Genomic DNA, 115343 nt, shown 5'->3' on the forward strand with positions numbered 1-115343 from the left:
CTATGCTTTAGAACAAAAAATCGCCTCTTCTTTTAAACTTTACTTAATCATTTCTTTTTCAATAAATATGCTTAATCTTCTCATTGCACCTTCTAAAGTGTTTAAATTATCTGCACAACTTAATCTTATATAGTTTTTTAAACCAAAATAGCTTCCTGGAGTTATAGCTAAAGCCTGATCTTTTAATAAAGTTAAACAAAATTCTATATCATCTTTAAATTTAGTTTTTTGCAATAACTTTTCTATTTTTGGAAAAAGGTAAAAGGTTCCTAATGGTTTAACTATTTCAAAATCCTCTAAACTCTCTAAATAATTATAAACATACATCACTCTTTCTTGATAAATAGATGTATATCTTTTTAAATACTCATTATCTAAGGATAAAGCTTGTATAGAAGCTATTTGAGATATTGAGCAAGCACCACCAGTAGTTTGAGATTGTAGTTTTGTTATCGCATCTTTTAAAATCTCTGGAGCTATAACATATCCCACTCTCCAACCAGCCATCGCATAACCTTTTGACACTCCACTAGCTATAATAAACCTATTTGATAAATCTGGAGCAACTTGTAACAAAGAAATAGCATTACTATCAAATAAAGTTTGATCATATATTTCATCTGAAATAATCCATATATTTGGATATTTCCTGATTAACTGTGCAAAATATGCCAATGTTTCTTCTGAATAAACAACACCTGTAGGGTTGTTAGGGGAGTTTAGAATAATAGCTTTTGTTTTGGATGTTATAGCTTTTTCAATTTCTTTAATATCTAATTGGAAATTATTTTCAGCATGGGTTTTTACTATAACTGATTTTGCTCCAGCCAATTTTAGCTGCTCTGGATAACATACCCAATACGGTGCGCAATAAATAGCTTCATCTCCATCATCAAAAATACATGTAAAAATATTATGTATACTTTGTTTAGTTCCACTAGTTACACAAACCTGGCTTTTATTAAAGTTTAAACCATAATCTCTTTTATATCTCTTAACTATGGCTTCTTTTAATTCAGAAATTCCATCTATTGGAGGGTACTTAGTAATATTATTATCTATAGCTCTTTTAGCAGCCTCTTTGACACAGTCCGGTGAGAAAAACCCTGGCTCTCCTATAGAAAGAGATATTACATTTCTTCCCTGCTGCTTTAACTCCGCTGCTAATTCAGACATTATAACTGTAGCTGATACCTCAATACTGTTTACTTTATTACTAATTTTTAGCATTATTCGACCTTATATTTTTTATACTAACCAGCTAGAAGATTTTTTACTTTGTCTTACAGTCTGAAGCTGTCCTTTATAACAGACTACTTCAGCGGGTAAACTATGACACAAGAAAAAAGGCATACTCTCAGTAAAACCATAAGCTCCAGTTTGTTTAAATACTAAATAATCATTTGGCCTTATATCTTTTGGTAAGTTTACTACACCAACTTTATCTAGACTTGTGCATAAAGGTCCATGAATTTGAAAATCTTTATTTTCATTATCAGCTTCATCTCTAAATAACTCCGTCGGAAAGCTCTCTCCAGTCAAAGCTGGACGAACCAGATGATGGGCACCACCATCAGTTACTAGTAAATCAATATTATTTACTGATTTCCTATCGATAACCTTAGTTACATAGACTCCACTTTCTGCAACAGCATATCTACCAAGCTCTAACCAATACTCTATGTCAGGAAACTCTTTTTTAAGATTATTAAAGCAAGATATTAAGTCATTGATTGACACCGCTTTTTGACTAGAGTTGTAAGGAACACCTATTCCGCCACCTAAATCTATAATTTTTAAAGAAACATTAATAGCCTCACTTAAATCTAGCAAAGCCTTAGTTATTGTCTTCCATATTTGAGATAGTTTATCTAAACAAAGAATATTTCCCCACTGAAAACAATGCATTCCAATTATAGACATATTATTAGAAATATCTGGAGCACTATCAAAAAAGTCTTTCCAATCATTTATTGATAATCCAAAAGGAGTTACGCAACCTCCTCCTCCAAGAACATTACTTTCTTGATCATTCCATACAAGCTGTATTCTCAAAAGAACCTCAACATTTATATTCTTTTTTTCCACAAGGTCTGATAAATCTTTAAATTGATTTATACTCTCGATTACAAAAATTCTAACCCCTTGAGCTAGAAAATATTCTAGTTGAGAATATGACTTAGCTGGACCTGTATGCAGAATATTCTTAGGATTTACTCCTTGGGATAAAACTTGATCTAATTCTCCAATACTAGCAACATCAAAATTTATATTTTGCTCATCGAAGACTTTAACTATTTTAGATAGAGGATTTGCTTTTAGTGCATACCATAATTTTACTGGTAGTTTTTTCAGTTCTTTAGCATGTGTCTCCAACATATCCAAATCATAATAAAAAAAAGGAGCATCACATTCTTTAGAGATAATCTCCAAATTATCTCTATGTGCTTCTATATTCATTAAACTACCTCAATATCTCTTCTAGTGTTAATGAAGCGTCACTTTTCTCATCTCTATATTTAATAATGATTGGACAATAAGCTTGAAGACCATTTTCTTGAGCCCAACTAGTTCTCATAGGCCGACTACCTGGAATAATTACTGCATTCTCTGGAATTTTTGAGCCTTTATCTAAAACCTCATCATTCACAGCATCATAAACAGCTACACCTTTTGATAAAACAACAGATGGCGCTATAACAGCACCTTTTCCAACTACAATACCCTCAACGATAACAGCACCTGCGCCAACAAACACATCATCCTCAACAACCACAGGATTCATCCCTATCGGCTCTAAAACACCACCTATTTGAACTCCTGCCGATAAATGTACATTTTTACCAATTTGAGCACATGAACCAACTAGAGCATGGCTATCAACCATAGTTCCAGAATCAACGTATGCTCCTATATTAATATAAGCTGGAGGCATAATAATAACAGATGATGCTACATATGCCCCTGCTCTAACTGACGAACCTCCTGGGACCAATCTAACACCATCGTTAGCACTAAATCTTCGCGCCGGCAGGTTATCCTTATCAACAAATCCATTATAGATTCCAGAAAGCTCAGTATTACTACCAGCTCTAAAAGCAGCTAATATACCTTTTTTTACTTCTTGATTTGCGACCCAATCTCCATTTTCCAATTTAGTTGCTGCTCTTAATGTGCCCTTTTCTAACTCTTTAATAATATTTTTCCAATCCATTTTAAATCTATCTCCTCTACTTATATATGACTAAACCAATCTTTAACTAAACTATCAGCTCCTATTAATAAACTTAAATCCTGAAGTTCATTAGCTAAAAGCGGTGCTCTTAAAGTGTTTGTCGTAATGACACCACTATATGCTAGCCATGCCTTAACAGGTATTGGATTTGAGACACTAAAGCAAGATCTCGCAGCAACTTCCCAGATTACCTTATCCGTTATTGCTATTTGATGAGCAAGACTTTGTTTAACATACTCTTTTGTTTGTTCTGGCCATATATTGGATATAACTGAAACAAGACCTTTTGCACCAACATTTGCCAACTCTGGCAATAAACCGTCCTCTCCACTATATATAATTAGATTTGGAGCTAGCTCATGATAACGAGCACATCTTTGGATATCTCCAGAAGCCTCTTTTAATGCCCAAAGATTTGGGTGATCTTTTAAATTGACCAGAACTTCTTCAGCTAAGTTAACACCGGTCCTTGAAGGAACGTTATATAACATACAAGGTCTGTCAGCTTTATCCAAAATAGTTTTAAACCAAATGGTTTGACTAGCAGAGCCTGGTTTTGCGTAAAGAGGTGTAACAACAAGAAAAGAATCTACCCTCTGTGTTTGACAAAACTCTACCCACTCAAGTTGCTTAGCAAGCTGAAATCCTCCTACGCCAATCATAATTGGAACATTAAGATTTAAGCTAGTAACAAATCTTACAACGTCACACTGCTCATCAAAGTCTAAAGCCAATGCCTCTCCAGTGCTTCCTAAAATCAGAACACCACATCCTTGATACTCTTGAATTCTTAACAACTTCTCAAAACCATCCCAATCAACTGAACCATCTTCAAGCATTGGTGTAATTAATGCTGTATATAACCTATTATTAATATCTATAGACATAACCTTTCTCCTACTAACTCATCAAAATAAACAAAACCGGTAATACCTCTTTCAACAGCTTCTCTTGCCGCCCACACAGCTCCTTCAGCAAAGAGATTTCTATTATGAGCAGTATGCTTAAGCTCTATTGTTTCATGAGGTGTATTTACCTTCACTTGATGCTGTCCTTTTATGTCCCCCTCCCTAATAGACTCTATAGATACATCTCCTATACTTAACCAATTTCTCCAAGATACTGCTGTACCGCTAGGAGAATCAACTTTGTGAATATGGTGTTTTTCTGTAATAGAATAGTTTGTTCCTTCATTTAACTGTTTTAATTGCCCCAATGATGCCAACATGTTTTTTACAATTACCATTGATAAGCTGAAATTATTCGCAACAACCCAAGTTTTTTGATTCTGATTTACAAAATTAATAAAGTTTTGATCCCAGTTATATCCTGTTGTACCACAGATTACAGGAACATTTGATTCTAATAATGTAGGTAAAAGCTCTTGCAACACTTTTGCATTAACAAAAACTATAGCTATATCTACATTTTGCAAAGCTTCTAGCGTTAATATATTTTTTGAATCATATATACCAGCAACTTCTTCTTGTGATAATAAGTCTGATACTGCTGAACCAGTTTTTCCATTACCAACTATAGCCACTCTCATATTATCTCCCCCTAGCTAAAAAAACTGTTATAAACGTTATTAACTACCTTTTGAGCATCCTGGCTAGCGACTAACATACATATACTATTCTCACTAGCTCCGTGACTAAAAAGTCGAATATTATAATCCCTTAGGCTACTGAATAGCTCTCCACTAACTCCACTTATCTGATGCAGATCACTACCAACCACACTCACTAGAGACAAGTCATTCTCAACTTTAATATTTACATTACCTATAGACTCTATATCTTTTAAAAGTTCTGGAGCTACCAAATCATCTCCCATAGATTGACTCCCTAACTTATCTAAAGTAATCGCAATACTAACCTCACTAGTAGAAACCAAGTCAACAGCAATATTATGATTAGCAAGTATGTTAAAAACTTTCACTAAAAAGCCTTGTGAACCAAACATATTAAAGCTTTTAATAGTTAATAATGTTTGATCTTTTCTCTCAGCTACAGCAATGATATTTCTATCTTCATCCATTTTCTGTGTAATTAGTGTTCCACCAAGCTCTGGTTGAAAGGTAGATCCAATGTATATATCAAAGTTACTAGCCATCGCGGGCCAAAAAGTTTTTGGATGAACAACTTTCGCACCAAAAGTAGCTAACTCAGCAGCCTCACTAAAACCTAAAGTACTCAACGAACTTGCATTAGGAATAACTCTTGGATCAGCCTGATAGATACCTGTTACATCTGTGAAAATTTTCAATTGATTAGCTTTTATCGCTTGAGTATATAAGGAAGCTGAATAGTCACCACACCCCCTTCCTAAAGTAGTAGTGTTACCATAACTATCTGAACCAATAAAGCCTCCCATGACACAAACATATCCTTGATTAATTTTAGGTAAGATATGCTCAATAGCATTAGTTTCTAAAGCAAGCAAATCTGGACTAGCACAACCAAAGTGACTATTGGTCTTTAAGATTTCTCTTGAATCCAAATGATAAGCATTTATGCCATTTTGATTAAACACATTTGTAACTAACATAGAAGAAATTATTTCACCGAAAGCTAGAATGGAATCAGATAATTGTTTACCACTAAAATAAGCAGCCATATTTGCAAACATTCTAAGCTCTGAAATCATATTATTAATAGAGCTCGTTACATCATTTGAGTTTATGGACTCTAATATTGGATTAATTATAGTTTCTACTTGCTCTATAATTTTTTCTGCTTCAGAGCCATCTTTACTATTATTTGCTAGCTGAATTAATAAATTAGTAATACCCGACTGAGCACTTACAATTACTAATTTTATCCTATTATCTGAATTAACTATATTAGCACACTGCCTAATAGTTTGTTGATTTGCTACACTTGTGCCACCAAACTTGGCGACTATTGTTTCTGACATATTAGCTCTCCTATCTAATAGCTACATATCAGACGAGAGAACATAAAATTTGAGAAATACATACACAAATAAAGCACTCCACGTCGATATAAATTTTAAACGACATGACAGTTCTGCTACCTTTCAATATCAGAACCAAGACTACCAATCATAAACTTGGATAATCTTTCGGCATTGGCTCTATCTGTTCTAGTGATCATAGGGGTTTATGCGCCTAACACTAGAGATATAACAAATGCACCTCTTTAATTACACTTTTGACTAAGTGTTAAAATTGAGTCTAACATCGCACTAATCTTAGATAAAAGCTTTTTATAGCAAAAGATTAGTTTTTCTCATAGCACTTAACAAAACTTCAGAACAATATATAATTACCCCATATCCCGTAGCAAAGAGATTAAAAATGACTCATGAATATTTATTATGGATAGCGCTTGCTGCATACTCAGTACATGTACTAGAAGAGCTAAGCTTCAATTGGAAAAAATGGGCTAACTCGACTCTCGGACTTAAAACATTAGAGTGGAACCACTTCTATGTTGCCAACAGTGTAGTTATGTTTATTGCTATTGCTGCTGCGATGGTTGGTTGGAAGCTTCCTGCTTTTGGTTTAATTATCGCTGCTCTTATGTATATAAATGGAATTTTTTTCCATATTCTACCAACAATAGTTCAACGTAAAATATCTCCAGGCGTAATAACCGCGACAGTACTTTTCTTACCAGTTGCATCATGGATTTATTATGGAGCATATCTAGACGGAGTTCTATCATTAGCTAACTTCACATTATCATTAGTGCTTGGCGGATTGTTAATGGCTTCGCCCATTGTATTTATAAAACTAAATCAAAAGCTCAATCCTGAATAAAGATTAATCTGCAAATTTATCTGTTGCTCTGACTAAAGCTTCCAGAATTCCCAGTTCGCTGATAGAGTGACCAGCATCTGCTACAATATCTAGCTCTGCCTTCGGCCAAACTTTATGCAAATCCCAAGCACTTACTGCTGGGCACACCATATCATAGCGACCTTGCACTATCACACCAGGAATACCTTTAATCTTATATGCCTCATTCAATAATTGAGCCTCTTCGATAAATAATTTATTTTTAAAATAGTGACATTCAATTCTTGCAAAAGCTAAGCTAAACTTATCCTGTCCATACTTATCTATAGATTTCTTATCTACAAATAACTTACTTGCTGATGCCTCCCAAACACTCCAAGCTATAGCAGCCTTTTGCTTTAGCTTCTCATCATCACCTGTAAGTATTGCATGATATGCTGATATAAAATCTTTTCTTTGTTCTACCGGAATCGGTTCTATATATTTTTCCCACATATCAGGAAATACCATACTAGCACCATGCTGGTATAACCACGACAGCTCTTTTTCTCGCCCAAGAAATATACCTCTAAGAACAAGCTCTGTCACAACATCTGGATAGGCTTGAGCATAAGCCAATCCTAAAGTACTACCCCAGGATCCACCAAAAAGCATCCACTTATCAATATTCAATTTTTTACGAATTTTTTCAAAATCTTCAATTAAGTCTTGAGTGGTATTTTCTCTAAGCTCAGCAAATGGAGTACTTTTACCACAACCGCGCTGATCTACTAATATTACTCGATACTTATCTGGGTTAAAGTATTGCCTATAACTTGGTTGAATACCACCTCCTGGACCACCGTGAATAAATAGTGCAGGTTTCCCACTAGGGTTACCACACTCTTCAAAATATATTGTATGGATATCTGAAACTTTTAAAAACTCTTGATTAAATGGTTCTATTTCTGGATACAATGGCATGATACACCTATAACTCTTAAACCTCATTAACTAAAAGTATCTACCAAAAAAAATAACTAAGCAAATCAAGATTTAGCTAAAGTAAAATATTTTTCTGATTCACATCTAATATTTTTAGAAAATCATCTGTCGAAATTTGCTTAACTTCACAAATTTTATTGATCACTTTAAATAGTAAGGTTGGCATCCCATCATTTTGCTCCTTACCCAGTAGCCATGAATATGATGAAGGGTTATCTGTCTCTATCAAGATCCTATCCAACGGTATTCGTCTAGTTATCTCTCTAATATGTTCTCTAAATAGAATCTCAACACCAATTGAGAAATGACCACCCAATGCCAAATATTTATCCAACACATCAAGATCTCCTGCATACCAGTGGACAATAAACCTATGTCGCTTATATCTTTCTAAAGTTTGCAAAACTTCTAGCTCTGCTCCACTTGTATGCAAATTTAGCAATTTTTTATCTACAGCTGAGTGCGAGACTATATATTCAAATACTTGCTGCTGATCTCTAAATGGAGCGGCATAATCCAAAAACTTCTTATCTAAACCAATCTCTCCTATGTACTTACCCTCAAACAAGTATTTATCTAAAGACATTAGATCATGTACATATATATCCGCCTTCCATGGATGAATACCAAATGATGGAATAATAAAATTATACTTATCGCTTAAAGCTTTTATTAAAATATAAGAAGGAATACACATTGCTACAGATAAGAGCTTTATATTATGAGTTCGACACTCTGTAGCTACTTTACTTAAATCTTCTGATGAATATTTATCTGTATGAACATGCGCATCTAATATCATTTATATATACATTAATTTTTTCCAATGAATATAGCCGTATATTGCCACAATTAGATATACAAATGTAGTAATAGCAGCAAATGCTAAATCTTTATACATATATAACAGTACATAAGTAGAATCGACAACCATCCATATCATCCAGTTATCTATTATTTTTCTGCTTGCTAGAAAAACACAAACAAGTGATGCCACACTTGTAAAACCATCCATATATGGCGTTGTTGAGTCTGTATAGTTTATGAGTAGCTGAGAAACCACCAAACCAAACACTCCAATACTTACTAAAACTTTTAACCAGCCAATAATTTTAAGTCTATGAACAACTACCTTTTTGTGACTAAAGTTAGGTTGCCAACTATACCAACCATACCCAAAACTAAATAAAAGAATTATCTGCAATATAGCATCAGCATACAATCCACTTATCGAAAACAATCCCGCACTCATAATCAAACCAATAATACCCACAGGCCAACCAATAACGTATAGCCCTGCCAATAAAAAAGTACACAAAAGATTGATAATCATAGTACAAAAATCAAGAAGATGAATCATGGCTCTATTAAAGATGAATTTTTAAACATTATAATAACTTGTATTTTTGAATAAAAAAACTGATGATCTAAATAATACAAATAACTAGCGTAAGCTATTAGTAAGATAAAGAAATAATTGACTATGTCTAAAAGCAGATATATTATCACTTATGCTTGTTATAACATATTTAATGTGAGGATCAAATCATGAAACTAAAAAAAATACTAACTGCATCTTTACTTGCAGCATCAGCATTATCACTAAGTAGCTGTTGGTTAGTTGTAGCTGGTGCAGTAGGTGCTGGTACAGTTGCTTATGTTGATGGTAAGTATTCAATGAACCTAGATGGTAGCCTAAAAGATGTTACTAATGCAACTCTTAAAGCTATTAGTGAAAATGATAATTTAGAAATCACTAAGAAAAATATAGCCCCAACTAAAACTGATATCAAAGGTAAAACTAAAGTAGGCTCTACTGATTTCTATGTTGAAATACGTGAAATTACTAAGAATGCATCAAAAGTAACTATCAAATTTGGTACATTTGGTGATCAAGCAATGTCAGCAACGCTAATGGGACAAATCCAAAAAGATCTATAATTTAAAGGTTAAACGATATGAATATCTTTAAAAAAATACTAGTTGTAACAGCAATATCCTTTTCAACATTAGCTCTTAATAGTTGTATCGTAACTGCTGTTGCTGTTGGTGGTGGTACTGTCGCTTATGTAGAAGGTAACTATTCTATGAATATAGAAGGTAACTATATTGCTGTATATAAAGCTGCTCTTAAGGCAATAAAAGATAACAACGACTTTGTTTTAGTATCTAAAGACACCGACACAACCAAACAAACAGCTGATATCGAAGGTGCTACAAAAATAGATAGCACAAGCTTTACAATAAAAATAGAAAGTCTTACAGATAAAATAGCTAAAGTAACTATTAAGTTTGGTAATTTTGGTGACCAAGCAATGTCATCGAAACTTATGGATCAAATTCAGGCTAACGTACACAAAGCTTCTTAGTAATGTTCAAAAAAGCTCGCTTTATTATTCTATCAGCTATCATTCTAATATCTCTTAATAGCTGTGTTGCTACTGCTGTTATAATAGGTGCTGCAGTTGTTGCAGGTGGCGCTGTATACTATGTAAATGGTGACTATATAATTGAAGTGCCCAAAGATATTCGCTCTGTATATAATGCAACTATCAAAACAATGCAAATGGATAAACAATATTCACTACTTAGCCAGTCATATAAAGATAAAACAGCAGAGGTTAAAGCTTCACAAAATGGTAATGATGTAACGATTAAGTTAACTAGTCTAAGCACCCGCTCTACTGAAATAAAAATTCGGGTCGGAACTCTCGGTGATGAAAAGGATTCTATAAATATAGCAAATGCGATCACTAAAAATATAACCTAGATAAGTATTTATCCAATTTTGGTCAACTTTTACTTTTTAAAAACTTTCAAATATGTATAATTTGTGTTAATTCAGAAACCACTCAGTATTACTGTATTATCATGAGTAATAAAGTACTAGACACATATTACAAAAACAATCGCCATATATGGGTGTTGGTATTATCTGGAGCTATTATAGGTACATTGGTAGGCCTATTTGCAACATTTTTCCAACTAATCCTAGACTCTATTACTGAACTTAAAAAAATGCTGTTCTCTTTAAGTGGTGGTAATCTATTTGTTGAAATTATAATGTCTGTTACGCTAACTATAACTATGGTAGTGATATCAATTCTTATAGTTAGAAAATTTGCCAAAGAAGCTGGTGGTAGCGGTATCCAAGAAGTAGAAGGAGCGCTAAAAGGATGTCGAAAGCTCCGTAAAAGAGTAGTTCCTGTAAAGTTTGTGAGTGGACTTTTCTCTTTAGGTTCTGGTTTAAGCTTAGGTAAAGAAGGTCCTTCAATACACATGGCTGCTGCATTAGCTCAGTTCTTTGTAGATAAGTTTAGGCTTACCAAGAAGTACGCAAACGCTGTAATATCTGCTGGTGCTGGTGCTGGTTTAGCTGCTGCATTCAACACCCCTCTTTCAGGGATTGTCTTTGTAATTGAGGAAATGAATAGAAAATTCAGATTTAGTGTTTCTGCAATAAAATGTGTTCTAGTAGCCTGTATAATGAGTACTATTGTTTCTAGAGCTATTATGGGCAATCCCCCTGCAATACGTGTCGAGACATTTAGTGCAGTTCCACAAAATACTCTTTGGTTATTTATGGTGCTGGGCATTATCTTTGGATATTTTGGACTACTATTTAACAAATCAATTATCAAAGTCGCTAACTTCTTTTCAGATGGGTCTAAAAGAAGATACTGGACTCTAGTTATAACTGTTTGTATCGTATTTGGTGTCGGTGTAGTACTTTCTCCAAATGCTGTAGGCGGTGGCTATATCGTAATAGCAAACGCCCTAGACTACAACTTATCTATCAAAATGCTTTTAGTTTTATTTGCGCTTCGTTTTGCCGGTGTAATTTTCTCATATGGGACTGGTGTTACAGGTGGTATATTTGCACCGATGATTGCTCTTGGCACTGTTTTTGGTCTTGCTTATGGTCTATCTATAGCTCAGCTTTTCCCTGAATATAATATTGATGCTGGTGTCTTTGCTGTAGCTGGAATGAGTGCCTTATTTACTGCGACAGTAGGCGCGCCATTGACTGGTATTGTGCTAGTAATGGAAATGACTTGGAACTTCCACCTTTTGCTTCCTTTGATGATAACCTGCTTTAGTGCATCGATGCTGACATATATCCATCATCAAAAACCAATATATGATACGCTATTAAGACGTACTATTTCTAATGAAAGAAAGCAGCAGGCAAAGGAAAAAAATGAGCGAAACCAAAAACCAGCTCCAAATACTCAAGGACAAACTATCACAAAAGAAGAAGTATAATCACGCAATTTCTCTAATGCATTGGGACTTGGAAACAGAGGCCCCTAAAAACTCAATCAACACCACATCTGAAGTTATTGGTTTTTTCAGTGAAAAAATCTATGAAATAACTAATAGTAAAGAAATAACCCAAAGCTTAAAGTGTTTGAATAACAACTTGTCAGCACTTGATGAGACTAACAAAAGGATTGTGTATCTAACAGCAAAGCAAAAAGATAGACTAAGCAAAATACCAAAAGATGAATATGTCACATACAACAAACTACTATCACAAGCTCAAAATATTTGGACCAAAGCTCGTAAGGATAATGACTTTGAAGTATTTGCTCCATATTTAGAAGAGATTATAAAGTATCAAAAAAAGTATATCGAAAGAATTGGCTATAATGAGCACCCCTATGATGTGCTTCTTGATGATTATGAAGAAGGTATGACTGTTGCAAAATTAGAACCTTTCTTTAACAGTCTAAAAGAAAAAATTGTACCCCTTCTAGAAAAAATAAAAAACGCCCATCAAGTTGATACTAGCTGTATCGATAAACCGTATGGTATCGATAAGCAAAAAAAATATTCTCACAAAATAGCTAAGCAATTAGGATTTAACTTTGATAGTGGTATTCTAAAAGAAAGTGTCCATCCATTTACTCTAAACTTCAATAAATATGATGTCAGAATGACAACACGCTATATTGAAGATCTTTTTACTTCTTCATTATTTAGTACGATCCATGAAACTGGTCATGCTATGTATGAGCAAAATATCGGTGATGATATTTATGATACTATATTAGGCACTGGTGTTAGCTTAGGCATACACGAATCACAATCACGGTTTTATGAAAACTTAGTCGGTAAAAATAAAGCCTTTTGGGATAGTAACTACACTAACTTACAAAGCTTATTTACTGAAAACTTAGCTAGTGTAAATAAAGAAGACTTCTATAAAGCTATTAATAAGGTTAGCCCTAGCCTAGTCCGTGTAGAAGCAGATGAATTAACTTATTCTCTACATATACTAGTGCGCTTTGAAATAGAAAAAGAAATCTTTGAAAAAAATCTCGATGTTAGCGAGTTGCCAAAGCTATGGAATGATAAATACCAAAAGTACCTAGGTATCACTCCAAATAATTTCTCTGATGGGATATTACAGGATGTTCACTGGTCTGCTGGATTGTTTGGCTATTTCCCAACTTATGCTCTTGGCAGTGCGTATGCTTCACAGATTTTTTACTATATGAATAAAGATTTTGATGTAAATAGTGCAATTAGAGAAAATAAGCTAGAGCTTATATTAAACTTCTTAAGTAAGCACATACACCAATTTGGCAGTCTAAAACCTGCTGATGAAATTATCCATGATATGTGTGGAGAATATCTAAACGCTAAATACTATATTAGTTATTTAGAGAAAAAATTCTCCAATATTTATAAGCTCTAACACATCTTAACTATCATTATACAAATCTACTTCTTTGGCAAGGTAAAAAGCAATATCTTTCTCATAGTACGCAGACTCATTTATAAATATAGGGTACCATTCTCCTTCAATATCTAGCAATCTATCTCCTCCATCTATTAACTCAAAAATAGGGCTACCACTACTAATAACCTGAAAATCTTTACCATGAAGAGCTTTATGAATTACTGCGTTGATATTACCCTCACTATCTCGCGGGTATTGAATAGTCTTAAATGGCTCGTACGCCTTACACTGCTTAACTTCAGGAGCATTACCATTATTTGATAATTCAATAAACTTTATTATTACATTAATAATCTCTATAGTTACCTCAATTGCATTGGGATCATAAATACTCGTATTAACAGAGCCTATTTCTATAGTTAAAGACATAGGAGCGATATTATTCATTGCCACACTTGTAATACTCCCGTGTTTAATTACTCTAAGATCATCTATTTGCTCAACTAAATAAGAGCATAGGTTATTAACAAATTGACTTTTACCGTCAGTAATAATAGTTTTGCCAAGATTTGAAGTTGTTGTATGCAGATCGACTAAAAAATCAACTGGAAAATTAGATTCTGAGCCATACATTTGATTAATTTCTCGAGCTCTTTGCATCTCATAACTATTCAACGAGATCTTTTTTAAGTCTTCCTCTGAAAAACAACGGTTTAGATCTTGATCTTTATATCTCTTACTTATCTCAAAAGCTTCTGGATTTGCCAATAATGGTATAACATCTAAAGACTTGGTTTTAGGAGGGTATTTCTCCATACGCTTGACTATATATATTCCAGTATATTCATTTCCATGAGTCCCACCAGACACTAGTAACTTATTAATTTTCATATTTAGGCAATATTTACCATTAAGTAAAACTATTATACATACAATTTTGTTATGAAAAGAACTGATTAAGTTTTTGAAGTCACAATGCTAGCCTTTGTAAGAAATATTAGCGATAATATAAAGCATTAAAATTCAATCATAGTATTTAAATGTCAAAACTAAATGCTTATTTTGGTGAGTATGGAGGTCAATTTGTACCACAAATACTTGTACCCGCTCTTGACCAACTAGAGCAAGAATTTATAAAAGCACAAGCTGATGAGGTTTTCAAACAGGAGTTTAGAGAGCTTTTAAAAGAGTATGCGGGCAGGCCCACAGCTCTGACAAAAACTAGAAATATAGTCAAAAATACAAAAACTAAATTATATCTAAAACGTGAAGATCTACTACACGGTGGTGCTCACAAAACTAACCAAGTACTTGGTCAGGCTCTACTTGCCAAGAGAATGGGTAAAAATGAGATAATTGCAGAAACAGGAGCTGGGCAACATGGTGTTGCTACTGCTTTGGCTTGCGCACTACTTGATCTAAAATGCAGAGTATATATGGGTGCTAAAGATGTGGAACGTCAAAGTCCCAATGTCTTTAGAATGAAGTTAATGGGTGCTGAAGTCATACCTGTACATAGTGGTTCAGCAACACTTAAAGATGCTTGTAACGAAGCACTAAGAGACTGGTCTGCAAATTATAATAAAGCTCACTATTTATTAGGTACTGCTGCAGGACCTCACCCTTTTCCGACAATTGTTAGAGAGTTTCAAAGAATGATTGGTGAAGAAACCAAGCAACAGATCCTTGCCAAGGAAGGTAGATTACCTGATGCTGTGATTGCCTGTGTTGGTGGTGGTTCAAATGCTATTGGAATGTTTGCTGATTTTATTGATGAAACCAGTGTAAAACTGATAGGTGTAGAACCTGCTGGTAAAGGTATCGAAACTGGTGAACATGGAGCGCCTCTCAAGCATGGTAAAACTGGTATATTTTTTGGCATGAAAGCACCATTGATGCAAAATACTGATGGTCAGATTGAAGAATCATACTCTGTATCAGCCGGACTAGATTTTCCATCTGTAGGCCCACAACATGCTCATTTACTAGCAATAGGACGTGCTGAGTATGCTTCAGTTACTGATGATGAGGCGTTAGATTCTTTTAAATTGTTATGCAAAAAAGAAGGAATTATCCCCGCTCTAGAATCATCTCATGCCTTAGCATATGCTCTTGAGCTTGCTTACGACAATCCCGAAAAAGAGCAGCTTTTGGTTGTTAATTTATCTGGGCGTGGTGATAAAGATATTTTTACAGTACATGACATTTTAAAGGAAAAGGGAGAGATTTAGTAATGGATAGATATACAACCCTTTTTGCAAGTTTAGAGAAAAAAAATGAAGGTGCTTTTATACCTTTTGTAACACTTGGTGACCCTAATAAAGAATTATCTCTTGAGATTATTGACACTCTAGTTAGCTCAGGTGCTGATGCTCTTGAACTAGGCATACCTTTTTCAGATCCTTTAGCAGATGGACCAACAATTCAAGAAGCAAATATTCGTGCCCTAGAGAGTGGCGTAACTCCTAAAGATTGTTTTGATATCCTCACAAAAATAAGAGTGAAACACCCTCATGTCCCCATTGGCTTATTGCTTTATGCTAATTTAGTCTATGCAAATGGTATAGAGAATTTTTATCAAAAATGTTTAGCTGCTGGGGTTGATTCTATACTTATAGCTGATGTGCCAGCCCATGAATCTAAAGAGTTTCGTGATATTGCTAAAAAAGTAGGTATCTCTCAGATATTTATTGCTCCACCTGATGCTAGTGAGGCTACTCTTAAGCAAATTTCTGAACTTGGAAGTGGTTATACGTATTTACTATCGAGAGTTGGTGTAACAGGTGCGGAAACTGCAGCAAATATGCCAGTGGAAGATGTACTAGCTAAACTTAGAGAATATAATGCGCCTAAGCCAGTTTTAGGCTTTGGTATCTCTAAACCTGAGCAGGTACAACAAGCTATCAAAGCAGGTGCTGCTGGTGCAATTTCAGGTTCTGCAACAGTAAAAATAATTCAAAACAATCTCTCAAATAAAGGAAAAATGCTTAGCGAGCTTGAATATTTCGTTAAAGAAATGAAAGCCGCAACTAAAAATAATTAAAGACTACTTTGTTTCTGTAAATTATAATTCTTTCTCCAAGTTATATAGCCATAGATAGCATTTATTAATGCTACAATTTTGGTAATAATAACAGGAATAATTGCAATAGTAATTGCTGAATCCAAAATCCCATCAACCCAAATTGAAATTGTCAAAACATCTACAGCCAACCACAGTATCCAAAATTCTTTAAATAACAATACTGTAAGTATAAAAGCTATAATTGAAGTAACTTCAACAATAGCATCTGCGACCAACCCCACATTTTGACCAAAATATAGATGTAAAACAAAGTACCCATATATAGTAGATACCACAGCTATAAAAGCCAAAATACTTATAAACTGTAATCTCGTTAATTTTTTAATTTTTATATGTTTTTCTTTAGTTGTGTTTTTGGGTCTAGTCCAGTTATACCAACCATAAAACTGTATTGGACACAAAAAAAGTACCGCAAGAAGTAATTGACCATAAACTTGATTTTGATACGAGATTACAGCGTACATAATTGCTGCTATAAGCCCTAAAACATAGTTAAAAACCTTCCCTTTAGCTGCCAATATCAGGTTTGTAATGCTGATAACAGAAAATACTAGTATAAATGCGCTACTCCCACTGATAGATGCCGCAACAACAGTTAATACTATACAGCTAACTAGCCAGCTAACCTCTCTTTTGCTCCAGCCAGTAAAAGTATTTTGTAACATACTCATTTTATAACTTAATAGAATATTTAGGATTGTATTTTAAAACTCTTGATATCAAGCTACAAGGATTATTTCATAGCTATAGATAGAAACTTGTCTATTTAATTATGAAACTATAAATATACTTAGACAAAACTTTATGAGTATAGCTAGTTGGATGCACCTGTCCGGCAAAAAGATATTTATCATATCTACCACTGACATAATCTTTTGGAATACAAGTAAGAGCATTTGGACCATCAAAGTCACACGCAGAGTGTGTTACATCAGAGAAGTTATACTCCACACCTTTTACTTTTATTTTTCTATCTTTAACAATAGTATTGAAAAACTTTTGAGCATCAATGATACTTACAGAATCAGGCAGGATATTGCTTGCAAGCTTCTCATTAAATGCTCTAGATAGTGAGTTGAATAACTCCACTTTAAAACTCTTAGCATCTATTCCATTTTCTGTTGCGGCTGGAGTTATACCTAAATCAGGCAAGTTAACTACAAATATATTTCTAGGTTTTGCTCCATGCTTAATCAAATATCTTACATCATTTGCTATATCTTCAGCAGCGCTTTCTACTTTTATTATCTCTTGGTCAGGTAATACTTCACCTGTGACTTTATATTTCATAAGATAGTATATCTTTGACAATATTGAGCGATTATCTGAGAAATATCCTAATTGAATAAAAAGATTATTAGCTCCTCCCCAAATAATATAAATACTATCAGGATCTGCCTTGTTCTGATGTTGCTTCAGATAACTATCAATTTGGTTATGCTTTTGAATATCCTCTTGTCCAACTGGACAGTTTTCACCCTCTCTCAAAGGTCCTAGTGGAGGTGGAGTATAGTCACCCTTATTACCAAGCCCTTTACAAACTGTCGTAGCTCCTCCAGCAGCATAGTTGTTGCCATCTAAAACAGGTTTCACTGATCTGTTGATGTTTTCACTTGGTGTATAAATATTATTTGGTGTAGATGAGATCTGATTATCTTGAGACAAAAACTGTATCCAAACAGTGCTACCTTTATCTGGACTTGTGAAGGTTGGTTGCTTAACCTCTTTCAAGTCGCCAGGAATTAGTGGCCAGCCACTATCTATATTGTGAAAATTATTTGTATATCCAGAGTCACTCAAACTATCACCAAAGATAACTATATTCTTTAGTTCTTGTGCAAAAGCTCCACCGCAAAAAAAATAGCAAATAATCAAAGTAAAGAAAGCTTTTTTATTCATATTTTATATAAAACTCTATAACAGGTGTGAATAATAGTACCTAAACAAAGCTTGTAAAGCCATATGGAGAGCCTCATCAAAACAACACTAAAACTTATATATATTTTTTTTCCAATAAGCATAATTTATTACTTGAAAAACAGCAAAGTATCCTTAAATATATAACAGATACTATTTCTTAGGGGGAAATAATGGATATAAATAAATTTACAATAAAACTACAAGAAGCATTAGCAGAAGCTCAATCTTATGCTTTTCAGCAGAAAACGACTGAGTTTACATCAGCACATATGCTGAAAGCTCTTTTGGAGCAAAATGATAGCGTTGCTATAGCTATATTAAGCGTTTGTGGCGTTGATACACAGAAGTTTGTAAAAGCTGTAAATGATATGGTTGATGGCGTTGCCGTATTATCTGGAGAAGGTAATCCTCAAATCACGCCATCTAGAGATCTGATAGCCACACTACATAAAATGCAAGATTTAGCTAATAAGAATGGTGATGAATTTATCTCAAGTGAGATTTTCCTATTAGCTTCTATAGAAGACAAAAGTTTAACTGGACTGTACAGTAAGTTTGGCATTACAAAAGAAAAACTTACAAAAGCAGTCAATGATTACCGTGGAGGGGAAAAAGTGAGTAGTCAAAATCAAGAAGATATGAAAGGTGCATTAGACAAATACACAGTAGATCTAACAGATCTAGCTAAAAAAGGTAAAATCGATCCGATTATCGGTAGAGATAGTGAAATACGTAGGACTATACAAGTATTACAAAGAAGAACTAAGAATAACCCTGTGCTTATAGGTGAGCCTGGTGTTGGTAAAACTGCTATTGTAGAAGGTTTAGCTCAACGAATAATTAATAATGAAGTCCCAGAAGGCGTAAAAGGTAAAAAAGTTCTATCTCTAGATATGGGTGCATTATTAGCTGGTGCTAAATTTAGAGGAGATTTTGAAGAGAGATTAAAATCTGTTTTAAAAGAATTATCAAAACAAGAAGGCAATGTGATTCTATTTATAGATGAGTTACATACTATGGTTGGTGCTGGTAAAGCAGAAGGCTCGATGGATGCTGGCAACATGCTAAAACCTGCTTTGGCTAGAGGTGAGCTAAAATGTGTTGGTGCAACGACTTTAGATGAATATCGTGAGTATGTTGAAAAAGATCCTGCGCTTGAAAGAAGATTCCAAAAAGTGCTTGTTGATGAGCCAACTGTTGAAGATACTATTGCTATACTTAGAGGTCTGAAAGAAAGATATGAGTTGCACCATGGTGTAAACATTACAGACTCTGCTATTGTGAGTGCTGCTACATTATCACATAGATATATCACAGATAGACAACTGCCTGATAAAGCTATTGATTTAGTGGATGAAGCAGCTAGCCAAATTCGTATGGAAATAGACTCTAAACCTGAAAAAATGGAGAGCCTGTACCGTAGAATTATTCAGCTAAAAATGCAACGTGAGCAGTTAAAAAAAGAAAAAGATGACGCTACCAAGAAGCGTTTAGAAATACTAGAGGCTGAAATCAAAGGCTTAGAGTCTGAGTATCAAGGCTTCGAAGAACTTTGGAAAGCTGAGAAGCTTAAAATGCAGGGCACAAGTAAGCTAAAAGAAGAACTTGAAAAATCCAAGTTTGAGCTTGAGAAATATCAAAGAGCTGGTGATCTAAGCAAAATGGCTGAGTTACAATACGGTAAAATACCAGAGCTTGAAGCTCAAATTAAACAAATTGAAGATACTGAAGCAGAACCCTCTGAAAATAAACTAGTCAGAACATCTGTCACAGAGAATGAAATTGCCGATGTCGTTTCTAAAGCTACGGGGATACCTGTATCTAAAATGATGGAAGGTGAAAAAGATAAGCTTCTAAACATGGAAAGCTTCCTACATAAAAGAGTAATTGGACAAGACCAAGCGATAAAAGCAGTATCTAATGCTGTAAGAAGATCTCGCTCCGGATTATCAGATCCAAATAGACCTATAGGTTCATTTATGTTCTTAGGTCCAACAGGTGTAGGTAAAACTGAGCTTACAAAAGCATTAGCAGAATTCTTATTTGATGATGAGGATGCAATGCTTAGAGTAGATATGTCTGAGTTTATGGAGAAACACTCTGTAGCTAGACTAATCGGTGCTCCTCCAGGATATGTGGGTTATGAGCAAGGCGGTTATCTAACTGAACATGTTAGAAGAAAACCTTATTCTGTAATCTTATTAGATGAGGTTGAGAAAGCTCACGCAGATGTATTTAATATCTTGCTACAAGTGTTGGATGATGGGCGACTAACTGATGGTCAAGGTAGAACAGTAGACTTCAAAAATACTGTAATAGTTATGACATCTAACCTTGGTTCGCATAGAATCCAAGAAATGCAAGGTCAAGACTATGACACAGTCAAAGACGCTGTAATGGAAATGGTACTTAGCCACTTCAGACCAGAATTTGTAAACAGGGTTGATGATGCTATTGTATTTGAACCTCTAAATAAAGAAATGATTACAGAAATAGCTAAGATACAAATCAAGCGCTTAGAAAAACGCTTAACTGATTTAGAGATTGCTCTAGAGGTGTCACCAAAAGCTATGGATAAGTTAGCAGATGCTGGTTTTGATCCTGTATTTGGTGCTAGACCATTAAAACGAGCTATACAAAATAACTTAGAAAATCCTCTTGCTCTTAAGTTACTCGATGGAGAATTTAAAGCTGAAGATAAAATAGTTGTTGATACCGACGCTGACAACAATATTACTTTTTCTAAGTAAATGCTACTGTATATTCCTTTAATTTTCTCTTTTTAGTTGGTAAAAATTGATAAATACTTATTAATTTTTACCAATTTATTATTCTTTGGTTAAATTATATAATAGTAACCTATTTTTATATAAAATTTAAAAGACCATATTTGGAGAAATTATATGAATCTAAAATATAAAAAACTCTTACTCAGTTCATTGTTGGCAACATATGGAGCTACAGGTTATGCTTCAGCTGTAGACTATAAAGCTGGGACCAGCTACTCTAAAGGTCAAGAAGTTAATAATGCAGAATCTTGCTATGTATGTAATATCCCTGGATGGTGCTCTTCTTCAGCTGCTTGGGCTTATGAGCCAGGCAAAGGTACTGCTTGGCAAGAAGCTTGGACAGAAGGATGCAAAGATCCTGGTCCATCTCCAGAACCAACTGCAGAGAAAACGGTTTCCGTTAAAATATCAGGAGATAGTTTACCTAGTGATGCAAAAATTGAATTCTCAGCAAACAATACATCTTATACAGTTGTAAATAATCAGGTAACTTTACCATACTCTGATAGTCAGCCTACCCATTATATAATTAGTGTAACCAGTGGCTCAATTTCTCCTGACTTCTTTGATATGACTAAAGACTCCACTAATGTGCCATTAAAATACAAGAAAGCAACACCTCCATCTCCAGGTAAATGTGATGCTATACCAAGTAATGTACAAGAATATACTCCTGCAGCATCAGGCTACTCTGCCAAAGCTTTCGTTAGATTTGAAGGAAGTATTTATGAAAATATGAAATGGTGGACTGATCAGTCACCCAAAGAAGCTCCTGATTTTTGGACATTATGTGGAGACATAATTCAAGCTCAAGTAAATGTCAAAACAACAGGTCTACCTCAAACTATAGATAAAATCGAGGTTAAAATTGATTCTCAAACATATACTATAAACCCTAACGACCCAACTCCTATAACAGTAGCGAAGGGTTCTCATAATGTTTCAGTTAGTAATGTCTTAAGCTCTGATGGCTCAACGAACTACGTTGCTAAAACTATTACACCTAACCCTATTGAAGTTAATGAAGAAAGTAAAAATATAAATTTAAATATAGCATTTGAAGCAGAAGATGTTAAACCTGCTAATGTTAGCTTCAATGTCAAGTTCCCTGAAGATGCTACACCAACTAAGACTGTGAATGCACAGAGAATATCTTCTACTGGAGATGTATATGGTGACTCTATAAACTTAGACAATGGTTCAAATACAACAAGCATCCCATCAAGAGGAGAGTTTATTATTAAACCTGGCACATTTAAATCAGGAGGTACTACTTATCAAGCAAATAGTATAACTATCGTAGATGGTCAAATTAAAGGTAATGACACTATTAATTACGAAGCTGCAGGTGCTTGGCCAGAGAAATCTATGGTTGGATACTGGGGTACTTGGACTTGGGGTCAAAGTCCAGAATTGGTAGAAAAATTAAGTGATTTTGCCGATTACTACAATGTAATAATCCCTGGGTTTTTGAAAGTCTCTGGGACTGATGTGCAAGGATTCTATGATCCTGTGAACCCTGAGTATCTCAGTCAAGCGATAGCAAAAGTTCATGCTAAAGGTGCTCTATTTATAGCATCTACGGGTGGACTAACAAACACATGGAATCCAACACTATCTAACGATAATACGGCATTAGCAGAGAATATTGTAAACTACCTTGCAGAAAACAACATGGATGGTTTTGATTTTGATCTTGAAGGATCTTCTATAAAAGGTACTGCTACATGGCAAAATCAAATCAAAGATGTAATATCAAAAATGCGTGAGTATGCAGAAAGTGATAAAATGAAAGACAAATTCCCAAGAGGCTTCTACATCACAGCAGCTCCTCAAACATATGTAGATACAGGAGTTCCTGCAAACATATACTGGACAGCAACAGGTGGCGCTTACAATATTTTCAAAGATATGCTTCCTACTGATGCTTGCGGTGGTAATGTCTGTTTTGATGCTCTTCTAATTCAAAACTACAATAATAAAGCCCCAGACTGGACAAATGAAGCACCAACGCTATCAATGAAAATAGCATCAGACTCACTGAAGACTGCTAACAATACAAAAACAAAAATAGTTATAGGTGATGACTTTGCTCCTAGTGAACATAGCTACGCTACACCAGAAGAGTTAAAGACAGCATATACTACAGGAGATAGCGAAGGCTCTGCTCTTAATAGTTATGATAACTTCTCTGGATTTATGGTTTGGTCTTTAGGACAGAACCCTTCAACAATTGACCCTCTAGACTTTGGTAAGCAGATTACTGAGTTCTATCCTCTAGCAAAGAAGTAGTCTTTTCTAAAAAAACAAAACTGTACTTATCTCTTAGCTTTTATTAGTTAGCAACTTCGACATTTTTAAATTACTTAGTTGTTAATATTTGCGATATTAGATATATTTTTAAATATAATTTATAAGCAAATCACTAGTGAAATAAAAATCTGTTATCAAAACGATAAAATAGCCATAGTTTACTCTAACAAATACCTAATATATAATTTAAGAAACTTAAGCTTAATCATCAAAACATGAGCAACTTCCAAGAAATTATTAGATCATATAGAGAGTACAAAGGCTTAAGTATAACTACTGTTGCTGATGCGATTAACATACCTGAAGAAACTATAATAATTATAGAACAAGGAGATAGTTATAAAATCACTCAACAGCCCTCAACCATATTAAAAGATAGAATAAAGCGATACTGTGAGTATCTTAACATCCCAAAAAACCATATAACTTATATATTAAACAGTATAGATATACTGTACTACAAGAAAGCCAAGTATGGGAAAATGAAGCTTTTTGACTACTTTAATCGCATAGCTATTATTAGCATATCTTTACTAATAATATACTTATCATCTAACATTATTGAGAAAAAAATAGCTAATTCCCACTCACCAAATACCCAATCAAACGATAAAAGTCTAAATACATTAGCAACAACAAACTATGAAAGCTTTATTCAAAAAAGTCAGCCACTGCTCTACAGTAGAGCAACTGATAAGCTTCCAATAACTCAAAAAAATACAGTTTCAAAGCAAGCAGTTGATAATAACACAAGAGAGTCAGATAGTAGCTCAGAGATTATAAAACCTCAAATAGAAAAATCTCCTGATATTACAGCAAAGTCAGAGAAGCAAGATAATGAGCATAATAAAACAGTACTAGAGAGTCAGCCATCAACAATTTTAGAGCAAAAAAACCAAGATCAAAGTAATAATATAGAGTCTAAGGATCTATCTCCTCAAGCACAGGTAAATAATAAAACATATATAATAAAATCTGGTGACTCATTATATAAAATTGCACAGATGGTTTTAGATAAAATTGATAATAACGATGATTATAGTAATTATGATTTAATTCTCTCAATCAAAGGGTTAAATCTAAAAGATGATCCGGATATTATTAACGATACTATCTTTGCCCGTGAAGAGCTAAATATCCCTACAACTGATGAGCAAATTAAAAACGGTATAAAAATATACAAACAGTATAGTAATAATTAAGTCCTTAAAATCAACTTCATCGTTATAATTTTTTATATAATTCTAGATATATAGTATTATTTAAATATTATTTTTATAAGAATAACTGATTATGTATAGCAAAACACCAAAGATTAAAATCATGCTACTTGGCTCAGGTGAGCTTGGTAAAGAATTTATCATAGCAGCTCAGAGACTTGGCATACACACTATAGCTGTAGATCGTTACAAGAATGCGCCAGCTATGCAAGTAGCTCATGAGAGTTTCGTTATAGATATGCTAAATGCTGATGCTCTTGAACAACTAATATTAGCAAAAAAACCAACTTATATAGTTCCTGAGATTGAGGCTATAAATACTGGTAGCTTAGTAAAGTTAGAGGCTCATAACTTCAATATTGTCCCATGTGCCAAAGCTACAAAGCTCACTATGGATCGCCAAGGTATAAGATCTCTAGCAGCTAATGAGCTTGGTCTAGCGACATCTAAATTTGCTTTTGCTAATAGTGAAAAAGAATATCTTGATGCTGTTGAGACTATAGGACTACCATTTGTAATTAAGCCAGTAATGAGCTCATCAGGTAAAGGACAATCTATAGTCAAGGAACATAACGAAGTTCAAAAAGCATGGGATTATGCCCAAAGTGGCTCTCGAGGTCATGCTAAAGGTGTAATTGTAGAGCAATTTATAGATTTTGATTATGAGATTACACTTCTAACTGTTAGACATAAAGATGGTACTTCATTTTGTGATCCTATCGGACATATCCAGAAAGATGGTGACTATAGATTCTCTTGGCAACCTCATGCAATGTCGGATATAGCTCTAGCGAAATCTCAAAAGATAGCCAAAGAGATCACAGATGCTCTAGGTGGATATGGAGTTTTTGGTGTTGAGTTATTTATAAAGGGTGATGAAGTATTTTTTAATGAAGTCTCTCCTCGTCCTCACGATACAGGCATGGTAACACTCATATCACAAAACATTAATGAGTTTGAATTACATCTGCGTGCAATATTAGGATTACCAATACCGCAAATACAAACTCTTCAACCCTCATCATCTGCTGCTATATTACTTGAAGGAGAATCTACAGATCCAAGTATATTAGGGATTGATGAAGCTCTAGCTGACTCAAGTATAGATATTAGAATTTTTGGCAAAAAAGAAATTCATGGTAAGCGTCGCATGGGAGTAGTTTTAGCTAAGGGTCAATCAACACAACAAGCTTTGGACGTGTCTAAAAAAGCCCTAAGCAAAATTTATCTAGCATAAAAATCAAAGCTTCCTAACCAGGTTGATACCATCTCCTATAGGAATAATACAAGCTTCCACTCTGCTATCATTATAAATTAATTTATTTAACTCTCTTATAATCAAGGTGTTTTGCTCATTATTACAATCATCTGCAACCCTACCCGACCAGAGCACATTATCTATTGCGATAATTCCACCTGAGTTTACCAATTTTAAAGCTTTTTCATAGTAGTTAATATAATTTGGCTTATCCGCATCTATATATACAAAGTCAAACTTCTTAGCTTGCTTTTCAAACCTTTCTAAAGTTTCTAAAGCTGGTGCAATATTAAGATTAATTTTATGCTCAACGTTTGCTTCTTGCCAAAAGTGTTTGTATGGCTTGATATATTCATAACTAATATCACAGGCTTCTAGTTTACCTTCAGAGGATAATGCTTGAGCCATAATCAATGTTGAAAAACCTCTAAAAACACCGATTTCTAAGACATTTTTTGCATTAATCATTTTGATAAAGAGACTAATAAGCTGTAACTGATTAGGTGAACTAAGCATGTGACTTAACTCATCATTTGCTGCTTTATCAAAGAGCTCCTGTGCAGTTTTATCTAATTTTACTGAATTATCATTTATATATTGATTAAGGCTAGGATTACTAAACAATGATGCTATAGACATAAAAAAATACCAATTAATTTAACGATACAATAGTGATAAGTTTAGAGAATCTCGAGCAAAAAGACAAAAAGTGTGCAGTAAATGGACTACTTAATTTTAGTAATAGAAAATGTCCAGAACCAGAAAATAAGAGCATAAACACCCCACCATTCAACAATATTGTGATTAATTGTTGTCTGATCCATAAATACTGACCATATCGAAAAAGCTGCCGTTATGAAAATCGCAAATCTACGCAAGATAAGTGGTACTTTATTAAGTCGATCTGAATACTTATATTCGATAATTGTATACCAAACCTGGCAGATACTCATTAGCACAAAAAACACAGCAACACCCTTTAGATGAACCTTCATAAGAGTTTGCTGACCATCAATTACTGAAGTCCCAATGATTAAGCCAATACAACCAACAGATGCTAAGAAAAGCATTATCTTACCTTGCTTAATTATTGATTTTTTATTATCACTTATTTGAACAAGTAACTGTGTGATAAAAAAGAAAATCACTGCCATAAGCGTAGCAGTCGGTATTAGTATAGCCTTAAGCATATACTTCTCATACGATGTAAACCCAGCATGAGTAATATCAGAACAGCCAGAAATAAATGGATTACATAAGGTGTTATTACCATCAGCAATAGATACAAGATATGTTACAAAAAATAAAACCGCTACAGATATCGTTGTCGCAGCGATTAATTTTCTTGGGTCAAGTTCAGCTTTCATTTTTAACCAAAACATTATTATAAATATTATGCTAATACTATCACTTGTTAATGAATATTTCTAATTTTAGCTATTTTATTTTATGCTTTAGCACCATACAAAATGTTAACTCTGGGAGAGATAATCTGCCAAAATAGATTAATATTTACCTTTTTCATATCTATGCTATAATTTGTGGGTTTCTTTTAACAAAAGTAAAATAACGAAAGGATTTAATAAAATGCCATTTGTAGTTACTGAAAATTGTATCAAATGTAAATATGGTGACTGTGTAGAAGTATGTCCTGTTGACTGTTTCTATGAAGGTCCTAATATGTTGGTAATAAACCCAGATGAGTGTATCGACTGTGCTTTATGTGAGCCTGAGTGTCCTGTTGATGCTATCAAATCTAGCGATGATCTTACGGAGAGCCAAGAGCAAATGCTTGATCTAAACAGAGAGCTTGCTGGTATTTGGCCAAATATCGTAGAGAAATGCGACCCTTGTGAGGACGCTGACAACTGGGCATCTGTTCCAGATAAGTTAAAATATTTAGAAAAATAATCTTTCATTTTTATCTAAGAATCTTATCTTATTTTCTTCATAGGCTTATTTTTTTGTCGGCAGCTATTTATAAAAAGTGTATAATGATACCAATGATTTTAAGCTTTAGTACAAACTGATAGTTAAATAAACCTACTAAAAATTTATGGAGAGTTTTTGATGAAATCTTTTTTAAAAAAGATTTGGAATATACTGATGTGGGCCAGGATGACTGCGTTCCAACTCTATTCGTTTGCTGTTATTGGTGGTAGTAGCATACTTATAAATATATTTACTTTTTTTAACCTTCCCATTTCTTGGAGAATGGCGGTTTGTAAAGTTTGGACTTATCTTTATTGGATAGGTATGCTTGTTTTTTTACAAGTATACATCCGTGTAACAGGTCGTATAAACATCGACAAAGATTATCCCTGCATATACGTGTCTAAGCATCAATCAATGCTAGAAACATTCATGTTTTATGGTTTGATTGGTAAGTGTCACTTTATCATGAAAAAAGAGCTTTTTGATGCTCCAATCTTTGGTACAGCAATGAAAAACTTAGGCAGTATCGCTATAGATAGAGATAAGCCTAGAGAGTCACTAAAAAAAGTAGTCACTGACGGTAAACAAAGCTTAGCTGATGGCATAAATGTTGTAATTTTTCCAGAGGGTACAAGAGTCGAAGTTGGAGAGTATCCAGAGTTTCAGCGCTCTGCAATGAAGCTAGCAGCTGATGCTAACACCTATATTATTCCTGTAGCTCACAACTTTGGGAGATTTTTCCCTAAGAAATGGGGGCAAGTTATTAAGCCAGGTATTGCTAGAATGGATTTTGGTAAACGCATTGATCCTAGAGATTTTGACTCAAAGACTCTGACTACTCACTGCCATAAGGTAATAACAGAAAAAACAAAAGAGTTTAAAGGTTAAGAAGAGGTCTATCAGATGAAAAAAATTATTCATCTACTATTATTAGCAAGAATGCAGGTTTTCAAAGTTTACGGGTATATAGTATTATTATTTTCTTGTTTACTTATGAATACTGTTGGCGTATTAGGAGCATCATTAAAAGTTAGATTATTTGTTTGCTGGATATGGTCTTGTTTATATCGCTTAGGAACTCTAGTCATACTACAAATATATGTAAAAATTGAAGGTAAAGAAAATATTCCAGACTATCCCTGTATTTATGTTTCTAAACACCAGTCGATGTTAGAGACTTTTGTATTTTATGGCCTTGTTCATGATTGTTGCTTTGTGATGAAGCAAGAGTTACTAGAAAAACCAATTTTTGGTAAGACAAACATATTTGCTGAAGCTATTGGTGTAGATAGATCAAAAGGTCTTTCTGCAATCAAAAAAGTTTTAGAGGATGGCAAAGATAGAATAGAAAATAAAAACTTAAGCATTATAATCTTCCCAGAGGGTACAAGAGTGCCCGTTGGTGAATATCCGAAATTTCATCGCTCTGCAATGAAACTAGCTAAAGTATCAAATATTCCTATAATCCCTGTGGCTCATAACTTTGGAGTATATTTTGGACGTAAAAAAGGTGACTTTGTGAAGCCTGGTATCGCTAGAATGTCTTTTGGAAAACCTATTGATCCAAAAGATTACTCTGTCGCTGAGTTGACTGATCTTTGCTATGACATCATCAACGATAAAACTAAGTCTTATGGTGGTTAATCAAATATTTATTTGATACAAAACTCTGCAATAATTGGATTATGGTCTGATATTTTTTTGCAATCTAAAACAGATGCTTTTTCAAGATTTAGACCTCTATATAATACAAAATCTAAATGATTGCTCTGAAAAGATTTGACTAATTGAGGCTCATCTATAAAAGCCACTTTAAAACTGAACTCTCTACAGAAATCTTTGATTAACTTAACTCGCCTTCTATTCCAAGTATTAAAATCCCCTGCGATTATAATAGGATGCTTATACTTCTCTGGAGAGATATATTCTTTTATTTTCTCAAATTCATACTCATAAACTTTATTACTTTTGAAATTGATTGCATGGATATTCACAACAACAACTTTTGTGCCCGCTATATTTAAATGTGTAATCAAAGAAGCTTTGTGAGTATTTATTACAGACTCTCGATGAGTTGTAAGTATTTTGACATTTTTTATCACTGGGAAATGACTAACTGTAGCTACCCCATAGTTATGTGAACGTAATACAATATTAGATGCGAAGTTTATATCAAATTTGTCGATAGGAAATTTAGTATCATGCTGATGTACTGCTTCTTGTAGACAAAAGATATCAATATTGTGATTAAAGTATGTATGTCTGATATAAGCTTTGAATGCTTCTGTATCTTTATAGTCAATTTTGTATGAGTTCCAACTCATTAAGCAGAATTTTGTAGATTGATTTTGTTGTGAGTTTCTTTCAAACATTTAATCAACTAGAGTTGAATCATCATAATTTCATTATATATTAAAAATACTTATACAGTTATATTAGTGAGGTTTTCTAGCTATAAACCTTAGAACTATATAACCACAAACTCCTGAGAGTAAAGAACCTACTATCACACCTACTTTGATTGCATTAAGAGTATGATTATCATCAAAAGCGAGAGTTCCAATAAATAAACTCATGGTAAAACCTATACCGCATAAAAGGCTTATACCATATATCTGAGAACTCGAAAAAGACTCTCCTAGCTTAAATAGTTTCAGCTTCTTTGAAATAGCCAATATGGAGAAAATACCCAACTGCTTACCGACAAATAATCCCAATATAATACCTAATGTAATTGGCTCAAATATTATAGAAACACTCATCCCTGAGAAATTGATACCAGCATTAGCAAATGCAAATATAGGTAGTATAAAATAGATAACCCAAGGATGAAGAGACTCTTCCATAAAATTAGCTGGAGAATCTTTGTCATTCTCTATAAAAGGAATACACAGCGCTGTTGTAAAACCTGCCAAAGTTGCATGAACTCCAGACTTAATCGTACAAAACCAAGCAAAAAAACCAAGAACCACATATACAGAACTTCTATTAACTTTAAACACTCTATTACAAATAATCATCGCCAATATAAAAAGAGTCCCTAAAGATAGCGAAAGTAAAGACAGTGACTTGGTATAAAATATCGCAATAATTACTATTGCAGCTATATCATCAAAAATAGCGATTGTAATAACCAATAGCTTTAGCTTTGCTGGGATTCTTGAACCAAGTAGAGCTAATATACCTAGAGTAAATGCTATATCTGTCGCAGAAGGTATTGCCCAACCTGTGATATTAGCATCATAGTTAATTGATAAATATATCAAGCTTGGAACTGCCAGTCCTGCAAGAGCTGCTACGGCCGGTATTATAATATTAGAAGGCTTTGATAATGCTCCTGAGATTATCTCTCTTTTGATTTCTAAACCAATATATAAAAAGTATATAGCCATCAAACCATCATTAATCCAATGCATCAAATTTTTGTCGATAACGAGATTTTCAATTCCTAGTTTGACATTGATTGTCTCAAGCATTCCATAGTAGATAGATAATGGTGAGTTATTTATAAGTATTGCAACAAAAGCTGCAGCAAAGAGAATTAACCCTCCGACTATCTCTTGATTATTTTGGTTTGCACTCATATTTATAGTATCTAAAAGATTTCAATAGTATTAATTATCTAATAGCTTGAGGTATAATTCTACTCATGCAAAAACTAATTTTTGTGCTCAATGATAAATAACATTCCCAAAGCTTGGTACGCTATAGCTCATATCAAAGAAATCAAATCTAAACCTATCAAACTAGAAAGACTCGGTAAAAATCTTGTTTTATGGAAAGATGCTGAGAAAATAATAGCTATGGAAAATCGTTGTCCTCATCGTGGTGCAGAATTAAGTTTAGGCAAAGTATGTGATGGAGCTATAGCTTGTCCTTTTCATGGCTTTAGGTTTGACACACAAGGCAACTGTATATACACACCAGAAACTCAAAGCGCTATCCCAAAACTACAAGTTAAAAGCTATCAAACAAAAATTGTCGCTGACATGATTTGGATAAATGTTTTTGATGAAGAACTAGATAATAGCTACGCTTTTGAATTTGCACAAAAGCTATATAATGATTTTGCTGGTAAGTACTCTCTTTTGACGGACACATGGGATAACAACATCCGCCACTGTATCGAGAACCAACTTGATTATACTCATTTAGCTACTGTACATAAGAGATCTATCGGCAGAGGATACAAAATCCCTCAAGATATAAAGCTAAATATAAGTAATGAATATATAGAAGCACTAAAAAACCAACGTTTAATGCTAAAGTACATCTTTCCTAACTTTTGGTTACTTAATAATGCTGATAAACTTAAAATTTATGTTTATTTTGTGCCTATTAATGAGCATCAAACTAAGCTATATTTAGTAAACTATCGTAAGTTTTTGACTGGCAAAATCATCAAACCTATAGCAGATATAGTATTTAGCATCACTAATAAAATCATTCTCAATGAAGATAAAAGGGTTGTTAAAACCCAGAAATACGATGAAAAATACGATACTGATGATTTTCTATTACGTCATGATCAAATCATCAAAGAATTTAGAAAGATTTGGCATACTCCAGATTAAAATATTTCTCAAAAGTTTGTAAATACTATACAATCAAAAAACACTTTATTAACTTATATATGATTATGAAATATAGTCTACCTGTTAGGGTTCTACATAGCTTATTGGCTTTTTTGATAATAGCTCAACTTATCTTGGGTTTCGGTTATGCTTATGATCTATTTGATTCAAGATGGATTATGACCGTGCATAAATCTTTTGGTTTAGTAATTTTCTTTGTGATACCTCTGTTGGTTGTTGCTAGGTTTTTTAGTATCAAACCGCCATATAACCCGCCACTACCATTACTACAATTAATCATAGCTAAAATAGTGCATCTTGGTTTATATATTTCTGCATTTGGTATGGCTTTTTCGGGAGTAGTTGGCTCGATGCTAATGGGCTATCCATGGAAGATATTCTTTGTGATACCATTTCCAGAGATCATAACTCCAAACTTTGAGTTAGGTAGCAAAATCTTTAGTTATCATTATATCTTTGCATCAGTTTTATTAGTGCTAGTGGTACTACATATAGCTGCTGCTCTACACCACCAGTTAATAGTAAAAGATAATATCTTAGCTAGAATGAGGTAATTAATATACAGAGGATCTAATAATAAATATGTTACAAAAAAATCAACGTAAAGCACTATTACTATCAAGTTTAGGCGGTATGCTTGAGTTTTATGATTTTATTATCTACGCTTTACTCGCTAGTTACATTTCTAAGCTTTTCTTTCCTATTCAGTCAGCAATTACATCTTTATTAATCGCATTCAGTGCTTATGCTGTTGGCTATCTAGCTAGACCTTTTGGTGGCATTATTTTTGGTCATTTTGGTGATAAATATGGCAGGAAAAAGACTTTTACAATCTCTATTTTGATTATGGCATTATCAACATTTTTGATTGGTATATTGCCTACTTATAATAGTATTGGGATTATGGCACCTATATTGTTAGTACTATGCAGAATAGCTCAAGGAATATCTGTCGGTGGCGAGATACCCGGTGCTATCACTTATGTTGGCGAAGCTGTCCCTGAGAAGCGTGGTTTTATGACTGCGGTGATTTTTGGATTCTTGATACTTGGTGTTGCTATAGGATTTATAGTTGAAAGTTTGCTATTGGAGTTCTTCACAAGTCAGAGTATGCTTACCTATGGTTGGCGCATACCTTTTATATTAGGTGGTCTGTTTGGGCTTGTTGCATACTATCTTAGACGTCAGCTTATTGATATCAAAGAGTTTAATCCTTTTGTGAATGAAGAGTTTTCTCTACCGATTACAAAGATGCTTCTAACTCATCGCTGGAACTTGATCTATTCAACAATTATTGTGTCATTTGGAGCTCTTTGTTTTGTAACACTATTCTTGTTATTACCGGCATATTTTAGTACTATTCTAAATCTTCACTTAGATAACTTCACATGGATTAATAGTCTTGGTGTGATTATTATTTCTATCCTTTGTGTAGCTGTTGGTCTATTTGCTGATAAAGTTAGTAGAAATTTGATTTTGTTAATTAGTATATTGGCTACCTGTGCTTTTAGCTTTGTCATTTATACTACATACACATCACATCAAAATTTCTATTTTATCGCTATAGTTCTTAGTGCTATTTTGGTAGCTCTTTGTTGGGGCAATATACCTGCGATGTTGATTGATTTGTTTAAGCAAGATGTTCGCTATACAGGTATAGGTTTTGCATATAATCTAGGATTTGCTGTCTTTGGTGGTCTGACACCAATGATTGTAATCAGCACTATCAAATTCTCAAATAATAATTTAGCTCCGGCATATATACTAACAGCTGGTGCGATAATCACTCTTATAGCTATGATTGCAAACCTTATTATCTCCAAAAGATAATATGATCCATATACACTTACATTGCTGATTACTCCCTTAATAATTACTTCAACCATCTTTAACGTATATACTAAAATTATTGATAAACTAGATTTTTCAAGTAATACTTAAGTTATTAACTTTCTAAAGTGACTTTATTTTTATGATTAGAATCTTTGTAACATCAACTCTTTTACTGATTATTTCAAAAGTTAGTTTTGCTATTGGTCAGATAAATTATGATGAAACTAAAGTTGGAACATATAAGCTTCCTGATGCTTTAATAATGAATGACGGTAAAGAAGTTACCACAAAAAAACAATGGCAAGAGCGAAGAGCTCAAATAATAGATTTATTTAAACAAAATGTTTATGGAGATATCCCAAAAGATAATTTAGAACTTAGATATAAAGTTATTCAAGAAAATGATAATGCCTTAAATGGTAAAGCTATAGAAAAACAGGCTGTCTTGTATATTGGTAAAACCAAAGTAAATCTACTAATATACATTCCAAATCAACAGAAAAAAAATTATCCAATATTTTTGGGATATAACTTCTGTGGTAACCAAAGCGTAACTAATGATCCTAATATCCTAATCAATAAGAACTGGGGAAATCCAGTGACCTGTCTTAAGCCTACAGATCCTAAAGGAGCTTTGATTGATAATCATTTTACAGCTCAGTCAAGAGATTATAGATCTAGTAGGTTTGACTTGGAAGATATCATTAATAATGGTTACGGTCTAGTTACTGCTTATTATGGAGACATTGCACCGGATAATGCACAGAAACTTTATGATAATGTGTCTCAAAGTCTTAAAAACTATAAAGATTACTCGGCAATTAGTCTTTGGGCATGGGGTTTAATTAATATCTCTAATGGATTAAAAAACGAGCCTTTAATCAATCAAAATAAAATTATTGTTTTTGGACACTCAAGGCTTGGTAAAACAGCATTATGGGCAGCAGCACTAGATCAAAATTTTGCGATGGTAATATCTAATGACTCAGGTACTGGAGGCGCAAGCTTATCAAAACGAAACTATGGAGAAACTTTATACTCAATAAATACAGAGTTCCCATACTGGTTTTCTAAAAACTTCAAAAAATATAATAACAACACACAAGCTCTGCCAGTAGATCAACATATGTTACTCGATCTAATTGCTCCTAGACCACTATATGTTGCTAGTGCAGAAGATGATCAATGGGCTGATCCTAATGGTGCATTTCTTGCTGCTAAAGCCACATCGCCAGTATATAAGCTCTTTGGAGAAGCGGTAAATCTACCTAAAAATCAGCCAGCCGTTAATAAACCAGTAATAGGTATAGTTAGTTATCATATAAGATCCGGTAGTCACGACCTAACAACTTATGACTGGCAACAATATATAAAAGCAGCAAACTTATTTGTTAACTTTTAATTATTAAAATACGAAATGACTCAAAACTATACCAAAACAGTATAATTTATAATTCAACAAAATTTAATCCTCCTTAAGTCAGCAGATACTTACAGCTTATATTTTGGTATAATATAGGTATAGTCATGTAGTTTTGGATTTGTCCTAATGCACGAGTTTTCATTATGTCAAAGTGTCATAAATATCGCTAAGAAAGCAGCTGAAAATAACTCTAAAAAAGTATCTAAAGTGGTTGTCAAAATCGGTAATTTAGCTGGTGTCGATGTCGAATCTTTTGAATTTTGGTTCCCAGTAGCTGCAAAAGATAGTGTCTTAGAACAAGCAAAGCTAGAAATAATACATGAGCAAGCTATAGCAAAATGCAAAGCTTGTGAACATGAATTTGAATTAATCAGATTATATGAGCAATGTCCAAACTGCGGTAGTTTTGAGAAAGATATTCTCAAAGGTAAAGATATGCTCGTAGAATCTATAGTTTTTAATTAAGGAGTAAATTATGTGTACAACTTGCGGATGTGGAACAGATAGTAGTCATCACCATCATCATGGTCATGAAGGCGATGCTGTAAAGCTAGAAAAAGCAATCTTAGAAGCAAATGATCAATATGCCGAGCAAAATAGAGATGTATTAGCTAAGGGTAATAATATTGCCCTAAACTTTGTCTCAAGCCCAGGTTCTGGTAAGACATCTCTACTTGAGAGAACTATCAAAGAGCTTGGTGGTAGTCACCCTATCGCAGTTGTTGAAGGTGATCAACATACAGATCTAGATGCTGAGAGAATCCGTAAAGCAGGTGCAAAAGCTTATCAGATAAATACTGGTAAAGCTTGTCATTTAGATGCTCACATGGTTGGTCATGCTTTTGAACATCTTGGTGATATCAAAGATGGTTTTGTGATGATTGAAAATGTTGGTAACTTAATATGTCCAGCGATGTTTGATCTTGGTGAAAAGCATCGTGTTGCAGTTATCTCAACTACAGAGGGAGCTGATAAGCCACTTAAATACCCTGATATGTTTTATTATGCAGATGTAGTTGTTATCAATAAGATTGACCTATCGCCTTATGTAGATTTTGATATCCAAGAATGTATCGCAAATATTAAAAAGATTCGTTCTGATGTGAAAATATTTGAACTATCCGTAAAAACTGGTGCTGGTTTTGATAGCTGGTTGGATTGGTTGAGAGAATTGAAAGGTTAGAGTAATTATGACCAACAACGAAAATACAAATCCTATTGAACATTTAATTCATAGTACTATAAGAATAGAATGTGAAACTCCTCATGGTATTAGCTCTGGAACAGGTTATTTTTATGCGTTTCTGAAAGAAAAAGAGCACCATATCCCTTGTATAGTAACCAATAAGCATGTAATTAAAGATGCTACAAAAGGTACTTTTTTCTTATCTAAACAAAATAATAATGGAGAAGTAGAAATAGGTAGTCACATTCCAATATCAATAGATGGTTTTGAGAGCAGATGGATTGGACATCCTGACAAAGATATTGACTTAGCTATTTTACCCATTGCCCAGATTATTAAACAAGCTAATCAAGATAATATTACTTTTTACTATAGATCTCTTCATAAAGAACTTTTAGCTCATGATGAACTTCTTAAGTCTTTATCTACTATGGAGGATATAATTATGATTGGATATCCTAATGGAATATGGGATGAAAAGCATAATTTACCAATTATTAGAAAAGGAATTACAGCCACACACCCTAAAACTCCATATAATGGTAAACCAGAATTTATGATTGATGCCGCATGTTTCCCAGGCTCTAGTGGCTCTCCAGTGTTTTTAGCCAATATCGGTAGTTATGTAAGTAAAGACGGTAATCTTTGTGTCGGAAGTAGAATATCTTTATTAGGCACACTATATGCAGGTCCTCAACATACAGTAACTGGAGATGTTTGTATTATTAATATACCTACCGTGAATAAACCCATATCAAGGTCTACAATTCCAAACAACCTCGGACTAGTAATTCAAGCTAGTAAACTTAATGACTTTGACGAAATACTAAAAGAGATGCTAAAAAAAGGAGAATCAGAATGAAAACACTAGAACAAGGACAATTAGCTCCAAACTTTAAATTAGAAAATCAAAATAATGAAGAAGTATCATTAAGTGATTTCAGAGGTAAAAAGAATATTTTAATTTACTTCTATCCAAAAGCTATGACTCCAGGTTGTACAACTCAATCTATTGGTCTAAGTAGCATTAATGACAAACTAGCTGAGCTTGATACTGTAGTTCTTGGTATTAGTCCTGATGCACCAAAACGCCTCAAGAAATTTGAAGAGAGAGATAGCCTAACAGTACAGCTTCTAAGTGATGAAGATCACAAAGTTGCTGAACAGTTTGGTGTTTGGGGCGAGAAAAAGTTTATGGGCAAAGTATATGATGGTATTCATAGAATTAGCTTCTTTATCGACGAAGATGGCAAGATCAATCATGTGTTTGATAAGTTTAAAACAAAAGATCACCATGAGATTGTCTTAGAGTATATTGAGAATTATAAAAATTCATAATTAAGGGATGTCATTCCCGCGAAGGCGGGAATCTCTTGAATAGTTTATAGATTCACACCTGCGTGGGAATGACGGAGTGGGTTTAAAAGAAATAGTGTCATTCTATGGCTTGACCATAGAATCCAAAAGCCATGGAGAAAATCTATACTTTGACAATGGATACTTCGGTCGGAGCTGTAGTATGACAATTTTTTTTATGTAGTGACAGATCATTGATCTGTCAGCTGTTTGCCATAACTATAATAAGACAGCACACTGTGCTGTCACTACAGCAAATTTAAAAATATAGCTGATAATAAAATACCACCACAAGAGGAAAAAATGCAACAAGTCATAACAAAAATTCTCGTCAATGGTATAGTCCAAGGGGTCGGATTCCGCCCTTTTATCTATTGCCTTGCCAAAGATATGAATTTATGTGGCTCGGTGCAAAATACTCCTAATGGTGTTGAGATAATTCTACAATGTGATGAATTTACTGCAGATAGTTTTATAACTAATATGCAAGCAAAACTGCCTCCGCTAGCTAGTATAGAAACTATCCAAAAAACTATTTATCAAACTGAAAGTGAATTTACAGATTTCAGCATTCTAGAAACTCAACAAGGTAGCTCTGCTACCAAAATTCCAGCCGATACAGCTATTTGTGACTTGTGTCTAGATGATATTTTTAACCCAAAAAGTCGCTACTATCTGTATCCATATACTAGCTGTACACACTGTGGCCCTCGCTTTAGCACAATACAAAGCCTACCTTATGATAGAGATAAAACTGCTTATAAAGATTTTCCACTCTGTGATGGCTGTCACGATAGCTACACAAACCCATTAGACAGGCATTATCACGCTCAAACTGTTGCATGCTCTAAATGTGGACCAGAACTATCTCATTCTTTTGCAGAAATATCTCAGGCTATCAGGGCTGGTAAAATTATCTCAATTAAGAGTCAAAACGGTTTTAAGTTAGTCGTAGATGCTACAAATACTCAAGCAGTCGAAGAACTCCGTAGAAGAAAACATCGCCCAAACAAACCATTTGCTTTAATGGCTTTAAATACTCAAAGCATAAAAGAGCATTTTGCAGAAGTTACTACACAGCAAAATGAGCTTCTAAATACGACTATCAGACCTATTGTTTTACTTAAAAGACACTCTACTAACAATATCAACTCATCTATTGCACCACGCATAAATCAGCTTGGTTTTATGCTACCCTCAACAGGGACTGATTATATCCTTTTTTATCATCTATTAAATCAACCTCAGGGAGCTAACTGGCTTAAAGAAGCTTACAATTTAGCTTTGATAGTTACTAGTGCAAATATATCTGGTGAAAGCATCATTGCTAATAATGATGAAGCTCACGAAAAACTCAAAGATATTGCTGATCTTATAGTTACAGATAATCGTGATATAGCGATAAAAAGTGATGATAGTGTTTTTCATACTGTGATAGATAAAAATCTACCTATTAGAAGATCTCGAGGACTTGTACCGCAATCAATCCAACTATCAGAAACCCTACCAAATATACTAGCGACTGGTACATTTTTAAAGAATACTTTCTGTTTTATCAAAGATAATCAAGCCTTTGTATCACAACATATAGGCGATATGGATAGCCAAGCTAATATAGAGTTTTTTGAGCAGTCTCTAGAGCATTTCCAAAAGATGTTTGGTTTAAAGTTTGATGGTATTGCTTGTGATTTACATCCTGATATTTATACTACGCATTTTGCGCAAAAGTTTGATCTACCAATTTATCAGATTCAACATCATCAAGCCCACCTAGCAGCTGTAATAGCTGAGCATAATTTACAAGGTCACGCTATAGGTTTGGTACTAGATGGTTTTGGTTTAGGTGAGGATGGTTTAGCTAGAGGTGGCGAACTTTATCATTGTGATATTGATAATTTAGAATTTAACCGCATTGGTGAGCTAGATCCTATCGAATATATAGGTGGTGACAAAGTAGCAAAAGAGCCTTGGCGAATGGCTCTTGCAGTATGCCATAAATACGATCTTGAGATACCAAATCATCTCAAAAAACTTCCGCAAGCTGAAAGTCTAATCAAGCTTTTACAAAATGACTCTTTACCTAAAGGTAAAACTACTAGTATGGGTAGACTCTTTGATGCTGTTTCTAGCTTATTAAATATTTGCCATATCAACACTTACGAGGCTCAAGCAGCTATAGAATTAGAGTCTTTAGCTGATATTTCAAACATTCAATATGATACCAAATCGGTATCATTTAAAACTAATTTAAATTTAAAAAAACTACTAAAAAGCATAATAAAATGCGATAATATAAGTGTTGCTAGTAACTTATGGCACAGCACTTTGGCTTATGCTCTAGCGCAGTGGATTAGTAACTCAGCCCAACCTCGAAATATTAAGAATATAATACTAAGTGGCGGTTGTTTCCAAAATAAGCTACTACTAACAGAGACTTACCGTCAACTTAAAGAAATGGATTTCAATATTTATATATCAGAGAAAGTTCCTCTAAATGATGGTGGTGTAAGCCTTGGACAAGCTTGGCTTGGTGCCAAAAAATATAAAAAAGGTGAGTAAAATGTGCTTAGCAATACCCGCAGAAATTGTAGAAATCAAAGAAGATAATCAAGCAATTGTTAATGTTGGCGGTGTAAAAAAAAATATCTCTCTAGCACTACTAAGAGATGAAGTTCTTATAGGTGATTTTGTCATAATCCATGTTGGTTTTGCATTAAGTAAACTAGATAAAGAAATGGCTCATCAGACTCTAGAGGATCTAAAAAGTATAATATAAAAGGGGTAATGTAATGGATTACATACAAGAATTTAGGGCCCCGGAAGTTGCAAAAAGTCTTTTACAACAAATCGCTAAAGAAGTTGACCCTAATAGACAATATAACCTAATGGAATTTTGTGGTGGGCATACACATGCACTACATCGTTATGGGATTCCTAGTCTTTTGCCAGAAAATGTCAAAATGATACATGGTCCGGGGTGTCCAGTTTGTGTACTACCAATCAAGAGAGTCGATCAGGCAATATTTTTGGCATCACAAAAAGATGTCATATTCTGTAGCTATGCAGATATGATTCGCGTACCGGGATCTCATCAAGATAGTCTAATCAAAGCTAAAGCACGCGGTGCTGATGTACGGATGATCTACTCAGTGGAAGATGCTCTAAAACTTGCTGAAGAAAATCCTAATAAAAAGATTATATTCTTTGCTATCGGGTTTGAGACAACTACTCCCCCAACTGCTGTGGCTATACAACTAGCTATTGCTAAGAAGTTGGATAATTTTCTAATATTTTGTAACCATGTACTTACACCAGTAGCTATGCAAGCAATCTTATCTGAGGATGTTAAGATTGATGGCTTTTTAGGCCCATCTCATGTCAGTGTTATCATTGGTAGTAATGCTTACGATAAAGTCACAAAAGAATACGAAAAACCAATGGTTGTAGCAGGTTTCGAGCCTTTGGATGTACTACAATCTATACTTATGCTTATCAAGATGATTAACGCTGACAAAATAGGCATAGAAAATCAATATACAAGGGCTGTAGTACCTGATGGCAACCAACTAGCACAAGATTTAATCTCTCAATATCTTACTATCAGAGATACCTTTGAATGGCGTGGACTTGGATATATCCCAAACAGTGCTTTAGAAATAAAAGATGAGTACGCAAAATTTGATGCTGAAAAATACTATCAAATTCCCGAGGTACAAGGGCTAGAGCATAAACAATGTGCTTGCCCTGATATTCTAAGAGGTCTTAAAGAGCCAAAAGATTGTAAATTATTTGGTGTGGTATGTACTCCAGAGCAACCTATGGGAGCTTGTATGGTTTCATCAGAAGGTGCCTGTGCTGCACACTATCAATACGGAGATTAAAATGGCTGTGAAATTAAATATCAAAAACGGTGTAGTCGACCTAGCAATGGGAGCTGGTGGTAAAGCTATGCATCATTTAATCGAGCAGATGATTAAAAAAAGCTTTGATAGTCAATATCTAGCTCAAGCAGAAGATCAAGCTGTATTACCACAAATAAATGGCAAAATTGCCATAACAACAGATAGCTATGTTATCACGCCATATTTCTTTAGAGGTGGCAATATAGGTAGTCTTGCAATTCACGGTACAGTCAATGATCTAGTAGTTGGTGGAGCTAAACCACTCTATATATCTGTAGGGCTTATTTTGGAAGAAGGTCTACCTCTAAAAGATCTAAAAATAATCCTAGACTCTATGGCTGAAGCTGCCAAAAAAGCTAATGTCCAAATAGTAACTGGAGATACTAAAGTTGTCGAGAAAGGTAAAGGTGATGGCATCTTTATCAATACAACTGGAGTTGGTGTAGTTCGTGATGATTTTGTCACTAGAGATGCTCTTGAAGATGGTGACGAGATCATCATAAATGGTACTCTTGGAGATCATGGTGTTGCTGTGATGTCACAACGAGCAGGTCTTGATTTTGAATGTCAAATAGTGAGTGATGCAACATCTTTAGACAGCTTAGTTGATTCAATCTATGACAATAAATGTCAAATAAAAACAATGCGTGATCCTACTCGTGGTGGAGTTGGTGCAACCCTTAATGAATGGGCTAACCAACATAATGTCGCTATCGAGATAGATGAAGCAAATCTACCGGTATCTACTGAAGTTCAATCTGCATGTGAGCTTCTTGGTTTAGATCCATTATATATTGCCAATGAAGGCAAAATTTTAATCGCTTGTAAGCCTAGTCAGACTCAAAAGGTTTTAGACTGCTTAAGGGGTCATCCATTAGGAGAAAATGCCCAAGTGATAGCAACCGTAAGAAAAAGCGAGCAATCTCAAGTCTTTATGAAAACCACATTTGATGGCAAAAGACGTGTAGATTGGTTAAGTGGTGAGCAATTACCAAGAATATGTTAAGGAGAGTAATATGAGTCAGTTTTATTTCTTAAAACATGATGATCTAGATAGAATGATTTCTTACTTCTCAGGGCAAGGCTATGAAGTTATGGCGCCAGCAGTTAGAGATAAATCTATTGTTTATGACAACATAAACAATGCAAGTGAGCTTCCATGGGGTTATGTAGATATACAAGAGCCGGCAAAATATGAAGTCATCAAAACAGATGCAAAAAAAGCTTTTGGTTGGAGTGTACCAGTTCAGTCTGTTAAGCCGATGCTTTTTGAAGAGAAAGAAACTCTATGGAAAGTCTCTCGTGATGAGAATGGCAGATTAGCATTCAATCAAAGTTTGAACAACAAAAAGTATGCTGTACTAGGTGTTAGACCTTGTGATCTAAGAGCTATTGAGATTCAAGATAGAGTGTTTGTTGAAAATGCTTATCAAGATGTTCGTTATAAAGCTAGAAGAGAAGCTATGTTTATCGTAGCTGCTAATTGTACTACAGCTCACAGTAACTGTTTTTGTATAGCTCTAGGTGATAAGCCAGAAGCTGATAAAGGTTTTGATTTAGCGATGACAGAGATTGAGAATGGTTTTGTAATCGAGATAGGTAGTGATAAAGGTAGACAAGCAATATTAGCTCTACAACTAGATCCTGCAACTGGTGCGCAAACATACCAAGCTGAGCAAAAAGTAAAAGCTGTATATGGTATGCAAGAGAAAACTCTACCACCGATAGCTCAAGTAGAAAAAGCTCTAACAAGCTCTTATGACCATCCGCAATGGGATGATGTTGCAGCTCGTTGCCTATCTTGTGGTAGCTGTACTCAATCATGTCCTACCTGTTTCTGCCATACAGAAAAAGAAGAGCCGAGTTTAGATGGTAAAGAGAGTGAACATACGCGTGAATGGGATTCATGTTTTGGATTAGATCATAGCTATACTCATGGCGAACTATACCGTGAAGAACCAAAACATAGATATCGCCAATGGCTAACACACAAGTTTGGTACTTGGAGAGAACAGTTCAAAACTAAAGGTTGTGTTGGTTGTGGTCGTTGTATCACATGGTGCCCTGTGAAAATTGATGTTACAGAAGAAATTAACGCTATTTGTGAGGAGAAATAATTATGATATACCCACAAGATGCTTATTTACCACATGAAGCAGAGATAGTTGAATTTATCAAAGATGCTGATGATATTTTTACCTTGCGTTTACGCTTTGTAGACGAAGAGTTACGCAAAAATTATAAATTCCACCCAGGTCAGTTTAATATGCTGTACTTATATGGTGTTGGTGAAGTTGCAATATCTATTGTTAATGATAGAAATTTTGCCGATGATATCTTTGAGCATACAATCCAAGTAGTTGGTCGTATAACTAAGGGCATGGACAAACTAAAAACTGGTAAAACTATAGGTGTTAGAGGTCCGTTTGGTAGCTCTTGGCCTGTAGAACAAGCTAAAGGTAAAGATGTTGTAATTATGACTGGCGGTCTTGGTAATGCTCCTCTAGTTGCTGCAACAGAAGAAATCCTAAAAGATAGAGATGCTTATGGCAAAGTCTATGTAGTACAAGGTATTCGCGATACTTCTGGCCTTATTTATCAAGATAAATACACTCGTTGGAACAACCAACCAAATACACAAGTACTTTTAGCAGCTACAGCTGGTGAGCCTCATGGTCCATGGAAATGGTATGATGGTTTTGTAACTGCAGCAATTCCGGATCTTGATATTGATCACAAAAATACTGTAGTTATGACTGTTGGTCCTGAGATTATGATGAAAAATGTTGCTAAAGAATTTGCTAAGGTTGGCGTACCAGAAGAGCAAATTTTTGTCAGCTTAGAGCGTAGCATGAAGTGTGCTATCGGACATTGCGGTCATTGCCAAATGGGCAAAGAGTTTGTCTGTAAAGATGGTGCTGTATATGCTTATCCAGCTGTTAAAAAACTATTAGAAATAAAAGGAGTATAGTTATGTCAGCTCAAGATAAATTAAAAAATTTAGCTCCTCGACCAAAAATTGCCGTGCATAAATTTAGCTCATGCGATGGTTGCCAACTAGCTCTAATCAATGATGCTGTATCATTACTTACATTAGCTGAAATGGTTGATATTGTTCACTTTGCAGAAGCTGGTCCTCTAGATGAGTTTGCTGATGTTGATATTGCATTTATCGAAGGTAGTGTAAACACTCATCATGATATTCCACGCCTACAAAAAATTAGAGAAAAAGCAAAGTATGTAGTGGCTATCGGTGCTTGTGCCGTAGCTGGTGGTATTCAAGCTCTAAGAAACTATACAAATGCTGCCGAGCTCCTAGAATGGCAAAAAGCTGTATACCCTCAAGATACAGATGTGATTATCAAAGAAGATTTATCTACAGCAAAAGCTATCAAAGAGTATGTAAATGTAGATTTTGAAATCTCTGGTTGTCCTATAACTACGGAGCAAATACTCAAAGCTATCCGCCAATTACTATTTGGTGTAGAGCCTGAGAAAGTTGTTGATCCAGTTTGTACAAGCTGTAAGCATGCTGGTGTTACTTGTGTAATGGTGGCAAAAGATGAGCCATGCTTGGGTCCTGTAACAGCAGATGGTTGCGGTGCAATCTGTCCAAAACTTGGACGTGGTTGTTATGGTTGTTTTGGTGCATCAAAATATGCCAATCTAGGTGCAATGACAACTAGATTAAAAGAACTTGGTTTATCAGACAAACAAATCCAAGATAAATATAGATTTATCAGTAGCCAAGATGAAGTATTTAAAAAGGCTGGAGTATAATTATGAGTAGAGAAACAGTTATTGAAGTGCCTATTTTAGCCCGTGTTGAAGGTGAAGGTGCTTTAGATTTAAGAATTAAAGATGGCAAAATAGATAAGTGTGAGCTAAGAATCTATGAACCACCGCGTTATTTTGAAAAATTCCTCGAAGGTAGAGAACCAAATGCAATTATCGATGCTGTAGCTCGTATCTGCGGTATCTGCCCTCTTGCATATCAAGCAGGCTTCTCAAGAGCTTATGAAACTGCTTTTGATATCACTAGAACTCAATGGATTGATGATATGCGTCTATTGATGTTTTTGGGTGAATGGATTGAGTCGCATTATCTACATGTACATTTATTAGCGGCACCTGACTTCTTAGGTTATAGATCAGCTATCGAGATGGCAAAAGATTACCCTAAAGAAGTTGTCCGAGGTGTTAAATTACAACATTTAGGTAATGATATCCTTAAACTACTAGGTGGTAGATCTGTTCATCCTAATGGTATGAAAGTTGGTGGCTTCTACAAAGCTCCTTTGGTAAAAGAAGTACATGCACTGATTCCTAAGCTAAAAGATGCCCTAAAAGAAGCTAAAGATGTGGTTGAGTGGGTATCTACACTATCATTCCCAGATACTACTATTCCGTTTAAGATGGTTAGCTTATCACATCCTACTGAATATCCTGTATTTGGTGATGATGTGATTACTAGTGATGGTGAGAAATTCCATATTAGTGAGTATGATGATCATTTCAGAGAGTTCCATGCTCCACAATCTACAGCGCTACACTCTACAACTGTTGATGGTCAGCCAATACTTTTAGGTCCTCTGCCAAGAATCAACCTAAACTTCGACAAACTACCTAAGCATATCCAAGAAATGGCACATGCTACTGGTGTTAAATGGCCAAGTAAAAATATGTTCCACTCTGTAGTTGCTAGAGCTATCGAAGGCTACTGGGCGATAGAAAGAGCGTTACAAGTATGTGAAAACTACTCATATACAGATACTCCATGTGTTGACTATACTATCAAAACTGCCGATGCTTGGGGTGCTGTAGAAGCTCCGCGTGGTATTCAGATAGATCATATCAAGGTTAATGATCAAGGTTTAGCTGAGAAAATAAGAATATCAGCACCTACATCACAAAACTTACCTTGTATTGAGGCTGATCTGCGTATAGCTTTAGAAAACTTTGGTTTAGATAAGCCAGAAGATGAGCTAAGACTACATGCTGAGATGGTTATTCGTAACTATGATCCTTGTATATCTTGTTCTGCACATTTCTTAACATTGAATATTGATAGAGATTAAACACAATCAATCATCCTATGACACATATTTTTTTAATTTAGCTATAAATTTCTAATTTAAGAAACAAAATTAGTTAAAATAAGTAGCGAAATATTAACTATGTTCATAATTTAAGGAACTAATATGAGAAAAAATATAACTATTTTCTCTGTACTAATCTTAGCGTTACTATTATTCCTAGCAACCCAAGATCTCAAAATGCTTAGCATGATTGGCATTGCCTTTATGCTAGGTCTTAGACATGGCTTTGATGCTGATCATATTGTAGCTATAGATAATGTAACTAGACAACTAATAACTCAAAATAGAGCGAGTTTCAAAACTGGTTTATTTTTTGCTTTAGGTCACTCTACAATTGTCTTCTTGCTTACTCTACTTATAGTTATCGGCTTTAGTTTTGCAAGTATTGAGAAAACTAGTGCTTTGGATATTGGTGCATTTTTTGGAACTATTGTATCGGCTGTATTTTTGCTACTAACAGGGACTATGAGTCTTCTCTCTCTAAAGAAAATGCTCAAAAATAAAACCAGTATGGCTCACGATCATACATCAAATTCTGTATTGGCAAAACTTTTTAGACCTATAATCAAAGTTATAGATAGACCATATAAAATGTATTTTGTAGGCTTTCTATTTGGTTTAGGCTTTGATACCGCGACTGAGATAGCTCTATTGGGCATGGCTGCTGCTAATGTACTAGATGGTTTATCTATTTGGTATATTATGTTGCTACCTATCTCATTTGCTCTAGGGATGATTATAGTTGACTCTATAGATGCTGGATTAATGTCAAAAGTTCTAAGCTTTAACTCAAAAGAGCATAGATTTTATCGTTATAACATTATAATACTATGTATTGTGATAGTAGCTGCTTATATCGTTGCATTAGTTGAATTGTTAGGTTTATTAAATACAAATATAGCTACAATTAATCTAGTTACAGACTTTGTTGATGATTATTCATCTACTATTGGCTTAAGCTTAGTAGCTATTTTCTCTGTATTTTTTGTATTTAAGTTTGTAAATATATACTCAAAAAGAAGAATAAAATAATACCTTACTGGACAGCACAATGTGCTATCCCTACAGAATTTTATTTATCATAAAAGGTAAAAAATGAAACAAAAAACTCTAATTCTTGGTATAGGATCACCTTTTGCAGATGATCAATTTGGTTGGTTTGTAGCCGATAAACTAGCTGAAGTTGTAAGAGAAAAAAATATCCAAAATATAACTGTAGAAAGTGCTGATAGACCAGGTTTAAATCTACTAACATTTCTAGATAGTGGATATGACAAAATTATCCTTATAGATGCGGTATATGCCAAAGTTACACCAGGTACAGAGTTTTATTTCAAAGCAAAAGACATACTTAGCTTTGGTGGTTTTCTATCCTCACATAGCGTTGGAGTTGCGCCATCTTTAGCATTAGCTGATGCTATAGGGATGGATATTAGTAATATTGAGTTTTATGGTGTAGAGGGTCAAAGAATCTTTGAAAAAGATGAAATACTCTCTGACATTGTAAGAAATGCTATAGAGTCAATGTCTAAAAATATTATAAGTAAACTAGATCTATAGTTTAGTAAACTTATAACTAAGAGCTAATATAAATTCATATAATTACTTCTGTAATAGCTTCTCAGCAGCATAAGGTGCAAAATACGTAAATATCCCACATGCACCAGCACGCTTAAACACTAGCAGAGACTCTAAAATAACTTTCTCATCTAAATCACCACAATCAACAGATTTTTTAAGCATATTATATTCGCCACTTACCTGATAAACAAAAGTTGGCAGTCTAAACTCTGATGATACTCTATAAACTATATCTAGATATGGCATACCAGGCTTGACCATAACACTATCAGCGCCTTCTGATATATCCATAGCTACTTCTCTAAGTGCTTCATCAGAGTTTGCTGGATCCATTTGATAGCCACGCTTATCGCGAAATTTTAATATTTTATCATTGCCTGTTAGGTTAGTAGTGCCTATAGCATCCCTAAATGGTCCATAAAATCCTGAAGCATACTTAGCTGCGTATGACATAATCTGCGTATCAACTAACCCCTCGTCTTCTAATGCTTGACGAATCATTCCAATACGCCCATCCATCATATCAGAAGGCGCAACGATATCACATCCTGCCTGCGCTTGAACTAGTGCTTGCTGTACTAGCACATCTACAGTCTGGTCATTCAATACCCTATGTTTATCGTCTAAAATCCCATCATGTCCGTGATCTGTGAAAGGATCTAAAGCTACATCACATATAATTCCGATATTCTTATTTTCATCTTTTGCAGCTTTTATAGCTCGACAAACAATATTTGATGGATTTACAGCCTCTGATGCTTGAGAGTCTTTCTTATGACTACTTATATTTGGAAAAAGTGCTATTGCTGGGATTCCTAACTCAGTTGCTTTTCTGACAATGGCTGGAACACTTTTTAGGCTATAACGAAATACTCCAGGCATAGACTCAATAGGAATATCTCCTTCATCATCACGATCATGTATAAATACCGGCCAAATTAAATCACTTGGCGAAAGAGTATTTTCTGCAATTAACTTTCTTGACCATTCAGTCTGTCTAGTTCGACGAAGTCTAGTTTTTGGATAACTCTCAAATGACATATTATAATAATCCCTTAAGGTTTTTAACTTTAAATATTTATCTGAGCAAATTCTAACTTGTGTTAACAACACGTTATACGAAATAGATTATCAAACTTTTGATAAAAAAGAGTTTAGATAAATATTGTCAGAATAAACTCTGAGGTGATTATAATTTATTTTTTATAAAATTGTTATCTTTGACACAAAAATACATCAGGCCTCTGTAGTAGCTGATGACAAAGAATCAAATAACTTTTGTATTGCCTCAGCAGGAATATTACGAGTTATAAAAACTAATCTAGTACGATGATCATTATCTGGCCATTCATCGAGCCATCTAACAGGATGAAAAAGATGTTGTACTCCGTGTATAACCACAGGCACCTCCTCTCCCACTATATTTATAATACCCTTAACTCGAAGCAAGTTTGGTCCTGATATAGCTGAAACTAGCTCTAGAAACAAATTAAATGCCATCAAACTAATAGGAGTATCACTAGTCATTGAAAAAGCTTGTATTTCACTACTATGGCGATTTATATTATGATGATCGTGATCGTGATCGTGGTCGTGGTCGTGGTCGTGGTCGTGGTCGTGGTCGTGGTCGTGGTTATGATGCTGATCAAACTCTTCGATTGCAAGCCACTTTAAAATTTCTTCAGATTTACTATCTGAATCATAAGTATTTAAACCTATTATTGCTGATATTACAGCACCTTTATCTGCACCATCTATTATTTGAGTTGATGGATTTATTGACCTTAATACACTTATTAGATTTTCTTGTGTTTTTTTGTCAGCTATATCTGTCTTAGAAATAACAATTCGTTCAGCCATTGCGGCTTGTTTAAGAGCTTCTTGATGTATATCTAAAGTTGAAGCCCCATTAACCGCATCAACAATAGTAATCACCCCTGCTAACTTATAATTTTGATGAAGCTCGAATGATCTCATTAATGTATGGATTATAGGTGCTGGATCTGCCAAACCTGTAGTTTCTATTACAACTCTATCGAATTCTTTCGTATCTTTGTTTGACAGTTTATTTGCTAAATTAAGTAATGTTTGAGTCAAATCTGCTCTAATAGTACAGCAGATACAGCCATTTTGGAGTTCAACGATATCTTCATCACTATGTTCAACTAAAGCATGATCTAGTCCAACTTCACCAAACTCATTAATTATTATAGCTGTTCTTGACATTCCTTCTTGTCTAAGAAGCTTAGATAAGAAAGTAGTCTTTCCACTACCTAGAAAACCTGTGATTACGATCACAGGAATAAGTTTTTGAGGAGCCATATCTTGCATTACTAATACCTAACCTTTATTGATTTTGTATCTAGACAATATAAATCTTATCAAATACTATTAAATGTTATAATATAACATATTAAGAGTTTTAAGTTAAATCTTCTTGTGTACTGAAGCTATGGTAAAATCTATTGGAAAAAACAGATCTCAATCAAAAGATAAATTAGTACTATCAGATATATACGATGATAATATTAATATCTCTATATGGCAGAGAAATATTAGTGAAAACTTAGCTATAGCTGCTAAAAATTACATTAGAGAAAGTAGCAGTACTCATACTCTACCTATAATAGTCAAACCCTTAGATGTTAAAGAACAACTAACTAAGCAGCTACCAAACTTTCCTCTGCGAAACTATTTAATTGAAGATATAACAGAGATCATCGATATGTTTTGTTATCTTTTTGATTTAGAACAAGCCGGTCTAAGATTAGCTATTATTGATAAAGCTATGTGCCCTCGTTTTCATGTTGATCATGTGCCATGTAGACTTGTAACAACTTATTCAGGTACAGGAAGCGAATGGTTATATAATGAAGAAGTTGATAGAAACTTACTAGGTAAGGTCGACAATCCTTTCTTGAATAAAAATACAAATATTCAAAAACTTAATACTGGAGATATTGCATTACTTAAAGGGGAATCTTGGATAGGCAACTCAGGCTCAGGTATAGTTCATAGATCACCAAATATTGTAGATGGAGAAAGAAGGTTACTATTAACTTTAGACTTTGCCTAAAGTAATTTGGAAACTATAGCCCCCAACTATAAGTTTTAAATATACTCCTTTTTAGTAATCTAACTTTTCACCACTTATCAGATCAGCAGGTAGTTTGACAGTCATATAAATTGCTCCACCTAATGCAAAGCCTATTGCTGCAAATGGAGCTACAAAAGCATTAACCATATCGCTATCACCTGAATGATATTCTCCATTATAGAGAATATCTTGTGTCTTTGAAGCCCCTTTGAATAAACCAAAAAAAGAACCAATTGGTGCAGTTGCCAATAAGGCTACATCTGTAACTGGTGTAACTACAAATTCATCCAAAAAACCTTTACTCTCTACTTTTGAAGGATTAGAAGGAGCATTTATCGGATCATTACTAATACCAGTATCAGCAAAGCTATAGTTTAATAGAAAGAGAAAAAAGCATATACAAAGTAATATTTTTTTTATCATAAACCTCTCCAGCGAAGCTATTTATTAAAGAAAAATAATTAAGATTTTACTTTAATATCATTTAGATAAATAGCTGATTAGATAAATATTAATCAACCGAAATTCGTTTATATTTAATCTTAGTAATAGCATCATATTTATCGCCAAGACGGCGTTTTTTGTCTTCGATATAAGCATCGTAGTTACCTTCAAACCAAACTACTTCACTATTACCCTCAAAAGCAAGCATATGAGTCGCAATACGGTTTAGGAACCATCTATCATGCGAGATAACCATAATACAACCTGGGAAGGCTAGTATAGCTTCCTCAAGTGCTCTTAAAGTCTCGACATCAAGATCATTTGTCGGTTCATCTAGTAGAATAACATTGCCACCACTTCTAAGTAGCTTCGCAAGATGGACACGGTTTCTCTCTCCACCTGATAGCTGAGAAATATATTTCTGCTGATCTGCACCTTTGAAGTTAAATCTACCTACATATTGGCGTGATGGAATAGTGAATTTACCAACTGTAATTACATCTAGACCATCTGCAATTTCTTCCCAAACAGTTTTGTTATCATCTAGAGCATCACGAGACTGATCTACATAAGCTAAATTTACAGTTTCACCGATATTTATCTCACCAGAATCAGGAGTTTCTTTACCAGTTAGCATCTTAAAGAATGTAGACTTACCAGCACCATTGGCTCCAATAATACCAACAATCGAACCTGGATACACATCCATTTCAAGACCATCTACAAGAAGCTTATCATCAAATGATTTAACAAGATCTTTGACTTTGATGACATTGTTACCTAGTCTTTCTCCAGGTGGAATATATAGCTCTTGAGTTTCATTACGTTTTTGGAACTCTTGTGAGCTTAACTCATCGAATTTTGCTAATCTAGCTTTTGATTTAGCTTGGCGACCTTTGGCATTTTGACGTACCCACTCTAACTCTTCTTTAAGCGCTTTTTGATGTGAAGATTCACGTTTCTCTTCCATCTCTAGACGTTTTTGCTTTTGCTCAAGCCATTGTGAATAGTTACCTTTAAATGGTATACCTTCTCCTCTATCAAGCTCAAGAATCCACTCCGCAACATTATCTAAGAAATATCTATCATGAGTAATTGCTACAACTGTACCTTTGTACTCAGCTAGGAACTTCTCTAACCATGCTACAGATTCAGCATCTAAGTGGTTAGTAGGCTCATCTAGAAGCAGGATATCAGGAGCAGATAATAGAAGTTTACATAAAGCAACACGACGAGCCTCACCACCAGATAGCTTAGTAACATCAGCATCCCAAGGTGGAAGACGAAGAGCTTCTGCAGCAACCTCTAGCTTACGATCAATCTCCCAAGCACCAGCGGCATCTATAGCATTTTGTAAATTACCTTGCTCTTCTAGAAGTTTAGCCATTTCATCATCTGACATTGGCTCACAAAACTTCATACTAATTTCATCAAACCTAGTAAGCATCTCTTGCAAGTGTGATAGTGCCTCTTCAACATTACCTCTTACATCTTTTGTTTCATCAAGCTTCGGTTCTTGTGGTAGATAACCAATTTTGACACCTTTACGTGGAGCTGCTTCACCAACAATCTCAGTATCAAGACCAGCCATAATTCTAAGTAGTGTTGATTTACCAGAACCATTAAGACCTAATACACCAATCTTTGCGCCATCAAAGAATGATAGTGAAATATCTTTAAGGATATATTTGTTAGGTGGCACAACTTTGCCGACCCTATGCATTGAGTATATATATTTTTCAGCCATGCAAATTATTTTTGAAAATTTTAGATAAACAGATTATAGCAGATGATTAAAATAGTTTCTTTTATAAAGCAAAAATGACTTATTTTTTTGTTTTTTACAAAACCATATTCACTATAATTTAGTTATTTTCATGATATTATCTTACGAACAATTTGACCTAATTATTGCGAGTTAGGTACTTTTATTTAAACTTTGAAATTAGAGATAAAAAAATGAAAGACTTACAACTAAAAACTATTTTTCTTTGTTCTTTAGGCATGGTTCTAGAATATTTTGATTTTATAATATATCTGAGCTTTTCTGAAGTGATTGGAGCTCATTTACTTCATAGTTCTAACTCCCAAATTATCATACTTTTAATATTTGCTTTAGGTTTTGTTACAAGACCTATTGGTGGCATTATCTTTGGACAAATTGGTGATAGAGTTGGACGCAAAAAAGTATTGGTAGCTGCTGTTCTTTTGATGACAATTGGCACATTAGGTATTGGTCTTATTCCTGATGCTTCAGTCATAGGAATATATGCTGGTTTACTATTACTTACTTTTCGTATTATGCAAGGTCTTTCTGCTGGTGGAGAGGTCAATAGTGCATTTACATACCTAAACGAAACTATCATTACTAACAAAATATATCCTATCGCAGCAATAATGATCTCTGCAGCTATAGGTGTAATGCTTGCTAAGCTACTAACGATAATACTTAATTTTATTTTCCCTGAGAATTATGCTTGGAGAATTGCTTTTATACTTGGTTCCACGCTAGGGATTGTTACTTTCTATATAAGAAAAGAGCTGCATGAGAGTCCTCTTTTTACACAATTATTACAAACTAATCAACTGACAAAAAATCCAATTATTGAGCTATTCAAACATTACAAAATGCCGTTATTAGGTTGTTTTTTGATGACTGCTAATGTTATGTCTTGTATTACATTGTTCTATTATGCTTTACCAAGCTATTTAACAAATCTATCTAGTTATAGCTCTAACAGTATGCTCAAGATTAGCATTATAGGCTTACTTATGATGTGTTTATTTGGCTTACTATCAGCATTACTAATAAAGAAAGATAGCATTCCAAAATTGGATAATTGGTTCTTACTTTTATCATCAATATTATCTATCTGGTTATGCTATGCTTTTATTCATAACTCACACTATATGGTTGCGTATTTAGTCTATAGTATTTTTTTTAGTGCTTATATTATGATTGCTCAATATAGATGTATTAATGCTCTACCTGTCAAAGTAAGATTAGTTGGTATGGGAATTGGTTATGGTTTAGGTTCTGCTGTTTTCGTTGGATTTATGCCTCTTATAACACAATCTCTTATTCTAGAGTACCACTCACTTTATGTACCTGCTTTTATTGCTATTGTTACAGCAGTATTATCTTTATTAGGTTCCCTTATTCTAAATAAAAATAGCTAAAATTTTATATATTATTTACTTCTCATAACCAACATACTCTATAGAATTGCTTGTTACTTCAAACTTAAATATCACTAATCTAAACCTAAAAAGAAACATGCCATCAGTGATATTATCTTCTTTGACTCTTCTAACAATCTCTTCTTCTAGAGATTCATTTGTGTATCTACATAAATCAAAAATACTTGTAAAATCAGTATATAATTTTTCAAAGTTTATAGTTTTCATTATTGTTTGTGATGTAAAATAAATCTATACAACCAAATATACATTACGGTAAAAGTTATCTCTATTAATAATTCTACTAAAAATAGTTTTTCTAATCCTCTAGGTAGCCCCATGCGCAAAGGAGGAAGTAGAGATTTTTTAAGATTTATTTTTTCTTCTATGTTTAAAAAGCATAAAGAAAGTTTTCCTAAAGACCATGTTTTAGAAAAACAACAAGCTTTAGAGCTGTTAGATAAATCAAATGATTATAGTATTACTTGGTTAGGGCATGCTGCTTTTTTGATTAAGCTTAATGAATATTTTATTGTTACAGATCCTTTTTTAAGTAAAAATGCTGGGCCTGGATTTTTAGGACCAAAACGAGAAATATTTTCTCCTTTAGATTTAAATGAGCTTCCAAAAATTGATATGCTTATTATTAGTCATAATCATTATGATCATTTAGATTCAAAAGTTATAAAGAACTTTCCAAATAAAGAAAATATCAAAGTAGTAGTGCCTCTAGGGCTTAGTAATTTCTTTATCAAAAGAGGTTTTAAAAATGTAACCGAAATGAACTGGTGGCAAGAGATTAATATAAATGATATTACTATAGGCTGTTTGCCATGCGTTCATTTTTCTGGGAGGGGATTATTTGATAGAAATAAAACTCTATGGGCTAGCTTCTCAATCAAAGATAAAAATAAGAAAATATGGTTCTCAGGAGACACTGCTTATGGCGAAGTATTTAAAGAAATTGGTAAAAAAGAAGAATATTTTGATCTCGCTTTAATAGGTATAGGGGCATACGAGCCTCGTGATTTTATGTGTTCTGTACATGCTACTCCGGAAGAAGCAATTCAAATAGCCAAAGATATCAAAGCGACCAAAACCATAGGCATGCACTGGGGAACTATCAGACTTACACCAGAGCCGTTTTTTGAGCCTCCTAAAAGATTCAAACAAGCAGCTATAAATCAAAAATATGGTGAAGAAAATGCTTTGATTTTAAAAATTGGTGAGACTATAAATTTAGAAATCTAATAGGGTTGATTAGAAATTAATTAGCATTCGAGTACAGCTAATCGCAATAATAAACATAAGAATCCCCGTAACTCGTTCTACCCACTGCCAAACAACTAATTTTTGGATAAATTTTCTTAGAAAAAACCAATTACAACAAATCAATGATTATTTTGATATATCAAATATTGTATATTACGCTGATTGAATAGTATTACTCCTAATTTTAAATAAATTATTTCTTTTATAAAAAATCCTAAGTCCCATAATAAAACTAATAACTGATAATACACTTATAATACTTAGCATAAAACCAATCGATGGATTCATACTTGATGCAATAATACTTATCAAGAAAATCCCACACATTTGCATAGATCCATAAAAAGCACTAGCTACTCCTTTCATATTATCAAATAAACTCAAAAGATTTGCTGCTGAAATTGGTATTACTATTCCACAAGCTAAGAAAAAAATAGCAAGAATAAATAAAAGATCAAATAGCCCTAATAGATTTAATAAATCTAAAATTATCAATATATTAGATGATAAGAACATGAGAAATAATCCAAACAGTATAACCTTATTTTTATCCATATACTTAAGCAATATCATTGATGTCAAAAAACGTGAAACAATTATCATCATTAATAAAAGTGTTGAGATCATACCAAAAGCTACTGATGTTAAATGATAATCCTTGATTAATATAAATGATCCTACTACATCAAACGAAATTCCTCCTGATAAACCAGTAATAATAAAAAGTAGATAAATCCAAAATTTCTTATTTTTTGCAACAATTAGATAGTTATTGACTAAATGACTAATATTCATTGCTTTAGGATTTTTATCTTTATTAGTTTCTGGTAATAAAAAAAGTACAGCAATAAATAAACTAACCGCAAAAATAAACATAAAAATAAAATTGCTCTGCCAACCAAAATGAAACTGTAAAAAACCTCCAATAACTGGAGAAATAGCTGGAGCTACGGCAAAAAATATACTCATCCAAGATACTGCTTTTAAAAAGTGTTCTTTTCTAAAAGAGTCCTGAACCAATGTTCTAGCCAAAGTAATTAAAGCTCCTGCACCGAGACCCTGTATAGCTCTACTAAAAATTAGAAATATAATAGAATGAGAGAGAATACATAATATTGAACCTAAAGCAAAGATTATAGATCCTATTAAAATTAAAGGTTTCCTACCGTATTTATCTGATGCTGGTCCATAGATAAGCTGAGATATAGCCATTGTTACAAAAAAACTTGAAACTGTCATTCTAGATAATGATGAACTTGTATCAAAATAATCTGTAATTGCTGGAAGAGAAGGTGTAAACATCATCGCACCAAAGAAATAACCGCAACCTAAAGCTATTGTAAAAATTGTTAGCATTACAACACCTAAAGGTTTTTTTCTGACTAAAATCATAGGAAGAGTCTCTTTTTTAAATTATTGAACAGTTGATCAATAATATTATCACCTAATGATCGATCGTTCAATAGAATTTAAAACATACTATCTGCTATAATCTCTAAAAACTTATGAAACTCTTAAAATTAATGGAATCTAAAACTCATAAAACTGCTAAAAAAATTATTAAATCTGCAAAAGTGTTATTTCTTGAAAATGGTTTTAATGGCACATCTATTAGAGATATTGCTAAAAAAGCTAATGTACAAAGCTCTCTTATATATCATTATTTTTCTAATAAGACTGACTTATGGAAAGCTGTTAAAGAATCTTTAATAAATTCTGAAACATTTTCTGATATCAAAGACTGTATAAAGGAAGATACATTTGAAGAGTTTTTAAAAAAGCTAGTCAAAGCAAGGTTTAATATTCATACAAAAAATACTGATATACTAAAAATGTTAGACTGGCAGCGCTTAGAAAAAAACTCTTCTTTATCAGGTATCAAAAATCAACAAAAATTCGCATCATTTGATCAACTTGAAGAAAAAATAAAAGATTTTCAAAATAATGGACAACTATCCAAAGATTTTTCTGCTAAATATGTCCTTCTATTTATATCATCTGCAACGTTAGCTCCATTCATAAGATCTTATGAGTTAGATAAAGATATATTAGAAGAAAATGACTTTATTAAAACAACCACTACGCTTTTATTAAAAGCATTCAAATAATTATAAAACTAAATATTTCTCGCAAAAACAATAAGTGTTAATCCTAAAATATAAGTTATAAACATTAGTACTATCAACTTATTTGTACCTTTTGGTGCTTTGGCAAATTCTTTCCAAATAAATACACCCCAGAATGCCGCTATCATTGTTGCACCTTGACCCAAACCATACGAGATAGAAGGTCCTGCAATACCAGAAGCTATAAAGTTAAGACAAGATCCAATCCCCCAAATCACACCTCCTAATATACCAATAGTATGCAACCATGGCGTACCTTGAGAGAAATAGTCTTTAAACTTAAGTTTTTTACCTGAAATAGGAAACTTAATCATCCAACCATTGATTACAAAGTTAGATACAAATATCCCTACAGCAAATATAAAACTTGCTGTATATGGTGTCATTAAGCCAACCTGAGGAGTTACAAAATCACTTGAGATTGATTTAATAACCAATGGATAGAAAAAGCCCATTAAAATACCTGAAATAATCGAAACTATAAATCCTTTAAGCATATTTTTGTTTTTATTATCAGAAATACGCTTATATATGACAGCATCAATAATAATTGCTGCAAGTACGCTCAAAACTCCTAAAAATAAGACTACAGGCTGACCTAGAGGTGTTGCTATATAGTTTGTAATCACACCTATGACTAGAGCCAAACCAATAGCTAAAGGAAAAGCTACAGACATCCCTGCAATATCAATAGCAGCTACAAGTAGTATATTAGCTAAGTTAAAAACCACACCGCCCATAAAAGCATAAATAAAACTCTCAGATGATGCTTGAGAAATATCACTAAAGAATGATCTACCTTCTGTACCAAAGCTTCCCATAGTTATAGCCAAGACAAAAGATACTATCAAAATCCCTAAAGCATAATCCCAATAATACTGTTGAAAAGGCCACTCTTTTGTCGAGAGCTTTTGTGTATTTGCCCAAGAACCCCAACATAGCATCGTAATTATGCAAAAAAATACCGCAACACCGTACGAGTGTAGTACAACCATTTTAAATCTCCATATATTATATTTTTTGTTCTAGATAAGTATTCAATTTCTCTAAAGTAGGTGCTGAATCTTCTGCTCCCTCTATAGTTACTGCTAGAGCTGCTGCTGTATTAGCTATCTCGATTGATTGTTCTATAGATAATCCTTTGTCTAGACAAAATGCCAAAACACCATTAAAAGTATCTCCTGCAGCTGTAGTGTCTACCACATCTACTTTTTTGGTAGCAAATAATTTTTGTTCTTGGCCATTATTTTTTGATAATAAAGCGCCTTGTTCACCCAAAGTTACTATAACTGTAGATACACCTTTATTATGCAGCTCTTTTGCTGCCTGCTTAGCTGTATTTACGTCTTTAACCTCTATACCTGACAAAATAGATGCCTCAGTCTCATTTGGCGTTAATATATCTACCTTTTTGAGTAGCTCTTGAGGTAGCTCTCTAGCTGGGGCAGGGTTTAATATAAAAGTTTGTTTATCAGTGATTTTATTTGCTAAATACTCAATAGTTTCCAAAGGAGTTTCTAGTTGGGTTAATATGATTTTTGCTTGTTGGATTTTTTGGTTATGTTTGTCCAAAATTTGCTGATCTAACTTAGCATTAGCTCCCATTACTACATTAATTATATTTTGACCTTGATTATCAACACAAATAAAAGCCAAACCTGTATTACTACCAGAATCTTGATTGATAGTTAAGCTATCTAAGCCTTCTTTTTTATAAAACTCTAAAAGCCTATCTCCAAAACTATCTTTACCAAGGTTTGTAATAAAAGTTACATTTTCGCCAAGTCTTCTTGCAGCTACAGCTTGATTAGCTCCTTTACCACCACAAAACTCTTCATAATTTTGACTTATTATCGTTTGACCTTTTTGTGCAAGTTGATCAACTTTTACAACTAAATCTCTATTAGCACTTCCTACAACAACTACTGACATATTTATTCTTGCTTTTAAATAATTAATAAGTCTATTATAAGTATTTATAAGGTATAGCACTATAAAAATAGTAAACTCTTATATTTTCCTCATCTTTTATAAATCTAATTTCGTAGTAAATTTTCTTTTGTTATAGTATTGATTATGAGGTTGTAAAGACTAATAAAATACATATAAATGTATGTTTATGTTTACAATCTACCTATCAATAGTTGATGGGTTTTATGTTATAAAAATATGATTACAGTGTAATGTCTCCAACATATAGTTATAATTAAGTATATTAAAAGCTGCTATATTCATATATGAAAATTGAAGAAAATGAACTAAATACACAAATACTAAAAGTCTGGAAAGAGAACTGTCCTGTTAAGGTAACTCGAATGCCCCTCCTCTACCCTAAATTAAAAAAGCAATGTTTGCTTTTTATTGGAATTAACCCTTCATATAGCACTAAAGGGTTTAGATCTCTGTTGCCTAGTCTCAATAATCCGGAAATAAAACCTGATAATTTTTTTAAATTCCCAAACATGGGTAATTTCTCAACCCAAATATCCCTAGAGATTGAGAGCATTGCTCGGAATCATTATCCATATTTTAAAAAATTCGAAAAGCTCTCTGAAAAGCTCAAGTTAGAATGGGAACACATAGATCTTTTTCAGTTACGCGAAACAAATCAGAAGTTAGTTAAGGAAATCTTACTAAAAAAAGATAATGAGCCTAATGAATTCGCTAACCAACAGCTAAAAATTGCTCTAGAACTAATAGAACAAGCAAAGCCAAAAGCTATTATTGTAGCAAACGCCTTGGCTAGCAACATATTCGAAAATAAATTTCCCCTTGACTACAATAAAATATTAGGCTGTCATATAATGAGTATAAGAGGAGTTAAGACCCCAGTATTTTTAGCCTCAATGCTTACAGGTCAAAGAGCAATGGACAATTATTCCTTTCAGAGGTTAACCTGGCATATAAATCACGTTTTAAATAAATGGAAATAACAAACTAATCTGTTTATCTACTTTATAAAGACAAGTTGATAATAAATATAAAAAGCTACATCTCCAAACTCTTACTAACGATTTCAAAGACATTTTTACTAGGATTTGAAGCTTTGATTTTCTCAAGAGCCTGTTTCATCATAGTTTGTCTATCAGAGTCATAGCGTTTCCAGCTCATAAGATTACGAGCCATTCTAGCTGCAACTTGATGATTAAATTTATCAAGCTCTAGCACAGTATCAGCCATAAATGCATATCCTAAACCATCTTTGCGATGATATTGTGAGAAATTAGCACCAAAACCACCTACTAGCGAATAAACTTTATTAGGGTTTTTCGCATTATATGCAGGATGATTAACTAAGCTTTTGACTATATCTAAAGCTGACTCATGAGATATTTGAGCTTGGGATAGTAGCCATTTATTTACTACTAGGTCCTCATGTTTCCAGCGGTTATAAAACTCTTTGATAGCATTATCACGAACTTGTTTATCATTAGACTTTAGCAATACTGAAAATGCAGTTTGTTGATCTGTCATATTATCAGCATTATCAAATAGTTGTTGTGCTAGCTTTGTACCCTGACTTACCTCACTAGCATTCATCAGATAACTCAAGCAGATACCTTTTAGCTTTCTTTTAGCAATTTGCTCAGCTGATAAGCTATACGGCTTATTATCATTACATTGTTGATATACCTCTAACCAATCATCTTTTAATTTATCTGCTAGCTGATTTATGACTTTTTTGCGAGAGTTGACAATATCATCAACCATAATTGTCGGCATTGCTTCAGCAATTGTAGACTCTGTTGGTATCATTAGAGCATCACTAATTAAGGCTTTATCTAAATCTTTATCATGTAAAATTGATTTAAAAGCATTTAAAAAATCTGTATCTACATCGGCGTTGTTTAATATCATTTTAGTAGCTAATTGCTGTAAAGAGTCCCAACGATTAAAAGCATTATTATCATACTTAACGATATGTAATAGCTCTGATTCAGCACGTTCATGCTCAACCTTAACAGGTGCCGAAAAATCTCTAAATAAAGAAGCTACTGGCTTTGCAGTAATATTTTCAAAAGTATAGGTTTGCTTTTGCTCTGTTAGCTCAATAACTTGCTCGGCGATATTTTCACCTTCTGGAGTGATAAGGCCCATACTAACTGGTATATGAAGAGCTTGTTTTTCTTTTTGATCTGCTGTTGGCGGAGTAGTTTGCTCTAATGTTAGACTATAAATTTGATTTTCTGCATCGTAGTTTTCTGTAACTTTAATACTTGGCGTACCTGATTGAGCATACCATCTCTTAAACAAACTAAAATCACGATTATTAGCATCTGCCATAGCATTTACAAAATCATCACAAGTAACAGCTTGTCCATCATGTCTTTCAAAGTATAGTTTCATACCTTTTTGGAAGCCTTCTTCGCCTAGTAAGGTATGAATCATACGAATTATCTCAGCACCTTTATGATACACCGTTACAGTATAGAAATTATTCATCTCAATGTAAGACTCTGGGCGGATAGGGTGAGACATCGGACTAGCATCTTCAGCAAATTGAGCACTTCTAATAATACGTACATCATCAATTCTTTTAACATCTCTAGAGTTTAAATCAGAAGTAAACTCTTGGTCTCTAAATACAGTCAAGCCTTCTTTTAAGCTAAGCTGGAACCAGTCTCTACAAGTAACTCTATCGCCTGTCCAATTATGAAAATATTCATGTCCCACTACACTTTGTACCAACTCAAAATCTTTATCTGTAGCAGTCTTATCACTAGCCATAATATATTTGGTATTAAAGATGTTTAATCCTTTATTCTCCATTGCACCAGCATTAAAATCAGGCACGGCTACAATCATAAAAGTATCTAAGTCATACTCTAAGCTAAACCTATCCTCATCCCATTTCATTGAATCTTTGACAGCTTGCATTGCATAGTGACATTTATCAACATCTTGTTTAAAAGCGTATATTTCTAAGCTCACTTTTCGGTTAGACTTTGTAACATAAGTATCTCTAATACTTGCTAAATCTCCAGCAACTAGGGCAAATAAATAGCAAGGCTTCTTAAAAGGGTCTTTCCATACTGCAAAATGCTGAGTATCTGAAATATCTCCAGACTCAACTTTATCGCCATTTGATAAAATTACTGGATATTTTTGCTTGTCTGCTATTATTTTGACTGTATAAGAAGACATCACATCTGGTCTATCTAGATAGTAAGTAATTTTTCTAAATCCAGTTGCCTCACATTGAGTACAAAACACCCCTCCAGACTTGTATAAGCCTTCTAGAGATGTATTAGCCTCAGGATTAATCTCTACCACTGTTTCTAATACAAACTTTTCTGGAGCATCATCTATGATTAATTGGTTTTCATTAACTATAAAATCTGTATTTGATAGCTCTTTATTATCCATTTTTATAGATAATAGTTTTAGATTATTACCATCTAAAACCAGTGTGTTATTTTCACGATTTGCTGGATTAGCTACTATATGTAAATTTGCTGTCACTCTAGTTTTTGACTCATCAAGTTCAAATTTTAGATGTGTTTCATTTATAAGATAATTACTTGGCTTGTAGTCTTTTAAATATTTAATTTCTGGTTGATTCATAGTTAGGGTGTATTAGATATTTTTATTTAGAATAGCAGTAGCTAAATATTGTTGCAATTATATATACTAACTATGAATTACTTTTAATACTTATAAGTTAAAATAAAGTGTGAAATAAGATGCTAGTAGTCTCTTATAACCTCAAAAACTTCTTTTAATTTCTGCTGATCTTTTTGTCCTGGCTCAGATTCTACTCCAGAATTAATATCATAAGCAGAACATCTTAGCTCTATTGCTTTTGCTATATTTTTAGGATTCAGACCACCAGCAAGTATTATATTTTTTCTATCTTTGATAAGACTCCAATCAAAAGCTTTACCAGTACCACCTGATTTACCATCTACTTGAGCATCCAATAAGTGATAATCTACATTAGCAAAAAACTCTGGGACAGTTTTGTCAATTCCATAAGCTTTCCATATCTGACAGTTTCTATGTAGTTTTGATTTTAGTGCATCTATATATTCTTGATTTTCGTCACCATGTAACTGCACTGCACTAAGTTTCAAACCATAAGCAGTATTTACAACATCTTCAATACTAGCATTAGCAAATACACCTACATAGTTTAATCTAACTTTTTTAGTTATTTGTTTTGCCATGGCAAAATCTACACAGCGAGGAGATTTCTCTACAAATATAAATCCTCCATACACCGCTCCTGCATTATATGCTTTTTTCGCATTTTCTACAGAGGTAAGACCACAAACCTTATTAAAACCATATACAAGCTTTCTAACTGCAAGTTCTAGATTGCGTTCACTCATAATAGAACTACCTATCAAAAAGCCATTAACATAATTTCTTAAATCACGGATTTCTTGATTTTTATAAATTCCTGATTCTGAAATAATAATTGTTCCTTTAGGTATTTTTGGCGCCAAAAGACGCGTAGTATTTAGATCAATAGAAAGATCTCTTAGATTACGATTATTAATACCTATAACTTTTGCTTTGAGTTTGATAGCTCTTTCAAGTTCTTCTTCATTACTAACTTCAGTTAAGATACCCATACCAAGACGATTAGCTACTTTTGCTAGTTTCTTATACTCATTATCATCTAATACCGAAAGCATCAGTAACACTGCATCAGCTTGATAATGCCTCGCTAAATATATTTGATACTCATCTATAATAAAATCTTTACAAAGTATAGGTTGAGTTACTTGCTTTCTAACAATCTCTAGATTTGCAAAGCTACCCATAAAAAATTCTTCATCTGTAAGTACAGATATTACATTTACGTAATTTTTATATACTGCTGCTATTTCATTTAGATCAAATTTTTTACGGATAACTCCTTTAGAAGGAGATCCTTTTTTACACTCTAGAATAAATACTGCTTTGTCTGATTCTAAAGCCTGATAAAAATCTCTATCTGTTTTGATAACTTCTTTTTTGAATACATCTAGTGGAAATAATCTTTTTTTTGCAAAAAGCCAATTTCTTTTTGCTTCAACTATCTTAGCTAATATAGTTTCCATAATACTTATTATTTATATAATTTTATGAAGTATTTTAAACGAAAAAAGAATAAAAGTTGAATTTTTCTGTACTTTGTTGATCTGAAGCTTATTTATTTTAAATATTCGACATTAACTTCAGCATAATCTTTAATAGGATTATATCTATCAAAATCTGCTTTATAAGCTCTCTTTTTAGAATTATCTGCCCAAATTTGTTGCCATTTATCAATAATAGCATCAGGTAGCTCGCCTTCAACACGGTACGTTTGATGGTTAAGCTCAATTTGCACAGAATTTAACCCTGTTGGTACCTCAAAAGACTCAGCCACCTCATAACCTATCAAAAGAGTATATGGAGCCGTATGATCGCCTTCATAGCCATAATAAACAGATATTATATCCTGAGATATATTTTGACCATTAAGATACTCTAATACCTCACTATTAAAGAAAAGCTCCCAAGCTTCTTCAAGCAAATCTTCCCTATCATTAGAAACTTTTGATGCTACACCTACTACTTTCATTTTACTATCTTGTTAAACATTCAGCATAGCTAGATGGTATATTAAAAGGTGTTATATTACTATATTTCCAATCTATATTTTGCCAAACTTTATTTACTGTTACATCACGACCACATCCTGTACGATAATAACAATATCTTTTAGGGTTTTTATGATGATAATTTTGATGATAACTTTCTGCTTTATAAAAATGTGTAGATGGTAAAATTTGGGTATATACAGGTTGATTATGCTTTTTAAATTCTGCTTTTAATTTTTTAGTAACATCTTCAGCAACCTGTTTTTGTTTATCATCGCTATAATATATAGCTGATTGATATTGCTCACCTTTATCACAAAACTGTCCTTTAGAATCTGTAGGATCTATACGACGATAAAAATACTCTACTAAATCTTGATAACTAATTTTAGTAGGATCATATACAACCTCTACTGATTCTTTGTAGTTTGTAATACCTGCAGATACTGTTTTATAAGTAGGATCTTTTTGCAAACCACCGTCATAACCAGAAATAATTTTTATAATACCATCATGGCTTAAATCTTGATGTTTTTGCATATATTCAAAATCTGATTCTAAACACCAAAAACAACCACCTGCAAATACAGCTTTTTGATATTTAGTATCACTATCAGCTGAAAAACCTAAACTACAAGATAATATCGATAAACTATATATTATTTTTTTCATGGTTATTGTCCATTATAATTTTGATACATCTTATGATATTTATAATAAAATTCATCTTTATCAACAATAATATCATTATTTTTATGCTCTTCCCAAAAGCATTTATTTAGTTTTATAGTAGCTCTATTGTACGGTTGTGCTGGAGAAGTAATTTCAACAAATATATATGGAACTTCTATTCCTGTGGTATTGTCTTTAATAAAACTAACAACATATTTTGCTCTACTACTTTCTCTAGAAACAGCCATATTAGATGACATAGTATAGCCATCTAAATCATATTTACTTGGATTATATATATCATTTAAGAACATAATAGCTAACTCTCTAGAGTATCCATTTTTATCATTAACCAATTTTGATATTTGCTCTGAATTTTTGAGCAAAGTATCTAAAGAGTCATAACGAGATATAGATTCTGGGGGAACAAAATATGTATGTTTTTGTAAATCTAGAGAGGTTATAGAGTTAGTTTCAATTAGATAATCATTCGATTTTTTAATTTTATAATCGAGTTTTAAGTTATTATAAGCTATCAATTTAGCAACTTGATCTGCAAAGTAATAACTTGCCAAATTTGAATAATTATTTTTAAAGCTTGTTCTTCCAATATAACTACAGATAAATTGATTAGACATAAATACTTTATTATAAATACCTACCATGTCTTTATTAAATCCTTTACCGTACATATTATTCAAAATACTTATGCACTTCTTATTTTCCTGGAAATCTTGATAACCACTTATTTTTAATGATTTAAAGTATGTTTTTTTTACAGTATTAGGGTTTGATATTACAATCTCTACAACCTCATAAATATCTTTTTTATTTTTATTATGTTGCGCAAATGATAATAACATAGGAACAGCAAAAGGCTCTTGTTCAGTACTTTTATTATTAAAATTATAAACAGCTTGTTTAATTATTTTATTTACATCATTTAATGTAGCAGCGTTACTAATTAAATATCTATTAAACTTATCAGCCATATTTATAATAGAAGGAGTATATTCAGATAAATTATCGCCTGTACTTCCTAACTGTGAACTATCATAGTTATAACTCATAGACAAATTTTTTTCATTTGTTCCTGTAGAGAAAATATTTGGATCTGGTTGAGATTGGCTATATTGTAAAGAAATATATTTATAACCTTTTTTTGGTACATGAAAAACTACATTTTCTTGCCTTAAAAAATAATATGTTGAATCGTATCTATTAAAAGTTACGTCTCTACTTTTAGCAAAAACATAATTATTTTTGCCATTATTTTTAATAAAAACTGTACATGTATATCCAGAGCTTATCATTAATACTCCTAATATACAAATTCCTAATTTTTTGATTTTATTTATCATAATTTATAACGTGTTGTAATGTATCAAAACATTTGCCTGATTTTATAAGCTCTAATACTTCTTGAGTATTTTGTTTTAAATCATCCTTATCATAAAGTTTCATAAGCATAGCTACATTTACAGCTACCGCAGCATTATGCGCTTGTTTACCCTTACCTTGAAGTATTTGCTTTATAATCTCTCTATTTTGCTCTGGTAATCCACCTTCAAGATCTTTGATTGCATATGTATCTATACCAAAATCTACAGGAGAAACTTTATATTCCGTTATTTGATTATTTTGTATTTCAGCGACATAAGTATCATCATGTATTGCTACTTCATCTAAGCCACTACCGTATACTACAACTGCTCTATCAATTCCAAGATTAATTAGAGTTTTTGCCATTGGCAAAATTAAATCTTTTGAGTAAACTCCTATCACAACCTTATTTGGTCTAGCTGGGTTTATCAAAGGTCCTAAAATATTAAAAATAGTCCTTGTTTTTAAGATAGCTCTAGCCTCTTTTATATACCTAAAACCTCCACTATAAAATGGCGCAAATAAAAATCCAAGATTATATAGTTCTAAACATTCTTTTGTTTGCTGTGGTGATAACTCTATATTGACACCAAAAGATTCTAAAAGATCAAAAGAACCTGATTTACTTGATACACTTCGACCACCATGTTTAGCAACTTTATAACCAGCTGCCGCTGCAACAATCGCAGCTGTTGTAGAAATATTAATAGTATTAAACCCATCTCCACCAGTCCCAACTATTCCAGCTAAATCTCCATTTATTTTTGGAAACTCTTTTGTATTATCAAGTAGAGCTTCTACTGCGGCTGCTATTTCTGTCGAAGTTTCTTGTTTTAGTTTAAGAGCTATTAATATACTAGTTTGTAAAGGTAACTCTATTTGACCTTTGATAAAATAATCAAAAAGCTGATAACTTTCTTCATAATTAAGATCTTCTGAATTAAATAATTTTTCGACAATATCTCTTAAACTAATCATTGCTGTACCCATCTAACTATATTATCTAAGAGTTTAGAACCATGTATAGTCATTATTGATTCAGGATGAAACTGTAAACCACAGACCTTATTTTTATCATCTACTACAGCCATTACCAAATCATTAACTTCCGCTACAGTTTCGAGGCCAGTTGGTACTTTAATAACTACTAAAGAATGATACCTAGCCACACTCAATGGTGATTCCAAACCTTCAAAAATACCATGCTTTATAAATTTAACTTTAGCAGTTTTACCATGAACAATTTCGTTAGCATGAGATACTATACCACCATAAGCTTCAACTATAGCTTGATGACCTAAACATATTCCTATAATTGGTACCTTACCTTTAATAACTGATATAAGATCAACTATACATCCTGCACTTGCAGGATTGCCAGGACCAGGCGATATCACAACTATAGGATTATCAGTTGAGTTAATTTTATCCAAAAGAACTTCCAGATATAAATTATTTCTGAATACTTCGACATTATTTCCTAGAACTCTAAATTCATCCACCAAGTTATAAGAAAATGAATCAAAATTATCTATAAATATAATATTAGCCATTAACTACACTCCATGTACATTTTTGATAGCTGATATTACAGCTTGTGCTTTTGTTCTAGTTTCATCAGCTTCTGCTATAGGTATAGAATCCAATACCACACCTGCACCTGCTTGAACCTCTGCCACTTCATCTTCAACATATGCAGAACGTATAACTATGCAACTATCTAAATCACCATACCCATTAAAATAACCAATAGCTCCGCCATATCCACCTCTAGTCTGTTTTTCGACTTCTGATATTAACTGCATTGCTTTTATCTTTGGTGCACCTGTTAATGTACCCATATTCATAGAAGCCTGATAAGCATGCAAAGCATCCAAATCATCAGCAAGTTGACCTACTACTCTAGAGACCAAATGCATAACATGACTATATCTATCAACCTTTAAAAGATCAGCAACATAGCGAGTACCAGTTTTAGATATCCTTGCAACATCATTACGTGCTAAATCTACCAACATCATATGCTCTGCATTTTCTTTAGCATCTAATCTAAGCTCTAGCTCAATCCTACTATCTAAATCTGCATTAATACTACCATCTGGATTTTTTGCTCTTCTACGTGTGCCTGCTATAGGATATATTTCTACTTGATTCGTAGATTTTTGATATTTTAAGGCACTTTCTGGCGATGCTCCAAAAATAATAAAATCTTCATCTTGCATATAAAACATATACGGGCTAGGATTTGTACGTTTAAGCTCTTTATAAACTTCCAAAGAATTTTGACATGGCAAAAAGAAACTTCTTGAAGGTACAACTTGGAATATATCACCATTTATAATATGTGATTTTAGTTTATCTACTACACCACAAAAATCTCTATCACTTATTGATTCTTTAGGTTCTAAATTGCTAAATTTTTCAACTTTTAACTCTATATCATTATTTATATTTTGCTTAATTACAGCAACGCTATCCTCTAGTTCTGATATTGTTTGATGTCCAAAGCTATTAACTTGTATAAATGTATTTTTTTCTTGATGATCACTTACAAGTATTGTATCAGCTAAATAAAATACATAGTCTGGACATTTATTCTTACGTTTTACTTGACCTATTTCTTCAAAACTACCAACAACATCATAAGCAAATAAACCAGCCAAAAAAATACTAAATTCATTATCTATTTCAAAACTATCTTTTATAATTCTTAGAGCATCAAAAACTGACTGTTTTTTTAATTTTTGATGTTCATTAAATTGATAATCTTTTATTGATTTAAAAGTTAATATTAATTGTTTGTTATCATATTTATATTCAATATCATCTTTGATGTTTTTTTGTATCTCTTTTAGTGCATATTCACCATTTTTGGACAATGGTTTCATAAAAACTTTGTTTTCAATACAAGCTATACGTAAGGCACTATTTAGTACCAAAATACTTTTGAGTTTATCTTTTGTATCTATTTCTGCTGATTCTAACAATATAGTATTTTTTTTGTTAGTACATAAATTAGCAAAACATCTATTTAAATCTTCTTGATAATCTAAATTATAGATATGTGATGCTAAAAATTTTTCTGGCTTTTTTATTGACATTTAATCACCTTTTATATTATCAGAGAATATTTCTTTTACTCTTTTAGAACAATCTTTTAGAGCGTTAGAACATCTTGTAACTGTACAAATACTTATACCTACTTCCTTAGATATTTCTCTTTGTGATTTTTCTTTTTTTAATAACTCTTTTGTCAAAAGAACTCTTTTATTTAATTGCTCTTTTTCTTCTTTAGTTAATAAAAAATCACAAATAATATCAATATCTTTGGAATCTGAAGTTTCAGATAAGATATTTACTAATTGTTGCCATCCTTTATTTGAATTCATAAAAAAATATCTTTAATGTAATTGTGTAATGGTACATCATTACATTAAACATAACAACTTATATTTATATACAAATAAAAAGTAATATAGATTTTATCGAAATATTTTTTTAGATATTTAATAGTTAAAATTTATTGAGTTTTTAAGAAAATATAAAAAATTAAGGTCTAGATCAAGATATCAGAAGTAAAAAGGGGAAAACTGAGTTTTAAGAACTAGACCTTAATGAGAATATGGCGGAATGGACGGGACTCGAACCCGCGACCCCCTGCGTGACAGGCAGGTATTCTAACCAAACTGAACTACCACTCCGTATTTATGGTGCCGACTGCCGGAATCGAACTGGCGACCTACTGATTACAAGTCAGTTGCTCTACCTATTGAGCTAAGTCGGCGACTATGAGTAAGTATTATAGCTCTTTTTATTAAGCTGTCAATAATGTTTTGTATTTTTTTTTAATTTAATGGAATTATATCGTATTGATTGTATATATGACTACTTTCAGCTTTTAGATGAATGTTTTTATCGATTTCAAGTTCCAGTTCTGCTAACCATATAGATTCTTCTTTTTCTATATAGTCAATAATCTTTTTTGAAGACATAAGTAAGAAATTATTATAATTTGGATAATTTTTTGATTCTGATTTAATTTCTCTGAATATATCATAACAAATTGTCTGTAATGTTTTGACGCTTCCTTTACCTCTACAGTGATCACATGGCTGGCATAGTGTCCTTAATAAACTCTCATGTACCCTTTTACGCGTCATCTCGACCAATCCTAGCTCTGAAATATCACTGACACTAGTCTTGGCCTTATCAAGCTCTAATTCTTTCTTCAGAGCTTCTAAAACTTGATTTTTATGTGACTCATCCATCATATCAATGAAATCTATAATTATGATACCACCTAAATTTCTTAGCCTTAGCTGTCTAGCTATTTCTTTTGTAGCTTCTAAATTTGTCTTAAATATAGTTTCTTCTAGATTTTTTGTTCCTATAAAACCACCTGTATTTATATCGATAGTTATCATTGCTTCAGTCTGTTCGATAACCAGATATCCTCCTGATTTGAGATATACTGTTTTATCTAAAGCTTTATTTATTTCTGTATCAATATCATATTCTTCAAAAATATTATGTTTTTGATAAAGCTCTATTTTATCTCTTAATCCAGGAATGTATTTATCAGCAAATTGACAAATTTCTTTGTATGAATCTATATTATCAACATGAATTTTATCAGGATTGTCATTAGCAAAAATATTAATTGTTTTAATTATTAAACTAAAATCCTCATAAACAACACCTGGTTTAATTATAGTACTTGAAATATCTAAAATATCTTGCCATAGGTTATTTAAAAACTTGATGTCATTTTCTAGCTCTTCATAACTAGCACCTTCTGCAGCAGTTCTTAATATGTAACCTCTAGGATTTTCACTTTGAGTTATTTTCTTAATAGAATCTAATAATCTTTGTTTTTCTTCTTCTTTATTTATCTTAAGAGATATACCTATATGATCTAAATCAGGCAAGAAAACTAAAAATCTTGATGATACAGATAAATGTGAAGTTAATTTTACACCTTTATTACCTATACTTTCTTTTACAACTTGAACTAATACTTCTTGGCCTTCTCGTAACCATTTATTTATATCTTCAGTATTTAGTTTGTTTAATTTAAAATTTTCATCAGATTCTTCATCATCTTTTTCTAGAGGTATAACTTCTGATAAATGTAAGAAACCTGCTTTTTCTAATCCTATATCTACAAATGCTGCTTGCATACCAGGAAGTACTCTTATTATTTTACCTTTATAAATATTTCCTACTATTCTTTTTTGGTTATCTCTTTCAATTAAAATTTCTTTAAGAATATTATTTTCTTTTATAGCTATTCTTTGTTCATATTTATTTATGTTTAAAAATATTTCAGTATTTAATGACATTAGAAAAAAGTTTTTTATCTTATTAACATCAATTATAAAGAAAAAATTTTTTTTTTATATTTTTGATCATTTTTCTTTTACTTATTTATATATAACTTAATTTCTTTTTCTTTATATTATTATTTATTATGTGGATATTTTCTTGTTGATAACTCTTTAAAACATAAATGTATCAATAGATTTGGGTATTTTACAAAAGATGTATAAGTATGTAAAAAAGTGGATGAAAGAACCTGAATAAAAATGTGGATAATTAATCATCAAATTTATCAACAAAATTATTAACATATTTGTGAATAAGTTATTTAACAACTGTTTTGACAAAAAATAAACAAATTAATTAACATAATTATCCACAGGTCTGAGTAATTATGTTTGCTTATTTTTTTTTATTGCAATAAAATCTAACACATTCAATTAATCTATTATGCCTACTATTGGTTATCCTTTATAAATTAAAGGTTATTGGGACATTTTTTTGTTATGACTACATGGAATAAGTGTTTAAAAAAAATAAAAAAAAACCTTTCTACGTTTGAATACAAAACGTGGATTAAACCTATTCATGTAGAGCAAAATAGTAACTTATTCACAATTTATTGTAATAATGAATATTTTAAAAAACATATAAAATCTAAGTATGGAGCACTTATTTTATCAACAATAGAAGAGTTCCATAGTGGTGATTTGCTTATAGAATATTCTAATAAAAAATTTTCTGGTGAAAATTCTTCTGGAGTTACTTCAGTAGGCCCTCAAGCTAATTTTTTCAATCAAAAAAGTGTTGAAATAAAAGATGATTCTGAAGAAGTTAGTTCAAACCAAGAGCTTAAAAAGAATCAAAAGAAATTATCTTCCAAAAAATCTGCCTCCCAAGAATTATTTGGTTTTGATGAAGCGATGCTTATCACGGATAAAGATGATCAAGAATATTCTTTTGGTTTACCATTAAAAGAAAAATATGTTTTTGATAATTTTGTCGTTGGTGATGCAAACAAAATAGCTAGAGCAGCAGCTATGCAAGTATCTATTAATCCTGGTAAATTGCATAACCCATTATTTATATATGGTGGCAGTGGACTTGGTAAAACTCACTTGATGCAGGCTATTGGTAATCATGCTAGAGAGGTTAATCCAAACGCACGAATCATATACACAAACTCTGAACAATTTATTAAAGATTATGTAAATTCAATTAGATTACAAGATCAAGATGAGTTTCAGAGAGTGTATAGATCTGCAGATATTCTTCTTATAGATGATATTCAGTTTATAGCAGGTAAGGAAGGTACAGCACAAGAGTTTTTCCATACTTTTAATGCATTATATGAGAGTGGCAAACAGATTATTTTGACTAGTGATAAGTATCCAAATGAAATAGAAGGTTTGGAAGAAAGATTAGTTTCACGTTTTGGATATGGTCTAACAGTTTCTGTAGACATGCCAGATTTAGAAACTAGAATAGCTATTTTGCTCAAAAAAGCACATGATTTAGGTCAAAAACTACCTAATGAAACAGCAGCATTTATTGCTGAGAATGTACGTACAAATGTAAGAGAGTTAGAAGGTGCTTTAAATAGAGTGCTTACGACTTCTAAATTTAATCATAAAGATCCTACTATAGAAGTGGCACAAGCTTGCTTAAGAGATGTTATAAAAATACAAGAAAAGAAAGTAAAAATAGATAATATCCAAAAAGTGGTGGCTGATTTTTATAGAATAAGGGTAAAAGACTTAACTTCTAATCAAAGAAGTAGAAATATAGCTAGACCAAGACAAATAGCAATGAGTTTAGCACGTGAACTAACATCTCATAGTTTACCAGAAATTGGTAATGCTTTTGGAGGTAGAGATCACACTACTGTTATGCACGCTGTCAAAGCTATAACTAAATTAAGACAAAGCAATACTTCAATATCTGATGATTATGAGTTGCTTTTAGACAAGATTTCTCGTTAAATAAAAATAGGAACTATTATCAAAGGGGTTTTTAAAAATGAATTTTGTACTAAATAGAGATGACTTACTAAAGCCTTTACAGTCAATGTTATCAGTGGCTAATAGTAAAAGTACAATGCCTTTATTATCATGCATATTGTTTGATATAGATAACAATAATCTTAAAATTACTGCTTCAGATCTTGATACAGAAATATCATGTAATATAGCTGTTAGTTGTAATACAAACATAAAATTAGCGTTAAATGCTGACAAAATATACAATATTGTTAGAAGTTTAAATGATAACTCTATGATCGACTTTAGAATCGATGATAATAAAGTTACAATTATTTCTAATAATAGTACATTTAACCTTATATCACTAAATGCTGATAATTATCCTTTAATTGACAGTAATATTAATGAGCAAGCAAGCTTTGATCTTTCTCAACAAGACTTTCATCATATTATCTCAAAAGTAGATTTTTCTATGGCTAATGATGACACTAGATATTTCTTAAATGGGATGTTTTGGGAAATTAACTCAAATCTATTAAGAGCAGTATCTACAGATGGACACAGAATGTCTATTACAGAGTCTATAGTAGATAGTAAAGTTTTAGATAGTGACTCTCAATCGATAATTCCTAAAAAGGCTATTTTAGAGCTTAAAAAGATAGTTGGCAAAACAGAAGAAAATATCAAAATATGTTTAGGTAAGAACTATCTTAAAGCAGAATTTGGTAATTATGCATTTATATCAAAACTTATAGATGGTCGTTATCCAGATTATCAAAAAGTAATTCCTAAAAATAACACTAAGCTTCTTGCTGTAGATAAGCAAGTTTTGAAAAATTCATTGTTAAGAACATCTATCTTAGCTAATGATAAATACAAAGGTGTACGTTTGAATATATCTCAAGGACAAGTGCTTTTATCTGCAAATAACCCTGATAATGAAAAAGCAGAAGATAAAGTAGAAGTTCAATATAATGATAATGATATGGAAATATGCTTTAACTATAAGTATCTTCTAGATATTATAAATGTTCTAAGTGAAGAAACTATGACTATTTATCTTGATAATCCAAATATGAGTGCTTTGGTTAAGGATGAAAAAGATAATAGCTTGTTCATCATAATGCCAATGAAAATCTAGATTTTACTAATCTTCTTAATTTTTTACTATCGTATCGTCACTGAATAATTTTATTGATTAAAATCTATTTATTAAGAATAATATATTTGTTTTTGGATACAAATCTTAAAAAATAGGTGAAATAAAATTATGAAAAATACAAAAAAACCTAGCTTATTTACTGCTATAGCATTAAGCGTTGGTACTATGCTTGGTAGTGGATGGTTATATGCTTCTTATTATGCCTCACAAGCAGCTGGAGCAGCATCAATTTTCTCATGGATTATCGGAGCTTTTGTAGTTCTTTTAATGGCTTTCCTATTATCAGAACTAGCTGTTAAATATCCTACAAATGGATTATTTACGCGATTAGTAACCATATCGCATAATCAGCATTTTGGTTTTGTAACAGGATTATCAAACTGGATGCTAGGGCTTATAATTGTACCGTCAGAAGCTATGGCTACAACACAATATATTTCTTCTATATATGAGCCTATTACTCCTTATGTATTTAGCAATGGTGAACTTACTTTTGTAGGTGTTTTGGTAGTTGCAGTATTTATGCTATTGTATACATTGATAAATTATTGGGGTATCAAATCTCTATCAAAAATCAATAACTCACTGACATCTCTAAAGATAATCATACCCATAGCTACATCGGTGATAATAATGATAGCAGCATTTCATTCAAGTAATTTTGGTGGTGAAAATGTTAAATTTATGCCAGATGGAGTTAGTGGTATTTTTAATGCTATTGTTACTTGTGGTATATTTTATTCATTTTTTGGATTTCAGATGGCAGCTAGTTTCTCAGCAGAGCTAGATAATCCTAGAAAAAATATTCCAATAGCATTAGTTAGTAGTGTATTGATAGTATTATTCATATATTTATTATTACAAATATCATTTATTGGTGGCGTACCTGAAAAAATGCTAGAGAATGGTTGGGGTGGCTTAAATTTTGAATCTCCTTTAGCTCAATTAACAGGAATATTAGGTTTAAATGCTTTAGCTTTGGTACTTTATGCAGATGCTCTGCTTAGCCCATCAGGAACAGGTATTATCTATCTAGGTGCTAGTACTCGTATGTTAAATGAAATGTCAAAAGCAAAACAAATGCCTGGTTATTTTGCTAGAGTAACTGAGGGTGTAAACGTTTCGCGTACCTCGTTAATTTTTTCATTTATCTGCTCGATTATTTTAATATTTTTCTTTAGAAACTGGCAGATGATAGCTTCTTTAACAACGACTTTTATACTAGTATCATGTATAGCTCTACCTATTGCATACGCAAAACTCAAAGCTAACAAAGCTGATCCTTTACCTTTGAGTTATCTACCTTTTTCTAGAACTATAGCTTTTTTAGTATATATGTTTTTGACATATTTATTGATGATTGCAGGAGTGCTTAATTTAGCTGTTGCTCTAGTTCTACATATAGTATTTTTTATAATATATGCATATATAGATAGCAAAGGAGATTTTTCTAAAATCACAAAAGCATTTGCTTCATCATGGGTTATTTTTGCATACTTAGTATCTGAATTAGTATTTGGATATATATATGAAAATATATCTTCATATAACTTATTTACGCTAGTATTTGTAGTTATATCTACTATTTTATACGTTTTATTGATAAATCAAAAAAGTTATACAAACATTAAAAATTAAGGCTTTATAACCTTTATATTAAACTCTTTTCTAATTTCTGAAAGAGGTATATTTAGATATTCATCATAATTATACCAATCCCATTTTTTTGACATTTTAGAAGCTCTAAAAACAGTTAATAAACATATAGGAATATACCTAAGCATTACCAAATAGACAATAAGTTTATATTTATATTTATATTTTTTGAGATAACTATCTATAACAGTTTTATAATCAACAAAATTAAAAAACTTTTTGTAACCCTTGAGTGTGACATTACTACCTAATAAAGTCCAAGTATCATTTATAGCTTCACCTCTAATTTCAAAGGGAACAGTTCCAAATAAAATATGGGTGATATCATGATTTCTAAACCATTTGCTAGCTTCATCATGTCCATCGTTTGAGTTTAGAAAAGAATAATTTTTATTATATTCTTCTAGACTCTCGTGTAATGTTAATTTACAGTTTTGTTCTAAATATTGCATTGAGAAATTTTAGAAAAAAGAATTTGAATATATAGATATTATAAGACATAAATATAGTAATTAGTTATGAAAAATAGATGTCCGAAGATTTATTCAGCAGAATTTTCCTTATTTGAATCACAACATTTACTAGCTTGATTTTTGTTACAAGGACAGTCACATTTAGGACCACAGCCACAGTGGCCTTTTTTATGGTATTTAGCGGCAAATAGTACTAAAACGATAGATATAACTACAAGCCATGTATTTTCGTGCACAGAACCAGGAAATATACATAAAATCAGCGTTATAATTTTCAATGCGACAGCAACTCCCAATACCGTTAAAAAGACAGCTAACGCACAAAACCAAAACTGCTTACAGCAAGAATCATTTTCTTTAAATGGACATTTCATTTGTATTCTCCTAAGATTTTTAATGACATTTATATTTTATCAAAGAAGTAGTGATCTGGCATAGAAAATAATAAATCATAAATAATGATTAGTGTTTAGTTATATAGTTAAGGCTAACAGCAGATAGGATGATAATTAAAGATATCCAAACAGTTATGTTAGAAGGATCATGGTTGATTAATATACCAAAGATAACTCCAAACAAAGGTACTAAGTAGTTAGTAAAAGAGGTAAAAACTGGACCAGCGACTTTTATCAAAGAAGCATAAAGAAAATATACAATACCAGCACAAAATATACCTAAATATACTAAAGAAGATAGTGCAAAAGTAGAAGAATGAATGCTGGCATAGCTTGGCTTAAATATAATCAGTAAGATAGATAACTGTAAAGTTGAAGCAATAAGAATATTTCTTGAAACAATAATGGGATTATCGTGGAAACAAGATTTACTTAAAAGCAATAAAGCTAGCGCAAAGGATGTAGTTGCTAATAGTATTGCTAATATCCCATATATATTTATTGAATGATTGTCAGCTACTAAATTTGGATAAAATAATATTAATAAACCAATAAATCCGACTGAAATACTTAAAATATTAGCAAAAGTTATTCTAGAATTAACTACTAATGGTCCAAGTAAAACAACAAAAAACGGCACTGTTCCAGTAAGAATAGCAGTAATGGATGGACTAGTGAATTTTTGACCCCATGGTATTAGCATAAAAGGCATTGTAGCTTCAAGAAAAGCTATTAAGGAGTAAATAGCAAAATCTTTTTTGAATGATTTAGATTTTAAACCTAAAAAATAACAAACAATACAAAGAATCAAACAACCAATAAATGATCTAGCAAAAGCAATCAAAATTGGTGGAAAATGTTCGATAGCTTCTTTTTGAAAGATAAATTGTGAGCCCCAAATAAGTCCTATAGCAAATAGTAAAGAATATTTTTTAATCATTTTTATAAATATCTTAAATTAATAATTGATGACTATTCTATAAAATATTTTCACAAAGCATAAACTTTTTATTGTAAAAAATGTTAGTTGCATATTTGTATCTTCTTAGTTAGAGTTGTTAATTATAGTTTTATTAGAAAGGAAGAGTTATGAAAAAGTTTTTACTCGGTCTTGCAGTTGTATTGTTATTTAATTCGATATACGCAAAAAACTTAGAGCTTATGCAACAAAATATCCAAAACGCAAATCAGAATACTAACCAAAATAATAATGAAAATAAGCAACAAATATCCAAGCAATCACAACAGCTTTTTAATGCTTATAAAGACCAAAATTAATAAATATTATATTCAGAAAAGTTAAAGAAGTCTTTATTACCTTGGGTTTTATTTGTAAGTAATGATTTGTATTGTCTTTGAACAAGAGGTGTTGTGCTAGAAGTTACATCTCCGCGATTCATTAAGGTACAGCTACTTAAGAACACAATTATAAGAGTAGTGATAAGTGTTTTTTTCATGATATATCTATACCTAAATATCTATAGCTAAATGATAACTATTTAAAAGTTATTATTCAAAAAATTTTTGAATGCAACTGGTGGAGGCGGCGGGACTTGAACCCGCGTCCACAAACTCTCCATCTTTGGATCTACATGCTTAGGCTAATCTATTTGAGTTTAGCTTAGCTATTCCCCAACTAGCCAGGGTAATAGTTAGCGAGTCTGTTAAATACAGCCTTAACTCCCAGACAAAAAGCAAAGACCGTCTTATGCGGAATATGAACGGATGTAAAGATAGTGTCATAAGAAAGACTATCATATCCGTGCGTCTCTAGGTTATTAAGCTAGACTAGGCAGCTTTAGCAACAGCAGCAAAGTTGCTGTCGTTAGCCGCTACGCGGTTTGCTTTTTTGTTGCCAGTTATTATTGGCATTTGTACTGTTATTAACGAGGTTACGGTACTTCCTCGACATGCACCTTAGATTTTGACATTCATGTCGAAACCATATTCGCCCCCATTTGGGTGGATACAATTTATACTTTATTATGATAAATGTCAAATGTTAAGTATGACTCTAAAATAAAACATAGATAGCTGACGATAGTGCAACAATACCAACAAAAAGTATGAAACCATCAGCTAGTAGATTTTTATATTGCTTTAAATATTTGATTTTATAGATACTATAGATAGGCATAATAAATAGTATTACAGCCAAAACAAGACCACCAATACTAGATATCATATCTAATATATTTGGATTTAAGTAAGCAACTAACCAACATGATAAAAATACCACTGATAAGGTAATGGGTTTTATAGCTTTTTGACTAATTGAGTTTTTTGAAATTTTGCAAACTATACCATCTATACCTTCTTTTGATCCTAAGTAATGTCCAAAAAAAGATTTACTCATAGCAACTAGAGCAACCAGAGGAGCTATATAGTCCAAAGAATAATTATCAAAATGACTTGCTAGATAAGATAATATAGAAACATTCTCTTCTTTGGCAGCCATTAAATCATCTGGAGACAGAGTTAGCATTGAGCTAAATACAAATATGACTACTGTAACAATCATTAATATATTACTAAAAGCAATAATTCTTGATGCTTTTTCATCAGCATTTTGTTTATATTTGCTTTTCGTATAAACAGCTAAAGATGAAATAATTGGTGAGTGGTTAAATGAAAATATAAGTATTGGCATAATTATCCAAATAGCTAATAAAACACCAGAAAAAGTATGATTATATTCAAAGCTATTATGTAGTATATTTATGTCCCAGTATGGAATCATCCATAGTGAAAGCACTAATAATGCTATGATGAATGGGAAAACCAAAAAGCTCATCACGCGAATAATTAGTTTCTGACCAAAATTGATGATAAATACTAATGAGAGTATGGTAAAGAAGCTCAAAAGAAATCTATTATGTATGTCATAGTGAAGCTGATATTTGAAAAAACTAGCTAGAGTATTTGTAATACCAACACTATAAACCAACAGTATCGGTAATATTGCAAATAAATACAGAATATTAAAAATAATACCACCGAATTTACCAAAGTAGTCATCTGCTACGGCAGTAATATCAGAGTCAGTATTTGGGTTAGATATCACAAACCTACACAATGCACGATGAGACAAAAACACCATTGGAAAGATAAAAACTAATACTACAAGTATTGGTATAATTCCTGAAATTCCAGTTTGAATTGGTAAAAAAAGTATGCCAGCCCCAATAGCCGTACCAAAGAGGCTAAGAGACCACATAAAGTCTTCATTTCTTTTCATAGTAAATATATATCTAGTTAAAAATAAAAACACTTACAGAAAGCTAATAATCAGCAATCTATAAGCCAGGTTCAAAATTAGTTAATAAAATTTAATGTAAAAAGAAGAGATTGTCAAAAAAACAAAGCTATAAATATCTAATTAAATTTAGTTTTGTGATTTTAGAAGTAATGATAGCAGAGACATTCTAATAGGAACACTATATTTGATTTGATCAAAATATTTTGCACACTCAAGCTCATCTATAGATCTATCCATCTCATCAACTCTAGGAAGAGGATGAAGGATTATGAAGTTACTAGTAGCGGAAATATGTTTTCTATCTAAGTAGCATAAATCTTTATTCTCTAAATAACTCTCTTCATTTGGAAATCTCTCTCTTTGAACACGAGTTACATATAGTACATCTAAATCTTTCAGAGCTTCAGCACTTACTTCTTCTAGTTCACTAAAAGAATTACCATTTTTCTCAACAAAATCTCTAAGTTTCTCAGGGATTTGCAGTTCTTTTGAAGATATAAATTTAAATGTAGCATTATATTTAGCTAAGATATTAGTTAATGAATGAACTGTACGACCATATTTTAGATCTCCTAAGAAACCAACTTTTAGGTTATCAAGAGAGCCTTTCTCGGAATAGATAGTATATAAATCAACCAATGATTGAGTAGGGTGCTCATTCTCACCGTCACCAGCATTTATCACAGGTGAGTAAACATATTTTGAGAACTCTTCAACACTATGTGGCTTAGGATGACGCATAACTATTATGTCAGCATATTGATCCATCATTCTACCTGTGTCATCAAGGGTTTCGCCTTTTTGAGTAGAGCTAGAAGCACCGTTTTCTAGTGATATAACCTTACCACCAAGTCTATTCATAGCAGATTCAAAAGAGAATCTTGTTCTAGTACTTGGTTCAAAGAAAAGAGATGCTAGTATTTTGCCTTCTAAATCTTTGATGGGTTCTGAATTAGCTAGTTTATTTTTATAAATATCAGCTTGATGAAATAGTTTATATAAGTCATCTCTGGTAATTTGATCGCCTCGTAGAAGCTTTTGAAATGATAGCATTTTTATACTCCAGAAGATTGTTCCCCTTTGGAACGAAGGGGCGGTAGTCGAAGACACCACACCCAGCCTATCGGCACCCCTCTCAAGAGGGGAATAGGGTATTTTTTTAAAAAAGTAATGGATCCTATGGTTTTAAGCCATAGGAAGACACACTTTAACTATTAATCCACTCTTTAACAGTTTTAACATCAAAATCATTATTGATTTTGCGCATATCTTTAGCTGCAATAACAAAAGCCTCAAAAGCACCTGCCGTCGTCACATATGGTACTCTACTCATAATAGCAGCTCTTCTAAGAGCTAAGCTGATATTTAACTCTTGTCTAATTGATGTATTAACAAGTAGATCAACCTCGCCGGCTTCGATAGCATTAACTGTACTATGAACCTGACTGTTACCAATATTGTCCGAAGCTTTATCAAATAGCTTACAAGCAATACCATGTTCTCTTAAGAAGCTCTCTGTACCTTTAGTAGCAAATATATTAAAACCTAGTTCTATCAGCTCTTTAACAGGCTCTATTATCTTAGGCTTATCAGCATTACTTACAGATATTAGAATATTTCCTTTTAGAGGTAGTTTATTAAAAGACATCTCTTGAGCCTTATAAAAAGCAACGCCAAAAGATCTATCCATACCCATTGCTTCACCTGTAGATTTCATCTCAGGGCCTAAATAGCAGTCTACATCAGCAAATCTTCCAAATGGGAATACTGCTTCTTTGACAGAGAAATGTCTAGGTATAGGGTTATTTAAGATAAACTCAGATAGCTTTTTACCAAGCATAAGTTTAGTAGCAATATTTGCGATACTATTACCAGTAGCTTTTGCTACAAATGGTACAGTTCTTGAAGCTCTTGGGTTTACCTCGATTACATATAACTCACCATTTTGATATGCAAATTGGATATTCATTAGACCAATAACATTTAACTCTCTAGCTAGTCTGATAGTTGCTTGTTTAACCTCTTCGATTTGCTCATCAGATAGTGAACGAGTTGGTATAGAGCAAGCCGAGTCACCAGAGTGAATACCTGCTTCCTCGATATGTTCCATAATACCTGCGACAAATACACGATCACCACCATCAGCTAGAGCATCAACGTCTAGTTCTATCGCATCTTCTAGGAATTTATCAATTAGAATAGGACCTTCCAGAATACATTTAGCATTTGTTTCAATATATGTATCTAATTCTTCTTTTGAGTGAACTATTTCCATAGCTCTGCCACCTAGCACATTAGATGGCCTTACAACAACAGGGTAGCCGACATTAACAATCTTTTTCTTTAGTTCATTAATGGTATATGCGATAGTGTTTAATGGTTGTTTTAAACCAACCTTATCTAATAGTTCTTTGAATCTCTCTCTATCTTCTGCTAGATCAATCTTATCAGGATCTGTACCTAGTATAGGAATATTATTCTCATGTAGGGCAGATACAAGTTTCAAAGGTGTCTGACCACCAAACTGTACAATTACTCCTAGGACTTCACCTTTACGCATTTCGTTTTTGATAATATCAAGAACATTCTCAGCGCAAAGAGGTTCAAAGTATAATTTATCAGAAGTGTCGTAATCCGTAGAAACTGTCTCAGGGTTACAGTTAATCATGATAGTTTCGATACCTTCCTCTTTGAGAGATTTAGCAGCGTGAACACAAGCATAATCAAACTCAATACCTTGACCAATTCGGTTAGGCCCACCACCTAAAATTATAACTTTTTTCTTATCAGATATTTCTGATTCACAGTCACGTACGATTTCTTCATAGCTATAGTGCTCATAAGTCGAGTATAGATAAGATGATTTAGACTCAAATTCAGCAGCACAAGTATCTACTCTCTTAAAAGTAGGGTAGATCTCTTTACCGAAACGGAAGTTTCTAATATATCTTTCAGTTCTACCAACAAGCTCAGCAATTTTCGCATCAGAAAATCCTAGATTCTTATAAACAGAGAACTCTTCTTTGCTATTTGGCAAACCTGTTTTTTTAAGCTTTTCTTCAGCATCTACAATAATTGCAATTTGTTCAATAAACCAAGGATCTATTTTACAAGCATTATGAATATCTTCTTCAGATATACCAAATCTGAGCGCTTGAGCTACTCTTAGAATTCTCATAGGAGATAACTCTTCTAATGATTTTAGAATAGCTACTTTATTTTCTTCTGTTGAGTTTGACTCACTAACACCTGGTATTTCAACTTGATCTAGACCCTTTAAATCTGTCTCAAGTGATACTAGAGCTTTTTGTAAACTTTCTGTAAAAGATCTACCAATTGCCATAGCTTCGCCAACTGATTTCATTTGTGAAGATAAGTTTGACGGTGTAGTAGGGAATTTCTCAAATGTAAATCTAGGAATTTTAGTAACTATATAATCAATAGTTGGTTCAAATGATGCTGGAGTAACTTTTGTTATGTCATTATCAATCTCATCAAGAGTATAGCCAACAGCTAGTCTAGCAGCAACTTTTGCAATAGGGTAGCCAGTAGCTTTTGATGCTAGTGCTGATGAGCGAGATACTCTTGGATTCATCTCGATCACTACAAGCTTTCCAGTCTCTGGGTTTACTGCAAATTGTACATTTGATCCACCAGTCTCCACACCTATCTCTCTAAGTACAGCAATCGAAGCATCACGCATGATTTGATATTCTTTGTCTGTAAGAGTTAGTGCTGGAGCTACTGTGATACTATCACCTGTATGGATACCCATTGGGTCGATATTCTCAATTGAGCATATAATAATAGAGTTATCAGCCTTATCACGGATAACCTCCATTTCATACTCTTTCCAGCCTAGGATAGACTCATCAATTAACACTTCATTTGTTGGTGATAGGCTTAGACCATTTTTGACAATTGATTCAAACTCTTCTTTTGTATAAGCGATACCACCACCACTTCCACCAAGTGTAAATGATGGTCTAACAATAGCTGGCAAACCAATATCTTCTAGTGCTTTGCGAGCTTCCTCCATAGATTGCACTACGACATTTCTTGGCACATCAAGACCAATTTTTGCCATAGCTTTGTTAAAACGCTCTCTATTCTCTGCTTTGTCGATAGAGTCAGCTTTTGCTCCTAGCATTTCAACGCTATACTTCTCTAGTATACCAGCAGCATCTAGCTCTAACGCACAGTTAAGAGCAGTTTGACCACCTACTGTAGGTAAGATTGCATCTGGTTTTTCTCTAGCAATAATTTTGCCAACACTCTCAACTGTAATTGGCTCAATGAAGATCTTATCTGCTGTTGTAGGGTCTGTCATGATAGTTGCTGGGTTTGAGTTTACAAGATAGACTGTGTAGCCATCTTCTTTCAAAACCTTACATGCTTGAGTTCCTGAGTAGTCAAACTCACATGCTTGACCGATAACAATTGGACCAGCACCTAATACTAAAATACTTTTTATATCTGTTCTTTTTGGCATCTTCTTAGTTCCCTTTCTTACTTTCTGCTATCATCTCAGCAAATTCATTAAATAAATACTTACAGTCATGTGGGCCAGGCGAGCTCTCTGGGTGATATTGTACTGCAAAAGCTGGTTTATCTTTGAATCTCAAGCCTTCAACAGTGCCATCAAAAAGTGAGCTCATATGAATCTCGATATTATCTGGAACTACATCATCACATACTACAAAACCATGGTTTTGGCTGGTAATGAGAACTTTTTTAGTATCAGCATCTAGTACAGGTTGGTTTACACCACGATGACCTTGGTGCATTTTTTTAGTTTTTAAGCCAGCTGCTAGCGCTAATAGCTGGTTACCTAGACAGATACCAAATATTGGCATTTTGATTTCTAGAAGTTTTTTGATGACTGGCATAGTGTAGTCTGAAGTAGCGAATGGATCTCCAGGACCATTTGATAAGAATACTCCATCAGGGTTATGCTTCATAATATCTTCATAAGTACTATCAGCTGGTACTACAGTTACTTTAAACCCTGCATCTACAAGATTTCTTAAGATGTTATATTTAACACCATAGTCGATGACTACAACATTATACTTGTATTCTTGTTGGTGGCGATATGATTGTTGTCCCAGTTCAAAGGTATGCTCATCCCACTCATATTCTCTATTAGTAGTTACACTTATTGCTAAATCTCTACCACTTAGGTTAGATTTATTTTTGATACGTGATCTTACATAGTTAGCATCTAGAAACTCACCAGGTTTTACAGACAGTATAGCAACCCTTACGGCACCTTCTTTGCGAATCTTACGCACAATTGCACGAGTGTCCACACCACATATACCAACGATATTTCTATTTTTTAACCATGTATCAATATGTTTTTTTGATCTGAAATTTGATGGGCTAGTTAGGTTTTCTCTAACAATTAGACCTTTGGCAAATACACCAAGTGATTCATTATCTTCGTTATTGATACCGACATTACCAATATGTGGAAATGTAAATGTGATAATTTGACCAGCATAAGAAGGATCTGTTAATGTTTCTTGGTAACCAGTCATTGAAGTGTTGAAACAAATTTCGCCGTCTGTCCAACCACGAACTCCTATTGATCTACCAAGATAGTATGTACCATCTGGGAAAACCAATATAGCATTAGTCATATCGTTAGCTAATATCATAATAAAACAACCTTTTTGTGATAAATTGAATTGGAAGAAAAAAAGAGTTTGAAAGTTTTTTCTGTCATTACTTTTTACAAAGTTAATAGGCAAATTGAAAGTATTGTAGGCATTCGAGACCTATATGTAAAGACTGTTTTCTTAAGTTTTAACTAAAGTTGATTTTGGTCTAGTTTTAAAGCTATTTTTATACTACAATTAACTTTTATCTCTTCAAAAAAAATCCATTTTTTTCTACAAAATTAATATTTAATCTTTCATGATTTATCTATGATGATATTGGTCTTAGATAAGGTATTAAATATAAGTAGAGATAAGTTTTTGGTGTATAGTATGCTGATTATGCTAATTGCATAACGGGAGGTGGAAAAGAGTTAGAACTTGTACCACCTACTTGATATAAACTAAATCCAAAATTTAGAGTTGCTAAACTAATTGTGATTATTAATATTGCTTTTTTCATTTTGACTACCTTTTTTATTATGTTCTGTATCGAGATGTGAGTATTATTGCAGAGATTGCTTATAAATAAAAATATGTTATTTTTATTTTGTATATAAGTTTTATTGATATTTGGTAGGGATTAGTGAGCATAGTAATAATATAAGGTTATAAAATCATAGTTTTCATTTTTTAAAATGATAATATATGTGAATTATTTAGTAATATTGCTAAACCAAGTTATGAAAAAAATTATTGCGACATTCACATTACTATTTTTGTTGATACCGCTAGGATACTCTGAAGGTAAGTTAGTTTTTGTGTCTATGATTACACGCCATGGTGATAGAGCACCATTTGCAAATATCAAAAATGCTGACTATGACTGGGGAACAGAATTATCTGAGCTTACTCCTATAGGTATGCATCAAGAATTTATACTAGGAAGTAAATTAAGACAAAGATATATCAAAAACTTTAAGTTACTTTCATGTAAATATAAGAATCAGAGTATTTTTGTACTATCTAGTCATACTAATCGTACTGTAGAGAGTGCACAGAGTTTATTAATGGGGCTATATCCAGCAGGTACTGGTCCTGTTTTGGCTAATGGACAGCGCGCCATTAATGGAGGCTTCCAACCAATTCCTATTATGACTCTGTCAGCAGATTCTAAGCTTATACAATTTCCTTATGAGCAGTATTTGGCTGTGTTGAGAGAGTATGTCTATAACTCTAAAATATGGCAAGATAAGACTAAAGAAGCAGAGCCTAACTTTGCAAAATGGCAGCAAATATTAGGTAATAAAATATCAGGGTTAAATGATGTGATCACTGTAGGCGATGTTTTGATAGTTGCTAAGGCACATGGTAAGCCTCTACCAAAAGGGCTATCTCAAGAAGATGCTGATCAGATAATAGCTCTTACAGATTGGGGCTTAGCACAACAATTCAAATCACAAAAAGTTGCCTATATTATGGGTGGCGAACTTACTAATAGAATAATACAAGATTTAAATAATGCTGCTGAAGGTAAATCCAAATATAAAATGACTTATTACTCAGGTCATGATTTGACTCTTTTGGAAGTAATGGGGACATTAGGAGTACCTCTAGCTGAAGCACCAGGCTATGCAAGTAATATGCAAATTGAACTTTTCAAAGATAGCGATACTTATAAGGTTAAGCTTAGGTATGATGGGAAGTATGTCAAATTACCAATTATGGATGATGATGACAGTTGTACACTAGATGCTCTAAATAAATATATGCAGGGTATTAATGAAAAATTTCAAAAGTAAGTTCTAATTATTTTCTTAGATAAGCGGTGTAATATTGCTCAGTCATTCCCTCAGCCTTTCGGTAGTCTGGAATATTTTCTCTTTGCTTACTATCAATTAGTTCAAACTCAATATTTGGAGAGAAGTTCTTTATCAGCTCAGCTTGGGTAACACTATATGGAGGAGTCTGAGATTTTTTGTCATGCTCCATAACGAGTAGTAGTATTTGAGTATTATCAGAGCATACTTGTAGCATCATCTTTGCATATCTAGCTCTTATATCTTCTGGCAAAGCAATATAAGCACCTCGGTCGTACCAAATATCAAAAGCGGGTAGGTTTTTGGCTATTTTAGGTAAGTTAAAGATATCTGCTACATATATCTCAATATCATTACCTTTGTAACACTTATTGTCCCTCTCTTCGATAATTTCATATTTGATATTATTTTGGCTAAAAAATGATAAAACAGCTTTTTCTGAAAGCTCCACACCGACTACCTTAACGCCGTTAGATAAAAAGTACAGCATATCTATGCTACTTCCACACATTGGCACTAAACATACTGAAGAGCTATTTATATTTAATTTAGAAAAGTGCTTAACTAGAAATTCATTTGGCGACTCTTGACAGAAATCGACATCATTGTTTTGCCATCTATCTAACCAATATTGGTTATGGTTTATCTCGACTTTGCTCATATTATCTTTAATAGGTAATTTATTTAATCTATTAAGAAATATTAACATGAGTGATTAGATAAATATTACTTTTAAATATGGCGATTTATATAATGGTTCTTTATAATTTCGATAGATTATAAAGGAGGAAAAAATGCAAAATCAAAGTTTACTTATCAAAAATGCTACAGTTGTAAATGAAGGCAAAACATTTAAATCTGATGTTTTCGTTGAAAATGGCAAGATTGCACAGGTTGCTGCAAATATAGACAAACCCGCAGATAAAGTTATAGATGCTACAGGCCTACATCTACTACCAGGTATGATAGATGATCAGGTGCATTTCAGAGAGCCTGGTCTTATGCACAAGGGTGAAATCGAGACAGAATCAAAAGCTGCTGTAATGGGTGGTATTACGTCATATATGGAGATGCCAAATGTAAACCCAGCGACTACAGTTGTAGAGCGTTTAGCTGAGAAAAAAGAACGCGCTGCTGCTAGGTCTCATGCTAACTATGCTTTTTATCTGGGAGCGACAAATGATAATGTTGAAGAGCTAAAGCGCCTGAAACCAAATGATGCTTGTGCTATCAAAATCTTTATGGGAGCATCGACTGGTAATATGCTAGTGAACAATCCTGAGACTTTAGAAGGTTTCTTTAGAGATAGTCCACTTCTTATCGTAACTCATTGCGAAGATACTCCTATGATTACAGAGCTTGAGAACAAGGCTCGTGAGAAATATGGCGAAGATGTACCATTTGACCTGCATCCAGAGATTCGCTCAAGAGAAGCTTGCTTTAAGTCATCAGAGCTTGCAGTTGGCCTTGCGAGAAAATATAACTCAAGACTTCATGTACTTCATCTAACTACAGCGGAAGAGATGGTACATTTTGATAATTCCATTCCACTTGAGGAAAAGAGAATTACAGCAGAGGTTTGTGCCCATCATCTATTCTTCTCGCGTATAGATTATGCTGAGAAAGGTGCTTTGATTAAGTGTAACCCAGCTATTAAAGAAGAATCAGATCGTTTGAAGCTACTCGAATGTGTTGCAAATGACACTATTGATGTAATTGCTACAGATCATGCCCCACATACTTGGGAAGAAAAGCAAGGCACTTACTTCAAAGCTCCAGCAGGCTTGCCATTAGTTGAAGAGGCTCTTATATCTGTATTAGAACATTATCACAACGGTTTCTTAACTCTTGAGCAAGTTGTCCAAAAAACTGCTCATGCTCCAGCTATAGTATATAAGGTAAAAGATCGTGGCTTCATCCGTGAAGGCTATGCTGCTGACTTAGTACTTGTAAATCTAAATGAGCCACATACTCGTACTGATGAGTGCTCTCATTATAAATGTGGTTGGACTCCGTTTGCTGGTCGTACTTTTAAATCAAAAGTTCAAACAACTATTATCAACGGTGTTGTGAAGTACCATAAAGGTAAAGTAGTCAGCGATCAAAGAGGGCAATGCTTAGAGTTTAATCATGAGTTTTAAGTAATAGTTTCGCTATTTACTTCGTAAGTTATAGCGACATACTTTTTTCATGGCAGCCACACCCCGCCATTAAAATGGCACCCCTCTCAAGAGGGGAATTGTATGCAAAACTGCCTAGCACTACGCTATCGTAGCCAAAATTAAATGGAAAATAAAAAACTCACTTCGTTCATACAGTTTTATTTTCTTATCATTTGCTTTTGAAACTACTAGCCGCTAATATGCTGATTCCCCTTCAAATATTGAAGGGGTGGCTTGCGAAGCAAGACGGGGTAGTATTTTACTATTTTATATACTCATCAAACCAAGCGATTTGCTTAGCTAATATCTTCTGTAGAGGCTCACCTTCATAACATTCATAGTGACTAATTCCTTCTAGAATCATTAGCTCTTTTGGCTCATTAGCTTTTTCATATAATATATGTGACTCTTCAACTGGGTTTACAGAGTCAGTATCAGAAGCAACTATTAGTACAGGGATTCTTAAATCGCCAATATAGTTCTCAGGTTTGTGCGACATAGTTTCATTAACTGTAAGAAATGGAATCTTAATATCAAAAGCATCATACTCTTTGCTATATCTTTCATAAAAGCCTTTAGACTGCTCATCTGTAAGTACTTTATGTAAAGGTACCATCATCTCTTTACCAGTTTTTTCTTTTTTAGCTAACATTTTTTCAATCATGCCAAGGAATTTCTCTTTTTCTTCATCTGACATGTCGCCTGTGATTACTCTCTCACCATTAGCAAAAGTTAGCTGAACTGATAGACATTTTACAAGATCATTTTGCGCAGCTGCTGTGATAGCGTTAGCACCACCATACGAAGTACCCCAAAGCCCAATTTTATTAGAATCAACAAAATCTAAACCAGCAACATAATCAATCGCAGAGTGAATGTCTTCGATTTGTAGTTTTGGCACTAGTCGACCTCTTTCACCTTCGCTCTCGCCAAAGCCTCTATAGTCAAAGTTAAGTACAACATACCCAGCCATTGCAAAAGCTTCTGCATATGCCGGTAACAATACCTCTTTAAACCCAGCAAAACCATGACATAAAATTATCGCGGGATATTTATTGTTTTGATCAAAGTTTTCAGGTTTATATAGCTGTGCTGATATATTACATCCATGAGATGTGAAGTTTACTTTTTCCATATTTCTTCTAGTTGTTAGTTTATATACTTGTGTAACTTTATTTTAGCAGAAATTAAGAGTGGTAACTTGTAGAAGAGATTTTTATATACAAACTTATTATGACAAAAGAGTATACTAGGTGTAAGTAAATCTTATTATAAACATTGAACATGGATAAACAGCAAATAATTACTGCTACACAAAATTGGGTTAAGACATTTGTTGTTGGTATGAACCTTTGCCCATTTGCTAAGCGTGAAGTTGTTAAAAATAGAGTTCGTTATTTTGTCTCACAAGCAATAAGTCCGGAGCAGTTATTAGCAGAAGTACAGGCAGAATTAGAGCTATTAGAGAGTGACACGAATATTGAGACAACTCTAGTTATTCATCCGTATGTTTTACAAGACTTCTACGACTACAATGACTTTCTGTATGATACAGATAATCTTTTGATTGATCTGTCATTAGAAGGAGTTTATCAGATAGCAAGTTTTCATCCTGATTATCAGTTTGAAGGGGTAGAATTAGATGATGTTGAGAATTATACAAACCGTTCGCCTTATCCGATGTTGCACTTGATTCGAGAGGAGTCTCTTGAGAGAGCAATAGCTAATTATCCAAATCCTGATGATATATCTCAAAGAAATATTGATTTGATGAATGAGCTAGGATTAGATAAGGTTAAAGCTTTATTGAAATCATGTTTTGATATCTGAGGCGAAAAGTCTTTTGATTAAATATTTAGTCTGTATGTTTTTAGCTTTATAAAAGCGTTAAAAGCTTAATTTCCTTATATGCTCTAGTTAATAACTATATTTTTGAAAACTCTTAGGGTACCTGTTTTGACTACTTTATATCTTTAGTTGCTATTGCAAATTACATTATGATTGAGCTTCACATTTAATGATTAGTTTTTAAATAAGATAAAAAAAGGATAAAATATGATTAGAAAAAAAATTACACTAGCGCTTTCGTTAGCTACTACTGTTAGTTTATTACCTAGTGCTTCATTCGCAGCAGAGAACTCTGGTGGAAGTGTAGCCTCTAGTGTTGCGAATATGATTTTAGGTCAAGTGGGGGCAGGAGCTGGAAAACAAGCAACTGCATTTGCAACTGAATTAATGAAAGGGATACTAATATCTTATGGAATTTATGAAGATCCAAATCAGAAAATACTTGATAAGTTAGATGCACTATCTGATCAAATAGCAGATCTTCAAACCACTGTTATATCTAGGTTTAATTATATTGATAGTCAGTTTTATAATTTATTTTCACAGAGTGTTGAGGATGCTTCTTTAGAAATGATTGAGACTTCTGAGTTTATAAATGTTAAAATGCAGACCTTAATAAAGACGATTTCGTCCGGTAATTATTCTGATATACTGGATAAATATTATAAGAATTTTGACTTTGATAATGTCTCTGATAGTAATTTAGAGTTATTGTCTAGAAGTTTTTGGAAGGAAGTTTTAGAGCGAGATGCTGCTAGTGGTAATTCAGCAGGAACTGTTAGTAGAGACTTGGAGCATATCGTGGATGCTTTGAACCATGAAAAATATTCTATAAAAAGCCAAAGTATGCATTTAGATAGTCTATATTCAAAGATTGATAAAATGGATTCAAGTGGTAATGTTATTAGTAATTTGTATGAGCAAATTGATGCAAACACTATAGGAGGTGGAATTAAGAGTACAGATACTGCTGACTCAACGGGTGTTTGTTATGGAGATGCTGCAGCTGCTAAATATCTAGGATATACCACAGCGTATACAGCGGCTTACAATTTACACGCACTAGATACTATTTTTGAGAATGCAAATGGGTTTTCAAGTTATGCAACGAATAATAATTCTGTATCATATATGTTGGAAATACAAGATAATGCTCGGAATGAGATGTCTAGCTGTAACTATTTTGGAAACTTAAATGGATCAGCGTGGCCTGGTGTAACTTATATACCGTTACTAAAGGAAAGAAAACCCTTTCTTAAAGTGTTTATTCCTGTGTTAGATCCAAAAAGTCGTACTCTTCCTGATGCTAAAAAACTTGCAGATACAGCATCAGTAGATGATGCTGAAAAATACTTAGCAAGAGAAAAAGTTATGTTTTTAAAATCTTTATCTAGTCATGTTAAAGAGCTTAAAAAAGCAGCATACACAACATCTAAAGATACTTTAGTTGCAGAGTATGAATTAAAAGATACTTATGATATCGATAATTCAGCGTTATTTTCTTATGAAAAAGATAGTTTGAAAGCTAAGGTTTCATGCACATATACTAACTGTGTAGTGAATGTTGAAAATGTACCTACTGATGGTTATACCATACGTTCTATAGATGATGGAATCATGAAGAGCCTCACTAAAGGCGATAATAAAATATCTTTTAATTATCCAACTGATTGGTCTAAACCGGGTAAAGATGTTATTGTTGTGGAAGATGAAAAAGGTAATGAAGTAAAAGAAATTAATATCAAAGCTCTTCTACCTGTCAGTGCTGGCACCGTCGTGGGAGATCATAATATCGAAACTAATATGAAAGGCTCTATGTTTGAGATTGTTTATCAAGCTCATGAAGGAGATCTTTCATATAGTATGAGTTGTACAGAGTCAAATCATAATGGGGTAAATAAGCCTAGCTCATGCACACCATATAAAATGTACATTAATTCTCCTGGTCAACGCGATGAGGAATATAATATTGTTTTTGATAATGGTTTGATAAAACAAACAGCCACTTATAGTTGTAAAACATCTAAATCGAAAGCTGTTTGTACTGGTATTACATGGGGTACTCCAAAGATTATGAAAGATTTTAGTAGTTAATGTCTTTCTGTGAATAGTCAATTACTTTATTTATTTTCTATAACTGACTGATACTTAAGGCTTAAAAATTGGTTGATTAACTAGGATGCACAAAAATAAATATTCATCGTAACCAAATAAAAGTACAAGCTAGTTTAATCATCCCTAAATACGCTGAAATGGTTTTATCAAATCTGGAAAACACTCTTCTAAAATGCTTAGTTTTAGAAAAGAAATTCTCTATCAAATGTCTTTCTTTGTATATTTGAATATCAAAATCTATAGGATTTATAGTATTTGATTTACAAGGAATGACAGCTTCAGAGGATATATTTTGAATATGTTCCCTAATCTCATTAGAGTGATATGCTCTATCAGCAATAACTTTTGTATTATATACATTTTGTAGTAAGTCTATAGCTACTTTACTATCATGAGTTTTACCTTCTGATAGTAATATTTCCATTGGGTTGCCTAAAGCATCAGTCATAGCATGAATCTTGGTAGTTACTCCTCCAACTGATCTACCAATTGCTTGGTTATTATCTTTATCATATCCTGTAGCACAAGTATGTGCTCTTGCTATTGTTGAATCAAGCATAACTTCTTGTAAGTCAGGATTTTGTACTGACTTAAATAATCTAGAGAATATGCCTTTATCACACCAATCTTTAAAACGCTTATGTATTGATCTATATTTACCATAATAAAATGGTAACATTCTCCATTGACAGCCTGTACGTAACACATAAGATACAGCTTCAATAAACAATCTTAATTTGGCTTCATCATTGGTATGTATACCTTTTTGTGATTTTAAGAATAATAAAATACTTGACCAGAATACTTCTTTTATATGATAATGCATTTTGCTAAACCTTTGATATTTATTACTTTTCAACTTTTAAATAACAACGGTTTAGCTATTTTCAATCGAATTTATGTTTTTTGTCCACAGAACCTAGTTTTTATGCATAAAACCTAATGATTTTTATATTAATACCTGTATTTATCCAAAGATTTATGAAACTATATGTGCTCCTAAAAATAGTTTAGAAGAAGGTCACAGTAGCTATAGTGACTACTAAAGTTATTTAAAAGCTATTGATTAATCTAATATTATTATTGCAATGACAAATTATCACAAAAAAAGGAAATTGTAATATGTTAAAAAAAATAGCTTTAGCAACAACTCTCTCGACGATGTCTATGATAGGTTCAAATGCTTACTCAGCTAGTCTTCCAGGCTTTATAAGTATTGAAAATATTCTTGGAGCTGCAACTAATCTTCCTCCTGAGTTTGGTGGAGAATATGCAGCAATGGGTCTTAAAGTATATGGGAAAGTAAAATGCATTATACAGGATTGTCCAGAAGACCCTATTTCGAGGTTGCTAAAGGGGATGGATAAAAAGCTAGATAAGATTATTGAGAGTATAGAAAAAATTGAACAACAGTTACAAGAAGGTTTTGATAGTATTAATGCTCATCTAACCCAGCAAGACCGAGATCAATTTAAAAAAGAGCTCAACGATTTAAAAAATATTATGGAAATCCCTAAATCAATTAATAAAACCATACTTATAGCTCTTCAAAACCCTATATATGATGGTTTCTGGGAGAAAAACGCTTTGAAATATAATCAGCTTAGTGAAAGTCAAGACGGTATTGATCTTCTAGGGGATGTTTTTTGGAAAGATGTTGTGGCATATGATAGGACTGTTTCAAGCGCAGACAGATACCAAACAGTCTCATACCAACTTAACGAAGTTGCACCTGATCGCCTTAGACAGGCTTCATTTAAAGAGATCGTTGACGGTGTTGAATCAATGTATGATGTCCTGGATCGTATCTATTCTGAAAATAATAGTCAAAATCAAAAACTTTTTAATCAGATTAATGAGGCGACACTAAATACAGACTTACTTGGTTCAAATACATCTATGTCATCTATTTGTAGTGGAGAAAAAAACTCTTCAGTTACTTCAGTATATGCCTTGGCTGCTCAGGCTATGTCTTACACTTATGGTGTATACTCAAATATGATTGACGCATCTGTTACTGATAGAACATATAGTACTTTGGGTGAAATGAAAGCCAGCTATGATATTCAGTTGCAGAAGCTGAAAGATCTAACTCAAAGTGAAATGAGGTGTAGTATGTTTGGTAATGAAGTCGAAGGGTTTCCTAATGTTACTTATACTACTCTAACAAAGAATAATGAAAGATATTTGGTAATGTATACAAAAATACAGAATCCTTTTGATATTCCTTCAGCAGTAGACTTTGCCAATGCAAATTTTGATAATGATAAAGTTATAAGCAATATGAGTGTTCCACAAAAAAATATAATCGAAAATGTGTTATCAAAGAAAAAGGCTAATAGCGAGATTGAAGCTGCGTTTACACCAATATGGTTTGATGGCACCTATTTTATAGCTAAGTATAAATTAGGTAATAATGATATTGTTTCTGATGATAAGTTTAGTAAGGATAAAAAAATTGATGGTTTAATATATGGCTATCAATGTAATCAAAATACTTGTAATTTTCATTTTAATGCTGATGAAATAGGGTACGAGATTGATTTTAATCGTGAAAAAATAGTAGATTTAAAAAAGGGTGCACAGGTTGTATCTCATGAGTTTAGTTTGAGTGGACATGAAAAACAAGAGGAGTTTCCTGTTTATTTTACTGTTCGTAAGGGTACGATGGATCCAGTAACTCAAAAAATTAATATTAGGATGCCTGCTGGAGCATCTATATTGTTCGATATTGATGATTTGAAAATCACGCGACATGATACTAGAGGATATGGTAACCAAGGGGTTATGGTTGAGATTAAAGATAGTGCGCCAGAGGGGTTTAAACTTGGTCGTGACTCATATGCTATAGGTAGAGATGCGGATTATTATAGAACTGTATATGTTAATGATAATAAAATTATTTTTGATGCACCAGGATCATATAAAAACACTCCTAACTTTACAGATCTTTACTTATACATAAATAAAGATCTATCTCAGAAAGTGCATATTAAATGTGATGGCTATAATGAAAATTGTAAGGTCGAAGATTGGTCTTCTGTAAGAAGTATTGATTATTCTAGAACATTAAAGTATTACACAACAGATGATCCTAGTATTGATGTAGATAGTTCTTGGTTGTATTATCTCGAACCGTCTCGTAGCTATTCAAATGGAATTAGCTATACAAGACCAGTAAGAGTGGGACATGAAAATCATGCAAAACACAACTACAGATATTCTGGAACAGAAATTGAGTTTAAATGCCCTGTTGGATATGGGATTCCTAATGTAGTAGGATCTGACCTAGCTTTAGGTGAGAATATGATTCTTAAATCAAAAGATGGAGAGAAGTATCCTGTTAGGTATCTGGCATTAAGTGGTAGCTATGTTATTTACCTAAGTGCTGAAGATAGTCGTAGCAGTAGTTCTAAAATAACTTATTTTAATAATAAAACTTTAGAATATCCTAGATTTACTTCTAGTCGTCAAAAATATAATACGGAGATTACATGTGTTGCAGAAGATGCTATAGATAAATTTGAATTAGCATAGATACAGGCTTTCTTTTCGTTAAATTATCTTTAAAAACTAGTTTAACTTAACTGGTTTTTGAATTTCTTTTCAGTTTATTGATCTTTGATTATTTGATTTTATATTTATATAATGTATCTATGATCATAGTCAATATGGATAGATATGAGAAAGGTTGTTCATTGGATTGATGATGAAGTAAGTAAGCTTGACATACTGATAAAACAAATACAAAAACAAAATATCTTTGTTAGGACGTATAGATCAGGAGAAGAGTTTTTTGAAAAGTATCATCCAAGTCCAGTAGAAATTATATTTATCGATTATTATTTAGGTATTGGTAGTACAGGGCTGGAGCTGTTATATAGAATTAGAAAAGAGAAGATTGAATCTAGAGTAGTTGTTATTTCAGGAATGCTAGATGTAAAAAGTACTAGGGATTTAATTTTTGCAGGTGCTTCAGATATAATTGAAAAACAAAGTCCAATAACATTACTTAAAGATATTTTTACTCAAATTTCTCAAGTTGAAGCAAGTTATAAAAGCTCTAGAGTTCGAGATATTTATAATGCAATGTCAGAAAAACAGCAGAAAGTATGTGATGGAATGATAAAAAGGCTTTCAACTACAGAGATAGTTAATCTAACAGGGCTTGGATATTCAAATGTACGTAAATATAAGGGTCAGATCTTTAAGCTATTTAGAGAAAAAGGATATATGATTAGTGGAGCTAATGATATAAGTAAACTTTTTATGAAATAAAAGGTATGAAAAAATTTAAAATGTTTATGCTACTTACTTTATTTAATTGTAGCATTTCGTATTCAACTGATTCTGTTAGATTATTATCATGGTGGGATGAGCCACTGTATGATTATATGTTTAGTACTATAAAGCATAGTTGTGATGTTGATTTGGCATATCAAGGATACGTTGAAAGTAATCAGTTTATATCGTTGTTAGAGTCAGGAAAACATTGGGATATTGTTGTTTTTGAAGGCACATTATTTAATATGGTCAAAAAAAATCTATCTAGGGATGATATTGATATTAATACCGATCTAAAGGCGAAATATCCGGAGTTTATCAGGAGAGAGCTTCGTGAGAATCTAGGAGATAGTCTAAAATACTCTAACTTGACATTTTTTACTATAAATAATCTAGTTATATTATATGATCCAAAAGTTTTGAACATTTCAAAAGATACTGATATAAAATCCATTATAAATCAGTTAGATAAAGCCAATAAAGACTTAGTATTATTGGATGATGCTAATATTATTAGCTCTATTATGGAGGCTGAGGGATATGAATTATCGTTAAGAGATTTTTCGGAGCTATTTAATTATAAAAAGATACTTATTCAAAATTATATAGATAACTATGAGGATATTGGAGCCATGCTTATATGGAGCGCATTTGCTCTTGAATACTTGAATAAAGTTAAAAATAAAGGTATCGAACTTAAGATAGCGGAAATTCCTAAATATCAGTTTACGACAGCAAACTATATCGGTCAATTAAGTAAAGATGAAAATACTAAATGTGTAGTTGATGTTTTGACAAGTGAAGATTTCTTTTTAAGGTCTAAAACGACCTTTGACTTCACGCCCTATGTTAATTATGAATCCATATCTGATGAGGAGTTTTACAATCTTTATAGACGCTTCTATATGCAAGGATCTGAGTATAAGTTGAAGTGGATAGATAATAAAAAAAATAGCGAAAATATATATAATGCTTGGAATAAAATTTTAGTACAAAAAGGCATATAGAATGATTTATTCAGCAAAATCGTTAAGCCAAAAAATTAATAAGAAAATAATATACATTATACTTGGTTCATTAATGATAAATATTTTACTTTTTGGTGTAATTTTCTTTTTGTACAAAGAAAAGGCGAAGGATCTAGAACAAAAAAATATAACAATTATAGTTAGATCTTTAACTAGTCAGCTTGAAGCGACTATCAGGGCTCTTGCTTCACAAACGGATTTTTTTAATTTACTTATATCAAATAAGTTTTATTTTGAAGGAGTACCACAGTATAAAAAATACTCACTAATGCGAGCATTCTCATCCAATATTTTTGAAAGCTATGATAATAGTGCCATAGGGTATAGAATTTCAAATAATAGTTTTAATTTATTCGATGTAGGCAAGTCTAGTAAGTATTATATTTCATATAGGCTAAATTATAGGGATGATATATATGATATTAGGGAAACGTCTTCAAATTTAGGTAATATAATTATCTTTTTTGATAAAGATAAACTAATACAATACTTAAACTCAAAAAATCTAATATTATCCTCTACCAAGTATGGTAAGCTTTTGCAGCAGGAAATACAAAATAAGTCATCGAATCTTATAAAGAAAGTAAGCTTTCCAAATATTTATATAAGGAATTATGATGGGTTTGTTGGTTGGAGATTGATAATTTTATTTTTATTATCATTTATGTTTAATATTTTATTTTTATTTTATATTAGCTGGAGAGTTGTAAAGTACTATGAACATTATTATGTCAATCCTGTGTTAGAAATTTATGATTCTTTGTCAAAAAAAGGAATTGTAAAAAGGCAAAAGTATTATGTTAGAGAAATACAGAGATTAATTAATATTATTAATAAAGCTAAGAAGCTTAGTAGGCTTGATACATTATCCCAAATTCAGCATGATTTAAAACCTGCATTTATACAATTACAAAAACTAGCTTCTGAGATAGAAGATCACAAAAAAAAATATATAATATCAATATCTGAGTATATAAGGATGGCTGTTCTCAATAAAAGTAATGAGATTAGATCTGAAAACTTATCTTGTATAATTGCACAGTTAGTAAATAGTACATACTTTAGCTATAAGGAGATATTTGTAGTTGATTATAGTAGGTATTGTTTCTCTAAGGTGGATAAGATTGTATTTTCGCGTATTATATCTAACTTAGTTAATAATGCTATAGAAGTTAATAAGGGTAGGATAGACCTTAAAATAAAACTGTTAACAAAAGTAAGTTTTGGAAACGTATATGTTACAGTTGAAGATAATGGCGTTGGCGTTGGTAAAGATAGGTTGGAAGAAATATTTGATAAAGGGCGCTCCTTTAATTATAGTTCTGGAATCGGTCTATTTTTTTGTCGAGAAGCCGTTAGGGAGTATGGTGGAGATATATCTTGTAATTCTGATAGTGAGAGCACAAGATTCACTATAAAGCTTCCAGTGTCTGCCCCAGAATATAATTATATAGATTCAATTTATATAAATGATAAGTCCAGAATAGTCATTATTGATGATGAGCAACCATCATATTTTAGACATATCGAAGGAATAGATCAATATGATCTTTATCTCAATAGCTGTAAGAGTGTAGAAGAGTATTTTAGCTCCGTAAGTATAGATAAAACTGATGATATTTATTTAATTGATTATAACTTTTCTAGTACTATGACAGGAGTAGATATTATAGAAAAGTATAATCTTATAGGTAAGGCATATGTAATAACAACTGTTGCTGATAATTTGCGTCAGAGAACTTCTGAAAAATTAAAGGAACTTATCCCGATACTTGATAAATCTATTGCAAACGTTATTCAGATAAAAAATGTTAGATTTTTTGACTATTTTATTTTAGAGGATGATGTGCTGATATGTAAGATCATGAAAGATAAAGCAAAATTAAATAAACAGAGGATTTTGATAGCAAATAATTTTTTGCAGTTTAATATGATTAAAGAAGTTCTTTATAAGAGTGATAGAGTGGTACTGGATATTAATATTAAAGGGAGTAGTATCAAAGGAGATCACTATGTTAAAGAGCTAAAGAAGCAAGGTTTTTTGAATATCTCTGTACAAACTGGGCATTCAAATCTTAATTTAGGAGAAGGTGTTCGTATTATAGAAAAGGGTAGCTTTTAAGACTATTTCTTGAATATAATATCTTCCATTTCTGATATTGTTTTATTCATACTATCTATAATATCTTTAATATTCTCTTTATTGCTACAGTTTTCTAGGTAAAAAATAAATGATTTTAAATGAAAAAAATGATTTTTCAAATCGTGAAGCTCTTTATTGTTCATAGGATTAAATTTATTTTTTATTCATAAATCTAAATTGTATCATTTGTTAGGGTTGAGATAGTATGGTTTTGTTGTTTTTTTCTACAACAAGCATTGCAACTGTATTGTTATCTTTACTATCGTTAAGAGCGGAGTTCATTAGGTCTACTGCAAATGTGGTTAATGTCCCTAACGTAAATATATCTATTGGTAAACCCTTAAAATCTGATACAAGGGTGAAAGGCGCAGCCCATCCAGTAATCCATGCACCAAGTGCATATGTGAATTTATCAGTCTTTGTAGCACCTCTCGAAAAGATATAAGTATTTCCAGAATCTGCTCTACACTGTACAGAGCCACCTAGAGACATTTCTTCACTGTAATTAGCTTTAGGATCAATATATTCACAATTAGGGCCACCAAACCACCAGCTATCTGAAGAGTTACCTTGAGCAAAAATAACATTTCTTATGTTTTCCTTACCCACTGTGATATCACCTACAGCTGCAAAGTTAAGTTCATAAGGAGAGTGGTTAAAAGTGTTTTTGTTGCCAGGAGCATATATATTAAAGAATTTTGCTACTTCTTTAGCTTTATGTGAGCTAGCTTTAAAGGTTAAGCGAGCTACTGTTTTACCTCTCTTAAAGGCTTTTGTCATTATAATATTATCACTATGAGATTCTTTATCAATGATGTTAATTTTTTTTAACCTAAAATCTATATTAGCATTTTCAACTGGCACAACAAAGTTAACTGTAGTTTCAAACTCAGAAGGGCTTGAAAAGCTATTATTAGCGATTGTATTAGAAGTTGTAGTTAAAATAATTATCGATAATCTCCAAATTAATTTTTTCATGATAGTAAAATTATGCTTTGGGTTGGTATGTGGATACTATATCTTTACTTGAAGTGGTAATTAAACTATTAAAGTGGCTATTATTGCCATATTGTTGATACTAGGGTGTACTAGTTTTAGAAGTTTGCTTATAATACCATTTGAAAATATGAGAGCTTTTAACTTAGCTCGAATAGATATGAAGCAAAATAATCCTCGATTTCTGATAAGTTAAAAGGTATCTAGTTTCTTATTTTATAATATTGGCGGCATTGTTTTCTACTACAAGCATTGATACAGTATCTTTATCCTTACTATCACTCAGTGCGGAGTTCATTAGATTAATTGCATATGCACTTAACGCACCTAAACCAATAGTGTCTGCTGGTATTCCATCAAGTGCTGAAGCAATAGTGAAAGGTACAGCAACTCCAGTAAGCCATGCACCAAGTGCATATGTGAATTTATCTGTTTTTGTAGCTCCTCGAGAGAAGATATAATTATTTCCAGATTCTGATTTACAATAAACAGATCTTTCTAAACCGTCACTATCTTTAATATCAGAGCCTGCAGTTATATATTTACAGTTTTCACCACCAAACCACCAGTTATTTATACCTAAAGAACTTCCTTGAGCAAAAACAACATTTCTAAATGTTTCTTTTCCTACTGTGAGATCTCCTACAGCTGCAAAGTTAAGCTCCTCAGGGGCGTCATGAAATGTGTTATTATCTTTAGGAGCATATTGGTTAAAAAACTCTGCTACTTCTTTGGTTTTGTGTCTACCTGCTTTAAAGGTTAAGTGTGCAACAGTCATATCCTTATCAGTATCTTCTGTGATAGTAACTTCGTCTTGATATGGCTGCCCATCTGATACTTTAAGCTCTTTGAGTTTAAAATTGACACTTGCATTTTTAACAGGTACTACAAAGTTAACAGTATTTTCACGCTCAGTTGGACCCCAGAAACTATCATTAGCCAGAGCGTTAGAAGTTGTAGTTAACGTAACGATTGATAATCCTAAAATTAATTTTTTCATGATAATAAAACTTATGTTTTTGATTGATGTATGGACATTATATTTTTATTTGAAGTAGTATTTAAAGTATTAAAGTAGCTACTATGATTACATTATTTGATATTTGTTTACTAAGTTTTAGAAATACTAATCATCATAAAAAGCTTTAAGTACTTTGATAGATTTATTTATTTCAAGGATTTGTTTAGATTTCTCCTTTGTAATAAAGTCAGTATAGAAAATATTGGGAGCGGGTATATTTGAATCATTTTTTATAGTGTCTAATATACGCACTAATTTTGAAGAGTTTAAGCTTTTAGTTACTTCTTCAATATCTCCAATACCTGCTGTTGCAGTCCAGCTAAATAAAAAAGAAGTTTTTTTATTTAAGCCACCGTAAGATTTTAGTTTATCTAGCTGATCTGAGAAAATGAAACTAGGAGAGCTACTATTTGAGTATATATCAAAAACACCGTAGTTTTTATTAAACTCATCTTCTATAGTGATAATATCTTGATAACTAAAAATGCCACCAGATGTGTTAATAAACTCTGAATATTCATTATCAAATATTAATATTAGCTTGCCTCTTATGTTATCTAATTCGATCTCATTTAAGTTTAAGCTCTTATTATTTGATTTGAAGAGAACTGATTGTATAGAGTCATTCTGCAATATTATTTCGGTTACAAAATTTTTAGCAAGATTATTATATCTTGTGTGTGATATTTTAAAAATTATAAACTCAGAAGGATGTTGGTTTAGGAAGCTCCTTGCATCATTAAAAATGTCCAATATTTTTTGTCCATTACAGCCAAGGAAAGATGTTCGATGAAAACTAACCCATTCATTATGGTCAAAATCAGGTCTGACATCAAAGTATCTAGCGCCATTTTCTGCTTGCTTGAATACACTGAAGTATTGAGTAATAGTATTTTTTTTCTGTACTCCCCATGTACAGTGATCGGCTATACTCATTCCAGAGTCGTGTGAACCAATGATCATAAAGGAGTTTAATTTTGTATCATCGCTAAAAGCGCCTATATAGTTTGATGTATCTGTTAGTAAGTTTTCACTCTTGACTCCTGCATTGGCTATGTTAATGAGGAAAATAAAAAGTAATACTCTTTGTAAATGAATCATAATCGAATAAAAAAATTAAAATTAAACAGAAGTAGAAATTTCCATATCCAGAACTTTAGATATGTGCTCAAACAATGCTTTTTGCACTTGTTGTGTCGGGTGCACATTATCCCAGAAAATAAATTCTTCTGGATTATCACACATTTGTCCAGTTTCTGCTCCAAGAATAGCAGATGTAATATCTGAGTTTAGAGGAATTTTGTCAATATCAAACGCCTCATCTTCTCCCCCATTACTCCTTAATAGGTCTGAATTAGACATTATTAAGCTATTATAAAACTCTTTTGAATCAAAATCTCTAGGAGAAGGTAAGAAATATCCTCCTTTCCAGCATGTTTCACCTACTTTATCAGCATTTATTTTTGTGTTAAACTCCTGATTAAACTCTGCTGTATTAGTAAATAGTTTTTCAAACATATCATTTATAGAAATAAATACGACATTAGATTTACCCCTTGCAAAATCCTCTAGGTATTTATTATGTAATCTTGAGACTTCGGCCAGTTGTTTTTGATTCCCTCGTATTTCAGATTCTGGAACCAAAGAGAGGTTTGGTATACCAATTAGTATAGTTTTTTGTGCATTGATTTCATCTATAGATGAGATGATTTTGTCTGTAACTTCTTTAGCTATATAGTGTATTTTGGTCATATCTTCAGAGTCAGATATAGATAAGTAATCATTTCCTCCTATAAAAATAATTGCTAAATTCCTGTCTGTGTCATGTGCATCTGTATCAACTTTTTTATATATTTCAATTTCACCACCGAGGTTGTAAGGGAGTCCTTGTTCAACCCATTTAGGATTTAGTATTGCTGTTGCACCACCAACAGCATAGCTACTGACAGCTATAGGTTTTTGTAGATAAGACAATTTCTTTGTAAGTAGGTTAGCCCAAGTTGGACCATTAGAAAACATACCGTTATAATATGGTTTAGATTTAGGAATTATCCCCCCTGTATATGTATATAAGTTTCCTTGGTCACTTAAGCTATCTCCAAAAATCAAAATTCGATCTATACCATTTAGCGGAGATTTTAAATTTAGTTTTGTTTCGATAGGACATGCTGTAATAGTATATGTAGGAATTTTATACGAGAATATCGGTGAGTAACTATGCCAAGTATGAAGAAGGTTATTTATTTGATTATTTACTGTAGCATTTCCAGTTATGTTAAAATTTGCCTCATTTGTTTTATAACCATTTATTAGCCTGTAGTCTATGATAGCTTCATTAATACTTTCTTCATCTGGACTTAGGCTATATGTTATCTTTAAGTTTGATGTATAAGAAAAAGGATTTATAGAGTTGTTTATATACTCCCCAATATCTTGGTATGTATTAGTATCTATTTTTTTACTTTTTATATTCTGCCCAGTAGTATTGTCAGAATTAACAGTAAAGTAAACAGGCACACTACAATTATTTTCAAGAACTAGATTTGAACGTGCATCAGCAAAAGCAGAGGAGCTTATTGTGAGTAAGGTAATTGTAGACAAAAAGTATTTTTTCATTTTTCATTTTTTTTTTGATTTTGTGTTTGGTAGTTTAATATTCTATAAAGTATCTTTTGAAGTTAAAAAGTATTCTTTATGGTTACAGTAAAAATAGTTTTTAGCAAAGTATTTGTCTAATAATATAATTACCCAATGACTCAGATATTATGTTTAGAGCTCTTTCTCCAACTTCAATCAACAATAGTATAAATAGTGCGATAAATATTCCTAAAGCTCTATATGCACCATCAGAGAAACTAAAAAACTCAAGTTTTGTTGGGAAACAGACTATCATAAATGCTCTATTTGCTTGCTCATAAGCATATCCATACAATGGATGTTGTAATGCAAAGTACGTAAAGATTGTTGAGAAAAGTATAAATAATGGAAATATAACAATTGGTAAATAGCTTGATATTACAATACAAGCAATACCGCATGATACTCCTAGTAAACATCCAAAGAATCTTCGATGAAATACAAGGACAGTTTTATTTATCTCAACTCCGGATATAATTACGATAGTTATAATCATATTGATTGAGCCACCAGGGACATTTACAAACATCCAAAACAGTACAGCCAAACTCATTGCAATAAATATTCTAGTGGTATTTAATAGAGCGTTTTGATCTGATAATGGGGTTGCTGGTGAGAAGCTTTTTCCTTTTTTAATGGGTAATATAGGTACAAATATTAAGGCGCATAAAACACCAACAATATTGGTGAGTATTCTATACTCTGTCAAATAAAAAGCATTGGTAGGCTCTACGATACAACCAGCTCCGATAAAAGATATATGTAAACCAATGAACAGTAGAAAATAGCCCTCTTGAGGATAGATTTTCGAAAAAAATAAGAATATAGCTCCTATTAGAAAAATAATAAGTATGCCTACAAATGAAAATTCAACAAAAAGTATACTTAAGTATAAACCTATAATAGAGCCAATAATTGTAGCAACAACTCTTCTCCACGACTTATAGATAGTAAGAGAGGATCCTGTTGAGAATATTACGATGGCAGCTGTAGCAGCCCAAAAAGGATAGTCAAAATTTAGAGCATCATTAATGATAATTGCTACTACACCACATATAGAAATTACTATAGATATTAGCAGTATTTCTAGAGATTCTTCTTTTTTGATATCATAGAATTTAGAACCATACATGGACATCTCCACCAAGTCTAAACTCTTTTGTATCTTTAGATAAAACTTCTATAAGTACAGGAAATCTATAATCCAATCTAACCCAGTCTATATTTCTTTCAATATGGTAGAGAGCTGAGAAATCATTGTATTCAGGTCTTGTGATTCCTTTTTCGATATCAACTATTCTACCTGTATATTTCTTAAATCCTGTTAGGCTTGTAGTCATACTGACAGTCTGGCCAACAGATAAGTATCTAATATTACTTTCTTTGACATTTGCCACAACATACCATTTATGAGTATCAACGATAGAAAATAAATCTTCTCCTTTATTAATGAAATCGCCTTTTTGTAATATAAAGTTTGAAATATATCCATTTGTTGTAGCTTTGATAGAACATCTACTCAAAGAGTACTTTTTTTGATCAATCTTTGATTGAGTTATTTTCTCATCAGATAGAAGATCATTTTGTCTGATTTTTAGGTTATCTACGTTCTGACACGCTTTGACAAATTGAGACTCACTAGATATTAAGTTTTTTTCAGCTAAGTCTTTTTGCTGATCAGATACGGCACCATCTCTTATTAGACGTTTATATCTCTCAAAATTTCTTTTCTCAACAACTAGGCTTTCTCTGGCTAAATCTCTTTGCTTTTCAGCAAGTTTTATTTTTATAACAACATCTTTAAGTTCTAGAGTTATTTTCTTTTCTTGTGATTGTAGTATATTGAGCTCTTTTGTTATGTATCTACAGTCTAGCTCAAATAATGTATCACCTTTATTTACATATGATCCTTTTTTGATGTATATCTTCTGAACCTGTCCATTTTCTACACTATTTACTCTGGTAAAATTGGCATATAAATAAGCATCTCTCTCGAAGCTAGCATCAAAGTATAAAAAAATACATATAAGAAAAATAATAATAAATAATATTATTACAGCAGCCATTAGTTTAGATATTTTCATCGTAAAACTCTTTTACTTAATTTTGATTGAATTACAGCAACTTGAAGTGCAAATCTTATGAAGAATTATTATTTGTTATACGGCTAACCCTTCTTTAAGAGTATTTAGCAGAGCTGAAGATCTAATAGAGTCTCCGTTACTATCATATTTGATCATAATCTTTGTGACATTTTTTGAGATTCTGTAGATAATTATTTTTAGTCGATCACTAGGGTCATTATTATCTATAGCTACTATAGTTGCTTTGTCATTAGTTTGGCTATTTTCTACTAAATGGTAAGGATGACCATTCTCATTATAAGTAATACCTGTCTTGATACTATTGATTGTCATCTGATAGACTTTGTCAAAATTATAATTAAGTTCTGTAATGTAGTATCCATTTTCATACTCAGTATCATCAATCGAGACACAGCTTGTAGTCATGACAGTTATGAGTATTATTAGAATTATTCTTAGGAATGATTTGGAGTAGTTCTTCATAATGTAATTTCCTATATATCGCAGATTTTTATAAAAAATTTCTAATATATATTTTCACACTAAAATTATCTTTGAAAAACATATAAAATAATAATTATGTATTTCCAAATTGGAAATAGTGTGGATAGGTTTGATTGCATGAAAAGTTTCATTCTAGTAGCTAAGAATCGTAGTTTTACGGTAGCAGCTAGAAAACAAGGTTTTGGATTGGCAAAAGTTAGTAAACAGATTAATTTTCTTGAAGAATGGTTATCATCATCACTTTTTATACGTACTACAAGAAAAGTAGAATTAACAGCTAAAGGAGAAGCATTTCTTGACTACGCACAAGATATTGTAAAGCGTGTCGAAGATGCACAAAATGATATTGAGAATAGAGATATACAGCCAAGAGGTGAGATAGCAGTCTCAATAACAGCAGGACTTAATGTGGCTTTTTTTATTGAGCATTTTGCTAATTTTTTATCAAAATATGATCAAGTAAAGCTAAATATACATAATATTAATTCACCACTTACAGTCTTAGAAGGTACATGTGATGTCTCCATAAGTTCTATAGATGTTGCTGATCCTAGACTGGTTAAATATGTTTTTTGTTCGTTTAAGCGTAAATTGTATGCATCACCTAGATATCTTGAGAAAAAAGGAATCCCTAGATCTTTATCAGATCTGTCTCATCATAATACTTTAGTAAATACCCTCACTCACCCCAAAGGTTGGCAGTTTGGTAAATCAGCTGTAAATCTGAACTATGATTATTTATCTAGCTCAACAGATGAATTAAAAAATGCAGCCATACACGGACTGGGAATTATTTGGTCGATTGACCCCTTAGTTAGACAAGAGGTTAATTCTGGAGAGCTGATAGAAATTAAGATGGATGAAGCTCAAGAAGATGTTAAGTTGTATTGCTATTTTTTACAAACATCAAAACAAGATAAGAGACGTATTCTTGCAGAATATTTGCTTGAGAATGTAGATATTCTCTAAGCTTAGTATTATTTTATCGGTATCATAACTTCATTAGTACGTAAGAATGGTATTGTCCATGGCGGATTATACCCAGCTGCCTCAGGTTGACCGTCTATCTCGTAGTTGTTGGCTTTTATCCATGTTTTAAGTTTAGTCGTATTGCTATCTATAGAGTCTTTATTTAAGAAACCACTAAATGTAACTACCGCCATTTTAGTTTCAGGTTTCTCAACCAATTTGATTTTATCACTAGTTGGTTTTGGAGCATTTTGTAGAGTATATTGAGCCGGTAGTACAAAAGCTATAGTCCATGATTTATCGTCTCCAGCTATCATTACTGGAGCTGTCATCTGAATTTTTTGTGAAGATTGTTCTATTTTGACAGGAGCAGTCATTTGTATATCTTGTTTAGCAATGTTTGCACCAGTTATGTATCTAAACAAGTAGCCAAAACCTTTGTTGACAGCAGACTTATAGTCAGAGTCTTCGACAGTTACTTGAGCTTCAGTAAGAGGAGCATAAACTCTAACAGAAAAATCATCATCTGTTTTAATGTTTGTATATTTAGCTTGAGGAGTATTATTGATTCCAACTATGCTACAAGATGATAATACTAAAGCGGATAGTACCGATAAAGATTTTTTTAACATATCTTACACTCCTTAGAATTTGCTGTAAAAGATATCTATACTTATCATTATAAATCACAATATGGTTATCTAAGAGTTAAAGTTTTGTAAGGTTAAGTTGTTATAATTGTGCAAAACTTAAATAAAATAAGGTTTAAATATGACTAAATTACTCAAAATAATAGCGCTACTTGCTGTTATGGTAGGAGCCTCTTATGCTTTGGTTGAAAAGCCTCTTAATCTTTTGGTCGAAAGAGCTTCTTTGATGCAATGTGTCGGAATATGTAAGCATAAGCTTAATAGTCCTCTATATGATGCAGATCAAGAGCTTAGAGTACTACAAAATGCTCAAGCTTTAGCAAAAAAGAATCATTTAGAATCTAACTCATTTCTGATTTTTATTCAATTACAAATGGATTTATCTAAGCAAATAGAAGATTATTATGCAAAAAATGCAACTCAGCAACAGCTTGAGCAACAAAGCTCAGATTGTTTGTCTATATATCGAGATAAGATTAAAAAAGTTGATGAGCAACTCTATCCGGCGATAAGTCAAAACATCAATGAAATTAATAAAGATAAAGACTTAACTACAAAGCTTAGTGAGCTTGTGAAAAAACAAAATATTAAAGGTATCCCTCAAGATCCAAGCTATCTAGAATTATTAGCAAATAGTTTGCAAAGTATCAAAGTAGTTCAATAAGTTGACTTGAATAATTTAAAAGAAAAAACTTTAAGATATTAGTTATTTTTTATCCATTTTTGTCTTAAGTCTAAAGTAAATGGATATTCTTTGTTTTTAGGCATTTTATGGTAGTTAAACTGTTTAGAACTACCTTTTTTATCTACAATAACTCTATTGGTTTCATTATTATAGGTAGTATTGCCAGTAGCTGATACAACAGGATCATTTTCAACAAGATCGCCTTGAGAATGATTGAAATCCCAGTATCTGTTAATTCTACGTGATTCCGCTTCGTATGAGTTAACAGGGAATGTCTCATAACTTCTGCCACCCGGATGGGAAACAAAGTAGTTAAAGCCACCTATAGATCTATTATTCCATTTATCAACGATATCAAAAGTTAATGGAGTATCAACACCAATAGTTGGATGTAATGCTGACCACGGCTGCCATGCTTTGTATCGAACACCACTGACATACTCGCCTTCAATATTTGTCTTTGATAATGGGATTTGTACACCATTACATGTTACAGCATATCTTTCATCGTTAAAGTTTTGGATTTTCAGCTGTAATCTCTCTACAGAAGAGTCAACATATCTTGCGGTTCCTTGAGAGCTAGATTCTTCACCTAATACATGCCATGGTTCTATAGCAGCTCTTATCTCGCAGTGCATATTGTTGATAGTAGTCATACCATATAGAGGGAATCTAAACTCAAAGAATGGATCAAACCATTCAAGTTTAAACTCATAGCCTTCATCATTTAGGAACTGTACAACTTCTCTAATATCTTCTTTTACATAATGCTCTAATAAGAATTTATCATGTAGTCTTGTCCCCCAGCGTACTAAGTCGTGTTTATATGGTTTTTTCCAAAAACAAGATACCAATGCTCTTACTAATAACATTTGCAATAGCGCCATCTGAGAGTGAGGAGGCATATCAAAGGCTCTAAGCTCTAAAATACCTAATCTGCCAGAGCTACTATCTGGTGAGTAAAGTTTGTCGATACAAAACTCACTTCTGTGTGTGTTACCAGTAATATCAGTCAGCATATGTCTAAACAATCTATCAACTAACCAGAATGGTACATTTGAGTCATCATCAGGTATCTGTGAGAAGGCTATTTCTAATTCGTATAGATTTTCTAATCTGCCTTCATCGACTCTTGGTGCTTGAGAAGTAGGACCAATAAATGCACCACTAAATAAGTATGATAAACCAGGGTGATGTTGCCAAAATGTTATTAGACTTCTAAGTAAATTAGGTCTTCTTAAAAGTGGTGAATCACTTGGCTTAGCAGCTCCTAGAGTGACATGGTTACCACCACCAGTACCAGTGTGTTTGCCATCAATTGCAAACTTCTCAGTGCCAAGTCTACATTGTCTAGCATCTTCATATAAACCAAGTATATTGTCACTTAGCTCTTTCCATGAGTGCGCTGGCTGTATGTTTACTTCTATTACACCTGGATCTGGAGTTACTTTTATTCTATCTGTTCTATTATCTTGAGGTGGCTCATAACCCTCTATAATAACTGCCATATTTAGTTTCTTAGCAGTTGCTTCTATAGAGGCTATCAGATCTAAGAATACTTCAGTATCATTTATCGGTGGTAAGAATATACATAGCTTATTATTTCTAATTTCTGTAGAAATAGCAGTTCT

The 115343-nt window shown here is 32.7% G+C and carries 106 protein-coding genes, 2 tRNA genes, 1 other RNA gene, 1 pseudogene and 1 riboswitch (1 of these 111 running past the window's edge); of the genes and pseudogenes, 52 read left to right on the plus strand and 58 right to left on the minus strand.

What is annotated here, in order from left to right; translation table 11 throughout:
- Positions 1–39 precede the first annotated feature (39 nt).
- From FQ699_RS05475 to lysC, 6 genes are read right to left on the minus strand one after another with little or no spacing between them, the layout of a single operon-like run.
- Positions 40–1230 carry a pyridoxal phosphate-dependent aminotransferase gene (locus FQ699_RS05475; protein ID WP_146421487.1) on the minus strand — a complete coding sequence of 397 codons (1191 nt, stop codon included), beginning with the start codon at positions 1228–1230 and terminating at the stop codon, positions 40–42.
- A gap of 18 nt (positions 1231–1248) precedes the next feature.
- The gene (locus FQ699_RS05480) at positions 1249–2460 is read right to left on the minus strand and encodes a PLP-dependent decarboxylase (RefSeq protein WP_146421488.1); all 1212 of its coding nucleotides are present in this window, start codon (positions 2458–2460) and stop codon (positions 1249–1251) included.
- A 4-nt stretch (positions 2461–2464) separates the two neighbouring features.
- Complete coding sequence (locus FQ699_RS05485) at positions 2465–3214, minus strand: 2,3,4,5-tetrahydropyridine-2,6-dicarboxylate N-succinyltransferase (protein WP_146421489.1); 750 nt, start codon at positions 3212–3214, stop codon at positions 2465–2467.
- Positions 3215–3234: 20 nt separating this feature from the next.
- A complete protein-coding gene (dapA, locus tag FQ699_RS05490) occupies positions 3235–4122 on the minus strand; it encodes a 4-hydroxy-tetrahydrodipicolinate synthase (RefSeq protein ID WP_146421490.1) in 888 nt (295 codons plus the stop codon).
- Positions 4113–4784 (minus strand): 4-hydroxy-tetrahydrodipicolinate reductase, encoded by a 672-nt coding sequence (locus FQ699_RS05495; RefSeq protein WP_146421491.1) that lies wholly within the window; start codon positions 4782–4784, stop codon positions 4113–4115. The genes dapA and FQ699_RS05495 overlap by 10 nt, the downstream gene beginning before the upstream one ends.
- Before the next feature lie 11 nt (positions 4785–4795).
- Positions 4796–6154 carry a lysine-sensitive aspartokinase 3 gene (lysC, locus tag FQ699_RS05500; RefSeq protein WP_146421492.1) on the minus strand — a complete coding sequence of 453 codons (1359 nt, stop codon included), beginning with the start codon at positions 6152–6154 and terminating at the stop codon, positions 4796–4798.
- A 63-nt stretch (positions 6155–6217) separates the two neighbouring features.
- A riboswitch (Lysine riboswitch) is annotated at positions 6218–6408 on the minus strand.
- 149 nt (positions 6409–6557) lie between these two features.
- On the opposite strand from lysC, the gene FQ699_RS05505 reads away from it, so the two are divergent.
- Positions 6558–7022 carry an HXXEE domain-containing protein gene (locus FQ699_RS05505; RefSeq protein ID WP_146421493.1) on the plus strand — a complete coding sequence of 155 codons (465 nt, stop codon included), beginning with the start codon at positions 6558–6560 and terminating at the stop codon, positions 7020–7022.
- Between the two features lie 3 nt (positions 7023–7025).
- On the opposite strand, the gene pip is transcribed toward FQ699_RS05505, so the two are convergent.
- The 3 genes from pip to pnuC (FQ699_RS05520) all read right to left on the minus strand — a co-directional run bounded on the left by pip (position 7026) and on the right by pnuC (FQ699_RS05520) (position 9345).
- Positions 7026–7964, minus strand: a complete 939-nt coding sequence (gene pip, locus FQ699_RS05510; protein ID WP_146421494.1) for a prolyl aminopeptidase — start codon at positions 7962–7964, stop codon at positions 7026–7028.
- 76 nt (positions 7965–8040) lie between these two features.
- The gene (locus FQ699_RS05515; protein WP_146421495.1) at positions 8041–8787 is read right to left on the minus strand and encodes a TatD family hydrolase; all 747 of its coding nucleotides are present in this window, start codon (positions 8785–8787) and stop codon (positions 8041–8043) included.
- Entirely contained in the window at positions 8788–9345 is a 558-nt protein-coding gene (gene pnuC, locus FQ699_RS05520; RefSeq protein WP_146421496.1) for a nicotinamide riboside transporter PnuC, read from the minus strand. It abuts the gene before it with no gap.
- 188 nt (positions 9346–9533) lie between these two features.
- Between pnuC (FQ699_RS05520) and FQ699_RS05525 the strand changes: the two genes are divergently transcribed.
- The 5 genes from FQ699_RS05525 (at position 9534) to FQ699_RS05545 (ending at position 13689) form a co-directional block, all read left to right on the plus strand.
- The gene (locus FQ699_RS05525; RefSeq protein ID WP_146421497.1) at positions 9534–9926 is read left to right on the plus strand and encodes a DUF3568 family protein; all 393 of its coding nucleotides are present in this window, start codon (positions 9534–9536) and stop codon (positions 9924–9926) included.
- A 17-nt stretch (positions 9927–9943) separates the two neighbouring features.
- Positions 9944–10354 (plus strand): DUF3568 domain-containing protein, encoded by a 411-nt coding sequence (locus FQ699_RS05530; RefSeq protein WP_146421498.1) that lies wholly within the window; start codon positions 9944–9946, stop codon positions 10352–10354.
- A 2-nt stretch (positions 10355–10356) separates the two neighbouring features.
- Entirely contained in the window at positions 10357–10755 is a 399-nt protein-coding gene (locus tag FQ699_RS05535; protein WP_146421499.1) for a DUF3568 family protein, read from the plus strand.
- Positions 10756–10856: 101 nt separating this feature from the next.
- On the plus strand, positions 10857–12251 hold the full coding sequence (clcA, locus tag FQ699_RS05540) for a H(+)/Cl(-) exchange transporter ClcA (RefSeq protein ID WP_146421500.1): 1395 nt from the start codon (positions 10857–10859) through the stop codon (positions 12249–12251).
- Positions 12187–13689, plus strand: a complete 1503-nt coding sequence (locus FQ699_RS05545; RefSeq protein ID WP_146421501.1) for a carboxypeptidase M32 — start codon at positions 12187–12189, stop codon at positions 13687–13689. The genes clcA and FQ699_RS05545 overlap by 65 nt, the downstream gene beginning before the upstream one ends.
- Before the next feature lie 6 nt (positions 13690–13695).
- Here FQ699_RS05545 and FQ699_RS05550 read toward each other — a convergent pair whose 3' ends face one another.
- A complete protein-coding gene (locus FQ699_RS05550) occupies positions 13696–14565 on the minus strand; it encodes an aspartoacylase (RefSeq protein ID WP_146421502.1) in 870 nt (289 codons plus the stop codon).
- 149 nt (positions 14566–14714) lie between these two features.
- Between FQ699_RS05550 and trpB the strand changes: the two genes are divergently transcribed.
- Complete coding sequence (gene trpB, locus FQ699_RS05555; protein ID WP_146421503.1) at positions 14715–15905, plus strand: tryptophan synthase subunit beta; 1191 nt, start codon at positions 14715–14717, stop codon at positions 15903–15905.
- Between the two features lie 2 nt (positions 15906–15907).
- The gene (trpA, locus tag FQ699_RS05560) at positions 15908–16717 is read left to right on the plus strand and encodes a tryptophan synthase subunit alpha (RefSeq protein ID WP_146421504.1); all 810 of its coding nucleotides are present in this window, start codon (positions 15908–15910) and stop codon (positions 16715–16717) included.
- Here the strand turns inward: trpA and pnuC (FQ699_RS05565) are convergent.
- Both pnuC (FQ699_RS05565) and FQ699_RS05570 read right to left on the minus strand, forming a co-directional pair.
- Positions 16714–17430, minus strand: coding sequence for a nicotinamide riboside transporter PnuC (pnuC, locus tag FQ699_RS05565; RefSeq protein WP_146421505.1), 717 nt, complete (start codon positions 17428–17430; stop codon positions 16714–16716). The two genes, trpA and pnuC (FQ699_RS05565), sit on opposite strands and share 4 nt — an antisense overlap.
- Positions 17431–17521: 91 nt before the next feature.
- Complete coding sequence (locus FQ699_RS05570) at positions 17522–18658, minus strand: SGNH/GDSL hydrolase family protein (RefSeq protein WP_146421506.1); 1137 nt, start codon at positions 18656–18658, stop codon at positions 17522–17524.
- A gap of 191 nt (positions 18659–18849) precedes the next feature.
- On the opposite strand from FQ699_RS05570, the gene clpB reads away from it, so the two are divergent.
- From clpB to purT, 4 genes are all read left to right on the plus strand, one after another.
- The gene (clpB, locus tag FQ699_RS05575) at positions 18850–21429 is read left to right on the plus strand and encodes an ATP-dependent chaperone ClpB (protein ID WP_146421507.1); all 2580 of its coding nucleotides are present in this window, start codon (positions 18850–18852) and stop codon (positions 21427–21429) included.
- Positions 21430–21582: 153 nt separating this feature from the next.
- Positions 21583–23760, plus strand: coding sequence for a glycosyl hydrolase family 18 protein (locus FQ699_RS05580; protein WP_146421508.1), 2178 nt, complete (start codon positions 21583–21585; stop codon positions 23758–23760).
- A 236-nt stretch (positions 23761–23996) separates the two neighbouring features.
- A complete protein-coding gene (locus FQ699_RS05585) occupies positions 23997–24983 on the plus strand; it encodes a helix-turn-helix domain-containing protein (protein ID WP_146421509.1) in 987 nt (328 codons plus the stop codon).
- Between the two features lie 91 nt (positions 24984–25074).
- The gene (purT, locus tag FQ699_RS05590; protein ID WP_146421510.1) at positions 25075–26238 is read left to right on the plus strand and encodes a formate-dependent phosphoribosylglycinamide formyltransferase; all 1164 of its coding nucleotides are present in this window, start codon (positions 25075–25077) and stop codon (positions 26236–26238) included.
- 3 nt (positions 26239–26241) lie between these two features.
- Here the strand turns inward: purT and FQ699_RS05595 are convergent, their stop codons facing one another.
- Together FQ699_RS05595 and FQ699_RS05600 are read right to left on the minus strand one after the other, a co-directional pair.
- A complete protein-coding gene (locus FQ699_RS05595) occupies positions 26242–26898 on the minus strand; it encodes an O-methyltransferase (RefSeq protein WP_146421511.1) in 657 nt (218 codons plus the stop codon).
- A gap of 86 nt (positions 26899–26984) precedes the next feature.
- Positions 26985–27626: a Frag1/DRAM/Sfk1 family protein gene (locus FQ699_RS05600; RefSeq protein WP_146421512.1), complete on the minus strand. Its 642-nt coding sequence runs from the start codon at positions 27624–27626 to the stop codon at positions 26985–26987.
- A gap of 220 nt (positions 27627–27846) precedes the next feature.
- On the opposite strand from FQ699_RS05600, the gene fdxA reads away from it, so the two are divergent.
- The 3 genes from fdxA to FQ699_RS05615 all read left to right on the plus strand — a co-directional run bounded on the left by fdxA (position 27847) and on the right by FQ699_RS05615 (position 29838).
- Positions 27847–28170 (plus strand): ferredoxin FdxA, encoded by a 324-nt coding sequence (gene fdxA / locus FQ699_RS05605; RefSeq protein WP_013923683.1) that lies wholly within the window; start codon positions 27847–27849, stop codon positions 28168–28170.
- Positions 28171–28329: 159 nt separating this feature from the next.
- Complete coding sequence (locus FQ699_RS05610) at positions 28330–29082, plus strand: lysophospholipid acyltransferase family protein (protein ID WP_146421513.1); 753 nt, start codon at positions 28330–28332, stop codon at positions 29080–29082.
- Between the two features lie 15 nt (positions 29083–29097).
- A complete protein-coding gene (locus FQ699_RS05615) occupies positions 29098–29838 on the plus strand; it encodes a lysophospholipid acyltransferase family protein (protein WP_146421514.1) in 741 nt (246 codons plus the stop codon).
- An 8-nt stretch (positions 29839–29846) separates the two neighbouring features.
- Here FQ699_RS05615 and FQ699_RS05620 read toward each other — a convergent pair whose 3' ends face one another.
- On the minus strand, positions 29847–30566 hold the full coding sequence (locus FQ699_RS05620) for an endonuclease/exonuclease/phosphatase family protein (RefSeq protein ID WP_013923686.1): 720 nt from the start codon (positions 30564–30566) through the stop codon (positions 29847–29849).
- Between the two features lie 63 nt (positions 30567–30629).
- Complete coding sequence (gene nhaA / locus FQ699_RS05625; protein WP_013923687.1) at positions 30630–31778, minus strand: Na+/H+ antiporter NhaA; 1149 nt, start codon at positions 31776–31778, stop codon at positions 30630–30632.
- Between the two features lie 93 nt (positions 31779–31871).
- Between nhaA and FQ699_RS05630 the strand changes: the two genes are divergently transcribed.
- The 18 genes from FQ699_RS05630 to FQ699_RS05715 all read left to right on the plus strand — a co-directional run bounded on the left by FQ699_RS05630 (position 31872) and on the right by FQ699_RS05715 (position 49148).
- Complete coding sequence (locus tag FQ699_RS05630) at positions 31872–32768, plus strand: Rieske 2Fe-2S domain-containing protein (RefSeq protein WP_146421886.1); 897 nt, start codon at positions 31872–31874, stop codon at positions 32766–32768.
- A gap of 59 nt (positions 32769–32827) precedes the next feature.
- A complete protein-coding gene (locus FQ699_RS05635) occupies positions 32828–33343 on the plus strand; it encodes a cytochrome b (RefSeq protein ID WP_179951673.1) in 516 nt (171 codons plus the stop codon).
- 28 nt (positions 33344–33371) lie between these two features.
- Positions 33372–34619 (plus strand): MFS transporter, encoded by a 1248-nt coding sequence (locus FQ699_RS05640; protein ID WP_146421516.1) that lies wholly within the window; start codon positions 33372–33374, stop codon positions 34617–34619.
- A 142-nt stretch (positions 34620–34761) separates the two neighbouring features.
- On the plus strand, positions 34762–36024 hold the full coding sequence (locus tag FQ699_RS05645) for a glucuronyl esterase domain-containing protein (RefSeq protein WP_218961590.1): 1263 nt from the start codon (positions 34762–34764) through the stop codon (positions 36022–36024).
- 147 nt (positions 36025–36171) lie between these two features.
- Complete coding sequence (gene hypA, locus FQ699_RS05650) at positions 36172–36510, plus strand: hydrogenase maturation nickel metallochaperone HypA (RefSeq protein ID WP_146421517.1); 339 nt, start codon at positions 36172–36174, stop codon at positions 36508–36510.
- A gap of 10 nt (positions 36511–36520) precedes the next feature.
- Positions 36521–37228 (plus strand): hydrogenase nickel incorporation protein HypB, encoded by a 708-nt coding sequence (gene hypB / locus FQ699_RS05655; RefSeq protein WP_146421518.1) that lies wholly within the window; start codon positions 36521–36523, stop codon positions 37226–37228.
- A gap of 7 nt (positions 37229–37235) precedes the next feature.
- Positions 37236–38093 (plus strand): S1 family peptidase, encoded by an 858-nt coding sequence (locus tag FQ699_RS05660; RefSeq protein ID WP_146421519.1) that lies wholly within the window; start codon positions 37236–37238, stop codon positions 38091–38093.
- Positions 38090–38569, plus strand: a complete 480-nt coding sequence (gene bcp, locus FQ699_RS05665) for a thioredoxin-dependent thiol peroxidase (protein WP_146421520.1) — start codon at positions 38090–38092, stop codon at positions 38567–38569. The genes FQ699_RS05660 and bcp overlap by 4 nt, the downstream gene beginning before the upstream one ends.
- Positions 38570–38890: 321 nt before the next feature.
- Positions 38891–41146 carry a carbamoyltransferase HypF gene (gene hypF / locus FQ699_RS05670; protein WP_146421521.1) on the plus strand — a complete coding sequence of 752 codons (2256 nt, stop codon included), beginning with the start codon at positions 38891–38893 and terminating at the stop codon, positions 41144–41146.
- 1 nt (position 41147) lies between these two features.
- Positions 41148–41363 carry a HypC/HybG/HupF family hydrogenase formation chaperone gene (locus FQ699_RS05675; RefSeq protein ID WP_012280238.1) on the plus strand — a complete coding sequence of 72 codons (216 nt, stop codon included), beginning with the start codon at positions 41148–41150 and terminating at the stop codon, positions 41361–41363.
- Positions 41364–41376: 13 nt separating this feature from the next.
- The gene (hypD, locus tag FQ699_RS05680) at positions 41377–42468 is read left to right on the plus strand and encodes a hydrogenase formation protein HypD (protein ID WP_013923697.1); all 1092 of its coding nucleotides are present in this window, start codon (positions 41377–41379) and stop codon (positions 42466–42468) included.
- A 1-nt stretch (position 42469) separates the two neighbouring features.
- Entirely contained in the window at positions 42470–43495 is a 1026-nt protein-coding gene (gene hypE / locus FQ699_RS05685) for a hydrogenase expression/formation protein HypE (protein ID WP_146421522.1), read from the plus strand.
- A gap of 10 nt (positions 43496–43505) precedes the next feature.
- On the plus strand, positions 43506–44606 hold the full coding sequence (locus FQ699_RS05690) for a 4Fe-4S dicluster domain-containing protein (RefSeq protein ID WP_146421523.1): 1101 nt from the start codon (positions 43506–43508) through the stop codon (positions 44604–44606).
- 2 nt (positions 44607–44608) lie between these two features.
- Positions 44609–45460, plus strand: a complete 852-nt coding sequence (locus tag FQ699_RS05695; RefSeq protein ID WP_146421524.1) for an FAD/NAD(P)-binding protein — start codon at positions 44609–44611, stop codon at positions 45458–45460.
- Positions 45461–45462: 2 nt separating this feature from the next.
- Positions 45463–46269, plus strand: a complete 807-nt coding sequence (locus tag FQ699_RS05700; RefSeq protein ID WP_146421525.1) for an NADH-quinone oxidoreductase subunit B family protein — start codon at positions 45463–45465, stop codon at positions 46267–46269.
- Positions 46270–46271: 2 nt separating this feature from the next.
- Positions 46272–47567 carry a Ni/Fe hydrogenase subunit alpha gene (locus FQ699_RS05705; protein WP_146421526.1) on the plus strand — a complete coding sequence of 432 codons (1296 nt, stop codon included), beginning with the start codon at positions 46272–46274 and terminating at the stop codon, positions 47565–47567.
- A 123-nt stretch (positions 47568–47690) separates the two neighbouring features.
- Positions 47691–48620, plus strand: a complete 930-nt coding sequence (locus FQ699_RS05710; RefSeq protein WP_146421527.1) for a HoxN/HupN/NixA family nickel/cobalt transporter — start codon at positions 47691–47693, stop codon at positions 48618–48620.
- A 63-nt stretch (positions 48621–48683) separates the two neighbouring features.
- Entirely contained in the window at positions 48684–49148 is a 465-nt protein-coding gene (locus FQ699_RS05715) for a hydrogenase maturation protease (RefSeq protein WP_146421528.1), read from the plus strand.
- Positions 49149–49190: 42 nt separating this feature from the next.
- On the opposite strand, the gene hemB is transcribed toward FQ699_RS05715, so the two are convergent.
- Both hemB and FQ699_RS05725 read right to left on the minus strand, forming a co-directional pair.
- A complete protein-coding gene (gene hemB, locus FQ699_RS05720; protein WP_146421529.1) occupies positions 49191–50210 on the minus strand; it encodes a porphobilinogen synthase in 1020 nt (339 codons plus the stop codon).
- 195 nt (positions 50211–50405) lie between these two features.
- A complete protein-coding gene (locus tag FQ699_RS05725) occupies positions 50406–51500 on the minus strand; it encodes a CobW family GTP-binding protein (protein ID WP_146421530.1) in 1095 nt (364 codons plus the stop codon).
- A gap of 121 nt (positions 51501–51621) precedes the next feature.
- Here FQ699_RS05725 and FQ699_RS05730 point away from each other — a divergent pair, with 121 nt between their 5' ends.
- Positions 51622–52245, plus strand: a complete 624-nt coding sequence (locus FQ699_RS05730) for a DUF1826 domain-containing protein (RefSeq protein WP_146421531.1) — start codon at positions 51622–51624, stop codon at positions 52243–52245.
- Between the two features lie 51 nt (positions 52246–52296).
- Here FQ699_RS05730 and FQ699_RS05735 read toward each other — a convergent pair whose 3' ends face one another.
- Together FQ699_RS05735 and ettA are read right to left on the minus strand one after the other, a co-directional pair.
- The gene (locus tag FQ699_RS05735; protein ID WP_146421532.1) at positions 52297–52689 is read right to left on the minus strand and encodes a hypothetical protein; all 393 of its coding nucleotides are present in this window, start codon (positions 52687–52689) and stop codon (positions 52297–52299) included.
- Positions 52690–52777: 88 nt separating this feature from the next.
- A complete protein-coding gene (ettA, locus tag FQ699_RS05740) occupies positions 52778–54457 on the minus strand; it encodes an energy-dependent translational throttle protein EttA (protein WP_013923710.1) in 1680 nt (559 codons plus the stop codon).
- Between the two features lie 212 nt (positions 54458–54669).
- On the opposite strand from ettA, the gene FQ699_RS05745 reads away from it, so the two are divergent.
- Positions 54670–55890, plus strand: coding sequence for an MFS transporter (locus FQ699_RS05745; RefSeq protein WP_146421533.1), 1221 nt, complete (start codon positions 54670–54672; stop codon positions 55888–55890).
- 15 nt (positions 55891–55905) lie between these two features.
- Here the strand turns inward: FQ699_RS05745 and FQ699_RS05750 are convergent, their stop codons facing one another.
- Positions 55906–56118, minus strand: coding sequence for a hypothetical protein (locus FQ699_RS05750; protein WP_146421534.1), 213 nt, complete (start codon positions 56116–56118; stop codon positions 55906–55908).
- Between the two features lie 111 nt (positions 56119–56229).
- Here FQ699_RS05750 and FQ699_RS05755 point away from each other — a divergent pair, with 111 nt between their 5' ends.
- Positions 56230–57141, plus strand: a complete 912-nt coding sequence (locus FQ699_RS05755) for an MBL fold metallo-hydrolase (protein ID WP_146421535.1) — start codon at positions 56230–56232, stop codon at positions 57139–57141.
- Positions 57142–57315: 174 nt separating this feature from the next.
- Here the strand turns inward: FQ699_RS05755 and FQ699_RS05765 are convergent, their stop codons facing one another.
- A complete protein-coding gene (locus FQ699_RS05765) occupies positions 57316–58554 on the minus strand; it encodes a multidrug effflux MFS transporter (RefSeq protein WP_146421536.1) in 1239 nt (412 codons plus the stop codon).
- A gap of 113 nt (positions 58555–58667) precedes the next feature.
- Between FQ699_RS05765 and FQ699_RS05770 the strand changes: the two genes are divergently transcribed.
- Positions 58668–59270 (plus strand): TetR/AcrR family transcriptional regulator, encoded by a 603-nt coding sequence (locus FQ699_RS05770; protein ID WP_146421537.1) that lies wholly within the window; start codon positions 58668–58670, stop codon positions 59268–59270.
- A gap of 8 nt (positions 59271–59278) precedes the next feature.
- Here FQ699_RS05770 and FQ699_RS05775 read toward each other — a convergent pair whose 3' ends face one another.
- Positions 59279–60283, minus strand: a complete 1005-nt coding sequence (locus tag FQ699_RS05775) for a GRP family sugar transporter (RefSeq protein ID WP_146421538.1) — start codon at positions 60281–60283, stop codon at positions 59279–59281.
- Between the two features lie 16 nt (positions 60284–60299).
- Positions 60300–61220: a ribokinase gene (gene rbsK / locus FQ699_RS05780; RefSeq protein WP_041264006.1), complete on the minus strand. Its 921-nt coding sequence runs from the start codon at positions 61218–61220 to the stop codon at positions 60300–60302.
- A 305-nt stretch (positions 61221–61525) separates the two neighbouring features.
- Here rbsK and FQ699_RS05785 point away from each other — a divergent pair, with 305 nt between their 5' ends.
- The gene (locus FQ699_RS05785; protein WP_146421539.1) at positions 61526–62221 is read left to right on the plus strand and encodes a hypothetical protein; all 696 of its coding nucleotides are present in this window, start codon (positions 61526–61528) and stop codon (positions 62219–62221) included.
- A 55-nt stretch (positions 62222–62276) separates the two neighbouring features.
- Here the strand turns inward: FQ699_RS05785 and pepN are convergent, their stop codons facing one another.
- From pepN to FQ699_RS05845, 12 genes are all read right to left on the minus strand, one after another.
- Positions 62277–64853, minus strand: a complete 2577-nt coding sequence (gene pepN / locus FQ699_RS05790; RefSeq protein WP_146421540.1) for an aminopeptidase N — start codon at positions 64851–64853, stop codon at positions 62277–62279.
- Positions 64854–64975: 122 nt separating this feature from the next.
- Positions 64976–66337, minus strand: coding sequence for a bifunctional indole-3-glycerol-phosphate synthase TrpC/phosphoribosylanthranilate isomerase TrpF (trpCF, locus tag FQ699_RS05795; RefSeq protein ID WP_146421541.1), 1362 nt, complete (start codon positions 66335–66337; stop codon positions 64976–64978).
- Positions 66338–66429: 92 nt separating this feature from the next.
- Positions 66430–66843, minus strand: a complete 414-nt coding sequence (locus FQ699_RS05800) for a GyrI-like domain-containing protein (protein WP_012280261.1) — start codon at positions 66841–66843, stop codon at positions 66430–66432.
- Positions 66844–66847: 4 nt separating this feature from the next.
- On the minus strand, positions 66848–67534 hold the full coding sequence (gene msrA, locus FQ699_RS05805) for a peptide-methionine (S)-S-oxide reductase MsrA (RefSeq protein ID WP_146421542.1): 687 nt from the start codon (positions 67532–67534) through the stop codon (positions 66848–66850).
- 2 nt (positions 67535–67536) lie between these two features.
- Positions 67537–68895, minus strand: a complete 1359-nt coding sequence (locus FQ699_RS05810; protein WP_146421543.1) for a hypothetical protein — start codon at positions 68893–68895, stop codon at positions 67537–67539.
- Positions 68885–69895 carry an anthranilate phosphoribosyltransferase gene (gene trpD / locus FQ699_RS05815; RefSeq protein ID WP_179951674.1) on the minus strand — a complete coding sequence of 337 codons (1011 nt, stop codon included), beginning with the start codon at positions 69893–69895 and terminating at the stop codon, positions 68885–68887. Before trpD ends, FQ699_RS05810 begins: the two co-directional genes overlap by 11 nt.
- The gene (locus tag FQ699_RS05820) at positions 69892–70470 is read right to left on the minus strand and encodes an aminodeoxychorismate/anthranilate synthase component II (protein WP_146421545.1); all 579 of its coding nucleotides are present in this window, start codon (positions 70468–70470) and stop codon (positions 69892–69894) included. The genes trpD and FQ699_RS05820 overlap by 4 nt, the downstream gene beginning before the upstream one ends.
- Before the next feature lie 3 nt (positions 70471–70473).
- Positions 70474–72018: an anthranilate synthase component 1 gene (locus FQ699_RS05825; protein WP_146421546.1), complete on the minus strand. Its 1545-nt coding sequence runs from the start codon at positions 72016–72018 to the stop codon at positions 70474–70476.
- Entirely contained in the window at positions 72019–72306 is a 288-nt protein-coding gene (trpR, locus tag FQ699_RS05830; RefSeq protein ID WP_146421547.1) for a trp operon repressor, read from the minus strand. It abuts the gene before it with no gap.
- A 234-nt stretch (positions 72307–72540) separates the two neighbouring features.
- Positions 72541–72618, minus strand: a tRNA-Asp gene (locus FQ699_RS05835).
- A gap of 7 nt (positions 72619–72625) precedes the next feature.
- Positions 72626–72701 (minus strand) — tRNA-Thr (locus FQ699_RS05840).
- Between the two features lie 61 nt (positions 72702–72762).
- Entirely contained in the window at positions 72763–74259 is a 1497-nt protein-coding gene (locus tag FQ699_RS05845; RefSeq protein ID WP_013923729.1) for an Rne/Rng family ribonuclease, read from the minus strand.
- 483 nt (positions 74260–74742) lie between these two features.
- Between FQ699_RS05845 and dnaA the strand changes: the two genes are divergently transcribed.
- From dnaA to FQ699_RS05860, 3 genes are all read left to right on the plus strand, one after another.
- Positions 74743–76218 carry a chromosomal replication initiator protein DnaA gene (gene dnaA / locus FQ699_RS05850; protein WP_146421548.1) on the plus strand — a complete coding sequence of 492 codons (1476 nt, stop codon included), beginning with the start codon at positions 74743–74745 and terminating at the stop codon, positions 76216–76218.
- A gap of 37 nt (positions 76219–76255) precedes the next feature.
- Entirely contained in the window at positions 76256–77359 is a 1104-nt protein-coding gene (gene dnaN / locus FQ699_RS05855) for a DNA polymerase III subunit beta (protein WP_146421549.1), read from the plus strand.
- A gap of 129 nt (positions 77360–77488) precedes the next feature.
- Positions 77489–79018 carry an APC family permease gene (locus FQ699_RS05860; RefSeq protein WP_146421550.1) on the plus strand — a complete coding sequence of 510 codons (1530 nt, stop codon included), beginning with the start codon at positions 77489–77491 and terminating at the stop codon, positions 79016–79018.
- Here the strand turns inward: FQ699_RS05860 and FQ699_RS05865 are convergent.
- From FQ699_RS05865 to FQ699_RS05875, 3 genes are all read right to left on the minus strand, one after another.
- Positions 79015–79488 (minus strand): hypothetical protein, encoded by a 474-nt coding sequence (locus FQ699_RS05865; protein WP_146421551.1) that lies wholly within the window; start codon positions 79486–79488, stop codon positions 79015–79017. The genes FQ699_RS05860 and FQ699_RS05865 overlap by 4 nt on opposite strands.
- A gap of 89 nt (positions 79489–79577) precedes the next feature.
- On the minus strand, positions 79578–79883 hold the full coding sequence (locus FQ699_RS05870; RefSeq protein ID WP_004286827.1) for a hypothetical protein: 306 nt from the start codon (positions 79881–79883) through the stop codon (positions 79578–79580).
- An 88-nt stretch (positions 79884–79971) separates the two neighbouring features.
- Positions 79972–80844 (minus strand): DMT family transporter, encoded by an 873-nt coding sequence (locus tag FQ699_RS05875; protein ID WP_004286826.1) that lies wholly within the window; start codon positions 80842–80844, stop codon positions 79972–79974.
- A 149-nt stretch (positions 80845–80993) separates the two neighbouring features.
- Here FQ699_RS05875 and FQ699_RS05880 point away from each other — a divergent pair, with 149 nt between their 5' ends.
- Positions 80994–81182 carry a hypothetical protein gene (locus FQ699_RS05880; RefSeq protein ID WP_146421552.1) on the plus strand — a complete coding sequence of 63 codons (189 nt, stop codon included), beginning with the start codon at positions 80994–80996 and terminating at the stop codon, positions 81180–81182.
- On the opposite strand, the gene FQ699_RS05885 is transcribed toward FQ699_RS05880, so the two are convergent.
- The 7 genes from FQ699_RS05885 to FQ699_RS09805 all read right to left on the minus strand — a co-directional run bounded on the left by FQ699_RS05885 (position 81179) and on the right by FQ699_RS09805 (position 89289).
- Positions 81179–81361 carry a hypothetical protein gene (locus FQ699_RS05885; protein ID WP_146421553.1) on the minus strand — a complete coding sequence of 61 codons (183 nt, stop codon included), beginning with the start codon at positions 81359–81361 and terminating at the stop codon, positions 81179–81181. The genes FQ699_RS05880 and FQ699_RS05885 overlap by 4 nt on opposite strands.
- Before the next feature lie 78 nt (positions 81362–81439).
- Positions 81440–81860, minus strand: a transfer-messenger RNA (tmRNA) gene (ssrA, locus tag FQ699_RS05890).
- A 58-nt stretch (positions 81861–81918) separates the two neighbouring features.
- Positions 81919–83142 (minus strand): aromatic amino acid transport family protein, encoded by a 1224-nt coding sequence (locus FQ699_RS05895; RefSeq protein ID WP_146421554.1) that lies wholly within the window; start codon positions 83140–83142, stop codon positions 81919–81921.
- Positions 83143–83289: 147 nt separating this feature from the next.
- A complete protein-coding gene (gene pyrB / locus FQ699_RS05900) occupies positions 83290–84216 on the minus strand; it encodes an aspartate carbamoyltransferase (protein WP_146421555.1) in 927 nt (308 codons plus the stop codon).
- Positions 84217–84370: 154 nt separating this feature from the next.
- Complete coding sequence (carB, locus tag FQ699_RS05905; RefSeq protein WP_146421556.1) at positions 84371–87655, minus strand: carbamoyl-phosphate synthase large subunit; 3285 nt, start codon at positions 87653–87655, stop codon at positions 84371–84373.
- Positions 87656–87659: 4 nt separating this feature from the next.
- Entirely contained in the window at positions 87660–88826 is a 1167-nt protein-coding gene (carA, locus tag FQ699_RS05910; protein ID WP_146421557.1) for a glutamine-hydrolyzing carbamoyl-phosphate synthase small subunit, read from the minus strand.
- 340 nt (positions 88827–89166) lie between these two features.
- The gene (locus tag FQ699_RS09805; RefSeq protein WP_257217889.1) at positions 89167–89289 is read right to left on the minus strand and encodes a hypothetical protein; all 123 of its coding nucleotides are present in this window, start codon (positions 89287–89289) and stop codon (positions 89167–89169) included.
- A gap of 220 nt (positions 89290–89509) precedes the next feature.
- On the opposite strand from FQ699_RS09805, the gene FQ699_RS05915 reads away from it, so the two are divergent.
- Positions 89510–90568 (plus strand): histidine phosphatase family protein, encoded by a 1059-nt coding sequence (locus tag FQ699_RS05915; protein ID WP_179951675.1) that lies wholly within the window; start codon positions 89510–89512, stop codon positions 90566–90568.
- Between the two features lie 7 nt (positions 90569–90575).
- On the opposite strand, the gene FQ699_RS05920 is transcribed toward FQ699_RS05915, so the two are convergent.
- A complete protein-coding gene (locus FQ699_RS05920; protein WP_146421559.1) occupies positions 90576–91247 on the minus strand; it encodes a thiopurine S-methyltransferase in 672 nt (223 codons plus the stop codon).
- A gap of 133 nt (positions 91248–91380) precedes the next feature.
- Here FQ699_RS05920 and FQ699_RS05925 point away from each other — a divergent pair, with 133 nt between their 5' ends.
- The gene (locus FQ699_RS05925; RefSeq protein WP_146421560.1) at positions 91381–92727 is read left to right on the plus strand and encodes a dihydroorotase; all 1347 of its coding nucleotides are present in this window, start codon (positions 91381–91383) and stop codon (positions 92725–92727) included.
- Positions 92728–93010: 283 nt separating this feature from the next.
- Here FQ699_RS05925 and uilS read toward each other — a convergent pair.
- Positions 93011–93886 (minus strand): annotated as a pseudogene (gene uilS / locus FQ699_RS05930) (UilS family quorum-quenching N-acyl-homoserine lactonase); the annotation flags it as partial.
- Positions 93887–94032: 146 nt separating this feature from the next.
- On the opposite strand from uilS, the gene FQ699_RS05935 reads away from it, so the two are divergent.
- Both FQ699_RS05935 and FQ699_RS05940 read left to right on the plus strand, forming a co-directional pair.
- Positions 94033–94578, plus strand: coding sequence for a DUF1415 domain-containing protein (locus FQ699_RS05935; protein ID WP_146421562.1), 546 nt, complete (start codon positions 94033–94035; stop codon positions 94576–94578).
- Positions 94579–94803: 225 nt separating this feature from the next.
- Positions 94804–96690 carry a hypothetical protein gene (locus FQ699_RS05940; RefSeq protein WP_146421563.1) on the plus strand — a complete coding sequence of 629 codons (1887 nt, stop codon included), beginning with the start codon at positions 94804–94806 and terminating at the stop codon, positions 96688–96690.
- A 103-nt stretch (positions 96691–96793) separates the two neighbouring features.
- Here the strand turns inward: FQ699_RS05940 and FQ699_RS05945 are convergent, their stop codons facing one another.
- Positions 96794–97537, minus strand: coding sequence for an IS5 family transposase (locus FQ699_RS05945; RefSeq protein WP_146421564.1), 744 nt, complete (start codon positions 97535–97537; stop codon positions 96794–96796).
- 296 nt (positions 97538–97833) lie between these two features.
- Here FQ699_RS05945 and FQ699_RS05950 point away from each other — a divergent pair, with 296 nt between their 5' ends.
- The 4 genes from FQ699_RS05950 to FQ699_RS05965 all read left to right on the plus strand — a co-directional run bounded on the left by FQ699_RS05950 (position 97834) and on the right by FQ699_RS05965 (position 104145).
- Positions 97834–100248, plus strand: coding sequence for a hypothetical protein (locus FQ699_RS05950; protein ID WP_146421565.1), 2415 nt, complete (start codon positions 97834–97836; stop codon positions 100246–100248).
- 144 nt (positions 100249–100392) lie between these two features.
- Positions 100393–100989: a response regulator gene (locus FQ699_RS05955; protein ID WP_146421566.1), complete on the plus strand. Its 597-nt coding sequence runs from the start codon at positions 100393–100395 to the stop codon at positions 100987–100989.
- A 5-nt stretch (positions 100990–100994) separates the two neighbouring features.
- Positions 100995–102002, plus strand: coding sequence for a hypothetical protein (locus tag FQ699_RS05960; protein ID WP_146421567.1), 1008 nt, complete (start codon positions 100995–100997; stop codon positions 102000–102002).
- Between the two features lie 73 nt (positions 102003–102075).
- Positions 102076–104145: a sensor histidine kinase gene (locus FQ699_RS05965; RefSeq protein ID WP_179951676.1), complete on the plus strand. Its 2070-nt coding sequence runs from the start codon at positions 102076–102078 to the stop codon at positions 104143–104145.
- A gap of 210 nt (positions 104146–104355) precedes the next feature.
- Here the strand turns inward: FQ699_RS05965 and FQ699_RS05970 are convergent, their stop codons facing one another.
- The 7 genes from FQ699_RS05970 to FQ699_RS06000 form a co-directional block, all read right to left on the minus strand.
- A complete protein-coding gene (locus tag FQ699_RS05970) occupies positions 104356–105144 on the minus strand; it encodes a hypothetical protein (RefSeq protein WP_146421569.1) in 789 nt (262 codons plus the stop codon).
- A 229-nt stretch (positions 105145–105373) separates the two neighbouring features.
- Complete coding sequence (locus FQ699_RS05975; RefSeq protein ID WP_224728124.1) at positions 105374–106162, minus strand: hypothetical protein; 789 nt, start codon at positions 106160–106162, stop codon at positions 105374–105376.
- A 126-nt stretch (positions 106163–106288) separates the two neighbouring features.
- The gene (locus tag FQ699_RS05980; protein WP_146421570.1) at positions 106289–107284 is read right to left on the minus strand and encodes a PI-PLC domain-containing protein; all 996 of its coding nucleotides are present in this window, start codon (positions 107282–107284) and stop codon (positions 106289–106291) included.
- A 21-nt stretch (positions 107285–107305) separates the two neighbouring features.
- Entirely contained in the window at positions 107306–108799 is a 1494-nt protein-coding gene (locus FQ699_RS05985) for an SGNH/GDSL hydrolase family protein (RefSeq protein ID WP_146421571.1), read from the minus strand.
- Positions 108800–108899: 100 nt separating this feature from the next.
- A complete protein-coding gene (locus FQ699_RS05990; RefSeq protein WP_179951677.1) occupies positions 108900–109952 on the minus strand; it encodes an FUSC family protein in 1053 nt (350 codons plus the stop codon).
- Entirely contained in the window at positions 109939–110904 is a 966-nt protein-coding gene (locus FQ699_RS05995; protein WP_146421572.1) for an HlyD family secretion protein, read from the minus strand. Before FQ699_RS05995 ends, FQ699_RS05990 begins: the two co-directional genes overlap by 14 nt.
- Before the next feature lie 75 nt (positions 110905–110979).
- Complete coding sequence (locus FQ699_RS06000; protein WP_146421573.1) at positions 110980–111387, minus strand: DUF3568 family protein; 408 nt, start codon at positions 111385–111387, stop codon at positions 110980–110982.
- A 120-nt stretch (positions 111388–111507) separates the two neighbouring features.
- Here FQ699_RS06000 and FQ699_RS06005 point away from each other — a divergent pair, with 120 nt between their 5' ends.
- A complete protein-coding gene (locus FQ699_RS06005) occupies positions 111508–112377 on the plus strand; it encodes a LysR family transcriptional regulator (protein ID WP_146421574.1) in 870 nt (289 codons plus the stop codon).
- An 8-nt stretch (positions 112378–112385) separates the two neighbouring features.
- On the opposite strand, the gene FQ699_RS06010 is transcribed toward FQ699_RS06005, so the two are convergent.
- Positions 112386–113009 (minus strand): SOUL family heme-binding protein, encoded by a 624-nt coding sequence (locus tag FQ699_RS06010; protein WP_146421575.1) that lies wholly within the window; start codon positions 113007–113009, stop codon positions 112386–112388.
- A gap of 139 nt (positions 113010–113148) precedes the next feature.
- On the opposite strand from FQ699_RS06010, the gene FQ699_RS06015 reads away from it, so the two are divergent.
- On the plus strand, positions 113149–113691 hold the full coding sequence (locus FQ699_RS06015) for a chorismate mutase (protein WP_146421576.1): 543 nt from the start codon (positions 113149–113151) through the stop codon (positions 113689–113691).
- A 38-nt stretch (positions 113692–113729) separates the two neighbouring features.
- Here FQ699_RS06015 and FQ699_RS06020 read toward each other — a convergent pair whose 3' ends face one another.
- Positions 113730–115343, minus strand: partial view of a transglutaminase family protein gene (locus FQ699_RS06020; RefSeq protein WP_146421577.1) — the final stretch only. The gene runs 1761 nt beyond the window's last position; only the last 1614 of its 3375 coding nucleotides appear in the window; its start codon lies off the right edge, out of view; the stop codon is at positions 113730–113732.

The organism is Francisella salimarina, from assembly GCF_007923265.1.
Lineage (GTDB): Bacteria > Pseudomonadota > Gammaproteobacteria > Francisellales > Francisellaceae > Francisella > Francisella salimarina.

Excerpts from the sequence above, each read along its gene's own strand:
- FQ699_RS05475 (WP_146421487.1), bottom strand. The coding sequence starts at position 1,230 with ATGCTAAAAATTAGTAATAAAGTAAACAGTATTGAGGTATCAGCTACA.
- FQ699_RS05480 (WP_146421488.1), bottom strand. The coding sequence starts at position 2,460 with ATGAATATAGAAGCACATAGAGATAATTTGGAGATTATCTCTAAAGAA.
- FQ699_RS05485 (WP_146421489.1), bottom strand. The coding sequence starts at position 3,214 with ATGGATTGGAAAAATATTATTAAAGAGTTAGAAAAGGGCACATTAAGA.
- dapA (WP_146421490.1), bottom strand. The coding sequence starts at position 4,122 with ATGTCTATAGATATTAATAATAGGTTATATACAGCATTAATTACACCA.
- FQ699_RS05495 (WP_146421491.1), bottom strand. The coding sequence starts at position 4,784 with ATGAGAGTGGCTATAGTTGGTAATGGAAAAACTGGTTCAGCAGTATCA.
- lysC (WP_146421492.1), bottom strand. The coding sequence starts at position 6,154 with ATGTCAGAAACAATAGTCGCCAAGTTTGGTGGCACAAGTGTAGCAAAT.
- FQ699_RS05505 (WP_146421493.1), top strand. The coding sequence starts at position 6,558 with ATGACTCATGAATATTTATTATGGATAGCGCTTGCTGCATACTCAGTA.
- pip (WP_146421494.1), bottom strand. The coding sequence starts at position 7,964 with ATGCCATTGTATCCAGAAATAGAACCATTTAATCAAGAGTTTTTAAAA.
- FQ699_RS05515 (WP_146421495.1), bottom strand. The coding sequence starts at position 8,787 with ATGATATTAGATGCGCATGTTCATACAGATAAATATTCATCAGAAGAT.
- pnuC (WP_146421496.1), bottom strand. The coding sequence starts at position 9,345 with ATGATTCATCTTCTTGATTTTTGTACTATGATTATCAATCTTTTGTGT.
- FQ699_RS05525 (WP_146421497.1), top strand. The coding sequence starts at position 9,534 with ATGAAACTAAAAAAAATACTAACTGCATCTTTACTTGCAGCATCAGCA.
- FQ699_RS05530 (WP_146421498.1), top strand. The coding sequence starts at position 9,944 with ATGAATATCTTTAAAAAAATACTAGTTGTAACAGCAATATCCTTTTCA.
- FQ699_RS05535 (WP_146421499.1), top strand. The coding sequence starts at position 10,357 with ATGTTCAAAAAAGCTCGCTTTATTATTCTATCAGCTATCATTCTAATA.
- clcA (WP_146421500.1), top strand. The coding sequence starts at position 10,857 with ATGAGTAATAAAGTACTAGACACATATTACAAAAACAATCGCCATATA.
- FQ699_RS05545 (WP_146421501.1), top strand. The coding sequence starts at position 12,187 with ATGAGCGAAACCAAAAACCAGCTCCAAATACTCAAGGACAAACTATCA.
- FQ699_RS05550 (WP_146421502.1), bottom strand. The coding sequence starts at position 14,565 with ATGAAAATTAATAAGTTACTAGTGTCTGGTGGGACTCATGGAAATGAA.
- trpB (WP_146421503.1), top strand. The coding sequence starts at position 14,715 with ATGTCAAAACTAAATGCTTATTTTGGTGAGTATGGAGGTCAATTTGTA.
- trpA (WP_146421504.1), top strand. The coding sequence starts at position 15,908 with ATGGATAGATATACAACCCTTTTTGCAAGTTTAGAGAAAAAAAATGAA.
- pnuC (WP_146421505.1), bottom strand. The coding sequence starts at position 17,430 with ATGAGTATGTTACAAAATACTTTTACTGGCTGGAGCAAAAGAGAGGTT.
- FQ699_RS05570 (WP_146421506.1), bottom strand. The coding sequence starts at position 18,658 with ATGAATAAAAAAGCTTTCTTTACTTTGATTATTTGCTATTTTTTTTGC.
- clpB (WP_146421507.1), top strand. The coding sequence starts at position 18,850 with ATGGATATAAATAAATTTACAATAAAACTACAAGAAGCATTAGCAGAA.
- FQ699_RS05580 (WP_146421508.1), top strand. The coding sequence starts at position 21,583 with ATGAATCTAAAATATAAAAAACTCTTACTCAGTTCATTGTTGGCAACA.
- FQ699_RS05585 (WP_146421509.1), top strand. The coding sequence starts at position 23,997 with ATGAGCAACTTCCAAGAAATTATTAGATCATATAGAGAGTACAAAGGC.
- purT (WP_146421510.1), top strand. The coding sequence starts at position 25,075 with ATGTATAGCAAAACACCAAAGATTAAAATCATGCTACTTGGCTCAGGT.
- FQ699_RS05595 (WP_146421511.1), bottom strand. The coding sequence starts at position 26,898 with ATGTCTATAGCATCATTGTTTAGTAATCCTAGCCTTAATCAATATATA.
- FQ699_RS05600 (WP_146421512.1), bottom strand. The coding sequence starts at position 27,626 with ATGAAAGCTGAACTTGACCCAAGAAAATTAATCGCTGCGACAACGATA.
- fdxA (WP_013923683.1), top strand. The coding sequence starts at position 27,847 with ATGCCATTTGTAGTTACTGAAAATTGTATCAAATGTAAATATGGTGAC.
- FQ699_RS05610 (WP_146421513.1), top strand. The coding sequence starts at position 28,330 with ATGAAATCTTTTTTAAAAAAGATTTGGAATATACTGATGTGGGCCAGG.
- FQ699_RS05615 (WP_146421514.1), top strand. The coding sequence starts at position 29,098 with ATGAAAAAAATTATTCATCTACTATTATTAGCAAGAATGCAGGTTTTC.
- FQ699_RS05620 (WP_013923686.1), bottom strand. The coding sequence starts at position 30,566 with ATGTTTGAAAGAAACTCACAACAAAATCAATCTACAAAATTCTGCTTA.
- nhaA (WP_013923687.1), bottom strand. The coding sequence starts at position 31,778 with ATGAGTGCAAACCAAAATAATCAAGAGATAGTCGGAGGGTTAATTCTC.
- FQ699_RS05635 (WP_179951673.1), top strand. The coding sequence starts at position 32,828 with ATGATTATGAAATATAGTCTACCTGTTAGGGTTCTACATAGCTTATTG.
- FQ699_RS05640 (WP_146421516.1), top strand. The coding sequence starts at position 33,372 with ATGTTACAAAAAAATCAACGTAAAGCACTATTACTATCAAGTTTAGGC.
- FQ699_RS05645 (WP_218961590.1), top strand. The coding sequence starts at position 34,762 with ATGATTAGAATCTTTGTAACATCAACTCTTTTACTGATTATTTCAAAA.
- hypA (WP_146421517.1), top strand. The coding sequence starts at position 36,172 with ATGCACGAGTTTTCATTATGTCAAAGTGTCATAAATATCGCTAAGAAA.
- hypB (WP_146421518.1), top strand. The coding sequence starts at position 36,521 with ATGTGTACAACTTGCGGATGTGGAACAGATAGTAGTCATCACCATCAT.
- FQ699_RS05660 (WP_146421519.1), top strand. The coding sequence starts at position 37,236 with ATGACCAACAACGAAAATACAAATCCTATTGAACATTTAATTCATAGT.
- bcp (WP_146421520.1), top strand. The coding sequence starts at position 38,090 with ATGAAAACACTAGAACAAGGACAATTAGCTCCAAACTTTAAATTAGAA.
- hypF (WP_146421521.1), top strand. The coding sequence starts at position 38,891 with ATGCAACAAGTCATAACAAAAATTCTCGTCAATGGTATAGTCCAAGGG.
- FQ699_RS05675 (WP_012280238.1), top strand. The coding sequence starts at position 41,148 with ATGTGCTTAGCAATACCCGCAGAAATTGTAGAAATCAAAGAAGATAAT.
- hypD (WP_013923697.1), top strand. The coding sequence starts at position 41,377 with ATGGATTACATACAAGAATTTAGGGCCCCGGAAGTTGCAAAAAGTCTT.
- hypE (WP_146421522.1), top strand. The coding sequence starts at position 42,470 with ATGGCTGTGAAATTAAATATCAAAAACGGTGTAGTCGACCTAGCAATG.
- FQ699_RS05690 (WP_146421523.1), top strand. The coding sequence starts at position 43,506 with ATGAGTCAGTTTTATTTCTTAAAACATGATGATCTAGATAGAATGATT.
- FQ699_RS05695 (WP_146421524.1), top strand. The coding sequence starts at position 44,609 with ATGATATACCCACAAGATGCTTATTTACCACATGAAGCAGAGATAGTT.
- FQ699_RS05700 (WP_146421525.1), top strand. The coding sequence starts at position 45,463 with ATGTCAGCTCAAGATAAATTAAAAAATTTAGCTCCTCGACCAAAAATT.
- FQ699_RS05705 (WP_146421526.1), top strand. The coding sequence starts at position 46,272 with ATGAGTAGAGAAACAGTTATTGAAGTGCCTATTTTAGCCCGTGTTGAA.
- FQ699_RS05710 (WP_146421527.1), top strand. The coding sequence starts at position 47,691 with ATGAGAAAAAATATAACTATTTTCTCTGTACTAATCTTAGCGTTACTA.
- FQ699_RS05715 (WP_146421528.1), top strand. The coding sequence starts at position 48,684 with ATGAAACAAAAAACTCTAATTCTTGGTATAGGATCACCTTTTGCAGAT.
- hemB (WP_146421529.1), bottom strand. The coding sequence starts at position 50,210 with ATGTCATTTGAGAGTTATCCAAAAACTAGACTTCGTCGAACTAGACAG.
- FQ699_RS05725 (WP_146421530.1), bottom strand. The coding sequence starts at position 51,500 with ATGCAAGATATGGCTCCTCAAAAACTTATTCCTGTGATCGTAATCACA.
- FQ699_RS05730 (WP_146421531.1), top strand. The coding sequence starts at position 51,622 with ATGGTAAAATCTATTGGAAAAAACAGATCTCAATCAAAAGATAAATTA.
- FQ699_RS05735 (WP_146421532.1), bottom strand. The coding sequence starts at position 52,689 with ATGATAAAAAAAATATTACTTTGTATATGCTTTTTTCTCTTTCTATTA.
- ettA (WP_013923710.1), bottom strand. The coding sequence starts at position 54,457 with ATGGCTGAAAAATATATATACTCAATGCATAGGGTCGGCAAAGTTGTG.
- FQ699_RS05745 (WP_146421533.1), top strand. The coding sequence starts at position 54,670 with ATGAAAGACTTACAACTAAAAACTATTTTTCTTTGTTCTTTAGGCATG.
- FQ699_RS05750 (WP_146421534.1), bottom strand. The coding sequence starts at position 56,118 with ATGAAAACTATAAACTTTGAAAAATTATATACTGATTTTACAAGTATT.
- FQ699_RS05755 (WP_146421535.1), top strand. The coding sequence starts at position 56,230 with ATGCGCAAAGGAGGAAGTAGAGATTTTTTAAGATTTATTTTTTCTTCT.
- FQ699_RS05765 (WP_146421536.1), bottom strand. The coding sequence starts at position 58,554 with ATGATTTTAGTCAGAAAAAAACCTTTAGGTGTTGTAATGCTAACAATT.
- FQ699_RS05770 (WP_146421537.1), top strand. The coding sequence starts at position 58,668 with ATGAAACTCTTAAAATTAATGGAATCTAAAACTCATAAAACTGCTAAA.
- FQ699_RS05775 (WP_146421538.1), bottom strand. The coding sequence starts at position 60,283 with ATGGTTGTACTACACTCGTACGGTGTTGCGGTATTTTTTTGCATAATT.
- rbsK (WP_041264006.1), bottom strand. The coding sequence starts at position 61,220 with ATGTCAGTAGTTGTTGTAGGAAGTGCTAATAGAGATTTAGTTGTAAAA.
- FQ699_RS05785 (WP_146421539.1), top strand. The coding sequence starts at position 61,526 with ATGAAAATTGAAGAAAATGAACTAAATACACAAATACTAAAAGTCTGG.
- pepN (WP_146421540.1), bottom strand. The coding sequence starts at position 64,853 with ATGAATCAACCAGAAATTAAATATTTAAAAGACTACAAGCCAAGTAAT.
- trpCF (WP_146421541.1), bottom strand. The coding sequence starts at position 66,337 with ATGGAAACTATATTAGCTAAGATAGTTGAAGCAAAAAGAAATTGGCTT.
- FQ699_RS05800 (WP_012280261.1), bottom strand. The coding sequence starts at position 66,843 with ATGAAAGTAGTAGGTGTAGCATCAAAAGTTTCTAATGATAGGGAAGAT.
- msrA (WP_146421542.1), bottom strand. The coding sequence starts at position 67,534 with ATGAAAAAAATAATATATAGTTTATCGATATTATCTTGTAGTTTAGGT.
- FQ699_RS05810 (WP_146421543.1), bottom strand. The coding sequence starts at position 68,895 with ATGATAAATAAAATCAAAAAATTAGGAATTTGTATATTAGGAGTATTA.
- trpD (WP_179951674.1), bottom strand. The coding sequence starts at position 69,895 with ATGATTAGTTTAAGAGATATTGTCGAAAAATTATTTAATTCAGAAGAT.
- FQ699_RS05820 (WP_146421545.1), bottom strand. The coding sequence starts at position 70,470 with ATGGCTAATATTATATTTATAGATAATTTTGATTCATTTTCTTATAAC.
- FQ699_RS05825 (WP_146421546.1), bottom strand. The coding sequence starts at position 72,018 with ATGTCAATAAAAAAGCCAGAAAAATTTTTAGCATCACATATCTATAAT.
- trpR (WP_146421547.1), bottom strand. The coding sequence starts at position 72,306 with ATGAATTCAAATAAAGGATGGCAACAATTAGTAAATATCTTATCTGAA.
- FQ699_RS05845 (WP_013923729.1), bottom strand. The coding sequence starts at position 74,259 with ATGTCATTAAATACTGAAATATTTTTAAACATAAATAAATATGAACAA.
- dnaA (WP_146421548.1), top strand. The coding sequence starts at position 74,743 with ATGACTACATGGAATAAGTGTTTAAAAAAAATAAAAAAAAACCTTTCT.
- dnaN (WP_146421549.1), top strand. The coding sequence starts at position 76,256 with ATGAATTTTGTACTAAATAGAGATGACTTACTAAAGCCTTTACAGTCA.
- FQ699_RS05860 (WP_146421550.1), top strand. The coding sequence starts at position 77,489 with ATGAAAAATACAAAAAAACCTAGCTTATTTACTGCTATAGCATTAAGC.
- FQ699_RS05865 (WP_146421551.1), bottom strand. The coding sequence starts at position 79,488 with ATGCAATATTTAGAACAAAACTGTAAATTAACATTACACGAGAGTCTA.
- FQ699_RS05870 (WP_004286827.1), bottom strand. The coding sequence starts at position 79,883 with ATGAAATGTCCATTTAAAGAAAATGATTCTTGCTGTAAGCAGTTTTGG.
- FQ699_RS05875 (WP_004286826.1), bottom strand. The coding sequence starts at position 80,844 with ATGATTAAAAAATATTCTTTACTATTTGCTATAGGACTTATTTGGGGC.
- FQ699_RS05880 (WP_146421552.1), top strand. The coding sequence starts at position 80,994 with ATGAAAAAGTTTTTACTCGGTCTTGCAGTTGTATTGTTATTTAATTCG.
- FQ699_RS05885 (WP_146421553.1), bottom strand. The coding sequence starts at position 81,361 with ATGAAAAAAACACTTATCACTACTCTTATAATTGTGTTCTTAAGTAGC.
- FQ699_RS05895 (WP_146421554.1), bottom strand. The coding sequence starts at position 83,142 with ATGAAAAGAAATGAAGACTTTATGTGGTCTCTTAGCCTCTTTGGTACG.
- pyrB (WP_146421555.1), bottom strand. The coding sequence starts at position 84,216 with ATGCTATCATTTCAAAAGCTTCTACGAGGCGATCAAATTACCAGAGAT.
- carB (WP_146421556.1), bottom strand. The coding sequence starts at position 87,655 with ATGCCAAAAAGAACAGATATAAAAAGTATTTTAGTATTAGGTGCTGGT.
- carA (WP_146421557.1), bottom strand. The coding sequence starts at position 88,826 with ATGATATTAGCTAACGATATGACTAATGCTATATTGGTTTTCCCAGAT.
- FQ699_RS09805 (WP_257217889.1), bottom strand. The coding sequence starts at position 89,289 with ATGAAAAAAGCAATATTAATAATCACAATTAGTTTAGCAACTCTAAAT.
- FQ699_RS05915 (WP_179951675.1), top strand. The coding sequence starts at position 89,510 with ATGAAAAAAATTATTGCGACATTCACATTACTATTTTTGTTGATACCG.
- FQ699_RS05920 (WP_146421559.1), bottom strand. The coding sequence starts at position 91,247 with ATGAGCAAAGTCGAGATAAACCATAACCAATATTGGTTAGATAGATGG.
- FQ699_RS05925 (WP_146421560.1), top strand. The coding sequence starts at position 91,381 with ATGCAAAATCAAAGTTTACTTATCAAAAATGCTACAGTTGTAAATGAA.
- FQ699_RS05935 (WP_146421562.1), top strand. The coding sequence starts at position 94,033 with ATGGATAAACAGCAAATAATTACTGCTACACAAAATTGGGTTAAGACA.
- FQ699_RS05940 (WP_146421563.1), top strand. The coding sequence starts at position 94,804 with ATGATTAGAAAAAAAATTACACTAGCGCTTTCGTTAGCTACTACTGTT.
- FQ699_RS05945 (WP_146421564.1), bottom strand. The coding sequence starts at position 97,537 with ATGCATTATCATATAAAAGAAGTATTCTGGTCAAGTATTTTATTATTC.
- FQ699_RS05950 (WP_146421565.1), top strand. The coding sequence starts at position 97,834 with ATGTTAAAAAAAATAGCTTTAGCAACAACTCTCTCGACGATGTCTATG.
- FQ699_RS05955 (WP_146421566.1), top strand. The coding sequence starts at position 100,393 with ATGAGAAAGGTTGTTCATTGGATTGATGATGAAGTAAGTAAGCTTGAC.
- FQ699_RS05960 (WP_146421567.1), top strand. The coding sequence starts at position 100,995 with ATGAAAAAATTTAAAATGTTTATGCTACTTACTTTATTTAATTGTAGC.
- FQ699_RS05965 (WP_179951676.1), top strand. The coding sequence starts at position 102,076 with ATGATAAATATTTTACTTTTTGGTGTAATTTTCTTTTTGTACAAAGAA.
- FQ699_RS05970 (WP_146421569.1), bottom strand. The coding sequence starts at position 105,144 with ATGAAAAAATTAATTTGGAGATTATCGATAATTATTTTAACTACAACT.
- FQ699_RS05975 (WP_224728124.1), bottom strand. The coding sequence starts at position 106,162 with ATGAAAAAATTAATTTTAGGATTATCAATCGTTACGTTAACTACAACT.
- FQ699_RS05980 (WP_146421570.1), bottom strand. The coding sequence starts at position 107,284 with ATGATTCATTTACAAAGAGTATTACTTTTTATTTTCCTCATTAACATA.
- FQ699_RS05985 (WP_146421571.1), bottom strand. The coding sequence starts at position 108,799 with ATGAAAAAATACTTTTTGTCTACAATTACCTTACTCACAATAAGCTCC.
- FQ699_RS05990 (WP_179951677.1), bottom strand. The coding sequence starts at position 109,952 with ATGTATGGTTCTAAATTCTATGATATCAAAAAAGAAGAATCTCTAGAA.
- FQ699_RS05995 (WP_146421572.1), bottom strand. The coding sequence starts at position 110,904 with ATGAAAATATCTAAACTAATGGCTGCTGTAATAATATTATTTATTATT.
- FQ699_RS06000 (WP_146421573.1), bottom strand. The coding sequence starts at position 111,387 with ATGAAGAACTACTCCAAATCATTCCTAAGAATAATTCTAATAATACTC.
- FQ699_RS06010 (WP_146421575.1), bottom strand. The coding sequence starts at position 113,009 with ATGTTAAAAAAATCTTTATCGGTACTATCCGCTTTAGTATTATCATCT.
- FQ699_RS06015 (WP_146421576.1), top strand. The coding sequence starts at position 113,149 with ATGACTAAATTACTCAAAATAATAGCGCTACTTGCTGTTATGGTAGGA.